A 107,015-nucleotide genomic window follows, 5' to 3' on the forward strand; every position below is an offset into this window, starting at 1 on the left:
CGCCCGCCTTCACCGCCTTCACGCCCAAGCGGCGTTTCGCTTAGGGGTCCCCGCGAATGCGAGTTCACCCCATCGGACCCACCCGCCAAGCCGCGCAACCCACCCCGCCCCAAGACCCCGCCCCAACACCGGATCCGAGACCCCTCCCCAACCGGGGGACAAACCGCCCTCTTCTTTCCAGAATACCCGGCCGCCGATCTTGTCAATACCCGTTGCCCACACCCCTGTGGACAACTCCGGACGACACCCCCCAACCACACCCTCGTGACGCACCCCACCACCAAGCAGGTGATTCCGAGCAGCCACCGGGTACCCCCAAGCTCCCCAGGACGAAGGGAGCGCGAGCCATGCCCGAAGCCGCCGAGCGAGCCCTCTCCCGGGAGCGGTTGCTCACCGCGATGCTCACGATCCCCACCCTCCTCCGCCACCCCGTCTGGCACCGCCCCGACCCCACCCAGGGCCGCGGCAAGGGCGTCCTCCTCATCCCCGGCTTCGGCGTCGGCGACAGCAGCCTCGCCCTCGTCCACACCTGGCTCGCCGCCCGCGGTTATCGCCCCGCCCGCGCGCGCATCGGGTTCAACATCGGCTGCACCACCGAACTCGTCAAGCGCTTGGAGACCCGGCTGGACCAGATCGCCGACCAGACCGGCGACCAGGTCATCCTCATGGGCCAGAGCCGCGGCGGCTGGTTGGGCAGGTTGATCGCGGTGCGCAGGCCCGAGCTGGTGCGGGGCCTGGTGATGCTCGGTGCGCCCGTGCTGGACCCGCTCGGCGCGCACGGCAAGGTCGTGCGCGTGGCCCGGTTCCTCGCCCGCTTGTCGGCGCTGGGCGTGCCCGGGCTGCTGAACGCCGCCTGCCTGACCGGGGACTGCATGCGCAGGCACCGGGAGGCGTTGAAGGCGGCCCTGCCGGTGCCCGCGGTGGCGGTCTACTCCCGCCAGGACGCCATCGTGCCGTGGGAGTTGTGCATGGACCCGTGCGCGGAGTGCGTCGAGGTGTCGAGCACGCACACCGGGATGGCGCTGGACCCGGAGTTCTTCGCCGCCGTGCAGCCGCGGCTGGCCAGGTGGGCGCTCGGCTCGCCTCAGACCGCGTGCGGGTAGCTCTCCGGGGGCTCGCCGGAGTCCCAGCGCGCGGTGCGTTCGAGCGGTTGCAGGGCGTGCGTACGGTCGATGTGGATGATGCCGTCGAACTGGCGGGACAGGCGGGCGCGGAAGTAGTGGCTCTGGCGCTCGGTGCCCGGCCGGTAGACGACGCCGATGGCGCGCTCCAGGCGGGCTGAGCCCAGGATGCCCGCGGCGCGCGGGGCCTTGGCGACGTCCAGCAGGAACTCGGCCATGCCGGTGTCGTGGAACAGCTTCTCGACGCTGCCGTCCGGCGCGGGCCGCACCTGCTTGCGGTCGGCCGGGCCGCCCCAGTTGTCGGCGGCGGTGGCCGTCCCGGTGTAGGTCGTGAAGCCGATGATCTTCACCTGGCCCGGGTGCCGTTCGCGGGCCAGCTGGCCGAGGTTGAGCTCGCCGCGGGAGGCCAGCTCCGTCGCGCGGGCGTCGCCGACGTGGGAGTTGTGCGCCCAGACGACGATCTTCGCCGGGGCGCCGGCCCGGGCGGTGATGTGCTCGGCGAGGGCGTCGAGGGTGTCGGCCATGTGCTCGTCGCGCAGGTTCCACGACGACACCCGGCCGCCGAACATCGTGCGGTAGTAGCGCTCGGCGGCCTGGACGAGCTGGGCGTTTCGCTCGGCGTCGAAGTGCTCGTCGGCCGAGCGGTCCGGGGCGCGCCGCAGGTCGACCAGCTGGGCGAGGATGCGGCGCTCGCACTCCTCGCCCGCGCCGAAGGCCGCGGCCAGGCCGTAGCCCTGGCCGTCGTCGTTGTGGTCGAGGCAGGAGTAGCGCTCGCGGGCGCGGTCGGCGGCCGCGGGGTCGACCTCGGCGAGGTAGGCGATGACGTGCTCGGCGGAGCGGTGCAGGCTGTAGAGGTCCAAGCCGTAGAAGCCGCCGCGGCCGCGCATCCAGGTGAGGAACTCCACCACCTCGGTGTTGCGCCACATCCACGCCGGGAACCGCTCGAACCCGCCGAGCGCGTGCACGGCGTCGCGGTCGTCGCCCTCGCCGCGCACCCACTGGTTGACCCGGTAGGCGTCGGGCCAGTCGGCCTCCACGGCGACGGCGTGGAAGCCGCGCTCCTCGATCAGCCGCCGGGTCATCGCCGCCCGCGCCGCGTAGAACTCGTGCGTGCCGTGGGACGCCTCGCCGATCAGGACGAACCGGGCGTCGCCCACCAGGTCGAAGAGGGCGTCGTCGGCCGGGACGCCTGCGCGGACCGGGATGGCCTCGGCGCGGATGGCGGCGGCCTCGCCGTCCGGTGCGGCGCGCAGCAGCTCGACCACCTCGTCGTCGGAGGTCTGGGAGAAGTCCCGATAGGACTGGCCGACGGCGTAGAACGACGCCGGGGTGGTCGCGCAGATCACCTCGTCCACCTCGCGGCCGAACTCCTCGCAGGTCGACGCCGACGCCGTGGGCACGGCCACGACCAGCCTGCCCGGGCGCAGCTCCCGCAGGGCCTGCACGGCCGCGCGCATGCTCGCCCCGGTGGCCAGGCCGTCGTCGACCAGGATGACCGCGCGGCCCTCGACCTGCAGGGGCGGCTTGTCGCCGCGGTAGAGCCGTTCGCGGCGGCGCAGCTCGCGGGTCTCCTCGTCGGCGACCGAGCGCACCACATCCGGGGTCACACGGTGGCCGCGCACCACGTCGTCGTTGAGCACCATCGCCCCGCCGCTGGCCAGCGCGCCCATCGCCAGCTCCGGGTGCCCGGGCAGGCCCAGCTTGCGGACGATGAACACGTCCAGCGGCAGGCCCAGCGCGGTTGCCACCTCGTGGGCGACGGGGACGCCGCCGCGGGGCAGGCCGAGGACCACGGCGTCGCGGCCGCGGTAGTGGGCGAGCAGGCCCGCCAGCGCGCGGCCCGCGTCCGCGCGGTCCCGGAAGAGTCGCTCCGCCATGCCTGATCGGCTACCCGGGCCGCCCGGGCGGAAAACCCGCGTGTCGCGGGCCCGCAGACGGGTTACCCACCATCGTGACCCCACGTGCCGAACCACCGGAACGCGACGGCGAGCACACCCTCGTCAACCAGTACCTCAAGCAGATCGCGGCCACCCCGCTGCTGACCGCGGAGGAGGAGGTGGACATCGCCAAGCGGATCGAGGCGGGCGTCTACGCCGAGCGCCTGCTGGCCGAGGACCCGCAGGTCCCGCGCGCGGAGCTCAAGGCGATCGCCCGGGACGGGCAGCGGGCCAAGGACCACATGGTGCGCGCGAACCTGCGGCTGGTCGTCTCGATCGCCAAGAAGCACCTGCACCGCGGCCTGGCGCTGCTCGACCTCATCCAGGAGGGCAACCTCGGGCTCATCCACGCGGTGGAGAAGTTCGACTACGCCAAGGGCTTCAAGTTCTCCACCTACGCCACCTGGTGGATCAGGCAGGCGGTGGAGCGCGGGATCACGATGCACAGCCGCACCGTGCGGCTGCCCGTGCACGTGGTCGAGGAGCTGGCCAGGCTCGGCCGCGCCGAGCGCAAGCTCGGGCTCAACCTCGGCAGGCCGCCCACGGAGGCCGAGGTGGCCGCTGAGGCGGGCACCACACCCGAGCGCGTCATCGAGCTGCGGCGGATCGACCGCGCCGCGATCAGCCTCGACACCCCCGTCGCCGCCGACACCGACACGACCTTGGGCGAGCTGATCGAGGACACCGAGGTGGTCGACGCCGCCGACGTCGTGGCCTACGAGGGTCTGGCGAGGGAACTGCGCGGCCTGGTCGACGCGCTGCCGCCGCGGGAGGCGCTGATCATCACCCTGCGCTTCGGGCTCAACGGCGGCGAGCCGTGCACCCTGCAGCAGGTCGCCGACCGGCTGGGGCTGACCAGGGAGCGCATCCGGCAGCTGGAGAAGGCGGCGCTGGCCAAGCTGCGCGACCCCGAGACGCCGCTGCTGAACTGGGCGGGCTGAGGTGTTCCTCGACGAGGAGGTGCGGCTGCCGGGCGGGCTGCCCGCCCACGTCGCCGTGCCCCGGCCCGACAGCTGCGTCGTGGTGTTCGCGCACGGCAGCGGCAGCAGCAGGCACAGCCCGCGCAACCAGCACGTCGCCGCCGCGCTGCGCCGGGCAGGCCACGGCACGGTCCTGACCGACCTGCTGACGGCGGCCGAGGAGGACCTGCGCTTCGACATCCCGCTGCTCGCCGAGCGGCTGGCCGGGGTGGTCGACGCGCTGGTCGAGCGGCTGCCGCAGGCCCCGGTCGGCCTCTTCGGCGCCAGCACGGGGGCGGCCGCCGCGCTGGTCGTCGCCGCGGAGCGGCCGCTCGTGCGGGCGGTGGTCTCCCGCGGCGGGCGGCCGGACCTGGCCGGGGACGCGCTCGGCCGGGTGCAGGCGCCGACGCTGCTGGTGGTGGGCAGCCTCGACCTGCCGGTCATCGACCTCAACCGGCAGGCGGCCGAGCGGTTGGGCGGGACGGCGCGGATCGAGGTCGTGGCCGGGGCGAGCCATCTGTTCGAGGAGCCGGGGGCGCTGGACCAGGTGGCCGCGCTGGCCGCCGACTGGTTCACCGCGAACGCCGGCCCGACGGGTTAGCCTGCCCCGCATGCGCCGAGCCCGGGTGGAGGACGTGCACCGCATCGCGTCCGGCATGCCGCACGTCACCGTCACGCAGGCCGCCCACGGGAAGGCCGTGTACCAGGTGGGGCGCAAGTCGTTCGTGTTCTTCCGCAACCCGCGGCCGGACGCGGTGGACCCGGAGACCGGCGAGCGGTACGACGACGTGATCGTGTTCTGGGTCGCCTCCGAGCACGAGAAGCAGGCCCTGGTGCAGGACGGGTCGACGCCGTTCTTCACCACACCGCACTTCGACGGCCACCGCTCGGTCCTGCTGCGCGCCAGCCGCATCGGCGAGCTGGCGGTCGAGGAGCTGACCGAGGTCATCCAGGACGCCTGGCTGTCCCAGGCGTCGCAGGCCAGGGCGCGGGCCTGGCTGGCGGCGCGCTGAGTCAGCGGCGGCGCTGGGTGGTGTGCCGGGTGGGCTCGGCGGTGGTGGGGTCCTCGGGCCAGCGGTGGCGGGGGTAGCGGCCGCGCAGCTCGGCGCGCACCCGGTGGTACCCCTCCCGCCAGAAGCCCGCCAGATCGCCGGTCACCGCCGCGGGCCTGCCCGCCGGGGAGAGCAGGTGCAGCACGACCGGCACCCGCCCGCCGACGACCGTAGGGCTGGCGGTCCACCCGAAGACCTCCTGGATCTTCACCGGCAGCGCAGGCGGATCAGCCCCGTAATCCACCTTGATCCGCGACCCCGACGGCACCTCGATCCGCTCCGGCGCCAACTCCTCGATCCGCCCCGCCTCCGGCCACGGCACCAACCCCCGCAGCACGGCCTTCATGTCCAGCGCCCGCAGCTCAGCGGCATTGCGCACCCCCGCAGCCCACACGGGCGCAGCCGCAAGCAGCGCATCGTCGTCCACCGCAGGCCACGGCTCCCCCAGCACCCTGCGCACCAAGGCCAACCGCTCCCGGAGCCCGGCCGCCTCCCCCATGCGAACCAGCCCCAGCCCCTCCTTCGCCAACCCCTCCAAAACCGCCGCCTGGACCAGCTCAGCAGGCGGCTCCACCAACGCCCGTTCCTTCACCACAATCGCCCCCAACCGCCGCACCCGCCGCGCCACCACATCCCCATCCCGCCACCGCACCTCATCCTCCTCCACCACCAACGCCTCCCCCGCCCGCAAAGCCACCCCTTCATCCGCCACCGCCGCCACCCGCACCACCCCCACCCGCCCCGTCCACTCCGCCGCCGCAACCGCCACCCACTCCGGCTCCCCCATCCCCTCCGGCAACTCCACAGCACTCCCCCCAGCCATCAAATACCCCCGCCCACCCCCACCCCGCCGCCGAGCCAACCGCTCCGGAAACGCCATCCCCACAACCAACGCAACATCCACCCCCTCCTTCTCTCCCCGCCCCACCCCACCAACACCGCCCCCACGCCCAGCCCTCTCCTCGCCACGCCCAACCCGCTCGCCGCCACGCCCACTCCACTCGTCTCCACGCCCAACCTGCTCGCCGCCGCCCCCAGTCCTCTTGTCCGCACGCCCAACCCGCTCGCCTCCACCCCCAGCCCGCTCGCTCCCACGCCGCGCCCGCTCGTCCCCACGCCAAACCTGCTCAGCCCCGCCCCCGCCAAGCCGCTCCCCCTGCCCCTCACCACCAGGCCGAACCCCACCGCCCTGCATCCCCTCACCCGCACCAGCCAGCGCCCCACCAGCCCATCCCTGCTTGCCACCATCGCTCGCCCCGGACCCAGCAGCCCGCTCCCGTTCACCCTCCGCCCGTACCTCACCGGCCCGCCTTCCTTCCCCCGCACCGAACAACGCCTCACCCACCGGTCCGCGCTCGCCACCGGCATTCGCCCCAGCGCCGCCCGGGTGCTCCCGCTCACCCTCCGACCAATCCCCACCGGCCCACCTACCTTCCCCCGCACTAACCAGCGCTCCACCTTCCCGCCCGTCCTCGCCAGCATCACTTGCCCCAGCCCCACCAGCCCGCTCCCTTTCACCGGCACTACCCGCCAGCCGGGCCTGCTCCCCCAACCGCCCAGCCCGCTCCCACTCGCCCCCACCGCCAGACTCCACCCCGCCAGCCCGCGCCCGGCCACCCACCGCCCGCTCCCCACGACCCTCAACGCCGGTCGTCCGGGCCTCGCCCGCCCGACCGCTCACCGCCTCCCGCCCAGCGCCACCAGCACCTCCCCACCCATCCCCAGCACTCCCCCGCGCAGCCCCACCGCCGCCAGCACCCTCCCTCGCCTCCCCAGGCCCACCAGCACTTCCCAGCGAATCCGCGCCCACTCCCTCCCCCTCCGCCACCCGCCCACCCGCGCCAGCCCCCTCAACCCCCGCCTCCCACAGCGCACCACCCCCACGCATCCCCTGAGCCCGCAGCCGCCGCACCTCCCGCCGCCACCGCTGCGTATTCGGCGACCCCCTCCGCAACGCCCGCAGCGACGCCTCAAGATCCAGCCCGGTTGCCAGCGTGTCGTCGTCCAACACCGCCACCACCTCCTCCGACCCCGGGCAATCCACCAGCGCCCGCGCCAGCCGCGGATGCACCCCCAACCGCGACATCGCCCGCCCCCGCGCGGTCACCACCCCGTCCTCCAGCGCCCCCAACGCCGTCAGCGTCGCCCGCGCCGCCGCGAGCGGTCCCGCGGGTGGCGCGTCCCACCACCGCAGCGCCGAGCCGTCCGGGGTGCCCCAGCACGCCAGTTCCAGCGCGAGGCCGGTGAGGTCGGCCGTGCGGATCTCCGGTTCGGGGTGGCGCGGCAGCGTCGACTGCTCGTGCTCCGGCCAGCACCGGTACACCCGCCCCGGCCCCTCCCGCCCCGCGCGCCCGGCCCGCTGGTCGGCCACCGCCGCCGACACCCGCACCGTCACCAGCCCCGACAGCCCCCGCCCGTGGTCGACCCGCGGCACCCGCGCCTGCCCCGCGTCCACCACCGCCCGCACACCGGGCACCGTCAGGCTCGACTCGGCCACCGCCGTCGCCAGCACCACCCGCCGCCGGGGCCCAGGCCGCAGCGCCGCGTCCTGCTCCGCCGAGGGCAACCGCCCGTGCAGCACCACAACATCAGCCGCCACATCCAACGCCGATGCCACCCACCGGATCTCCTTGACCCCCGGCAGGAACACCAGCACATCACCGTCCCCTTCGGACAGCGCGAGCTCCACCGCCCTGGCCACGACCCCCGCTAGCCGCTCCCCCCGAACGGGCGGCACGTACTTCACCGCCACCGGGTGCGCCGCGCCCTCGACCCTGATCACCGGCGCGTCGAGGAGGTCGGCGAGGCGGTCGGCGGCGACGGTGGCGCTGGTGGCCAGGACGCGCAGGTCCGGGCGCAGGCCGTCGCGGGCGTCGAGGAGCAGGGCGAGCAGGAGGTCGGCGTCGAGGTGGCGCTCGTGGCACTCGTCCAGCAGCACGGTGTCCACACCGGACAGCTCGGGGTCGGACTGGAGCCTGCGGACCAGCAGCCCGGAGGTGACCACCTCGATCCGGGTGTCCTTCGACACCTTCCGATCACCGCGCACCGCGTACCCGACGCTCGCGCCGACCGGCTCGCCGGCCAGCGCCGCCATCCGGGCCGCGGCCGCCCGCGCCGCGATCCGCCGGGGCTCGGCGACCACGACCCGGCCGGGCAGGGCGGGCGGCACCAGCGTCGTCTTGCCGGTGCCGGGCGGGGCGACGAGCACCGCGGCGCCGTGCGCGGCCAGGGCGTCGGCGATCTGCGGCAGGGCGGCGCGGACAGGCAGGTCGGACATGCTGACCAGCCTCTCAGGTGCGGACCGGTAGCCTCGAAGCGGACGAAAGGGAACGCACGTGGGTGGAGCCGAACGCAACCAGCGCAAGCGCAGGCAGGCGCAGCAGGCCGCGCCGCCGCAGCCGGTCGCCGTCACGAAGGCGCCGGTCGACGGCAAGCGCATCGCCATCGCCGTCGCGGTGGTCGTCGCCATCGGCGCGATCATCGCGGGCTTCATCTACAGCAACAGCGTGAAGAACTCGACCGAGGGCGAGGCGATCGGCGTCCAGCGCTCCAGCCTGAGCGTGCCGGTCAGCCGCGATGGCGCGGTGGTGGCCGTCGGCCGGGAGGACGCCCGCGTCACCATCGACGTCTACGAGGACTTCCTCTGCCCGGCCTGCCGCTCCTTCGAGGAGAAGCACGGCGCGGCCATCGAGCAGGCCATCGCCGCAGGCGACCTGCGCGTCCGCTACCACCTGATCAACCTCCTCGCCGAGCGCTCCGACCCGCCCGGCTACTCCACCGACGCCGCCACCGCCGCCCTCCTGGCCGCCGACGCGGGCCAGTTCCCGTCCTTCCACAAGAGCCTCTTCGCCGCCCAACCGGCCGAGGACGCCCGCGGCTGGGACCGCGACCAACTGATCGCCCTCGGCACCGCCCTGGGCATCACCGACCCGGCCTTCGCTTCCGGCGTCCGCTCCGCGAGCCTCGCCGACGCCGTCACCGCCGAATTCGACCGCGCCCGCACCACCGACTCCCTCCTCCGCGACCGCGGCGGCGAACGCCTCTTCGCCACCCCCACCGTCGCCACCGGCACCACCCTCATCGACACCACCGACGACGCCTGGCTACCCAAGCTGCTCGGCTAGCCGGTCCACCAGGGGTTGCGGGTGGCCCTAAACCGGCCCGCCCGCACGGTCCAGCCCTTCACCGGGTCGAGCCGAGCCAACTGCTTCCCGGCCCACCGGCGCCAGCGGGGCGAGCCGCCCGCGTCAGTGGGGCGAGCCACCCAACCCAGCCCACCAGGGAGCCAAGCCGCCCGCGCGACACCTGCCCACCCGCAGCCCCGGCGAGCTGCCCACGACAAACCCAGAGCACCTATCCCCACCCGCGCTTCCGGCGCGTCGAGCAGCAACGAGCGCCTACCCGACCGGCCCTCCGGCGCAGCGAGCCGCGCGTACGCAAGCTGGCGCCCACCCCTCCAGGCTTCGGCAGGGCGAGCCGCCGGATCGGTCCTCAGATCCCCCAGCTAGCCGGCGCGGCGAGCCGCACGGGCTCCGCCTCGGCACCCCCTCCGGCGGGTCGAGTTGCCCGGGTGGTCTGGTCAGAAGCCGGGCACGGGGGCCGGGCCGTCGGTCCAGCGGATCAGGCGCTTGGCCTTGCCGGTCTCCGTGCGCGGCACCGTCCCCGTGGGCACCACGCGCACGTCGCACCCCACACCGAGCCGTTCGCGCAGGGCGTGGGTGAGGTCGGCGCGCAGGTCGCCCGCCTCGACCAGGGCCTCGACCGCCACCCGCAGCTCCGTGCGCGCGCTCCGGCGGTCTTCGATGATCAAGTAGTGCGGGCTCACCCGCTCGTCGCCCAGCACGACGGCCTCGACCTCGGTCGGGTAGACGTTGACGCCGCGGACGATCAGCATGTCGTCGGTGCGGCCGAGCAGCTTGGACATCCGACGCAGCGTCCGGGGTGAGCCGGGGACCGGGTCGGCGAGGGTGGCGACGTCGCCGGTGCGGTAGCGCAGCAGGGGCATGCCGGTCTTGGTCAGGGTCGTGAACACCAGCTCACCGGGCGTCCCGTCGGGCACCGGGTTGCCGTCGGCGTCGACGCACTCGGGGTAGAAGTGGTCCTCGGCGATGGTGAGCATCCCGACCGAGTCCGGTGACTCGCAGGCCACGCCGGGCCCGATGATCTCCGAGAGCCCGTAGATGTCGTACGCCCGGATCCCCAGCAGCCGCTCGATCTGCCCCTTGAGCTCGGCCGTCCACGGCTCGGCCCCGTGCACGCCCACCTTCAGGCTGGTCGGCTCCACCCCCGCCGCCGCGCACGCCTCGCCCAGGTGGACGGCGTAGGAGGGGGTGCAGGTCAGCACGTCCGGCCGCAGATCCCGGATCAACGCCACCTGCCGCTCGGTCATCCCACCCGACACCGGCACCACCGTCGCCCCCAACCGGATCGCCCCGTGGTGCACGCCCAAGCCCCCGGTGAACAGCCCGTACCCGTAGGCGTTGTGCACCACACTGGACCGCGTCGCCCCGGCAGCCCCCAGCGCCCGCGCCATCACCTCCCCCCAGATCTCCAGGTCACGCGCGGTGTACGGCACCAGCGTGGGCCGCCCACCCGTCCCCGAAGACCCGTGCACGCACACCACGTCCTCGGCATCGACCGCCCGCAACCCGTGCGGGTAGTGCTCCCACAGGTCGTACTTCCGCACCATCGGCAACCGGTGGATGTCCGCCAACGACACATCCCGCCCGCTCCGCACCCCGCAATCCCGCAACCGCCCCGCCTGCACCCCACCCGCCGCGAGCAGCCGGTCCACCAGTCCCCGCAACCGCCCCTCCTGCTCCACCCTCCGCCGCTCGACCGCCATCCCCTCGACCTCGGGGAGCACCATCAACGCCTCATCGCAGTGTGTGGTCACGGTCACTTGGTCTAGCACCCCGATGACCTGCGTGGGAACCCCTCCGACCCCCCGATTTCACCCCCACGCACCCCGTCGTGTAGCGTATGCGCAGCACGCCAGGGAGCACCCCGGGCGTGACTGGCTCGGGGCTGTGGCGCAGTTGGTAGCGCATCACACTGGCAGTGTGAGGGTCAGGGGTTCGAATCCCCTCAGCTCCACAAGTTAGACAACCCGCCTGACCGGCGCACGCTACGGTCAGGCGGGTTTGTTTATGCGGATGATGATCGAACCCGCACTGTGCCACCGCCGCCCTCGTGGAGGGAGTTCTGGAGGAGTTCCTCCAGCTTGATCGCTTGTCGGAACGAGACACGTCAGGACGTTGCGCCCTTTATACCGACGGCGCGAGGCGCGCTGGCATGGTCGGCACTGATGTGTGGGTGGTAACGGTTGCGGAAGCGCCCTCACGATAGAGACCGGCGCGCTCACCGCAACACACCCACTCCCCGCGGCCGCGATGACCATCAGACCGGCTCTTGCAGTCGAGCGCTGCGGCTTGGGCCGCGATCCTCAAGACCCCCTCGGGCGCGACCCACGCCTTCTCCTGTTCGACCTAGCGAGCACGGCAACCTCAACACGATCTGCGATGGCTAGGTTGAGGAACGATGTGTTCGTCCACGGCGTCAATCACCATCACGTTCCTTCGATCGAACCATCCATACCGTCGCGCCAGCACGCACGACAATTGGAGGTGTCGAATTGCTAACTAGAACCGAATCCAGACGGAATCCCACGCTCTACGACGAGGTTCGTCAGGACCGTAGATTCGACCTGGCGTCAGCTCTCCCCTTCGCAGAGTTGACGACGGTCAGACTTGGACGCGGCCTCACTTTTGAAGTCCACGTGGAGCACTGATTCCATAAATGGCAAATATTGGAAACCGTGTTGCTGATCGTTTCTGGTACCGTGAGTCCGCTCTGCAGGGCGCTTGCCTCGCAGTTTGCGCAGCTCGCGGCGAGGCGTCCGCACGTTCTTGCTGCGCGCCCACCAGCAACGTTGAGAAACGCTGTGGCGAACGAAGGGGTGGAACTCGTGACAGAGGCTCGGACAGTGCGGCGCAGACGGAGGAAGCCAACCGTCGAAGGGCTTCCCACAGAGGGCGACTTAGTCGAGGTACGGGGACAAAATTGGATAGTCTCTCATGTTACCCCCGCCTGGGAGGCTGACGAACCCCCTACGACAAGCGAACCGGCCAAGAGCGTCGCAACCACCCCTGCCACCACCATCGTCCACCTCCAGTCCGTCGCTGATGGGCGCTACGGTGAGACCCTCAACGTCGCATGGGAGGTCGAGCCCGGCCGACGCATTCTGCCCGCCAGCTCCCTCCCGGATGTTTCCGCCGGGAAATTCGACCCGCCCGAGCGCCTCGCCGCCTTCCTCGATGCCATACGCTGGTCCGCAGTCGCCTCCGCCGACGTCAAGAACCTCCAGGCACCCTTCCGCTCCGGCATCGCCGTCGAGCCCTACCAGCTGGAGCCGGTGTCCCGGGCCGTTGGCGCCCCCCGAGTCAACCTCCTGCTCGCCGATGATGTCGGCCTCGGTAAAACCATCGAAGCAGGGCTCGTCGCCCAAGAACTCCTGCTGCGCGGACGTGCCCACCGCATCATGGTGGTCTCCCCGGCTGGACTCACGGTCAAATGGCGCGACGAACTCGCCGAGAAGTTCGGCCTGGACTTCACCATCGTCGATTCTGCCTGTTGCGCCGAACTGCGTCGTACCCACGGCACCACTGCCAACCCCTTTCGAATTCACCCGCTCACCATCGTCTCGCTGCCCTGGTTGCGCGGTGCCAAAGCCCAACGACTGCTCGACGAGATCATCCCGCCCGCGGTTGCGGACAGCGATCAGATGATCGAGCGCTTCTTCGACCTGCTGATCCTCGATGAGGCCCACCACGTGGCCCCGTCCGCCCCCAAACAGGTTTACGCCGTCGACAGTCAGCAGACAAAGCTTATCCGCAGGATGGTCCCGCACTTCGAACACCGACTGTTCCTGTCCGCCACACCGCACAACGGATACCGGGAGTCGTACACCGCACTGCTCGAACTCATCGACAACCAGCGCTTCGCCCGTGGCGTCAGCCCCGATGAACGGTCCGTCAAGGAAACCGTGGTGCGTCGCCTGAAGAACAGCATCACCCATCCCGACGGAACGCCGTATTTCCGCCGTCGCGACACTCGCGAGATTCCCGTTCGCTACACGGATGAGGAGCGACGCATCCATGAACTCCTGACCGCATATGCCACCTTGCGCCGCAAGCGGATGGCTCCTAACGCAAAGGGCGGCCGCAAGGCAACCGACCTCGTCGTTCTACTGCTCAAGAAACGGTTGTTCTCCTCGCCAGCAGCCTTCGGCCGGACTGTTCAGGTATACCTGGAGAACATCACGACGGCCTCCAACACCACCCGGCACCGCACTCCTGCGGAGGACATCCCCGACTGGCTGGACGACTTCGCCGACGAAGTCGCCGACCTCGACGACGTCGAACTGGCCGAGGCCGAGGACGATGCGCTCAGCCGTACCACGCGCCTGACTCCGAATCCCACCGACGACGAGTCCGCCCTGCTCGGCGAGATGCTGCGCTGGGCTGAGACGCACGAGGCGCAGGCCGACTCCAAGGCTGCTGCACTGATCGCTTACCTCAAGGATGTAACCCGCGTAGACGGCAAAGGCTGGTCCTACGAGCGCGTAGTGGTCTTTACCGAGTACCGCGATACACAGGATTGGCTGCTTGCGCTGCTGCGTCAGGAAGGCATGGCAGAAAGAGGCCGTATCGAACTGCTCCACGGCGGCCTGAGCGCAGAGGAGCGCGAACGCATCCGCCTCGGATTCCAGGCGCACCCCGCTGAAACCGAGGGAGCGGTGCGTGTGCTTATCGCCACCGACGCCGCCAGCGAAGGAATCGACCTCCAGAAGCACTGCCACCGGCTAGTCAACTACGACATCCCTTTCAACCCCAACAAGCTTGAACAACGGATCGGCCGCATCGACCGATGGGGTCAGCGCCATGACCCGGAGGTCCGCCATTTCGTCGGAGACGACTGGCAGAACGCCAAAGCAGGCTCCTTCGAAGCCGACCTCGAGTTCCTCTCCAGGATCGCCAAGAAGGTGGCCCTCATGGAGGAGGACCTCGGCGAGGTCAACGCCGTACTCGCCGATGCCGTCCTGCGCCGCATGTCCGGTGACCAGCGCCATGTCGACATCGAGAACGCGAAGGCCAAGAAGATCAAAGGCCGGAGCACCGGCGGCACGGTCGAAGCTGAGCAGAACGTCACCGAACAGGTCAGGCGACTGAGCGCCGGTCATGAGCGCACCGTTGACGAGCTCGGCATCACACCGGAGAACGTCGCCCGCGTGGTCACCACCGCCCTGGAACTCGACCGCCAGCAACCGCTGCGCCCTGTGCGCGACCTCCATCACCTGCACAGCGATACGGGTGACGAGTTCCGTGACGTGGACCTCGGCAGCTCCTTGTTCGAAGTGCCCCAGCTCGGCGACTACTGGGAACGAGCTACCCGCGGTCTCGCCCACAAACTTCGCCCGCAGGAGCGACGACCCGTCACCTTTGATCCGCGGGTGGCCAGGTTAGGACGCGCCGACATCGTCCTCGCCCACCTCAAGCACCCCCTTGTCGACCTCTCCATCCGGCTGTTGCGTGCCGCCGCCTGGAATGCTGAGCAAATTGATCTGCACCGCGTCAGTGCGGTGGTGAGCGACGATCCGCATCTTGAGGCCACCCTCGTCAGCGCATACGCCCGTTATGTCCTCGTCGGCGCGGACGGAGTACGCCTCCACGAGGAGGTGCTGCACGCCGGCGGGTGGCTCAACGAAGCCGGCTGGCACCGCCGGTGGGACAGCGTCAACACCCAGCGCGAGATCCTCCGCAAGGCCCTCAACCACGGCACCGTCGCGGCTGAACACCTGCGCATCCGGCTCACCAGAAGCTGGCCGAGGATCCAGGACCGGCTCATGGCCTCACTCGAAGCACGGGCCAGGGAACGTCGCGAATCCTTGAACAGGGCCCTGCACCAGCGCCGCGAGGAGGAGGAGCACCGGATCAACGTCAACCTGAACCGCTTCGAGTCCGCGCTGCGCGCCAAGGTCGACGAGAACGCCGCCGAAGGCGACGAGCAACTCGCCCTCTGGGAGGCGGGGCAGATGACCCCCGCTGAACGACGGCAGTACCAACTCGACCGCGAACACCTGCAACGGCGCCTGGAAGCCCTCGGTGCTGAACGCCGCCGCGAGCTCGCGGCCATCGACGCCCGCTACAGCGATCTCACGTCACATCTCTTCCCCGCAGCCGTTGTCTTCGTCATCCCACGAAAAGAGGCTGTTCGATGAGCCCTGCTCCCCGCAACGCCGCCTCCCGTCGCGGCATGAACGCCGGACAGGCCGCCGCGCTCTCCCGCGCCACCGATGGCCGACGCCAGCACAAAGACTGGCTCAACCTCGTCGAGATCACCGGGCCGTTCCTCACCTTGCCTGTCCTGCTCGAAACGTGGCCCACTCTGGACCCCCTGGAAAGGGAACAGCGCGCGCCTTTACGCCTCCATCACGGCTTATGGTCCGACGACCCCTCCGCGGGCCGCGACGAATGGATCGCCTACCTGCTCCATGACCTCCTCGAGTGGGACGACGCGCTGCACTTACCCACCGGGGGCGAGGATCCGCTCCTCGACCGCCTCGCCCTACCCGTCCTCGAACACGACACCACGCTGCGCCCCGACTTCATCCTCATCGAGCCGGACAGCGACCCGGCCAACGACTCCGGCGACATCACCAAGAGCATCCCGCTGCTCGGCATGACCATCCCGGCAGGCAACCCTCCCACCTCCCGTCTCAAAGACGGTGACGGCTGGGCCGCGACCCCCGCCGATCGCATGGCGCGTCTCCTTCGCCACCACCGCATCGAACTCGGTCTCGTCACCGACGGTCGCTGGTGGTGCCTCGTCTGGGCCCCTGCGGGCGGGGTCACTGCCACAGCGCAGTTCGACGCGGTGGGCTGGAACGAAGCCGCCGAACGCGAGGTCGTTCGCGCGTTCATCTCCCTGCTGCGCAGATCCCGCTTCTTCAGCGTCCTCGACGACCAGACCCTGCCGCAACTGCTGCGCAAGAGCCTCGGCAAGCAGGAGGACGTCACCGAAGCCCTCGGCGTTCAGGTCCGCCAGGCCGTCGAATTGCTCGTCGATGCCATCGGCAGGGCCGACACCCGTGCCGTGGAACGCGGGGAACCTGGCCTCGACGCCCAAGGCGTCCAAGCCTCGCAGGTCTACCGGGGCGCGGTCGCGGTGATGATGCGCGTCGTCTTCCTGCTCTTCGCCGAGGAGCGCGGCCTGCTTCCGGCGGACAACGAGATCTACGCCAAGGCGTACTCGGCGGGCGGCCTGTGCGCCGAACTCGAAGCCCGAGCGGCGTTGGGCACCACCGCGGAGCTAGAGCAGAGCACGGCGGCCTGGCACCGGCTGATCGCTCTCTTCCACGCTGTGTACGGGGGCGTGGACCACCCGGAGTTCCACCTGCACGCTTACGACGGCTCGATCTTCGACCCGAAGGCCTACTGGTGGCTCGAAGGTTTGCCAGCGCCGGGTACCGACGCGGAGTCGGCCGGTTACACGCCTCTCCTGCCCATTAATGACCTGACAGTGCTCCACATGCTCCAAGCCGTCCAGCACGTCACCATTGGCACCGGCAGAAACGCCGAGCGCCGGACGCTCACCTTCCGCACCCTCGACGTCGAGCAGATCGGCTACGTCTACGAAGGTCTGCTCTCTTACGACGGCCGACGTGCCGAAGACACGGTGGTCGGGCTCATTGGCAGGAGTGGCCTGGAGGACGAGGTCTTGCTGACCTACCTCGAACAGCTCGCCCGCCCGCACGGGATCGGAGCTGGGGCTATCGGCCCGGTGGACGTCAGAGGGCTCGCGAAACGGCTCGCCGAAGCGCACAAGAACTCCGGCATCGGCTCGGCAGCCGCCTTGGAGAAGAAGCTCGCCCCGCTGTCCGAGTCGGACAGGGTGGAAGCTGAGCGGCTGCTCCACGTGGTCACCGGGGACACGGCGCTCGTCGCCCGGTTGCTGCCCTTCTTCGCACTCATCCGCCGTGACCTGCGCGATCTGCCCCTGGTGATCGGTGCGGGGTCGCTGTACGTCACGGACTCCGCCACGCGCAAGAACACCGGCACGCACTACACACCGCGATTCCTCGCGGAGAAGGTGGTGAAAGGCGCCCTACAGCCGCTGGTCTACGCCCCAGGCCCCCTGGAGACGGCCGATGAGGCGGCCTGGGTCCTGCGGTCCTCGCAGGAGATCCTGTCACTGAAGGTGACGGACATCGCCATGGGGTCGGCGGCGTTTCTCGTCGCGGCCTGTCGTTACCTGGCGGAGAAGCTGATCGACGCCTGGGTGAGGGAAGGTCACGAGGCCGCTACCGCCTTCCGCTCAGGCGCCCTCCCGACAGTATCCGGGATGGAGAACGACACCGACCCGGTGGTGATCAAGGCCAAGCGCCAGGTCATAGAACACTGCCTCTACGGGGTGGACATCAACCCGATGGCGGTGGAGATGGCCAAGCTCTCGTTGTGGCTGGTCTCCATGGACCCGCATCGACCGTTCACCTTCCTCGACGATCGGTTGGTGGTGGGCGACTCACTGCTGGGTGTCACCTCGTTGGACCAGGTCGAGGTCGTCCACTTGGACGCAAACGTCGGTCACAGGCTGCACAGGGATCGACTTTGGGATTGGACAGCCGGCGTGCGCACCCGGGTCGGGAGCGTCGCGGAAGAGAGGCGGGCTATCACGAAGATCGAAGGGACCGACCTCGCGAGCCTGGACCGCAAGCGCCAACTGCTGGACACAGCGCGCAAGCACATGGGGCGATTGACGCTCGTTGGCGACTTGGCGGCTGGCGCCGCTCTGGTCACAGCCGGGACGTCGCGCGACGCTGAGCACGAAGAAGCCGCCTTGCTGGCAGGGGAAGTCGCTTCACCACGCACCGCTGATGACGCGGAGGTAGTGCACAAGGCTCGCCTTCGTGCGATGGAGTGGCTGGCCAAGGACCGACCGGACGACGGCTTGGTCCGCGAGCCGGTTCACTGGCCACTCGTGTTTCCGGAGGTGTTCGACCAGGGCGGCTTCGACGCGGTAGTGGGTAACCCGCCATTTCTGGGGGGACAGAAGCTGACGGGAACCTTGGGCCAGGCGTACCGCGAGTACCTCGTCCTAGCGATCGGACGAGGTCGACGAGGTAGCGCTGACCTCGTGGCGTACTTCGCGTTGCGCGCACACCAGTTGCTGAACGCACGAGGACAGACGGGACTCATCGCGACCAATACCCTGGCCCAGGGTGATACCAGGGAAGTCGGGCTCGACCAACTGACGGAAGATGGCATCGAGATCCGCCGAGCGGTGAAGAGCGCCCCGTGGCCGTCCAAGTCCGCAGCCCTGGAGTACTGCGCCGTGTGGTCCAGCGCTGCTCCGGTCGCTCCAGAGGCGTCGCGGGTGTTGGACGACGTGGCAGTGCGTGGTATCACGCCTTCTCTGGATCCGAAGTCACGAGTCTCGGGCAAGCCGTACCGTCTGGTATCCAACCGAGGGCGATCGTTCCAAGGATCGAACGTGCTCGGCAAGGGCTTCATCCTCACCCCCGACCAGGCAGACGCCCTACTCCAACGCGACCCCCGCAACCAGGACATCCTCTTCCCCTACCTCAACGGCGAAGACCTCAACACCCGCCCCGACTGCACCGCAAGCCGCTGGGTGATCAACTTCCACGACTGGCCCGAGGAACGAGCCCGCACCTACCCCGACGCCTTCGCCATCATCGAACGCGACGTCAAACCCATACGCATGGCGAACAATCGGAAGGTCTATCGCGACTACTGGTGGCAGTACGCAGAGAAGCGACCAGCCATGGTCAGAGCCATCGCCGACCTTGACCGAATCCTGGTGGTAGCACTCGTCAGCAGAACCGTTATGCCAGCACGAGTGCTGGCTCGACAGGTCCTGGCACATAAGCTCGCAGTCTTTGCTACCAACCGATCCGCGGACCTCGCTCTATTATCCAGCACCTTCCACACCTCCTGGGCGTGGCGATACTCATCAACAATGAAGGCAGATCTCAACTATTCACCGTCCGACATCTATGAAACCTTTCCGCGACCCGCGTCGACCGTTCGAATGGAAGAAGCAGGAGATGCGCTGGATACGACGCGACGCGCAATCATGATCGAACGGCAAGCGGGATTGACGCGGCTCTACCACATGATCCACGACAGTTCCGTCTTAGACTCAGACATTCAAACACTTCGCGAGATCCATTCAAGCCTGGACGAGTCGGTGGCTGAAAGCTACGACTGGACCGACCTAGACCTGTCCCACGGCTTTTACGAAACTAGGCAGGGCGTCCGATTTACCGTCAAGCCTGCGACAAGGGTCGAGATATTAGACCGACTTCTCGAACTCAATCACGTGCGGTACGCGCGTTCCGCAAACGAGGTCCTGCCCTCCGTGACAACGAGACCGATTGCGCGCGCTACGACGGTCAGTACCCCCATGGAGAACACCATTTTCAACGTTTAGGTCAAAAGAGCGCGCCTTCCAGCCCTGATGGAAGGCGTTCTGACGTGGCCTTTCGCAAATCGGCCACCTCTCCATCGACTGACGCCCCTAATCTCCCGACGGAAGAATTCTGCGCATGATTAAGTGCAAGCAGTCGATCCAGCACTTCAATCCTCACGAAGGGGGCTACAGTAAATCTAACTCCCCGATCAGTGTTATGGAACCCGTGATGCAGAGGAAAGTCGCCCCATTTGTACGCATCAGATACGGCTCTGTCGAGCTCTACGTGCACATCCCTAAGAGTGGCGATATCGCGATCGTTGATAGAACTGTCATGGACCATGTTGTAGAGCTTCGTGAGCCCTATCCCTCGACTCTTCATGATCATCGATCGAGTTTTATCGAGTATCACCCCCGCATTTTTGGCTGCGGCCGTGCTGACCGGCCGCGGGAGTGTCTCATAAATGTCAGATGGAGTATATCGAAGATCGCCTTTGAGGCTGGATCCTCGTGCAATAGCCCAGCTGTAGTGAAAGTTGCTGCTGAGGAGAGCAAGGTCCGCGAAATCATCGGTAGCAAAGACAACCGCTGTCTCGCTGACCACTTGTCCCGTACGTACGAACACGGGGAGAGCCGTCTTGCTGACACGTGCTACCACCAGGATTCGGTCAAGGTCGGCGATAGCGTTGTAGAGATCCATGGCTGGACGAGTGAACCGCCACCAGATCTCGCGGCGGCGCTGATCGTTGTTCTTGGCTCGTTCGGGTTTGACGTCGCGTTCGATGATGGCGAAGGCGTCGGGGTAGGTGCGGGCTCGTTCCTCGGGCCAGTCGTGGAAGTTGATCACCCAGCGGCTTGCGGTGCAGTCGGGGCGGGTGTTGAGGTCTTCGCCGTTGAGGTAGGGGAAGAGGATGTCCTGGTTGCGGGGGTCGCGTTGGAGTAGGGCGTCTGCCTGGTCGGGGGTGAGGATGAAGCCCTTGCCGAGCACGTTCGATCCTTGGAACGATCGCCCTCGGTTGGATACCAGACGGCACCCGTCGTCTGCGGAGAGGAGGTGACTAACTCTCGAAGTGGACGCCGTAGCCGCATGCCAGCAGGTCCTTGGCGTGAATCAGGAGAGGGCGGCAGGCCGAGTAGCGATAGCCCTCCGCCGCAGAGCAAGCCGACGACTCGAGCCCGTGGCACTGGGTCGGCGCGAACTTGATGAGCGCCGGTATCTGTGCACAACCTCGCCAGTCCATGATGTCGCTCATGGATATCGAGGGGTTCATCGAAGCGCAGCGTGCCGATGGTTACTCACGGAACACGATCGGAGCTCGCGTGCGGTGCGTCAAGGCGATCGCGCGCCACGCTGGGACAACTGCCAGCAAGCTCACGCTCGACTGCGTGGTGGCGTACTTCGCGGACCGGGACCTTCGCCCCTGGTCCCGGCGAACCTACTTGAACCACCTCAAGGTGTTCGGCAAGTGGCTGGGGGTCGATCTGATCGAAGGGATCCGCAAGCCCCCTGCGCCGAGGTCCACGCCCGACCCGCTCTCCGAGCAGGACCTGAAGAAGCTGGTGGACGCTCAACAGGGCCCGCGAAAATTGTGGGTGCTGCTCGGCGCGTTCTGCGGCCTTCGTGCCCATGAGACGGCGAAACTCTCCGCTGGCGATGTGATCACGGGGGACGGCGGCGAAATCGTCCTGAGGGTGACCGGTAAGGGTGGGCGCACCGACGTCGTCCCCGTTCCACCGGTTGTCCTCGATGCTCTGGATCTGACGAAGAGCGGTCCGCTGTGGCCCGGGGTGCGGCCGGAGCGGGTATCTCGATCGGTCGCGACCGCGGCCTCCAGACTTGGCATCCGGATGCGGTATCACCAGCTCCGACACCGTTACGGCACAGCCGTGTACCGATCATCCGGACGTGACCTCCTGCTCACCCAGCGCCTCATGAGGCATTCGTCACCAGCGACAACGGCCGGGTACGCGGCTGTGGCGGACGATCAGATGCACGTGGTCGCTTATGCGTTGCCGGGTGCGGATCCTCAGGGAACCCGATCGACGCCGAAGAGGCGGGGCTCCGAGCCCTGCTCGACTTGTGGACCAGCCCGGCAGGGCAGGATCCCGCCGCGAAAATGAGCTCTACTCAAATGACGGACCGGACGAACAACGCCCGATAATGAGGTGTATTCGATTTTGCGGAGGTCCGCTTCGCGCTCACCCGCTCGATACTCTCAGCACCAGTACCGGTCGATGGGAGAGGACTTCGTTCATGCCCGATCAGCAGCCCGGCGCCAAGGGCTACGCGGTACCGCATCCCATCGACGAGGTGCCGCAGAGTTTCCTGGCGAGCGACTCGCATGACGTGCGGAGCGCGCTCGGGGAGTACATCTCCCGCGATCTCCTCGGCCCCTGGGACGGCGAGTTCGAAGAGCTGCCGCCGCACTCGGCCGGCCCCCTCGACCGCTATCTCGTCGGCATGCTGGGCCCTAAGCGCATACCCGCTGAGGCCAAGGACCACAACGCGGCAGCCCGCAGGGCGGCGCAAGAAGATGACGACGCAGCCAGGTTCAGCGGTGAAGGAGGCGGTCAGGACGCCGAGCTCCCGGAGCTGCTCACACCACAGGTCGCTGGCCGGATCTGGGCATCCTCCATGGGATTGTCCTTTGTTGTTCCCGCATCGATCGGCGAGATCAGCGTCGTGGCATCCTGGGGCAGCTACACCCAGAGTGAGTCACTGTCCGACTCCGCCCGATCCACCCGTCGCTGGATTCGTCGACCGGTCCGCCACAAACGGCAGATCGCCGTGAGCACCGTCGGCGACCAAGAGCCCCACCTCCTGGAGGGCGGGCACGTTGACCAGCCATCGGTCCAGCTTCGGGTCAAGGTACGAAGTCGGAGCGAAGGTTCCGACGGCGAAAGCAGCACGGAGCTGCGCGTCGTGGAGATCGCTCTCGTCAATGCTCTGGACGAGGCACGCGACCTGCGCGACGCCAACTGGCTCTTCCAGACCAAGCTCGAAGTCACCGGCTCGACCGAGGGCTCGGCCGTCTTCCTGCCGATCGACGACCCCCTGTTCCCTGGCAACGCCCGGCGAGCGTCCGAGGATCCCGAAGAACGCCGCTTGCGGCTCCTCTACCGCGACCACTTGCGTTATGCCGTCGGCCGCAACGTAGCCGTGCACCCCGAGGTGCGGAAGGGTGAACGCCGCGCGTACCAACTCGTCACCACCTGGCTACCCGTTTACGACGTCGCCGCGACCACCGCGCCCGGCGTCGAGCGACAAGCCCTCCTGACCGGTCTCGAACTCTCCATGGACAAGCTTTCCGCCCTTGCAGTTCCCGCGCACCGCGAGCAACTCGTCACCGCCCTTCGGCCGCTCTCGGACGGTTACGCGACCTGGCTCGTCCAGCAGCGCATGGACGCGCAGCGGCTTCCCGAGGAGCTGAAGACCAGCGCCGAAGTGGCCATCGACGATGCCCAGGACATCTGTGCCCGGATCTCTGAGGGCATCGACACCCTGCTCTCCGACCCCCTCGCACTCGAGGCTTTCCGCTTCGCCAACCAGGCGATGGCACTTCAGCGTCGCAACACCGCTCTGGTCAACCTGCGCGCTGCCTCCGAGGACGGCTCGCTGACGTACCGGCAAGCCAAGGCGGAAATCGACAGCAGGGGTGAAGCGGCTGCGAGCTGGTACCCCTTCCAGCTCGCATTCGTCCTGCTGAACCTGGCCTCCCTCAGCAACCCCGCGCACCCCCACCGCGGCACCGGTCACGAGGCACTGGTCGACCTGCTCTTCTTCCCCACCGGTGGTGGAAAGACCGAGGCATACCTCGGCCTGGCCGCGTACACCTTCGCGCTGCGCCGCCTCCAGGGAACCCTCGGCAGCGGTCCGGACGCCCGCAGCGGCGAAGCCGGTGTCGCCGTTCTAATGCGCTACACCCTGCGGCTCCTCACCGCGCAGCAGTTCCAGCGAGCCGCCGCGCTGGTGTGCGCCGCCGAGGTGCTGCGCCGCAAGGCGTACGACGGGGTTCGCGATGAGGCGGGAGCCTGGGTGACCGCTCCTGATCCCCGATGGGGGGCCACGCCCTTCCGCATCGGCATGTGGGTCGGTGGAACCGTTTCCCCGAACTGGTACAAGGAAGCCGCCGAGCAGGTCGCCGAAGCGCGGGAGGCAGGGCACGGCAAGGCCGCCCGCGCCTTGCAGGTGCTCAGCTGCCCTTGGTGCGGGGAGGCCTTAAGCGCCCATCGCGACCTGTCCACCGATGACGACCTCCGTCGCGTCTTCGTCTATTGCCCCCGCGGTGAGGGTAAAGACGCCTGTCCATTCTCCCGGCGCCTCTCGCCAAACGAGGGACTGCCGATCCTCACCGTGGACGAGGAGATCTACCGTCTCGTCCCCAGCCTGCTGATCGCCACGGTCGACAAGCTCGCCCAGCTGCCCTGGCGAGGGTGGGCAGGCTTGCTCTTCGGTCGGGTCTCCCAGCTGTGCCCCCGGCATGGCTACCGACACGAGGACCTGGACCAGGAAATCGGCTGCGGCGGCCACCACCGGAACAACCGCGGCGGCAAGGTTCAAGGTGGCCTGGGCAAGGTCGTTTCACAACCTGTCGCCCAACTGCGCCCGCCGGATCTGATCGTCCAGGACGAGATGCATCTGATCTCCGGTGCGCTGGGTACCACGGTCGGCCTGTTCGAGTCAGCGGTCGACCAACTGTGCACCTGGTCCTACACCGACGCGGAAGGCGGTGAGCACGAGGTCGGGCCTAAGATCATTGCTTCTACCGCGACCACCAAGCGCGCTGCAGAACAGGTGCTCGGGGTGTTCGGACGCAAGGTTGCGGTCTTCCCGCCCCAGGTGGTCGATGCGGGAAACACCTTCTTCTCGCTCCAAGTCCCCGTGACCAAGAACCAGCCCGGGCGACGCTACCTTGGTGTCTGCGCCCACGGCTTCCGCATCAAGGCCGCCGAGATCAGGCTTGCGGAAATTCTGCTGCTGGCCGGGCAGGACCTGTTCGACCAGTACGGGGCTCCCGCAGACCCCTACATGACTCTGGTCGGCTACTTCAACGCCACTCGCGAACTGGCGGGTATGCGCCGGTACCTGGACGACGACATCACCACCAGGGTGCGCCGCAACGGCTCCGCCAAGGGGATCGCCGACCGCATCGTCACCAAGTCCGGGATGCTCACGATCCAGGAGCTGACCTCACGGGTTTCCTCGGCAGACATCAACACGGCTCTGCGCAGGTTGGAAACGGGCTTCGACCCCGAGCACGACACCAGTCTGCGACGCAAGGCCTTCGCTGCGGAGGTGGCTGACGCCATCAAGAGCAAACCTCCTCGCAAACCCCGCGGTCAAGGAGCGAGCCAGGAACACAAGGGCGTCGACGCGGTGCTGGCCACCTCGATGCTGCAGGTCGGCGTCGACGTGTCGCGATTCGGGCTGATGATGGTGGTTGGCCAGCCGAAGAACACCGCCGAGTACATCCAAGCATCCTCCCGCGTGGGACGTGACCCGCAGCGACCCGGTCTCGTCGTCACCCTCTACAACTGGACCCGGCCGCGAGACCTGGCCCATTTCGAGGACTTCGAGCACTACCACTCGACCTTCTACCGCCAGGTGGAAGCCTTGTCCGTCACGCCCTACACCCGGCGGGCGTTGGATCGAGGCACCGCGCTCACGTACATCACCGCTATTCGACATGCTGCCTTCGAGCACTCGCACAACCTCGACGCCGGGACCCTCGACCTTGACGGACCGATTGCCCAGCGAGTGGAGAAGCGCCTGCTGGACCGAGCGGAGGCGGTCAGGGGTGAGCTAGCTCGAGGCTACTTCAAGGAGCGGATCGAGGCGCTGAAGGACTCTTGGCGCAACCGGCGGGAGATCGAAGCCAGCCTCGGCTACAGGGAGAAGAGGCTCAAGGATCAGAATGTCGCCGGGCTGCTGAAGAACGCAGATGGCGGCCGGTGGGACGAGTTGACAGTGCCGCAGTCTCTGCGCGAGACGGAGAACGAGATCAATCTGCTCTTCCCTGGAGGTGGTGACTTCGCCGGGCAGAGCGGCCCAGCGTGGCGGTTCAGGCCACCGAACGATGCGAACCGCAACGTGGAGGGGGCTCAGGGATGAGCGGCTCGTACTACCGCAGAGTTGGCGCGGCACGGCCCAGCCACCTGATGTACACCGGTGGCATCGGCTCACTGGTCGACCTGCCGAACTTCTCCGTTCTGGTCAAAGGTCTGGAGTCGTGGTCCTACAGCGGGGTGCACGACTACCACGTGGACGAACCGCGACTCCGCACCGCCGTCAACCGTGCGCTACAACTCTATGGGTCGGACCAGATCACCGAGCTGCGGTCAGCCCCGTGGATGGAGGGCGCGGACCAAGACCCCAAGGGCGAAGCTGCCCAGCAGATCGGTGCGCCGGTTATCCCGTTCCCGCAATGGCTGCGCTGTACCGCGTGCAACGAACTGGGTTCGCTTGATTCGGGCACGTTCCGCTTCGCGAACTCAATACCGAGAGCTCCGCATGAAGCCAGGTTCACTCATGTCGGCTGCGGAACGAGGAAGAAGGAGCCGCTGGCCGTGGCCGCCCGCTTCCTACTCGCCTGCACTGCCGGGCACCTCGACGAGTTCCCCTACATCGCCTTCGTCCATCACGGCGGATCCTGTCCCAAGGGAGTTTCCGTGCCGCGGATGAAGATGTTCGACCACGGTGGAAACCAAGCGGCCAGGGTCACGATCAGTTGCACACCGTGCGGCATGCGCCGCAACATCCAGGAAGCCCAGGGAGCGCAGGGTGAGCAGAACCTGCCTGCATGCCGGGGCAGGCACCCGCACCTGGATGCCTTCGACACCGAAGGATGCGACCAGTCGGCGATGCTGCTGGTGGCAGGCGCGTCCAACCAGTGGTTCCCGATCACGCTAAGCGCTCTCGCGCTGCCGCAGACCGGCGGTGAAGGGACGGCGAAGCTGGTCGAGGCGCGATGGGAGGAACTACGCGGGGTGACCAGCCAGGCTGCCTATGACCTGCTGGTCAGCATCCCCATGTTCAGCTACCTCCAAGAGCATGATCCAACCGCCTTGATCGCCGCCGTACAGGCCCGACATGCTGCGCAAGCAGGAGCCGCCATGCCGCAGAAGGTCGGCCAAGAAGACCTGTTGACCCCAGAGTGGGAAACGCTCTCAGCAGTCAAGGTACCTAGCCCCACGGACGACTTCGCCCTGGTGCATGTCCCCGTGCCCAACTCGCTCACCGGCCTGTTCTCGCACATCCGCCAAGTCGAGAGATTGCGTGAAGCCCGGGCCCTTATCGGGTTCACCAGACTTGACGCGCCGGACCCGGAAGACCCCGACCTGGTAACCCGCGTCGAACTCAGCCGCACTTCGCAGAAGTGGATCCCGGCGAGCGAGGTTCGCGGTGAGGGGATCTTCCTCAGGCTCGACGAAGGCCTGGTCACCGACTGGGTCACCAGGGTCGAGAAGTCGGCGCAGATGGCCGCTCATCTGGAGGCTTACAAGCGTTTCCGAACCAACCGCCGTTCTGATCGGCTCACCGGCGCGTTCGATCCGGAGCGCGGCTGGCCCGGCGAGCGCTACATCGCCTTGCACACCTTGTCGCACTTGCTGATCAGAGCGATCGCGCTCGATTGCGGATACGGTTCGGCCAGCCTTGCGGAGCGCATCTACGCGGGCACCGAGGACGACCCCCGAACCGGCATCCTCATCTACACCGCCGTGCCGGACTCTGAAGGCACTCTCGGCGGCTTGGTAACGCTCGCCGAGGAGGAACACTTCGAGCGGATCGTGCGAAGCGCCTTGGCCAGCGCCCTCCACTGCTCTTCGGACCCGTTATGCGCGGACCGGCTTCCTCAGGCCCCTGCCGATTTCCTCCACGGCGCAGCGTGCCACGTCTGCCTCTTCGTCTCGGAGACGACGTGCGAGCGGGGCAACCGCTTCCTCGATCGGAGCTTTCTCGTGCCAATCGGCGACGACCCGTCCATCGTGCTGTCCCCGAAGGAGCTGACGGGATGAGCAGCGCGGAGTTCGAGGCGGCAGCCGCCGAAGCGGTCACCGTGCTCGGACCCGCCCAGGTCAATGACCTCGCGGGGCGGTTGGCTGAGGGGCGCAGTCGTGCGTACATCCTGCACGCGGTTCGGATGCGTACCGCAGGCCCTACCGTCAATCGCCTGTTGAACGCTTTGGACCTCGCTGGCATATCCACTAGCGAGGCGGCGATGTATCTACGCGGCTTCGCAGCCGCTTGGACGCAGCAGCGGGAACTGACAGAGGTGCAGCCGGTGTGGAGTGGACCACCCACTCCCGGGGTACCGGTCCGGTCAACAGCCCAGGTGCTGGTCTCTGTTGTCGGTCAGGCGACGACGGAGGTTCTGGCGATGACCTATTCCGCTGCTGCCTACAAGCCGTTGACGGCGGCCCTACGTGCAGCGGCGGAGCGCGGAGTGGAGGTGGACATCGTGGTGGAGACGATCCAGGGTGCTGGCGGTCTGCTGAGCGGTCCCGAACCAGCCCGGGCTTTCTCGGAACTGGTCGGGTTCACGGCCGTGCGACTCTGGCACTGGCCACTGGACCAGCGGGAGGAACGAGGTGCTCGGCAGCACGCGAAGATCCTGGTGGCGGACCGACGGGTGCTCTTCCTCAGCAGCGCGAACCTGACTGCCTCCGGAGCGCATCACAACATCGAAGCAGGCGTTCTGATCCGCGGCGGCACCGCCCCGGCCCGCTCCGCAGAGCACGTCAAGGAGCTGCAACGACGGGGAGTGCTGCGGCCGTTGAAGTAACCGTCCCAGCAAACCCCGGTTCGGACACGAGGATGAACGACCGGTGAGGCGAAGACCAGTCGAGCAGTGCTTACCACTCGGCTGACGCTGGTGGTCATCCCCTCAGCTGCGCAATTGGAAACCCGCCTGGGCAGCTTCTGCTGCTCAGGCGGGTTTCTCGTGCCAAGCCGAGGTGCTGGGCTGGAAGAGGTTGGTCAGGGCTCGTCCTCGTCTGGCTGGAGGGAGAGGGAGGAGTGGATTGAGGTGGTGTCAGCGGAGGTGTCCCATTGGGCTTTGGTGGCGTCGGTCAGGGAGTTGCCGGGGATGGTGACGGCGTCGTCGTCTTCTTCGGGGGTGGAGGGGGGTGGGATGGACATGCGGGTCTCCTCGGTTCGGGGGTTGCGGTGCGGTCCACGAAGGGGTCGTGGACCGCACCACGGCTGGTGGGTCAGGCGCCGAGGAGGGGGATGTCGTTCTTGCCCTGGTGGTAGTCGCGCAGGGCGGCGACGATTTCCTCGACGGTCAGGGCGCCGTCGCGGTCGGTGTCGATCTTCTTGAAGGCGGTGTCCGCGGCCTGCTCGTCGACGTTCATCGCCTTCATCCAGCGCTTGAACTCCGGCGGGCTGATGCGGCCGTCGCCGTCGGTGTCGCAGATGTTGGCGATGGCCTCGATGGTCGGGCGCAGGGAGCGGTCGAAGCCCGCGTTGCCGCCCTGGATGAGCTCCTGCTCGCCCACGTTCTGGAACTCGTCGAAGCTCACCGCCCCGTCGCGGCTGACGTCGGCCCGGTCGACGAGCTTGTCCCACATCTCCCGGTAGGCCGACAGCAGCGCGCGGCCCTTGATGCTGCTCTCCTGCTCGCCGAACGCCTTGAGGATGCGCTTGGCCTCGTTCTCGTAGTCGGACTTGTCGATCGCCCCGTCGCCGTTGGAGTCCCACAGCTCGAATCGGCGCTTGAGGCGGCTGTCCTGGATGGTGGCGGTCACGGTGCTGCCTTTCTTCTCGGACGGAGTGGTGCTGTGCTGCCCGGAACGGTCGGCCTGTTCCGGAAGTCGGTTGCTCACCGGCCCGCGATGACGAACGCCGCGGCGGCGACGGTGGTCCAGCCGCCCAGCGCGATCTGCAGCGGGACCAGCTTCGCCCGCGGCCGCAGGGCCTGCAGGGCGTCCTCGATGGACCGGCCGTGGACGGCCCGCCAGGTCCCCGCGACGTGCGCGGCGGTGAAGACGACGGCCGCGACCATCAGGCCCAGGCCCACGGTCGGCCCGCCGAGGGCGTAGACCGCGGCGCAGGCCGTGCCGCCGCCGATGGCGACCATGCCGGTGGCGACGCCCATCGACCGGCTCAGCCCCATCACGCGCACGCAGGTGCGGATGTCGAACGCCTCGTCCTCCGGCCAGTCCTCGGCGGTGTTGACCAGCACGACGCCGATCTGGCTGACCCCGAAGCCCGCGATCGCGGCGAGCACCGGCCAGCCGACCGGGCCGGGCAGGGCGTTGGTGATCATCAGCATCGGCAGCCAGTACAGGATCAGGATGAGCGCCGGGATCTGCCAGATGCCCGCGCCCTTGAGGTGCAGCGGCGGGATCGAGTACTGCGCGCCCAGGACCAGCGTCGCCGCGACCAGCGCGGGGACCTCCCAGCGGCCGGTGGTCGCCCAGAGGTAGCAGCCCAGGCCGAGCGCCGCCGCCCCGGTGACCCGCAGCTGCCAGCGCACGTTGCGCACGCCGAGCCCGTACACCGCGTCGGAGAGCCTGGTCTTGTAGATCGCGTCGAGGTCGCGGTCGGCGACGACGTTGGTCATGTCGATGAAGTGGATGCCGCACAGCGCCGTCAGGAACGCGATCAGGTACGTGGGGCCGAGCAGCTCGGCGCCGGAGCCCAGGATCAGCAGCGGCGGGATCAGGTAGATCGCGACCTCGACCGCGAGGAACTCGATGCGCCGGATGCGGGCCAGGTAGAGCAGGCGGCGCCGGAACCCGAGCCGGGCGGCGGGGTCGGCGGTGCGGGTGGACGCCGCCGGGGCGCCATCGCTAACGGTCATACGCTCCCTCGTTCCGCTGGTCGACGCCGCGGTCGACCGGTGTCATCAGAGGATTTGGATGCGCTGCAGGTGCCGGGACGGGTCGTCGCGGAAGGCGTTGCGGCCGTGCACGAGCGCGTGGTTGTCGACGACGACGATGTCCCCGTCGCGCCACTGGTGGTGGTAGCAGACCTCGGGCGCGTGCAGCCGCTCGCGCAGGTCGGCCAGGAAGGCGGGCACCTCGGGCTCGGGGATGCCGGACACGGTGAGGAACAGCGGGTTCAGGTAGTCCCCGGGCGGCAGCGGCTCGGCGTAGCGGATGATCGGCGCGCCGGTTGCCGGGTGGGTGGCCAGCAGCGCGGCGGTGGTCCGGCCGCCGTAGTGCTCCACCTTGTCGGTCCGGTAGGTGATGCTGACCGACGCCCACCGCTCGCGGGTCGCCGCGTCCGCCCGCTCGATGACCGCGGTGGTGTCGCAGAAGACGGTCTCACCGCCGCCGCCCGCCCGCGGGGCGCGCACGCACTGGAAGAGGAAGAACCGGGGGGTGGCCGCGGCGAAGGCGCCGTCCCAGTGGAACGGCACGTCGCCCCTGGCGAACAGGTAGTTGCTCGGGTTCTCCTGGACGACCAGGTCGAGGACCTCGCCGAAGTCCCAGCGCAGGATCTCCCCCCAGCTCCCGGCGTAGGCGATCAGCTCGTCCTTGGCCAGCAGGGGGAAGCCGCGCAGCACGGTCACCTTGGACTCGATGGTCCAGCGCTCCAGGGTGGCTGGCGGGATGTCGCGCAGGTCGGCGGGGCCGTCGGCGGTCACCACCTGGCCGAAGGGCTCCAGCGCGATCCGGGTGGGGGTTGCGGCCTGGCTGGTCACGATGCGACCTCCTCGGCGGGCACCCGCGGGTGCACGTAGTGGCTCGGCCTGCCGTTGCGCCAGATCAGCGAGGCGTTCATGGCCTCGGCCTGGCTGCGCTTGACCAGCGTGTAGGCCATGCCGTCGTCGACGACCACGCCGTGCCACGGGGTCAGCCAGCTGTCCCTGGTCCGGATCAGGTGGAAGCCGATCTTGCGGGCGTGGCAGGGCTGGGGGTGGATGGACAGCCGCAGCGAGTCCGGGAACGCCTCCCCGACCAGCTCGCCCCAGGCCCGGCTGCGCTGGATCATCGCGTAGGCGAGGTCCTTGCAGGCCACGCGCAGCTTGCTGCGGCTCAGGCCCGGGTGCAGCGGCGCCTGGTCCTCGACCATGAACCGGTGCATCCCGTTGAACAGCGAGCGGGTCGCGGCGTCCGAGCGCACCTGGCGGCGGATCTCCTCCACCGGGGTGGCGTACCGGGAGACCAGGCGCTCGCGCATGGCGTCGTAGGCCTCGCGGCCGAAGGCGTCGTCGAGGGAGTAGAGCCCGACCGCGCCGCCACCGGTCGCCTGGATGATGCGGCGCAATTCCTCGCGGTAGCCGGTCACGTCCGCGTCCGGAATTCCCAGCAGGTCGGAGAAGACGTGCCCGTCGGAGCAGATCGTGATTCGCGCGCCGGGCGGATAGACGTGGGCGACGTGCTCGCAGAACGATTGCAGGAACTCCACCGCCAGCCGCTCCCCCAAGTCGGGCAGCGAGCCGACCACCTTGCGCGGATTGCGCGACTTCGCCGGGAAGCCCGGGATCACGAAATGGATCGGCTCGCCGCGCAGAATGGCGCCTCTGGTCCGCTCCCAGTGCACCGCGTAGCACTCCTCGCACGGCCGCAGCACGCACGGGTCGGCCGGGGACTCGGTCCGGCGGGCGCGGAACACCAGGGCCAGGACCTGCCGAATCGTCCTGCGCACCGGCAGCGGGTCGGCCGGTCGGGCCTGCGCCCCGGACTCCCCCGCGTCCGGCTCCAGCGTTTGGGTCATGACCTGCGGCCCCACCGGGCAGCACCGCGCTGAATGGACGGGTGGAACTCTTCCGCAGAATTCGGGAGCCGCCGGTTCACCTGACCACCACCACGCATCGCACCCTTTCCGCCAGGCCACGACGGGAAATGCGCCGCGGCGGCCAATTGTCCGTTCTTTGCATTCCCGACGCTAGCACCGGTGTTGATCCCCCGCGCGGCTGCACGAAAGGGTGATCGGGCTCATTTTCACGCTTCGAGTAATCCGCGCAATTCCGACCGGATCGAGTGAGGCGGGGTTCGGCCCCCGGCGGGTTAACGGGTCACCCCGCGTGATCGGCCCCGGGTCGCGCCACTCAACGGTGAACATCAACGAGCACCACGTCAGTGGGTCCAACCGGGACGGGGCCGATCGCGTTCCGCCGCGGCCGGGTTCGTCGGATGGGGTGGGTGGTCCCCGTCAGCCCGGTGGGTCGAGGTGATCGGCCTTGTCGCGGAGGTACCGCCGCTCGACGTGGTTGACGGTGAGGCTGGCCGCCTCGCGGTAGAGGGCGGCCGCGTCGGTGGTGCCGCCGGTCATCTGGAGCAGGTGGGCGCGGACGGCGCGTTCCCGCTGGTGGGTCAGGGGGTTCTGGTCCAGGTGGTGGCGGCGGTTGAGGTCGTCGAGCAGCGCCAGGCCCCGTTCGGGGCCGTACGCCTTGGCGACGGCGACGACGCGGCTGAGGCGCACCGGCGCGGTGGGGGCGAGGCGTTCGAGCCAGAGGTAGAGCGCGGCGATCTGCGGCCAGTCGGTCTGCCCGGGCTCCGCCGCGGCGGCGTGGACCGCGGCGATCGCGGCCTGGAGCTGGTAGGGGCCGATCTCGCGGCGCTGCCAGACGCCGTCGATCAGGGCGGTGCCCTCGCGGATGAGGTCGGTGCGCCACCGCGTCCGGTCCTGCTCCTCCAGCGGGACCAGTTCGCCGTCCTCGCCGGTGCGGGCGGGCTGCCGCGCCTCTGAGCAGCATGAGGGCCAGCAGGCCGGTCGCCTCGGCGGCCATCGGGTCGTCGGCGGGCAGGGTGCCGCGGAGCATGCGGGTGAGCCGGATCGCCTCGTGCGTGAGGTCGACGCGGGTCAGCTCGGCGCCCGCGGAGGTCGTGTAGCCCTCGTTGAAGATCAGGTAGAGGACTTGCAGGACGGCGGTCATCCGGCTGGCGCGGTCGGCGTCGGTGGGCGGGGTGAAGCGGGCGCCCGCGCGGGCGAGCTGCTGCTTGGCGCGGCTGATCCGGGTGCCCATCGTGTTCTCGGTGGTGCCGTGGGCGTGGGCGATCTCGGCGGTGGTCAGGCCGCCGACCGCGCGCAGCGTCAGCGCCACCTGGGAGGTGGGGGACAGCGCAGGGTGGCAGCAGAGCAGCAGCAGGGTGAGGCTGTCGTCGGTGATCGGCGGCGCAGGCAGGCCGCCCGGCTCGCGCAGGGCCAGCTCGGCCAGCCCGGCCTCCTGCTCGCGCCTGCGCCGGGCCTGGTCGGAGCGCAGCAGGTCGACCATCTTGCGGTAGCCGATGCGGATGAGCCAGCTGCGCGGGTTCTCCGGCACGCCGCTGTCCGGCCACGTCCGGCTCGCGGCGAGCAGCGCCTCCTGCACCGCGTCCTCGGCGACGTCGAACTGGCCGAACCGCCGCACCAGCGCGCCGAGCACCTGCGGCGCCTCGGTGCGCAGCAGGTGCTCGACGGTCGCGGCGCGCTCGCTCACGCCCCGAAGTCCTCCCCCATGATCGGGCGGATCTCGATCGGCTCGCCCAGCACGTCGACGATGCGCGCGGCGATCTCCACGGCGCGCTCGTGGCCTGCGACGTCGATCACGGCGAAGCTGGCCAGCACCTCCTTGAGCTCGGCGAACGGCCCGTCGGTCGCCACCACGCCGTCGGCCGTCCTGCGGACGGTGGTGCTGACCGCGGGGTGGCCGAGGCCCTCGCTGCTGACGAACTCGCCGGACTCGACCAGCTCCTGCTCGAACTCCTGGTAGGCGGCGAACGCGGCCAGCGCCTCGGCGGAGGGGGCGTCGGCGGTGGCGGCGTCCCATGCGGCAGCGGGGGTGTAGCCGAGCAGCAGGTACTTCACGTGATCCCTCTTCCTTGTCGCGCCCGGCAACGGTACGGGCTCCAGCCGCAACCACGTCGCCGTGCGTCGCGCCTCGACATGGCGACCGCGTGACGTAGGTCACCAGCGAGCGGTGTCGAGGGGGTGGGGGCGGCTCCGTGGTACCGGCGCACAGCAAGCAATCCGAGGAGGACGCGATGTCCGAGAGCACCATCCAGCCGAGCGCCGACCTGCAGGCCCTGGACCGGCTGGTCGGCACGTGGGCGGTGACCGGCGGGACCGAGGGGACCGTGCGGTACGAGTGGATGCCCGGCCGGTTCTTCCTGCTCCAGCACGTCGAGCTGACCCAGTTCGGGCAGCCGGTCACCGGCCTGGAGGTGATCGGCAACCTGCGCCCGTTCGGCGAGCCCGCGGGCACGGACGTGGTGTCCCGGTTCTACGACTCGACCGGCAACACCCTCGACTACGTCTACGAGCTGACCGGCGACACGCTGACGATCTGGGGCGGCGCGAAGGGCAGCCCGGCCTACTACCGGGGCACGTTCGACGCCGACGGCACCGCGGTCACCGGGGAGTGGGTCTACCCGGGCGGGGGTGGGTACCAGTCCACCATGACCCGGATCTGACAGCGGTTCTGATCACGCCCCTCGCCTGCCGGTGAGGGGCGTGATCAGCGTGTGGCGTCAGGTGTTGGTGCAGTCGCCGGTCTTGGTGACCTCCCAGCGCAGGAGGTGCAGGCCCATGATGAACAGGCCCGAGCTGCTGGACCACGAGTACTGCTTCTTGCACACGTCGGCCTGGCCGGGGCGGGTGTCGTAGACCTCGGCGACCAGGTTGTGGATCGTGGTGCGCTTGGCCTTGCTCCGGGTGCTGCCCGCGAGGAAGCGCTTGTTGTCGGGGTGGGTGGCGACGTAGCAGCTGATCTTCCCCGTCTTCCCGGTCGTCCAGCCCTTCTCCAGCTTCTCGAAGTGGACGTCGGTGCCCGCGATGTAGGCGCCGGGCTGGTTGCTGTCGGGGTCGTCGAAGGCGGCCATGAAGTGGGTGTTGTCCACCAGTTCGCCGGAGTTGACCTGGTATTTGATGTAGCAGGTCTCGTCCTGGGCCACCGCCGCGGGCGCGTTCGCCGTCGCCGCGCCCGCGACCGCGGCGGTGAGGAGCGTGCAGACCCGGAGCCAATCGCGTCGCATGGAGCATCCTTTCCCTGGGTTGGCGGTCGGGGTCGGGTACTACCCCCGCCCCCAGGGGCCGGATGCCGCCGCCCGCCGCGGTTCACCCCACCTCGCGGCGGGTCCCCGGGTCGGGCGGCGGGGTGGTCACGCAGCGCTGCTCAGTCCAGGCAGAACTCGTTGCCCTCGGGGTCGGCCATGACGATGAAGCCCGCGCTCATGGGCGGAGCGGGCTCGTGGCGGGCCAGCCGGGTCGCGCCGAGCGCGGCCAGGCGGGCGGCCTCGGCCTCCAGGGCGGCCATCCGCTCCTCGCCCGCCAGCCCGGGGGCGGCGCGGACGTCGAGGTGGACGCGGTTCTTGGCGACCTTGTCCTCGGGGACCTGCTGGAAGAACAGCCGCGGCCCCTGGCCGTCGGGGTCCTCGATGGCCGACCTGGTGTTGCGCTGGTCCTCGGGGACGCCGATGCGGGCGAGGAAGTCGTCCCACGCGGCCAGCGGGTCCGCGCCCGCCGGCAGCTCGACGCCGGGTGGGCCGGGGTGGACGTAGCCCAGGGCGGCGCACCAGAAGGTGGACAGGGCGCGGGGGTCGTGGGCGTCGAAGGTGATCTGGACGTGGCGGCTCATGGGAGGCTCCGATCCGGGGGGCGCGTTACCGCGAGACATCCTCGCATCGCAGGCGGACAGTCCCGGTTCCCTCGATCGGGGTGCTGCGTTCCGCTGGGAGCGGAAGGGCTGCCCGGCGGGGTGGCGGGGGTGCCAGGATGGCGGTCATGGCTGACGTCCTCCCGTTCCCCCCGAACCGCAGCCCGGCCCCCGACGACGAGCCGGACCCGCTGTGGCGCGCCGCGCTGGGCCGCACCCTGCGGGCGACGCGGGAGCAGCAGGGCGGCAGGCTGGTCGACATCGCCGAGCGGGCGGGCATCTCCCCGCAGTACCTCTCGGAGATCGAACGCGGCCGCAAGGAGCCGTCCAGCGAGATGATCGCCGCCGTCACCGGCGCCCTGGGCCTCGACCTGGCCGACCTGCTCACCACCATCGCAGGCGACGTCCGCCGCCACCGCACCCGGACTACCCTGCTCCGGCGACGACCCCAGGGCCCAGTGCTCATGGCGGCCTGACGGCACGGGTGTGGGGCGCGGTCACCAGCGCACCCGGACCTCGCTGGTGCGGCGACGACCGCAGGGCCGCGCTCATGCGGCCAGACGGCACTGGGGCGGGAGCTGCGGTCAGCAGCGCACCGGACCTCGCTGGTGCGGCGGTAGCCGCAAGGCCCGGTGCTCATGGCGGCCTGACAGCACCGGCGTGGGGCTGCGGTCGAGCGCTCGTGCTGGGCTCGGCTGGCGCAGCCACGGCCGGTCAGCCCGGCGCGCTTGGCCGACCTGGCGCGCTTGACCGACCTGGCGCGCTTGGCGGACCTCGCCACGCCTTGGGCAGCCTGCCGCGACTGGCCGAACCGGCGCGCCTTGGCCGTTCCCGTCTGCTTGGTCGACCCAACGCGGTCGGCCGACTCGGCGCGGGTTGGGTTGCACCGCCGCGGTGTTGCCCGTTCGGGGCGGCTCCGGTGGTTCACTGGGCTGGGCTTCGCGGCGGCCTCGATGGCTCGCTGGGCTGGGCTTCAGGGCGGCTCCGGTGGCTCGCTGGGTGGGGTTCGCGGCGACCCCGGTGGTTCGCTGGCTGGGCTTCAGGGCGGCTCGGGGGTTAGGCGCGGTGGTCGAGGACTTGGTCGGCTAGGCCGTAGGCCACTGCTTCCTGGGCGTTGAAGACTCGGTCGCGGTCGGTGTCGTGGCGGAGTTGGGGGATGGGGTTGCCGGTGTGGGTGGAGAGGATTTCCTCCAGCTGGGTGCGGACGCGGATCACCTCGTCGGCTTGGAGGATCAGGTCGGGGATGGTGCCTCGGCCTTGGGCGGCGGGTTGGTGGAGGACCACGCGGGCGTGGCGGAGGACGGCTCGGCGGCCGGGGACGCCTGCGGCCAGCAGGACCGCGCCCGCGGCGACGGCCTGGCCGACGCATGTGGTGACGACGGGGGCCTTGATGAACCGCATGGTGTCGTAGAGGGCGAGCATGGCGGCCGGGTCGCCGCCCTCGCAGTTGATGTAGAGGTTGATCTCCTGGTCGGGGTTGTCGGCCTCCAGGAACAGCAGTTGGGCGATCAGGGCGTTGGCCACCCCGGAGTCGATGCCCGTGCCCAAGTAGACGATGCGCTCGGAGAGCAGGTGCGAGTAGACGTCCATGATCCGCTCGCCGCCTGCGACGCGGGTGATGACGTTCGGGATGGTGTAGGTGCTCATGCGCGTTCCCCCGTCTGCGAACCCAGCCCCAGCGCCTGCGTGCGCGTGGGGATCACCTGGCCGATGGTGTCGACGATGTGGTCGATGAAGCCGTACTCGCGGGCCTGCTCGGTGGTGAACCAGCGGTCGTGGAGGGAGTCGGCGAAGATGCGCTCGACCGGCTGCCCGGTGTCGGCGGCGATGAGGCCCAGGACCGTGTCCCGGGTGTGCCGCAGGTCGTCGGCCTGCACCTCGACCTCGACGGCCGACCCGCCGATGCCCGCCGAGCCCTGGTGCATCAGGATGCGGGCGTGCGGCAGGGCGTAGCGCTTGCCCGGGGTGCCCGCCGACAGCAGGAACTGCCCCGCGCTGCACGCCAGCCCCAGCGCGAGCGTCGACACGTCGCACGGCACCAGCCGCATCACGTCGCGGATCGCCAACATGGACGGCACCGACCCGCCCGGCGAGTGGATCCACAACGCGATGTCCTTGGCGGGGTCCTCGGCCGCCAGCGCGAGCAGCTGGGTGGCCAGGACCGTGCCGTTGTCGTCGTCGAGGACCCCGTCGAGCACCAGCACCCGTTGGCTGTAGAGGCGCTCGCGGAGCCGGTGGTCGAACATCGGCTGCTTCTCGTTCGTCATGCTTCGAGGTTGCCGCCACTCCCGCTGTGCGCGCTGCTTTCTCTGCTGTGGGCAGATCCGCCGTCAGCAGAGCGGCAACCTCTAACAGTCCACAGTAGACCAAACAACGCCTGCCCCCCGGCAGGCGAACGATCAAGTCTACGGGCCGGGGGCAGCGCCGTCTACGGCCCGAAGGTCGCATGGAACGCCGTTCGGCGACCTGGCAAGACTGGAGAAACCCACGGCGATCCCGCCGGCAGGCGACATCCACGAGGAGACGACATGTCCGAGGACAAGAGCCCCGAGACCCCCGAGATCGACGAGACCACCGACGACGTGGAGGTCGTCGCGCACGGCGCGGACGTCGAGGACTGGTGCGTCGTCAACAACAGCCAGGCGCTCTGACATCGGGGACGGCCCGGCCGCGGGGCCGGGCCGTCCACCCCAACCCCCACGGAGGTCGCGGTGAGCGTTGGCCAGATCATCAGCCGGGAGCGCATCCTCAAGGGCGAGCGGAACTGGTGGTTCCTCGGCCCCGGCGGGATCGCGCGGCTGCGCGAGCGGCACCTGGCCGAGGACGGCGCGCCGCGCCCGGAGGTGCTGCGGCGGCTGGACGAGCGCGGCCTGCTCACCGCCCGGCCGGACAACTCCTACTCGCTGACCGTCCTGACCAGCACCGACTGCAACCTCGGCTGCGGGTACTGCTTCCAGAACACCAGCCAGGACCTGCGCGGGGGCAGCAGGCCGCCGCGCATCGCGCACTCCCGGCTGACCTCGGACACCATCACCTCGATCCTGGCCTTCACCGACCGGCAGATGGCCGCGGGCGGCCTGGACGACCTGCGCATCCTGCTCTTCGGCGGTGAGCCGCTGCTCAACCCCCGCGGCTGCATCGAGCTGCTGACCAGGGCAGCCGACCACGGGCTGACCTCGGCGCGCATGGTCTCCAACCTGACCCTGCTCTCGCCCCAGCTCGCCGCGCAGCTGGCGGACCTCAAGCTCAAGCACGTGCAGGTCACCTTCGACGGCGACCGCGACGAGCACGACCGCATCCGGGTCCGCCGCTCCACCGGCGGCACCTTCGACACGATCGTGCGCAACATCGTGCGCGCCAGCGAGGTCACCGACATCCGGTGGACGCTGCGGGTCAACGTCTCCCACCACAACCACCACGGCATCGACGCGATGGTCGACCGGCTGGCCGCGGCCGTGAACCCCGGCCGGTGCACCATCTACTTCGCCCAGGTCGGCGACATCGGCATCGGCTACAGCAACGAGCTGACCCACACCGACGAGCTGATCGCCCGGTTCACCCGGTGGCAGCGGGCCGCGCTCGACCGGGGGTTCACCGTCAACCGACCCGGCCCGCAGGCGGTCTGCGCGACGTGCGGGCCCGGCGACGGCAGCCGCGGGGGCGTGGTCAACGCCGACGGCGTGCTGGCCAGCTGCTGGGAGACGGCCGGGAAGCCGGGCTGGGAGGTCGGCACGGTCGAGAGCGGCTACCTGCCCGCCGAGCAGACCGAGGGCCGCTGGATCGGCTGCGGGGACTCCTACCGGCAGGCCGACGGCGCCGACGTGCTGGCCGCCTTCCGCGACGGGGTGGACTCGGCGCTGCTGGACTACCTCGACGCGACCGGCAGGCTGTGAACGTCCTGCTCTGCCCGCTGAGCGACGCGGGCTACCTGTACCCGGCCATCGCGGTGGGCCGCGAGCTGGCGGGCCGCGACCACCGCGTCCACGTGCTCGGCCGGGCCGCCGCCGCACCGGTCGCCGCGCACGCCGGGCTGCCGTTCCTGGCCGCCGAGGAGCGCGGCGGCGCGGGCGGGTTCTCCGTCGGGCGCTGGCGCGACGGCGGTCCCGCGCAGCTGGCCGCCACCCTCGACGCCGCGCGCGAGCTGCGGCCGGACGTGCTGGTCACCTCCGTGCTCTGCCACGGGACGCTGCTGGCCGCCGAGATCCTGGACCTGCCGGTCATCGTGCTGGGCCTGACCACCTACCTGTGGAACTACCGCGCGGGCGGGGACGACGAGCCCCAGCCCGCGACCAGCCGGGCCGTGCGGACCCGCGACACGCTGCGCATCTACGACGACCTGCGCACCCACGTCGGGCTGCCCGCCCGCAGGCGGCCGCTGTCGGCGGACCCGCTGCACGGCACCGCCCTGCTGCTGCGCGGCCACCCGTCGCTGGAGTACCCGGGCACCGCCCTGCCCCCTGCCGTGCAGCACGTCGGCCCGCTCGACTGGGAGCCGAGGGGCGATGCGGGAGCGGAGCTGTCCCATGTGGACGCCGTGGGCAAGCCGCTGGTCTACGTGCACCTCGGCCGCTTCTTCGGCGGGCGAACGCAGTGGCCCAGGCTCAACGCCGCGTTCACTGGCGGCCCCTTCCAAGCCGTGGTCGAGCAGGGCCGCACGGCCAACCCCGAGCCGTCGCCCGGTGCGGACATCCTGCTCGTGCGCAAGCCGTGGATGCGCCCGTTCCTCGACCGGGCCGGGCTCGTGCTCACCAGCGGCACCTCCGCGCCCGTGCTGGCCGCCCTGCTGCGCGGCAAGCCGCTGGGGCTGTCCCCCAACGGCTCCGAGCAGCCGGTGCTCAGCGCCGCCTGCGTCCGCGCGGGCGTCGGCGCCCTGCTGCTGGCCGACGACGACCCCCAGACCGGCCTGCGTGCGGCCTGGGCGGACGACCTGATGCGCGCCCGGGCGGCGCGGCTCGGCGCGGTCCTGGCCGCAGCAGGCGGGCCCGCCCGGGCCGCCGACGCCGTCGAGCGGTCGGTCGCGCTGCAACCGGCACTGAACTGATGACGAAGGAGCCGACGATGGACGACGCATCCCCGCAGCCCACCGCCGTCATGAGCCCGGACGGCGCCGCGGCGGCCACCCTCGGCATGCAGCGGCTCTCCGCGGGCACCCGGCGCTGGATGGCCGAGAAGGTCGTCTACCTGCGCCCCGGGGCCGCCGACCTGCCGGTGACGCCGCGGGCCAAGGCGTGCATGGAGATCGGCCTGCTCAACCGGCTGTGGACGCGCGCCCGCCCGGACGACCCCGAGCTGGCGGTCGTCAGCGACGCGGTGGCCGAGATCTGGCGCGACCCGCACTTCCCCGAGCAGTTCGCCGAGCACCCGGGCTACACCCGCGGGTTCGCCCTGATCTACAGCGCGCTGGCCCCGCCGGGGCTGGCCGGGTCGACGCACCCGGCGACGCTGGCCCGGCTGATGCCGTCCGGGCACGTCGACATCGCCAAGAAGTCGCCGTCGGGGCGGCTGGAGCTGCGCTACTACGCCGAGCTGGCCGGGCTCAGCCACGACGTCGCCCCCTACGGCGACCTCTACGCCGAGAGCATCCTGGCCAACCTGACCGAGGTCCTGCCGATGGACGTGGAGACGGCCTACCGGATCACCCACACCGTCTTCCACATCACCGACTTCGGCGTGCGCGGCATGAACGTCGCCCCGCAGGAGCTCATGCGCATCCGCGAGGTCACCGAGCAGCTGACCGACCACTTCATCGAGATCGAGTACTGGGACCTCATCGCCGAGTTCATCCTCACCCAGTCCTGCCTCGGCCTGGATCCGCGGCGCACGCCGTCGGGGCAGCGGGCCGTCGACGCGCTGCTGAACGTGCAGAAGCCGGACGGGTCCATCCCCGCGCGCTTCGCCGCCCAGCGCCCGCCGGAGACGGCCACCCCGGTCGAGCTGTTCCGCAAGGCGTACCACACGACCCTCGTCACGGCCCTCGCCGCGATGATCCCGCCGTCGACCGCCTGCGGATGACCCCGTGCCCCGGCTGCTGATCAACCGCACCTACGCGCGGCTGTGGTTCGGGCAGGCCACCTCGACCCTGGGCGACTTCGTGTTCAGCACGACCCTGGTCCTCTGGGTGGCCACCGACCTGGCCGCCGACCGGCCGTGGGCGCCCGCGGCCGTGGGCGGCATCCAGCTCGCGGTGGGCGCGGCGGTGCTGGTGTTCGGGCCGCTGGCCGGGGTGTTCGTGGACCGCTGGGACCCGCTGCGCACCATGCTCACCACCGAGGTGGTGCGCGGCGGGCTGGTGGCGCTGCTGACGGTGGTCTCCCTGCTGCCCAGGGACGCGCTGCCGATCTGGGCGTGGCTGGCGCTGCTCTACGTCGTGGTGTTCGGGCTGACCGCGACCGGGCAGTTCTTCGCGCCCGCCCGCTTCGCCACCATCCGCGAGACCGTGCCGGGCGAGGCGGACCGGGCGCGGGCCGCCGGGATCGCCCAGGCCACCTCGGCGACGGTGACCATCGCCGGGCCGCCGCTGGCCGCGCCGCTGATGTTCGGCATCGGGATCCAGTGGGCGCTGGTGCTCAACGCGGCGTCCTACGCGGTCTCCTACATCGCAATCCGCTCGGTGCGCCACGAGGTCGTGGTGCGGCGGGCCGCGCGGGCGGCGCGGCCGGGGCTGCGGGCGGAGTTCGTCGCCGGGCTCAAGGTGTTCGCGGGCAGCCCGTTCCTGGTCGCGCTGCTGGCCATCGCGGTGATCGGGCAGCTGGGCGTGGGCGCGGTGAACACGCTGAACCTGTTCTTCCTCACCGGGAACCTCGCCTCGCCCGCCGAGCTGTACGGCTTCCTCGGCGCGACGCTGGGCATCGGCGGGATCGTCGGGGCGCTGTGCGCGGGCCGGGTGGTGCAGTGGGTCGGAGCGCGGACCACGACGTGGGTCGGTCTGATCCTCGGCGGGGTGCTGCTGTTCGTCTACTCCAGGCAGACCGAGTTCGCCTTCGGCGTGGTGGCGCTGTTCGCCACGATCCTGCCGATCACGATCCTCAACACCGCGATGTCGCCGCTGCTGCTGACCGCGGCCCCGCAGGAGTTCACCGGCCGGGTCTTCGCGGTGTTCTACCCGGTCACCCGGCTGGCCTCGGTGGTGGCGGCGACCGCGGCTGGCTGGTTCGCCAGCGTGGTGCCCGCCGACTTCGGCGCGTCCCTGGCGGGCGTGCGCTTCGGCCAGATCGACACCGTGTTCGCCGCATCGGCGGTGCTGCTGGTGCTCGCCGGGCTCTACGCGCGGGCGCGGCTGCCGCAGCCCGAGCGGGCCCCCGAACCCGTGGAGCCGCGATGAGCTGCGCCTCCTGCGCCGCGGCACTGCCGCTGGACGCCCGCTTCTGCTCCCAGTGCGGGGCCGCCGTCGCGGCCCGCCCCAAGGGGGCCGAGGAGCGCAAGGTCGTCACCGTGGTCTTCTGCGACCTCGCCGGGTCGACGGCGATGTCCGGGGTGCTGGACCCGGAGCTGCTGCGGGCGGTCCTGCTGCGCTACTACGAGCTGATGTCGGCGGTGATCGCCGCGCACGGCGGGATCGTGGAGAAGTTCATCGGCGACGCGGTGATGGCCGTCTTCGGGCTCACCGAGACCCGCGAGGACGACGCCCGCCGCGCCCTGGTCGCCGCGCTGGGCATGACCACCGCTGCGGCGGGGTTCGACGCCGAGCTGCGGCGCGACCACGGTGTGCGGCTGCGGGTGCGCATCGGCGTGCACACCGGGGAGGTCGTGGCGCTGCCGGACGCCGCGGAGCGGCAGGCGTTCGTCTCCGGCGAGGTGGTCAACATCGCCGCCCGGCTGGAGCAGGCGGCCCCGGCTGGCGAGGTGCTGGTGAGCGCGGCCGCGCGGTCGGCGGCCGGGGCGGTGACCGTCGCCGAGCCGCAGTGGCTGCCGCTCAAGGGCGTCGCGGAGCCGGTGGAGGCCTACCGGCTGGTCGACGTGCCGCCCGCCGACCCCGAGCGCACCCGGCGCTTCGACGTGCCGTTCATCGGCCGCGAGACCGACATCGCGGCGCTGGACATCGCCTGGCGGCGGGTGGTCGACGGCGGCGCCGCGCACCTGCTGACGCTGGTGGGCGAGCCGGGGATCGGCAAGACGCGGCTGGTCGCCGAGTGGCTGCGCCGGGCGGGCGGGCCGGTGGTGATCGGCCGGTGCAGGCCGGTCGGCGACGGCGGCACGCTCACCGCGCTGGCCGAGTGCCTGGCCCCGCTGGTGTCCGAAGTGGAGCACGACCCGGCCGCGGCCGCCCCGCTGGCGCTGCTGCGCCGCGGCCTGCTGCACGACGGCACCCCGGCGCCGTCGCTGGACGCCACCGCCGCCGCCGTGGCCCGCCTGCTCGCCGCCGTCGCGCGGTCGCGACCGGTGCTGCTGGTCGTGGACGACTGCCAGTGGATCCAGCCGTCGCTGATCACCGTGGTGGAGCGGCTGGTCAACGGGCTCAGCGGGCTGCCGCTGCTGCTGGTGTGCGTGGCCCGGCCGGAGCTGGTCGAGGCGGTCCCGGACTGGGGGATCGGCTGCCCGAGCGCGGAGACGGCGGTGGTCGGCAAGCTGTCCGCGGCGGACTCCGCCCGGCTGGCCGCGCACTTCGCCGACGTCAGCACGCACGACACCGCCACCACCGAGTGGATCGTGGAGCAGGCGGGCGGCAACCCGCTGTACCTGGAGCAGCTCGTGGCCGCCGTCGAGCACGACAACGCCCCCGCCGACGCCCTGCCGCTGAGCCTGCAGGCGCTGGTCGCCGCCCGCATCGACCGCCTCGGCGACGTCGAGCGCGAGACCCTGCGCCACGGCGCGGTGGTCAACGGCGACGGCTTCGACGCCGAGGACCTGGCCGCGCTGGCCGAGGCCCGCGACCACAGCGCGGCCCTGCGCGCCCTGGTCCGGCGCAGGCTGGTCGAGCAGGTCGGCCCGCGCTACCGCATCGCCAACGGCATCACCCGGCAGGTCGCCTACCGCGGGCTGACCAAGCGGCGCCGCGGCGAGCTGCACGAGCGCTACGCCGACCACCTCGCCACGCGCGGCGCGGCCGACGCGCTCATCGGCGCCCACCTGGCCCACGCCCACCGGTACCAGAGCGCCGTCGGCGTGCCCGCGACCGCGCTGCGGCGGCGGGCGTTCCGGCACCTCGACGCCGCCGGGGCCGACGCGCTGCGCCGGGTCGACCTGCCGTGGGCGCTGACCCTGCTGGAGCAGGCCGCCGAGCTCACCGCCCCCGGCGACCCGGGCAGGCCGGAGTGCCTGCAGCGGCTGGGCGAGGTGCACCTGACCCTGGGCAGGCCGGAGCAGGCGCAGGCCGCGTTCACCAGCGCCGCCGCCGAGGCCGAGCGCCCGGTCACCGCCGCGCACGCCCGGCTGCACCTGGCCATGCTGCGCCAGGACATGGCCGAGGTGGAGCGGGTCGCGGCCGCGGAGTTCGCCGTGTTCACCGCGCACGGCGACGACCTGGGGCTGTCCCGGGTCCGCTACGTCCTGGCCCGCTGCGACCAGCGCCGCGGCAGGCAGGAGAAGGCGCTGGGCGCCCTGCGGCCCGCGCTGCGGCACGCCCTGGCCGCCACCGCCGACCGGGAGGTGGCCAACGCCCTGGGCGCGATCGGGCTGTCGCTGTGGCACGGGCCGCTGCGCGCCGACCGGGCCACCGAGCAGTGCCGCGCGCTGCTGACCGCCCACCGCGACCGCGGCGCGGTGCAGGCCACGCTGGGGTTCGCGCTGACCATGCTCTACGCGGTCCAGGCCCGCGACGACGAGGCCGACCGGGCGCTGGCGGAGGCGCAGGAGGCGATGTCGGCCATGTCGTACGCGGAATCGCGCTACTTCCGCCCGCTGCTGGGCGCGCTCGTGGCCGCCCACCGCGACGACCGGGCGCAGGCGCGGGTGCTGTTCCGGGAGGCGCTGGGCGCGGTGCGCGCGGAGTCGCTGATCCGCCAGACCCGGCTGGAGCTGGCCAGGGTGGAAGACCCGGGCGCCGCGGCCGAGCTGATCGGCGGCCTGGCCGCCGAGGAGCCCAGCGACCTGGCCGCCCTGCTCGGCGTCGCCGCGCGGGTCGAGGCCGACCCCGGCCGGGCCGTCGAGCTGGCGCGCCGGGCGGTCGCGGTGGCCCGGCGCACCGACTCCCCCGCCGACCACGGCCGCGCCCTCATGGACCTGGCGGCCGTGCACGCGCGCACCGGCAGCCCCGTCCCGGCCCGGCTGGCGGCCCGGGCGGCGGCGAACCGGTTCCTGGCCAAGGGGCACGCGGTGGGGGCCGCCGCGGCCCGCAGGCTGCTCGTCGACCTCGGGGGGCGCGACCGATGACCGGACTCACCTGGCGGCTGCTCGACCCCGACGAGACCGCCATCCAGGTCGACCTCGGGGAGCCGAGCCCGATCACCCCGGACTGGGCCTGGGGCGGGTCGACCGGCGAGGGCGTCGACGTGTGCATCGTGGACGGCGGCATCGAGCCCGGCCACCCGCTCGTCGGCCCGGTGGCCAGCTCGCACGCCGTCATCACCCGCAACGGCGCCTGCCACGTCGAGGAAGTCGAGCCGGGCGACAACTTCGGGCACGGCACGGCGTGCGCGGGGATCGTGCGGCAGATGGCCCCCGGCTGCGACATCCACAGCGTGCGCGTGCTCGGCGACCGCGGCGGCGGCACCGGCCGGGCGCTGCTCGCCGGGCTGGAATGGGCCATCCGGCAAGGCTTCCGCGTCATCAACATGAGCTTGTCCACCGCCCGCCCGGAGTTCAACCAGGCGTTGCGGGAGCTGGTGGACGAGGCGTACTTCGGCGGCTCGGTGATCGTGGCGTCAGCGCACAACTCCCAGATCGAGAGCTTCCCGTGGCGGTTCGCCTCGGTGGTCTCGGTGGGCAGCCACACCGACAGCGCGGCCGACCGCATCCTCTACAACCCGAACCCACCGGTGGAGTTCTTCGCCCGCGGCCAGGCCGTGCCGGTGGCGGGGCTGCGCGGCAGCGTCAGCCGCAACTCCGGCAACAGCTTCGCCACCCCGCACGTCGCGGGCCGCTGCGCGCTGATCCTGGGCAAGCACCCGCGGCTGACGGTGTTCCAGCTCAAGACGATCCTCTACCTGACGGCAGCCAACGTGCGAGGAGGGCGAACCGATGAGTCACACCACGGGTCCGACGGAGACGGTCTCGAACGCCTTGGCCGAGGCCGCCACTGAGGACGGCGAGCTGCTGACCTCGATCGTGCGGGTGGCGCGGACGATCTTCGGCGCGGCCGCCAGCTCGGTCTTCCTCTTCGACGCCGAGGCCGACGAGCTGGTCTTCGAGGCGGTCTCCGGGGAGGGCGAAGGCTTCCTGGTCGGCACCCGGTTCCCCGCCGACCGGGGCATCGCGGGCTGGGTGATCACCACCGGCCAGGCCATGTCGGCCACCGAGCTGACCAGCAGCCAGGTCTTCGCCAGGGACCTGGCCGAGAGCACCGGCTACGTCCCCGACTCGATCATGGCCGCGCCGATCGTGCACCAGATGACGCCCATCGGCGTGCTCCAGGTGCTCGACCCGCACCCGCAGTCGCGCTACAGCGTCGCCGACCTCGACCTGCTGGCGATGTTCGCCAACCAGGCCGCGCTGTCGCTGCACATCCTCATCCGCAACCGGGCCGCGCGGGCGGGCCTGCGCCGCGGCGGCGCGGAGTACGACACCCTGGCCAAGATCGCCGCCCTGCTCGGGGAGATGGACGACGAGCAGCGCGGCCGGGGCGTGCAGCTGATCGAGTCGCTGCACGGGATGCTGGCCGGGCTGGTGCGCTAGCCCAGCTCGGCGGCGAAGTGGCGGACCAGCGCGGGGACCTCGTAGTGCACCGCGTGCCCGACCACCTCGAAGTCGGGCACGCCCACGATGTTCGCCTCCACCAGCCGGTCGATGATGCTGTCGGCGGGTTCGGGGAGGGCGGCGAAGGCGGCGGCGAGCGCGGTGGCGTCGACCGGCCCGTCGGCCAGCGCGCCCAGGGCGCGCACCGCCCGGCGCTGCGGCGGCGCGAGGTCGCCGTAGACCCGGGCCACCCGGTCGCGCACCGCCGACCCCGCCAGCTCCGTCAGCACGCACGTCGCCGCCTCCAGCCGGTCGGCGACGTCGGCCATCGACAGGTGCCGCAGGGCGTCGAGCTTCGCCGCGACCGCCCGGACCGCCAGCGGGGTGCCGCCGCAGCGGCGCAGGATGCGGCGCAGGGCCGGGCCCAGGACGCGGGCGGGGCCGACCGCGCGGCCCACCAGCTCGCCCGCCTCCTCCTCCGACATCTCCCCGACCTCGGTGCGGTGCACCGATTCCAGCCCGCTGAGCCGGTGCGCGCTGGTCACCACGGTCCGGTTGCGGCCCTTGCCCGGCAGCAGCCCCGCCACCTGCGACTCGCTCACCGCGTTGTCCAGGATCACCAGGAAGGCCCGGTTGGCGACCCACGACCGCCACACCGCCAGCGCCTCGCCGTCGTCGCGCGGGATCGGCAGGTCGAGCCCGGTCGCCCGCATCAGCTCGGTGACCACGGTGTGCGTCGGCTTCGCCCGCCCGTCGGGCAGCCGCAGCGAGACGAAGACCTGGCCGTCGTCGAAGGCGTCGGCCACCCGGTGCCCGGCCCGCACGGCCAGCGCGGTCTTGCCGGTGCCGACCGCGCCGGTGATGACCGCGACGTCGGTGCCCTCGGGGCCGGTCAGCGCGCCCACCAGGGCGTCGACCTGCTCGGCCCGGCCGACCAGGTCGGGGACGTCGCGCGGGAGCTGGGCGGGCCGGACCCGGTGCGGGGCGGCCAGCGGGCGGGACCGGTTGGAGGCGTCGGCCAGCATGGTCTGGTAGAGCTGCTGCAAGACCAGGCTCGGGGCGATGCCCAGCTCCCTGGCGATGAGCTGGCGGTGCACCTCGAAGGTCGCCAGCGCCTCCCGCCGCCGCCCGGCCCGGTAGAGCGCGGTGATCGTGGCCGCGGTCAGCCGCTCCCGGAACGGGTGCCTGCGGGCCAGCCGGGCCAGCGGGCCGAGCACCGCGAGGTGGCGGCCCGCGTCGATCTCCAGGTCGACCCAGTCCTCGTAGACGGCCAGGTAGCGCTGCACGAGCTGGTCGGCCTCGGCCGCGATGACCGGGTTGGCCGCCAGGTCGGCGAGCACGTCGTCGCGCCAGAGCGCCACCGCCTCGCCGAGCAGCCTGCGGGTCTCGGGCAGGTCGCCGGAGTGGAAGGCGGTGTAGCCGGTGTTGGCCAGGTCGTCGAACCGCAGCGCGTCCACGTCGTCGGGGGCCGCGTCGAGGACGTAGCCGTAGCTGGCGTGGTGGATGCGGTCGCCGATCACCTTGCGCAGCGCCGAGACGTACACCTGGAGGTTCTTGCGGGCGGTGCGCGGCGGGCCCTCCGGCCACACCGCCTGCTCCAGCTGGTCGACCGGGACGACGAGGTTGGCGCGCAGGAGCAGGACCGCCAGCAGCACGCGCTGCTTGTGCGGGCCCGGGTCGACCGGACCGGCGGCGCCGCGCACCTCCAGCGGCCCCAGCACGCCGAAGGACAGGCCCGACCCAGCACCCACCGACCGACCTCCATCCCCTGCGCCGCCATAACTGAGCAATCTTCGGCGACAACCGGCGGGTAGCGGCCGGAACGGGATCATTGCACCGGGACAACTGCCGGTTCCGCGCCATTCGGGCGCGCGGCCGGTGCCCCCTTCAGCTCAACCGAAGCAGCCGACGCACCACGGGGTCGGCTCGGCGTGGGCGATCACCTCGGTCTCGTCCTCCTCGTCGTGGACGTCCGGGGCGTCGGGCTCCGGCACGGCCGACTCGTCGGGACGCGGTTCCTCAGCAGGCATGGTGACCTCCCCGATGGCGTTGTGCGGCCAGGGTAGGCGCGGGCGGTTTGCCGCCGGTATGGCCGCCGCCCGGCCGGTTCGCACCTGCCTGCGGGCCGACGGCGACCGTCAGGGGCGCTCCTCGTGGGCGCCCAGGCTCATCGCCATCGCGGCCAAGCCCGCCTGCAGCCGCGACTCCAGGCCCAGCTTCTCCAGGATCGCGGTGACGTGCCGCTTCGCCGTCCGCTCGCTGATGGCGAGCCTGCGCGCGATCGAGCGGTTGTCGCAGCCGAGGCCGAGCAGCTCGAAGGCGGCCATCTCCCGGGCGGTCAGCGACGGCGCCAGCGACAGCGCCGCGGCGATCGGGCTGGGCAGCCGCCCGCCCGCGCGCGTGCCCCGACAACCGCGGCAGGATCGACCCGGCCCTTGGCTACGGTCGGTAGCCGGAACCGTTGGTGCACCAGGATGAACGACCATGTGAAAATGTTGCGGGCGGCCGGTTTCGCCGCGGTTTGCCAGTGGTGCGAATCCGGTAAATCGGGCCGGGACCGGCACTTGCCGCGGCTGGTCGGGGAGTCGACCCCGGCCCGCGGGGAGGCGGACCGGGGTCGGTTCCCCATTCTGTGGAGGACTGGCGTCTCCACACCCCCTGGAAGGCGGCGCGCATGCGCCGAAAGCGTGGACCGGGCTCGGGGGTGGCGCCGGGGGATCGCGCCGGGGGTCGAGTGCAAAGGAGATGCTCCCGCTGGCTCGATGGTCAAACCTCGGGAGGGCGGAGCAAGGGCGCCTTCGGCGTCGCTGCGCGACCGGCTGCGCCGGCCCCCGACACCGCCCTCCCGGGGTCAACTGCCGCCAGGACGAGGGAGCAAGGGGGAAATGCGGTCGTGGTGCCGGGTGGCACCTGGCGCTTCCTCGGCTGGCGTCGGGACCGAGTGTGGTGCTGGCTTCGTTCGTGGGGCAATGGATCGGGCTGTCCCGGATTGTCCGGGTGTTGTCCGGGCTGGTCAGAGCTCTGCGCCGGACGGGGAAGGGGGGAGGAGATCGATCAGGAAGGCGGGGGCGGCGGGGCAGGGGGCGAGGGTGATCTCGGCGGTGGGGGCCGGGTCGGCCGGGGCCAGGCAGCGGGCGGAGGCGGCGTGCTGGATCTGGGCGCCCGACGGGGTGGGGGTCAGGCGGAACATCTGGTCTTCGCGGGTGGCGGCGCAGTCCTCCTGCGGTTCCAGGAGGTTGGTCGCGGGGCCGTCGTCCAGGACTGTGAGGCAGCCCAGGACCTTGGTGGTCGGGTGCTCCCACTGGATGGCGACCGCGTCGCCGGGCATGGGCAGCAGGTAGGTGCGGGGGCCGCCGGGCTCGTCGCACGGGCGCTGGACGGCGACGGCGGAGGGGTAGCGGCCGTCGCGGGTGCGGCCTTCGGTCACGCAGAGCTGCGGAGCGCCAGCCGGGCGGATGCGGGCCCAGGCGCCCGCGGCGGGCAGCGGCTCCAGCCCGGGGGCGGGCGGTTCGGTCTCCCCTGTCGGCCACAGCAGGAGGCCGATGACGACGACCACCGACAGGGCGGCCGCGGCGATCAGCGCGCGCTTGCCCGCGTCGTGGCGCGGTGGCGGCTCGGGCGCGCCGGGTGCGGGCCGCTCGCCGGAGGCGACCCGCTCGTACGCGCGCGTCCACTCCTCCAGCTGGTCCTCGGCCCCGCACGCGCGGACGAAGGCGGTCACCAGCTCCGGGCGCGGGAGGGTCGTGCGGCGCAGCATGTCGGCCAGGGTGCTGCGCGGCAGGACGTCGCCGCGGGCGGCGGCCGCGGCCTCCAGGGCGCGCAAGGTGCGGCCGGAGCCGTCCTTGAGCCGCCGCATCGCCGCCACGTACTCCGCCGCGGTGCCCACCGCGTCCAGCCCATCCACGTGATCATGGCTACCGCACCGCGCCCGCCGCGACCACACCACCCCCTGCCGCGGCGCGAAGTGGTTTGCATTGCGAAGCATCGCACCGTTGAATCCACGCATGCGGATCAGGGCAGGTGGACCGGCCGACGCGCCGGTGGTGCTGGGGTTCCTCGACGAGGCCGTCGCGTGGATGGTCGAGCGCGGGCAGACCGGGCAGTGGGGGACGCAGCCGTGGTCGGAGCGGCCCAAGATGGTCGACCGGATCAACCGGATGGCCGCGGACGGGCTGTGGATCGCCGAGCTGGACGGGCAGCCTGCGGGCGCGATCGTGCTGGGCACCGAGCTGCAGGAGTGGATCCCGCCGGTCGACGAGCCGGAGCTGTACGTGCAGCTGCTGGTCTCCTCCCGGCGGTTCGCCGGGCGCGGGGTCGGCAGCGGGCTGCTGGACTTCGCCAAGGGGCGCGCATCCGGCAAACTGCTGCGCGTCGACTGCTGGGCGGGCAACAATGGCCGCTTGGTCGCCTACTACGTCGGCCAGGGCTTCACCCCGACCCAGACCTTCACCGTCGGGGAGTGGCCGGGGCAGGTGCTCGAACTGCGACCGTGAGGGGCGGCGATGGTCTTCCGGCTGGCGGTGCTGCTCAAGGGGGCCGACGGCGCCGGGCAGGTGCTCGTCGCGCTGCTGCTGGCCGCCGTGCCGCCCGCGGCGATCTCCGGCCTGGCCAACGCCGTGCTGACCCGCGACCTCATCGGCGACGTCGACGGCGGCATCGCCCACCAGCTCTCCCAGCACTACGCGGACGGGCGGGCCTTCGCCGTCGGCTTCCTCCTCGCGCACGGCGCGGTCAAGCTCGCCCTGGCCGCGGCCCTGCTGCGCGGCAAGCTCGCGGCGTTCCCGGTCGCGTGCGTGGTGCTGGCGGCGTTCGTCGTGTTCGAGGCGGCCAGGGCGGTGCGCACGGGGTCGGTCGCGCTGGCCGTGCTGGCCGCCGTCGACACCTTCGTGGTGGTCGCGGTCACGCGCGAGCTGCTGCGCCGACCCGACTTTCGTCAGGGGTAGCGCCTGCCCATCGGCAGGCGATCCGGCGCCCGCCGCGGCCCTAGCGTCGCGGCTGTGATCGAACTGCGGAACCTGACCAAGCGCTATAAACACACAGTCGCGGTGGACGGCATCGACTGCACCATCCACTCCGGACTCGTCACCGGCTTCCTCGGGCCCAACGGCGCGGGCAAGTCCACCACCATGCGGATGATCCTGGGACTGGACGAGCCCACCAGCGGCACCGCGACGGTCGGCGGCGTGCGCTACGACCGGCTGCGGCACCCGCTGCGCACCGTCGGCGCGCTGCTCGACGCCCGCGCGGTGCACCCCGGCCGCTCCGCGCGGGCCCACCTGACCGCCCTGGCCCGCGCCACCGGCCTGCCGACGCGCGCGGTCGACGCCGCCATCGCCCGGGTCGGCCTGGCCGAGGTCGCGGGCAAGCGGGCGGGCGCGTTCTCCCTGGGCATGGCCCAGCGGCTGGGTATCGCCGCCGCGCTGCTGGGCGACCCCGCGGTGCTGATCCTCGACGAGCCGGTCAACGGGCTCGACGTCGACGGCGTCCGCTGGATCAGGGCGCTGCTGCGCGACCTGGCCGACGAGGGCCGCGCGGTGTTCGTCTCCAGCCACCTGATGGGCGAGCTGGAGCTGATCGCCGACCGGCTGCTGGTGATCGGCCGCGGCAGGCTCATCGCCGACGCGCCGGTGGCCGAGGTGATCGCCCGCTCCGGCGCGGCCGTCCGCGTGCGCACCCCCGACCCCGGCGCGCTGCGCGCCGCGCTGGTCCGGGCGGGCGCGCAGGTCCGCCCGGCGGGCGGGCACGAGCTGTCGGTCACCGGCATGGCCGCCGAGCGGGTCGGCGACATCGCCCACGCCACCGGGGTGGCGGTCCACGGCCTGACCACCGAGCAGGCCTCCCTGGAACAGGCGTACCTCGACCTCACCGCGGGCAGCGTGGAGTACGGGGCGGGCCGATGAGGTACGCGATCGCCGCCGAGTGGACCAAGCTGTGGTCCGTGCGCGCCACCCTGTGGTGCCTGGTCGCCGCCGCCGGGCTGATGGCGGTGATGGTCGGCGCCAACGGCCTGGCCATCCACGGCCAGCACGACGACGGCGTGGCCGACCGCGTGCCCGCCGCGGCGACGCAGCTCCCGGTCGAGGCCACGGTCTACCTGGTCCAGTTCGCCGCGGCCGCCCTGGCCGCGCTCATGGTCACCAGCGAGTACGCCCACCGCGGCATCCTGCCGACCCTGCAATCGGTCCCGGTGCGCTGGCGGGTGCCCGCGGCGAAGGCCGTCGTCGCCGCGGTGACGCTGTTCGCCGTCGGCGCGCTCCTCGCCGCGCCCGCGGTCTGGCTGGCCGACGCCACCCTCGCCGAGCACGGCGCGGCCTACACCACCGGCGACACCGTCCACACCGTACTGACGATCGGGCTGTACCTGGCGCTGATCGGCGTGCTGGCCATCGGGATCGCCACCGCGCTGCGGCACATCGCCGGGACGCTGCTGGCGCTGTTCGTGCTGCTGATGGTGCTGCCCGTGGCCATGCAGCTCAACGAGACCTTCCGCGACCTGTCGCACTACGTCCCCGGGATCGCGGGCATCGACCTGATGGAGGGCACGCACCCCGCCCGCGGCGCGCTCGTCCTGGTCGCCTGGGCGCTGGCCGCCCTGGCCGCAGGCATCGCGGTCCTGCGCAGGCGCGACGCCTAGACCAGCCCCGCCTCGTAGGCCAGGATCGCCGCCTGCACCCGGTTGCGCACCTCCAGCCGCCCCAGGATGGTGCTCACGTGGGCCTTCACCGTGCCCTCGACCAGGTGCAGGCGGCGGCCGATCTCGGCGTTGGCCAGCCCCGCGCCGACCAGCGCCAGCACCTCGCGCTCGCGGGCGGTCAGCGCGGCGACCCGCGCCCTGGCCCTGGTCCGGCGGCCGAGCAGGCCGGACGGGCCGTCGGCCAGCTCGGCGATCACCCGGGCGGCGACCTTGGGCGAGAGGTAGGCCGCGCCGCCCGCCACCGCGCGCACCCCCGCCAGCAGCTCGCGCGGGTCGCCGGACTTGAGCAGGAACCCGCCCGCGCCGTCGCCGAGCGCGCGGGCGATGTACTCGTCCTCGGCGAAGGTCGTCAGCACCACGACGCCGGTCTCCGGCACCGTGCGGCGGATCTCCGCGCCCGCGGCGAGGCCGTCGAGGCGGGGCATGCGGATGTCCAGCAGCGCCACGTCCGGGCGGTGCGCCTGGACCAGGGCGACGGCCTCGCGCCCGTCGGCGGCCTCGGCGACCACCTCGATGCCGGGGTCGGCGGCCAGGATCGCGCCGACGCCCGCGCGCACCATCGCCTCGTCGTCGGCGAGCACGACGCGGATCACCCGGCCTCCCCGCGGCCGTCGAACTCCTTGGGCACCAGGTCCTTGGCCACCAGCCGCTCCTCGTCGACGCACACCCGGTACACCGGCACCCGGAAGTCGAACAGCGCGCCGTTGCCCCGGTAGTAGTAGCACCCCGCGCCCGGCGGGTTGGGCATCCGGGGCGCGTCCAGCATCTCCATGTCGGGCAGCAGCTCCTCCACCTCGGCCCTGGGCTGGCCGATCCGCAGCGCGTCGAACCGCTGCCGGTCGAGCACCGAGTTGGTCACCGAGAAGGCGTAGAAACCGAACATGATCGCGATCAGCCCGGCGGCCAAGGCGACGGGGACGAGCACGGCGGCGACCAGCCCGCGCCGGGCGCTCCTGCGGGCGGCGGCGTACTCATCGGCCGCGGTCACCGCGGGCGCTGCGGAGTGCGGAAGCCGGGCGGTGACGGCGAAACCGCCCTCCACAGGCCCCGCGGTCAGCGCCCCACCCGCCTGCCGCGCCCGCTCGCGCAGCCCGATGAGACCGGTCCCGCCGCCGACCGCGCTGACCGGCTCAGCGGGCGGGCCGTTGACCACCGACACCGTCGTCTCCCCGGCGTCGGAGGTGATCCGCACCGACACCACCGCGCCCGGGGCATGCTTGGCCGCATTGGTCAACGCCTCCTGCACCACCCGATACACGGGCCGCTCCACCGCGTCGGGCACCGCGCCGTCGAGCGTCACCGCCATCCCCGACGCCGCCGCCCTGGCCACCAGATCCGCCACGGAATCGCGCCCGGGACTGGTCGGCGCAGGCCGCCCCTCCTCACGCAGCACCCCGATGATGTCGCGCAACCGCTCAGTCGCCGCGCCCGCCAACTCACGCAGCTCGCCCGCGGCCCTGCGGTGGCGCTCCGCGAGATCGGGAGCGACCTCCAACCCGGCGGCGCGCAGCGCGATCAGGGTCAGCTCGTGGCCGAGCGAGTCGTGCATGTCCTCGGCGATGCGGGCCCGCTCGCGCAGCCGCTCCCGCTCGGCGACGATGCGCTGCTCGCGCTCCAGCTGCTCGGCCCGCTGCCAGCCCGCGGCCACCAGCTCCGCCCGCTGGCGCAGGAACCGGCCGCCGAACCACGGGAAGACCACCAGGAAGACCAGCGCCAGCACCGCCCAGAACCACTGCATCAGCTGGTGGTCGAGCCTGCCGCGGGTCGCCGCCATCACCAGCGCGTAGGCCAGTCCTGCGACGGCGAACCCGGCGAAGGCGAGCACGGCGGGCCGCACGGCCGCCATCCGCCTGCCCGCCAGGAACGCCCCGACCATCGTGGCCACCAGGTACGAGGTGGAGACGATCCCGACGAGCGCGAGGACCGCCGTCCCGGTCGCGGTGAGCACCAGCGCGGCCAGCGGCCAGCGCCGGGCCAGCCCGCCGACGGCCAGCAGGGAGGCGATGAACGGCAGCGCCGCCCACGGCAGCGCCATCTCCCCGCGGAGGTTGCCCAGCGCCTCGGCCAGGTACAGCGCCGCGAGCACCACGCCGAGCGCGATGTCCGCCGCCCACCTGCCCCGAACTCGCACCCGCCGACGGTACAAGCCGCCCGACGGGGGCCGACACTGACGAAAGTAAGGGCGCCGAATCGGCCAGAATGGATATTCGGCCCAGCCGGATCGGCCATTCGGGCTAATGCCGCTTCCCCGGTGGAAGTGGCCATGCGACCTTTCGTACATCCGCGCGCTTTGTCTCGGACACCGAAGCGACCTAGGCTGCGGCGGATTTCTGTGGAAAGGCCGTTGGAGGCATGATCAATGCGCAATAGCAGAAGCGCCAGAGCTGTCGCGGGGGTGGCCGCCGCGGCCACCGCAGCGGCAGCCCTCGGCGTGGTCCCGGCGTCGGCCGACCCGACCGCACCCTCGATCAGTGAGATCCACTACGACAACGCCGGGACCGACACCGGCGAGGCCATCGAGGTCGACGCCCCACCCGGGTTCGACCTCGCGGGCTGGAAGATCGTCCTCTACAACGGCACCGGCGGCGCGGCCTACGACACCCGGACGCTGAGCGGGACCGTGCCCGCGGCCGGGGTCGTGGTCCAGACCTACCCGGCCAACGGCGTGCAGAACGGCTCCCCCGACGGCGTCGCCCTGGTCCGCCCGGACGGCTCGGTGGCCGAATTCCTCACCTACGAGGGCACGTTCACCGCCACCGGCGGCCCGGCGGCGGGCATGGCGGGCACCGACATCGGCGTCGCCGAGCCCGCCGACACCCCGGTCGGCTATTCGCTGCAGAAGGTCGACGGCGTGTGGCGCGAGCCCGCCCCGCACACCTTCGGCGTCCGCAACGGCACCGGCGGCCCGGGCCCCGACCCGGACCCGGTCGGCTGCGACCTCCCGGTCGACCGCACCATCGCCGAGGTGCAGGGCACCGGCGCCGCCTCCCCGCTGGTCGGCACGACGGTCACCGTCGAGGGCATCGTCACCGCCGACCACCGCACCGGCGGCTACAACGGCATCTACGTGCAGACCGAGGGCTCCGGCGACCGCGCCCCGGCCGCGGGCACCGCATCCGACGCCCTGTTCGTGTTCCTGACCACCAACCCGGCCAACCACCCGGACGTCGCCATCGGCGACCGGGTGCGGGTGCGCGGCAGCGTCAGCGAGTACTTCGGCCTCACCCAGGTCACCAGCACCAACGTGCAGGTGTGCGCGCACGACGCGCCGCTGCCCGCCGCGGTCCCGCTGACCCTGCCGCTGGACGACGCGGCCCGCGAGTCGGCCGAGTCCATGCTGGTCGCCCCGCTCGGCGCGTACACCGTCTCCGAGGTCTACGACACCAACCGCTTCGGCGAGGTCGTGGTGACCGCGGGCGACCGGCCCGCGCGCATCCCGACCGACCTGCACCGCCCCGCCACCCCGCAGGCGCGCGAGCTGGCGGCGGCCAACGCCGCGGCCCGACTGCTGGTCGACGACGGCTCCAGCCGCAACCTGTCCACCGCGGGCGCCGCGCCGCCGTACGTCTACCCGGACGCGCCGCTGCGCGTCGGCGACGCGGTGGAGGCGTTCGCGCCCGGCGTGCTGTCCTACGGCTTCGACGAGTGGCGGCTCCAGCCCACCCGCCCGATCGACGCGAGCACCCCGACCATCGGCCGCACCACGTTCAAGTCGGCCAACCCGCGCACCCCGGCCCCCGAGGCCGTCGGCGGCGACATCCAGGTGGCCGCGTTCAACGTGCTGAACTACTTCGTCCACTTCGGCGGCGAGGCCCGCGGAGCCAAGGACGCGGCCGCGCTGGCCAAGCAGGAGGCCAAGATCGTCTCGGCGATCACCGCGCTGGACGCCGAGGTCGTGGCCCTGCAGGAGATCGAGAACTCGACGCGCTTCTCCCCGGCCGACCCGCAGAAGGCGCTCAAGCGCCTGGTCGCCGCGCTCAACGCCGCCGAGGGCGCGGGCACCTGGGACTACGTGCGCTCGCCTGCCGAGCTGCCCGCGGCCGCCCAGCAGGACTTCATCACCACGGCGATCATCTTCAAGCCCGCCGCGGTGACCCCGGTGGGCGCGTCGAAGTCGGTCAACGACGAGTCGGTGTGGTTCAACGCGCGCGAGCCGATCGCCCAGACCTTCCGCTCGGGCGCGCTGACCTTCACCGTCGTGGCCAACCACCTCAAGTCCAAGGGCGACCGCGACGCCACCGGCGACAACGTCGACACCGGTGACGGCCAGGGCGCCTACAACGGCGACCGGGTCCGGCAGGCGCGGGCGCTGGTGGAGTTCGCGTCCGGCCTGGAGAACCCGCTGCTGCTGGGCGACTTCAACGCCTACACCGCCGAAGACCCCATGCAGGTCTTCTACGAGGCCGGCTACACCGACGTCAACGCCGCAGGCGAGGCGACCTACGTCTTCGGCGGCGAGTCCGGCTCGCTGGACCACGGCCTGGCCGCGTCCGGCCTGCGCCAGTTCGTCACCGGCGCGGACGTGTGGTCGATCAACGCCCACGAGTCCTTCGCCTTCCAGTACGACGGCCACCCGGACTTCTTCGCCCCCAACCCCTACCGGGCCAGCGACCACAACCCGATCGTGATCGGCCTGGAGACCTCGGGCACCGTCGAGCTGCAGCTGCTGTCCATCAACGACTTCCACGGCAGGCTGGAGTCCCCGGGCAACACCGCCGACGGCAAGCCGATCGGCGGGGCGGCCCAGCTCGCCGGGCTGGTCGACCGGCTGCGCGCGGAGAACCCGAACACGCTGTTCCTCTCCGCTGGCGACAACATCGGCGCGTCGACGTTCGTCTCGGCGATCGACGACGACAACCCGACGATCGATGCCCTCAACCTGATCGGCCTCGACGCCTCCGCGGTCGGCAACCACGAGTTCGACAAGGGCATGGCCGACCTGACCGACCGGGTCGCCCCGCGCGCGGACTTCCCGCTGCTGGGCGCCAACGTCTACCGCGGCGCCGAGCGCGCCCTGCCCGCCTTCGAGGTCAAGGACGTCGCGGGCGTCAAGGTCGGCATCGTCGGCGTGGTGACCGAGCAGACCGCGTCGCTGGTCAGCCCGGACGGCATCGCGGGCCTGACCTTCCGCGACCCGGCCGCCGAGGCCGCCGCGGTCGCCGCCGCCCTCAAGGACGGCGACGCGGCCAACGGCGAGGCCGACGTGGTGGTGCTGCTGGCCCACGAGGGCGCGGCCACGGAGAACATCGGCTCGATCGAGGAGCTGGAGTCCGACGAGGTGTTCAAGGACTTCATGAACCTCGGCGACGACGTGGACGTGATCTTCAGCGGCCACACCCACCAGCCCTACGCCTTCGTCGACGGGCAGCGCCCGGTCGTGCAGGCGGGCGACTACGGCAAGCTCCTGGGCCGCGCCACGCTGAGCATCGACGTGGCTGCCAAGGAGGTCGTCGGCGCGGGCTCGTCCCTGGTCGACGTCGTCGGCGCGACCCCGGACCCGGCCGTCGCGCAGCTCGTCGCCGACGCCAAGACGCGGGCCGAGGAGCTGGGCAAGGCGCAGCTGGGCTCGATCACCGCCGACATCAAGCGGGCCTTCACCCCCAGCGGCAACGAGGACCGCGGCAAGGAGTCGGTGCTCGGCAACTTCATCGCCGACGTCCAGCTCGCGGGCACCGCGGCACCCGGCCGCGGCGGGGCGCAGATCGCGTTCATGAACCCCGGCGGCCTGCGCGCCGACCTGCTGCACGCCCCCGACGGCGTGGTGACCTACGCCGAGGCGTTCTCGGTCCAGCCGTTCGCCAACGACGTGGTGACCAAGACCTACACCGGCGCGGAGATCAAGCAGGCGCTGGAGCAGCAGTGGCAGCCCGCGGGCGCGTCGCGGCCGGTGCTGTGGCTGGGCGTGTCCAAGGGCTTCCGGTACCTGTACCAGCCGGACAACCCGCAGGGCTCGCGGATCACCGGGATCTGGCTCAACGACGTGCCGCTGGACCCGGCGGGCAAGTACCGGGTCACGGTGAACTCGTTCCTGGCCGCGGGCGGGGACAACTTCGCCGCCCTCGGCGGCGGGACCGACCGGGCGACGACCGGCGACAACGACCTGACCATGCTGGTCGACTACTTCGCCGCGAACTCCCCGATCACCGCCGACCCGGCCCCCCGCTCGGCCATCGGCACCCCCGGCCCGGTCTGCGACCGGACGATCAGCGGTCGGCACAACGGTCCGCTGGTCCTCACCTCCGGCCTGACCTGCCTCGACGAGGCCGTCGTCAGCGGCCCGGTCGTGGTGCAGCCCGGCGCGTCGCTGCTGGCGACAGGCGGGCGGATCTCCGGCCCGGTCGCCGCGGTGCGCCCTGGGTCGTTCCAGGTGGTCGGCACCCGGATCGCCGGGTCGCTGTCGGTCACCGGGGCCACCGGCGCGGTCGCCATCGAGGACGCGCAGGTCTCCGGCCCGATCGCGCTGACCGGCAACGGCGGCGGCGTGGTCGTGGCGGGCAACACCGTCAACGGCCCGCTCTCCTGCTCGGGCAACACGCCCGCGCCGGTGGACGACGACCGGCCCAACACCGTCCGCGGCCCGGCCGCGGGCCAGTGCCGCGACCTCTGACGGCACGACGCTGAGGCCCGCCCGGTCACCCCGACCGGGCGGGCCTCACCCGTTCGGCGGATAACACCGCCGTCCGCACCCCGATTCAAGGGGGCGTGCTAGAGAACTCGCCCGCAGGTTTGCACCTCCTGGACCCGGTCGTCACGGTGACCGTCACCGGCGATGAGCACCACCAGCCGGTGCTGTCCCGCTACCCGGCCACCCCCGGCCTGGCCCGCCGCGTCGCCGTCGAGCTGCGCTGGCGCACCCCCGACCGCCGCACCATCGAGGTCCTGCTGGACGGCGCCCGCGTCGGCGAGCTGACCCACGCGCTGTCGGACCGCTACGCCCCCGCGATCGATCCCCTGCTCGCCCTGGGCGCCCGCCCCGGCTGCGAGGCCACGATCGTCCGCGGCCGCCGCGGCCTGCGCCTGGAACTCCACCTCCCGGCCACCCCCCAGCCGCCGACCCTGGCGGTCCCCGCGCCCCTGCCCACCAAGTCCAAGCGCGGCAAGGTGCCCCTCGCCTTCGCAGGCACCGTCACCGCGATGGTCGCCGTCATCGCCACCCTCGCCACCACCGGCGACGACACCCCCACCGCGGACACCGGCACCACCATCACCACCACAGCCCTCCCCTCCCCCACCACCCGCCCCACCAGCACCCGCCCAACGCCCGTCCGCCCAACAACCACCCGCCCGCCCACCACCACACCCCTCGCCCCCGAACCCACCGAAGCCCCACCCCCGCAAACCCCCGACCAGGACTGCAACCCCAACTACACCCCCTGCGTCCCCAACGACCCGGTGGACGTCGACTGCGCCAACGGCAACGGCAACGGCCCCTCCTACGTAGAGGGCCCCGTCCGCGTCATCGGCACCGACGTCTACGACCTCGACCGCGACAAGAACGGCATCGGCTGCCAATAAGCCCCACCTGCGACCGGCAGCCCAGGATCACCGCTTCACACGCAAGCGAAGCCCCACCGAAGCCGGGGCACCGCCGGAACGCGACCCAACCGCACCGTGGGGGTCTGGGGGTCGCCCCCCAGATATGACGACGGCCGACCCGGTTCGCGCTTTCCGCGAACACAGGTCGGCCGAGGCCCGTGGAGGTGCCGGGAATCGAACCCGGGTCCTCTGTCGCCTTGACAAGGCTTCTCCGTGCGCAGTTCGCTGTGCCTCTGCTCGGCCCTACCGATCACGCGAACTAGTCGGTATGACGGGCCCAGTCACTGTGGGTTTCCCGGCCAGGCCCCGTGACCGGGCCTGGTGGTGAGCCTCCTAGCTGATGCCGGCGAACCGGGGCGGAGGCACCCCCGGGCCGACAGACCCGATACTCGCTTAAGCAGCGAGCTCGTAGTCAGCGCGACTGTTAGTCTTGGCGCTTATTGTTTTGCGTTCGACGCTTGAGGTGGTCGTACGCCTGCACCTGCACGCTTCCCTTGACTCAACGTCCAGAGTCGAAACCGTTCACCCCCTCGTGGGACTGCTGTTGCACCCAGTCTAACGCCCGGCGTCCGCCGAATCATCCCGGTTACCGCGAGCGGGGGTGGGGACAGCCCTACCCCGGGCTCGGCGGCTTCCCGGATGTTCGGCCGACCAGCGGCGATGCATGCTGGTCCCAGCACGAGGACAGGGGACGAGGACATGACGACCGCCATCCAGCCCGACCAGGGCTTCCACCTCGACGGGACCACGCCGCGGCCGCCGCTGGCCGGGTCGGTGGTGTACCTGCTGATGAACCTGGCCGTCGGGATCGCGGGGTTCGTGACGCTGGTGACGCTGTTCGCCGTCGGGGTGGGCACCGCGGTCGTGTGGGTCGGGCTGCCGGTGCTGGCGCTGGCGGTGCTGCTCTGCCGCGGCGGGGCGCAGGTGGAACGGGCGCGGGTGTACGCGCTGCTCAACACCTACATCGCGGTGCCGCACTCGCCGCTGCCGGAGACCGGGCGGTGGAAGGCGCGGCTCAAGGACGGGGGGACCTGGCGGTCGCTGGCGTACTTCCTCCTGCTGCTGCCCATCGGGGTCTTCGAGTTCACCGTGGTGGTCGTGCTGTGGTCGACCTCGCTCGCGCTGATCTTCCTGCCGGTGTACTTCCGCTTCCTGCCCACCGGCAGCTACCGGCTCTGGGACTGGGACCGCCCGGTCATGGTGATCGACTCCACGGTCGAGGCGCTGCCGTTCGCCGCGCTGGGCGTGCTGGTGCTGGCCATCGCCCTGATCGCCACCCGCTGGCTGGCCGGGGTGCACGCCCGCTTCGCCCGCGCCCTGCTCGGCCCGGCGCTGACCGCGGCGGTGCGCGCGTGAACCGGCAGTACCCGCACCCGGCGAAGGCGATCCTGTTCCTGCTCGGCGGGTTCCCGCTGGCGCTGGTCTCCTTCATCATCGGCATCATCGGCTGGCTGGTCGGGTTCGCCACCGTGGTCGTCTGGATCGGCGTGCCGATCCTGGTGGGCAGCATCATCGCCGCCCGGGCGCTGAGCAACGCGCACCTGGCGTGGACCCGCCTGATCTGCCCGGACCTGCCGAGCAGGCCGGTGCTGGAGCCGACCGAGGGCGGCGGGCTGCGGCAGTGGCCCGTGCTGTTCACCGCCCGGCGGACGTGGCGGGACCTGGCCTTCGTGCTGCTGAACTTCCCGCTGTCCGTGCTCGGCTTCGCCATCGGCGTGGTCAGCGTCCCGCTGGTGCCGCTCGCGCTGTGGGTGGTGCCCCGCTTCGCCTGGCTGCAGGCGCAGCTGGCGGTCGCGCTGCTCAGCCACGACCGCACCGCCGCGCTGACCGAGCGCGCCCAGCGGTTGCAGGCGTCGCGGGCCCGCGGCGTCGACGCCGCCGAGGCCGAGCGCCGCCGCATCGAGCGCGACCTGCACGACGGCGCCCAGCAGCGGCTGGTCGCGGTGGCGATGGGCCTGGGCCGGGCCAAGACCAAGCTCGACGCCGACCCCGAGGCCGCCCGGGTGCTGCTGGACGAGGCGCACGCCGACGCCAAGCTGGCCGTCGCCGAGCTGCGCGACCTCGCCCGCGGCATCTACCCCGCGGTGCTCGGCGACCGCGGCCTGGACGCGGCGCTGTCCTCGCTGGCCGCGCGCTGCCCGGTGCCGGTCGAGGTGCACGTCGACGTCGAGCCGCGCCCGCCGGCCGCGGTGGAGAGCACGGCCTACTTCATCGTCAGCGAGACCCTGACCAACCTGGCCAAGCACGCGCAGGCCACGCACGCGCTGGTGCGCGCCTGGCGGGACGAGGACCGGGTCGTGGTCGAGGTGACCGACGACGGCGTCGGCGGCGCCCAGGTGCGACCCGGGGGCGGGCTGTCGGGCCTGGCCGACCGGGCTGCGACGATCGACGGCGTGATGACCGTGGTGAGCCCGCTCGGCGGGCCGACAGTGATCAGGGCCGATCTGCCGTGCGAGTGGTGATCGCCGAGGACTCCGTGCTGCTGCGGATGGGCGTGCTGCGGCTGCTGGCCGACGAGGGCATCGAGACGGTGGCGGCGGTGGAGAACGGGGACGACCTGCTGGGTGCGGTCACCGAGCACCGCCCCGACCTGGCGATCGTCGACGTGCGCATGCCGCCGACGTTCACCGACGAGGGGCTGCGGGCGGCGCTGGCCGCCCGCTCCGCCGTGCCGGACCTGCCCGTGCTGGTGCTCTCCCAGTACGTCGAGGAGCGCTACGCCGTCGAGCTGCTCGCCGACGGCGCGGGCGGGGTCGGCTACCTGCTCAAGGAGCGCGTGGCCGACGTCGCGGAGTTCATCGACGCCGTGCACCGGGTGGCCCGCGGGGGGACGTGCATCGACCAGGAGGTGATCGCGCAGCTCATGGCCCGCAAGCGCAGGAATCCCGTGGACGCGCTCACGCCCAGGGAGCGCGAGGTCCTGGGGCTGATGGCCCAGGGGCTGTCGAACGTGGCGATCGCCCGGTCGCTGGTGGTCTCCGACGGGGCCGTCGAGAAGCACATCGGCAACATCTTCACCAAGCTCGGCCTGGAGCCCAGCGGCGAGGAGCACCGGCGGGTGCGCGCGGTGCTGGCCTTCCTGGAGCGCTGAGCCGGGTGCGGCCCGGTCCGGGACCGGGCCGCACCCTTCACCCACCTATCCCGGTCGGTTCGCCGTGAGGTCCACGTCGTCCAGGACGAAGGACGTCTGCAGGCTGGCGTCCTCCACGCCGGTGAAGGCCACCGTGACCGTCTGGCCCGCGAACTCCGAGACGTCGAAGGCGCGCAGCTGGTAGCCGCTGGCGGCGTCGAGGTTGGAGAAGGTCCCCAGGGTCCGGGAGCCGATGCGCACGGTCAGCTTGTCGTAGGACACCGACGAGGCGTACTCGGCGGTGTCGACGTGCAGGTGGAACGACAGGGTGGCCGAGCACCCCGCGGGGATGGCGACGGTCTGCGCCAGCGTGTCGGTGCGGAAGCGGCCCCAGCCGCCGAGCCAGGCGTTCCACTGGCCGGTGCGCGGCGGCTGGCCGTCGCGGCCGTGCTGGCCGATGATGGTGGCCGAGGTCGCCCAGCCGAGCGCGCCGGACTCGAAGCCCGGGTTGGTCAGCCGCTGCCTGCCGTCGCAGTCGTCGGCGGGGACGATGGTCCACCGGAAGGCGGTGCTGCCGGTCAACCCGGTCGCGTCGGTGGCGGTGATGGTCACGAAGTACCCGCCCACCGTCGTCGGGACTCCGGTGATCAAGCCGTCGGAGCCGATGGACAGGCCCGGGGGCAGGCCGGCCGCCGACCAGGTGTGCGGGGCGGCGCCGCCGGAAACCGACAGCTGCAGCCGCACCGGCTCGCCGACCGTGCTCTCCTGGTCGCCCGGGTTGGGGACGACGATGGCGCCGGAGCCGGGGCTGATGATCCAGTCGAACGAGACCGTCGCCGAACCCCTTCTCGCGGTCGCCGTCACGGTGACGCGATAGGTGCCCGCAGCGCTCGGAACGCCCTCGATCACGAGGGTGTTGGTGTCGGTGTCGACCGCGTTGATGCCTGGGGGCAGGCCGGTCACCGTCCACGTGAACGGGTCGGGGAGGCTGACGTCGCCGCCGGAGGCGACCAGCTCCACCCCGTCGGGCACGCCGAGGATGCCGTGCTGCGTGCCCGGGTTGGTCAGGCCGACCCCACCGGTCACGGTCCAGGGGATCGTCAGCCGGGCGGTGCGGCCCCCGGCGTCCGACGCGGTGATGCGGGCCTCGAACTCGCCCGCGGTCGTCGGCGTGCCGGAGATGACGCCGTCGGTCTCGACCCGCAACCCGGGCGGCAGGTCCACACCGGACCAGCGGTACGGCGGGACGCCGCCGGACGCCGACAGGCGCAGGGTCACCGGTGCGCCCGCGGTGCTGGCCTGCGGGCCGGGGTCGACCACCTGGAAGGGCTCCGGCGCGACCTGCTCGACGAACACCAGCCGGTTCGGCGTGCCCGGGGGCAGGTCGGCGATCTTGTCGGGGGTCGCCGCCGCGATCAGCGCATCGGCCACCTGGGCCGGGGTCTGGGCCGGGTGGGCCGCCAGCCGCAGGGCCGCGACACCGGCCACGTGCGGGGCGGCCATCGACGTGCCGCTGAGGGTGTTGGTGGCGGTGTCGCTGGTGTTCCACGGCGCGGTGATCTCCTGACCCGGCGCGAAGATGTCGGTGCAGGCGCCGAAGTTGGAGCCCGGCGTGCGGGTGTCGGTCCGCGTGCTGGCGTTGACCGTGATCGCCTCGGCCACCCGGGCGGGCGAGACCGCGCAGGCGTCGCGGTCGTTGTTGCCGGAGGCCACCGCGTAGGTGATGCCCGAGGCGATGGAGCGGCGCACCGCGTCGTCCATCGCGGTGCTCGCGGAGCCGCCGATGCTCACGTTGGCCACCGCGGGCCTGGTCGCGTTCGCGGTGACCCAGTTGATGCCGCTGACGACGCTCGCCGTGGTGCCGCTGCCGCCGCAGCCGAGCACCTTCACCGCGACCAGGGCCACGCCCTTGGCGACGCCGTGCGCCGCGCCGCCGACCGTGCCCGCCACGTGGGTGCCGTGGCCGTGGCAGTCGGTGTCGACGCCGTCGGTGGTGGTGTTGATGCCGAACCGGGCCCGCCCGCCGAAGTCGTTGTGCGAGGTGCGGATGCCGGTGTCGATGATGTACGCGGTCACGCCCGCGGCCGTGGTCGGGTAGGTGTAGCCGCTGTCCAGCGGCAGGTTCCGCTGGTCGATGCGGTCCAGCCCCCAGGAGGGCGGGTTGAGCTGGGTGGCCGCGGCGGTGACCGCCCGGTCCTGCTCGACGTAGGCGACGGCCGGGTCGGCGGCCAGCCTGCGCGCCTGGCGCGGGGTCAGCTCGGCGGCGAACCCGGTGAGGGCGTGCCGCCAGGTCGCCGTGACGGTCCCGCCGTGCCGGGCGGCCAGCGCCGCCGACTGCGCCGCCACGGCGCCGTCCTTGAGCACGACGAGGTAGCTGCCCTCGACCGCACCCGGCGCGCCTGCCCCGATGACGGGCCCCTCGGCCGCGGCTGCCGGGGTGGCGGCGGCCATCACCAAGGCGGCGGCGATGGCGGCCGCGGTTGCCGTCCGGGCCGGGGAAACCTGTCTCATCGCCGTCACTCTCCCTCGAACCCGGGGATAGGCAGGGACGCGCAGAACCTAGGACGGAGATAACCGGCATCCCCGCTGGTGCGCCAGGGGTGCACCGCAAGGTTCGGCTGAACAGGGCAGCGGCTATGAACCGGGGGCCGCCCGCGCTATGGGTGAAAGCGCGGACGACCCCCGTTGTCCCGCAAGGGGATGCGGTCAGGCCGCCGCGGCGGCGGCCTCGGGCGCGGACAGCGCCAGGTCCAGCACCTCCCGGACGTCGCCGACCAGGTGCACGGTCAGCGCCGAGCGCACCGACTCGGGCACGTCGTCGAGGTCGGCCTCGTTGCGGGCGGGCAGCACCACGGTCGTGATGCCCGCGCGGTGCGCGGCCAGCAGCTTCTGCTTGACCCCGCCGATCGGCAGCACCCGCCCGGTCAGCGACACCTCGCCGGTCATCGCCACGTCCGCGCGCACCGGCCGCCCGGACAGCAGCGACGCCAGCGCGGTGGTCATGGTGACGCCCGCGCTCGGCCCGTCCTTGGGCACCGCGCCCGCGGGCACGTGGATGTGCACGCCGCGGTCGCCGAGCGACCCGACCGGCAGGCCCAGCCGCGGCCCGTGCGAGCGCAGGTACGACAGCGCGATCTGCGCCGACTCCTTCATCACGTCGCCGAGCTGCCCGGTCAGCGTGACACCGGATGAGCCGGTGTCCTTGTCCGCCAACGACGCCTCCACGAACAGCACGTCGCCGCCCGCGCCGGTCACCGCCAGACCCGTGGCCACGCCGGGCGCGGCGGTGCGCTCGGCCGACTCCGGGGTGTGCCGCGGCCTGCCCAGGTAGCCGCGCAGGTCGGCGGCGTCCACGCGGACCGGCAGCGCGTCGTCGCCGCGCGCGGCCACCTTGCGCAGCACGCGCGCCAGCGACCGCTCCAGCTCCCGCACGCCGGCCTCGCGGGTGTACTCCCCGGCCAGCTTCCGCAGCGCCGCGTCGGTGACGGTCGCCTCGTCGGCGGTCAGCCCGGCCCGGTCGAGCTGGCGGGGCAGCAGGTGGTCGCGGGCGATGGTGACCTTCTCGTCCTCGGTGTAGCCGTCCAGCCGCACCAGCTCCATCCGGTCCAGCAGCGGCCCGGGGATGGCCTCGACCACGTTGGCCGTGGCCAGGAACACCACGTCCGACAGGTCGAGCTCGACTTCCAGGTAGTGGTCGCGGAAGGTGTGGTTCTGCGCGGGGTCGAGCACCTCCAGCAGCGCCGCCGTCGGGTCGCCGCGGTAGTCGGCGCCCACCTTGTCGATCTCGTCCAGCAGCACCACCGGGTTCATCGACCCGGCTTCCCTGATGGCCCGCACGATCCGGCCGGGCAGCGCGCCGACGTAGGTGCGCCGGTGCCCGCGGATCTCGGCCTCGTCGCGCACGCCGCCCAGCGCCACGCGCACGAACTTGCGGCCCATCGCCTTGGCCACCGACTCCCCGAGCGAGGTCTTGCCGACCCCGGGCGGACCGGCCAGCGCCAGCACGGCGCCGCTGCGCCTGCCCTCGACCACGCCGAGCCCGCGGTCGGCGCGGCGCTTGCGCACGGCCAGGTGCTCGATGATGCGGTCCTTCACCTCGTCCAGCCCCGCGTGGTCGGCGTCGAGCACCGCCCGCGCGCCCGCGATGTCGTAGGCGTCCTCGGTGCGCTCGGCCCAGGGCAGCTCCAGCACGGTGTCCAGCCAGGTGCGGATCCAGCCCGCCTCCGGGGCGGACTCCGCCGCGCGCTCCAGCTTGTCCACTTCGGACAGGGCGGCCGCGCGCACGGCCTCGGGCAGGTCGGCGGCCTCGACCCGGCTCCGGTAGTCCTGCTCCTCGGACGCGGGCTTGCCCGCCAGCTCGGCCAGCTCCTTGCGGATCGCGGCGAGCTGCTGGCGCAGCAGGAACTCCCGCTGCTGCTTCTCCACGCCCTCCTGCACGTCCTTGCGGATGGTCTCGGCGACGTCCAGCTCGGCCAGGTGCTCGCGGGCCCACTCGACCAGCTTGTCCAGCCGCTCGGCGACGTCGGCGGTCTCCAGCAGCCACACCTTGCGCTCGGCGGAGAGGTAGGGCGCGTACCCGGCGAGGTCGGCCAGCGCGGCCGGGTCGTCGAGCGCACCCACCGCGTCCACGGTCTGCCAGGCGTTGCGCTGCTGGAGGATGGTGACCACCAGCCGCTTGTACTCGCGGGCCAGCTCGGCGGCGCGCTCGGGCACGGTCTCGTCCACCTCGTCGACGTGCACCCACAGCGCCGCGCCCGGCCCGGTCGTGCCCGCGCCCAGCCGGACCCGGCCGGTGCCGCGCACCACCGCGGCCAGCTCGCCGCCGGGCAGCCGCCCGACCTGCTCGACCACGGCGACGGCGCCCACCGCGGCGTACTTGCCGTCCAGGCGCGGCACCAGCGCCACCCGCTCCGGCTTGGCCCCCAGCGCCCGCGCGGCCTCGACCGCGGCCCGGGCCTCGGTGGTCAGCGGGACGGGCACGACCATGCCGGGCAGCAGGACCGCGTCGTCGAGCGGCAGCACCGGCAGCGTCAGAGCCTCCGACATGGGATCACCCCTCGTGAAGTTGAGTCTGACCAGCTCAACCTCGCGGTCCCGGGGAATGTTTCCGCTGGTCGTTCGCCCAGGGTGAACTACAGCCGCAGCAGCCGCGCCGGGGTGTCGTGCAGCACGGCCCGCAGGAAGCCCGCCCCCAGCCGGGGGTCCTCCGCCCACCCCGCGATGGCCTCGATCTGCTCGGCGTAGGGGTACGGGATCGAGGGGAAGTCGGTGCCCAGCACCACCCGGTCCGGGTGGGCGGCGAGCCGGTCGGCCCAGTCCGCGGGCAGCGGCGCGATGGGCGTGGTGAAGCCGACCCCGACCATCGTGGTGTCGATGTGCACGTGGGGGTAGGCGGCCACCAGGTCCAGCGCCTGGGTGATCTCCGGCATCCCGGCGTGCGCCAGCACCGCGGTCAGCCGGGGGTGGCGGGCCAGCACCTCGCCGAAGACGTCGAGGCCGGTGTGCTCGCCGCGCAGCGGGCCGTGCCCACAGTGGACGACCACCGGCACGCCCGCGTCGGCCAGCATCCCCCACGCCGGGTCCAGCAGCGGCGAGCGCGGGTCGTAGGCGCCCACCTGCACGTGCGCCTTCACGCAGCGGGCGCCCGCGCGCAGGGCGGCGTCGAGATACCCGACCACCGAGGGTTCCGGGTACACCGTGGCCGTCGGCACCGCCTCCGGGACCCCGGCGGCGAACTCGCGCACCCAGTCCACCAGCCACTCGGCCATGCCGGGCTTGTGCGGGTAGACCAGCGGCGCGAACGCCACCACGCCGAGGGAGCGCAGCACCTCGACCCGCTCGTCGACGGGCAGCCGATACCGGATGGGCCACTCGATGCCGTAGTTGGCGCCCGCCTGGTCGAAGTACGCCCAGACCTTGCGCTGGACGGGCTCGGGCAGGAAGTGCACGTGCAGGTCGACCAGGCCGGGCACGCCGAGGCCGCGCACCCAGCCCGCGACCTCAGCGTCGCGCACCCGCGCCCCGCTTGGCCGCGCGGCCCATCGCCTTCTGCATCTCCCGGTCGGCGTCGCGCTTGGCCAGCGCCTGGCGCTTGTCGTGGGCCTTCTTGCCGCGGGCCAGGGCCAGCTCGACCTTGACCTTGCCGTCCTTGAAGTACATCGACAGCGGCACCAGGGAGGTCCCGGACTCCTTGGTCTTGCCGATCAGCCGCAGGATCTCCTTCTTGTGGAGCAGCAGCTTGCGCGTGCGGCGGGGCTCGTGGTTGGTCCAGGTGCCGTGGCTGTACTCCGGGATGTGCAGCCCCCGCAGCCAGATCTCCCCGTCGTCGACGGTGGCGAAGGAGTCCACCAGGGACGCCCGGCCAGCCCGCAGGCTCTTGACCTCGGTGCCCACCAGCGCGATCCCGGCCTCATAGGTGTCCAGGATCGTGTAGTCGTGCCGCGCCTTGCGGTTGGACGCGATGACCTTCTGGCCGCTTTCCTTCGCCATGGGGACCAACTCTACGGAAGCCGGGCAACCGGGTTATGTGCGCACGTACAGCCGCAGGGTCACGTACCCGGTGATGCCGGAGATCACCAGCGCGGTGACCAGCAGGATCGGCGAGACCACCAGGATGTCCACCCCGTCGACCGAGCTGACCACGCCGGACTGGATCGATCCGCCGAGCACGTCGTCGATGAAGGTCAGCTTGAGCACCACCAGCAGCCCGATCGCCACCAGGGCGCCGACGATGCCGGTGACCACCGCCTCCAGCAGGAACGGCAGCTGGGTGTACCAGCGGGTCGCGCCGACCAGGCGCATGATGCCCACCTCGACCCGTCTGGTGAACGCCGAGAGCTGCACGGTGTTGGAGATCAGCAGCAGCGCGGCGACGGCCATGACGAGCGCGACGAAGAAGGTCCCGTTGCGCAGGCTGTTGAGCACCCCGAAGAACCGGTCGAGGAACTCGCCCTGGTCGGCGATGGACTCCACCCCCGGGCGCCCGCCGTAGGTCTGCTCGATCACCTCGGGCCGCTCGGGGTCGACCAGCTTGACCCGCAGCGAGGCGGGCAGCGCCTCCGGCCGGGCCAGCTTCACCAGCTCCGGCTGCGCCTCGAAGATCCGCTTGAACCGCTCGTAGGCCGCCTCGCGGCTCTCGTGGTCGACGGTCTCCACCGCCGGGTCGGACTCCAGGGCCGCCTTCAGCCCCGCGCACGGCTCGGACTGGCAGCCCGGGTCGGTCTCGGAGACGTCGTTGGTGAGGTAGACGCTGACCTCGACCTTGTCCTGGTACAGCGCCTGCGTCTTGTCGATCATCCGCACGACCAGCAGGCCGCCGCCGAGCAGGGCCAGCGAGATGGCGGTGGTGATGATCATGGCGATGGTCATCGTGATGTTCCGGCGCAGGCCGGTGACGACCTCGCTGAACACGAAACTCGCGCGCATCGTTCCTCAGGCTCTCGGGGTGGGTCAGCGGCCGACGCCGTACACGCCGCGGGCGTCGTCGCGGACCACGCGGCCGAGGTCCAGCTCGACGACCCTGCGGCGCATGGAGTCCACGATGGAATGGTCGTGGGTGGCCATCAGCACGGTCGTGCCGGTGCGGTTGATCCGCTCCAGCAGCAGCATGATGTCCTGGCTGGTGTCCGGGTCCAGGTTCCCGGTCGGCTCGTCGGCCAGCAGCATCAGCGGCCGGTTGACGAACGCGCGGGCGATGGCGACCCGCTGCTGCTCGCCGCCGGAGAGCTCGTTGGGCATCCGCTCGGCCTTGCCCTCCAGGCCCACCAGCTCCAGCACCTCGGGCACCACCTTGCGGATGGTGTGCCGGGGCTTGCCGATGACCTCCAGGGCGAACGCGACGTTCTCGGCGACGGTCTTGTTGTGCAGCAGCCGGAAGTCCTGGAACACGCAGCCGATCGACTGGCGCAGCCGCGGCACGCGGCGCCGGGCCATCCGGGCGACGTCGAAGTTGGCCACGTAGACCCGGCCCTTGGTGGGCACTTCCTCGCGCAGCAGCAGCCGCAGGAAGGTCGACTTCCCGGAGCCGGACGCGCCGATCAGGAAGACGAACTCACCCTTGTCCACCTCGACGGACACGTTCTCCAGCGCGGGTCGCGTGGAGGTCTTGTAGACCTTGGAAACCTGTTCGAGCCGGATCACGGTGCGCGAGTCTACCCCCGGGCGTTATCGACCCGTTGCCTCGCCCGGTCATCCGATTTATCCAGTTCACCCCATGTGCGCCAGCGGTGACCGGCCGGTCACTGCGTGCGCCGCCAGCGGATGCCCGCCTCCAGGAACCCGTCGATCTCCCCGTCGAGCACCGCGCTGGGCGTGCCCACCTCGTACTCGGTGCGCAGGTCCTTGACCATCTGGTACGGGTGCAGCACGTAGGAGCGCATCTGGTTGCCCCACGACCCCGACGAGGAGTCCTTCAGCGAGTCCAGCCGCGCCTGCTCCTCCTGCCTGCGCCGCTCCAGCAGCTTGGACTGCAGCACCGCCATCGCGGTGGCCTTGTTCTGCAGCTGCGAGCGCTCGTTCTGGCAGGAGACGACGATGCCGGTCGGCAGGTGCGTGATGCGCACCGCCGAGTCGGTGGTGTTGACCCCCTGGCCGCCGGGCCCGGAGGAGCGGTAGACGTCGACGCGCAGGTCCTTCTCATCGATATCGATGTGGTCGGTCTGCTCGGTGACCGGCACCACCTCGACCGCGGCGAAGGAGGTCTGCCTGCGGCCCTGGTTGTCGAAGGGCGAGATGCGCACCAGCCGGTGCGTGCCCTGCTCGACCGAGAGGGTGCCGTAGGCGTAGGGCGCCTCGACCTTGAACGTGGCGGACTTGATGCCCGCCTCCTCGGCGTAGGAGGTGTCGTAGACCTGGGTCGGGTAGCCGTGGCGCTCGGCCCAGCGCAGGTACATGCGCATGAGCATCTCGGCGAAGTCGGCGGCGTCCACCCCGCCCGCCTCGGCCCGGATGGTGACCAGCGCCTCGCGCTCGTCGTACTCCCCGGACAGCAGCGTGCGGACCTCCATCGCGGCGATGTCGGCGCGCAGCTTCTCCCGCTCGGCGTCGGCCTCGGCCAGCGCGTCGGCGTCCTCGCCCTCCTCGGCCAGCTCGTAGAGCACGCCGAGGTCGTCCACCCGCGACCGCAGGCCCTCCACCCGGCGCAGCTCGCCCTGGCGGTGGGCCAGCTGGCTGGTCACCTTCTGCGCGGCCTCCGGGTCGTCCCACAGGTCCGGCCGGGCCGCCTGCTCCTCCAGCGCCGCGACCTGGTTGCGCAGGCTGTCGAGGTCCATGACGGCCTCGACGCTGGCCAGCGTGGCGGAGAGGTCCTTGAGGTCGGTCACGACGTCGGGGTTCACGTCGTACAAGGTTACGCGGACCTCACACCCGGCGTGCAGCCGGACGGCCGCGATGGGCGCTCCCGCCCCACCGCGGCCGGGCCGCTCATGCCTTCGGGACCGCGTCCAGCAGCTTGAGCACGGCCCGCGCGCGGGCCACGCCGAACTCGGCGATCGCCTTGGCGTAGGGGTCCTCGGCGGTCTTGGCCGCGGACTTGGCCGCGTCCAGCTCGCCTGCGTAGGCCACCTTCGCCTGGTCGATCAGGTTCGTCCGCTGCTTGGCGGTCAGCGTGTCGGCGTGCACCAGGCGCAGGATGAGCGGGCTGCGCAGGTGGTCGGGGCCCGGCTCGGCGGCCAGCCACGACTTGAACGCCTTCTTGCCCGCCGCGGTCAGGACGTACTGCTGGCTGGAGCGCGGCCCCTGCTTGCCCAGCCGGACCAGCCCGGCGTCGGCCAGCGCGGGCAGCTCCCGGTACACCTGGCTGCGCGTGACACTGAAGAACGAGCCGAAGCGCTCGCGGGCCGCCGCGACGAGCTGCCCGCCGGTCTGCGGACCGTCGTGCAGCAAGCCGAGCAGTGCCGCTGCGGTTGCATTCAAATCAGACACAGGTCCACGGTGCCACGTTCCGGGCAGGCTGTCCACAATGGCCAGCCTGACCAGTCCACAATGGCTGATCACAGCCGGGGTCGGCCGACTCGTTCGGACGCGACCGAACAGCCCAAGCCGCCGCGCCCGTCCGGCGCAAACCGCGACGGTCCCCTTGGGACCGCCGTCCGGCGCTCACCCAATGGAGTGGATCATCACCGGCGGTGGCAACCCGATCGGCCCAGTCCGCAGAACTTCCGCGTAGTCACCCGAATGGCGCTCTGACCTGCGCGTATTTGTGGCGCGAATCACCCATAGCAACCACCCATATGGAGCTAGCCGGGCACCGACGCCGAGCTGTAACCCGATTCCCTACTAAAGTAGGTTCCTCGGCGCAGCGCCACAGCCGAACATCCCATCTTCGTGACTGTCGCGTGCAGGCCCGGACAGGGCCGTACCGGAAGGCCCTTTCTGACGTGATCGGATTCCTCGTCCGACGCCTGGCGAACTACATCGTGCTGTGCCTGGTGGCGACGTTCCTGGCGTTCGCCCTGGCCTCGCTGACGTTCGACCCCATCGGCATCCTCCTGCAGCGCAACCCGCCGCCCCCGGAAGCCGTGATCGAGGCCAAGCGCGTCGACCTCATGCTGGACCAGCCCATCCCCCAGCGCTTCCTGAGCTGGCTCGGCGGCGTCGTCCAGGGCGACTTCGGCCTGACCGTGGCCGGGCACCCCATCACCGACGAGCTGGGCAGGCGCGTCGGGGTCAGCCTGCGGCTGTTCCTGCTGGGCGTGACCATCGGCGTCATCTGCGGCGTCGTGCTGGGCGTGGTCAGCGCCATCCGGCAGTACAAGCTGACCGACCACGTGGCCACGCTGTTCTCCTTCGTCGTCCTGTCCATTCCGGTCTTCGTCCTGGGCACCCTGCTCAAGCAGCCCGCCCAGGCGTTCAACGACCTCATCGGGTCGAACTACCTGCAGACCCTCGGCGAGGCGACACCCGGGTTCCAGGGGACCTGGCTGGAGTCCCTCGGCGACCGCCTGCGGTACCTGATCGTGCCGACGCTGACCATCGCGCTGGGCCAGATCGCCTTCTACAGCCGCTACCAGCGCAGCGCCATGCTCGACGTGCTCGGCAGCGACTTCCTGCGCACCGCCCAGGCCAAGGGCCTGACCCGGCGGCGCGCCCTGTTCAAGCACGGCCTGCGCACCGCGCTCATCCCGATGGCCACCCTGTTCGCCTTCGGGTTCGGCCTGCTCATCACCGGCGGCACGTTCACCGAGCGGATCTTCGGCTGGTACGGCATGGGCGACTGGCTCATCACCGGCGTGACCGCCCAGGACACCAACGTGGTGGCCACCGTCACCCTGTTCATCGCGGTGCTGGTGCTCATCTCCGGCTGGCTGTCCGATGTGCTCTACGCCGCACTCGATCCGCGAGTCCGGGTTTAGGGGGTCCGCGAAATGGCGACTATCACCAGCGACGCTGCCACCCCCGGCGCGAGCCCGGTCGACGGCGGGCCCACCCGCGAGCGGTCGGTGACCAGGTCCCGGCTAGTGCTGCGCCGGTTCCTGCGCCGCAAGGGCGCGGTCTTCGGCCTCGTCGTGGTCGTGCTGCTCTACCTGATGGCCTTCCTCGGCCCGCTGTTCTCCCCGTGGGGCTACGCCGAACCGGACTACACCGCGTTCCTGCAGCCGCCCAGCGCCGAGCACTGGTTCGGCACCACCAAGATCGGCGAGGACGTGTTCGCGCAGGTCATGCGCGGATTGCAGAAGTCGCTCACGATCGGCCTGCTGGTCGGGGTGATCTCCACCAGCGTGGCCGCGCTGGTCGGCGCCCTGGCCGGGTACTTCGGCGGCTGGGTGGACCGGACCCTGATGTGGCTGGTCGACCTGCTGCTCGTGCTGCCCTCGTTCCTGATCATCGCCGTGCTCAGCCCCGCCTTCAAGGGCCAGAGCTGGCTGCTGTTCGTCGCCCTGCTGGCCGCGTTCAGCTGGATGATCACCGCGCGCATCGTCCGGGGCATGACCCTGACCCTGCGCGAGCGCGAGTACGTCAAGGCCGCGCGGTTCATGGGCCAGTCCCCGCTGCGCATCATCATCAAGCACATCGTGCCCAACATGGCGTCGCTGCTGATCATCGACGCGACCATCACCATCGGCGCCGCGGTGCTGTCGGAGACCGGGCTGAGCTTCTTCGGCTTCGGCGTGCAGCCCCCGGACGTGTCGCTGGGCACGCTCATCGCCACCGGGACCGACTCGGTGATCACCTACCCGTGGCTGTTCTACATGCCCGCCGGGTTCCTCGTGCTGTTCGTGCTCGCGGTGAACCTGTTCGGCGACGGCCTGCGCGACGCGCTCGACCCGAGTTCGTCTCGGGCTCGCAAGCGCGAACCCAAGGAGGACGACCAGTGACCGCCGCCGACCTGCTGTTCGACGGGTCCGCGCCCCACGTGGACGGCCCGGTGCTGAAGGTGGACGACCTGCGGGTGTCCTTCCCCAGCGAGAGCGGCCGCGTGCGCGCGGTCCGCGGCCTGAGCTACGAGGTCGCCCCCGGCGAGGTGCTCGGCATCGTCGGCGAGTCCGGCTCGGGCAAATCGGTCTCCTCGCTGGCGGTGATGGGCCTGCTGCCCGCCCAGGCGCGGATCTCCGGCTCCATCCGCTTCCGCGGCAAGGAGCTGCTCGGCCTCGGCGACACCGAGCTCTCGCGCATCCGCGGCAAGCAGATCTCGATGGTCTTCCAGGACCCGCTCTCGGCGCTGACGCCGGTCTACACCGTCGGCGACCAGATCGCCGAGGCGCTGCTGACCCACGGCCGGGGCCGGGTCAGCAAGCAGCAGGCGAACAACCGGGCCGTCGAGCTGCTCGACCTCGTGGGCATCCCCAACGCCGCCCAGCGGGCCAAGGCGTTCCCGCACGAGTTCTCCGGCGGCATGCGCCAGCGCGCGGTCATCGCCATCGCCATCGCCAACGACCCCGACCTGATCATCGCCGACGAGCCGACGACCGCGCTGGACGTCACCGTGCAGGCGCAGGTCCTGGAGGTGCTCAAGACCGCCCAGGAGGTCACCGGCGCGGGCATCGTCATCATCACCCACGACCTCGGCGTGGTCGCCGGGTTCGCCGACCGGCTGATGGTCATGTACGCGGGCCGGGCGGTGGAGACCGGGCCGGTCGACGAGGTGTACCCGCACCCGCGCATGCCCTACACGCTGGGCCTGCTCGGCTCGATCCCGCGGCTGGACGCGGAGGAGAAGCAGCCGCTGGTGCCCATCGAGGGCCAGCCGCCGTCGCTGGTCGAGCTGCCCCCGGGCTGCCCGTTCGCCCCGCGCTGCCCGATGGCGGTCGAGGCGTGCACCACCGCCGAGCCGCCGCTGGCCGAGGTCGCCCCCGGCCACCACGCCGCCTGCATCCGCAGCGACGAGATCGCCAGCACCGACGCCGACGCGGCCGAGGTGTACGGCGTGGACACCGTCGAGGAGGGCGCGCTGGCCGCGGTGCCCAGGGCGCAGCGGGAGACGGTCCTGGAGGTCGAGGACCTGGTCAAGGCCTACCCGCTGACCAAGGGCTCGGTGTTCAAGCGGACCATCGGCAGCGTCCGCGCCGTCGACGGCATCAGCTTCGACATCCGCACCGGGGAGACCCTGGGCCTGGTCGGGGAGTCCGGCTGCGGCAAGACCACCACGCTCATGGAGATCCTGGGCCTGGAGAAGCTGCAGGCGGGCCGCATCGCCGTCCTCGGCAAGGAGACCACCGCGCTGGACCGCGCGGCCCGCAAGGCCATCCGCCGGGACATGCAGGTCGTCTTCCAGGACCCGATGGCCGCGCTCGACCCGAGGATGCCCATCCACGACATCCTCGCCGAGCCCATGCAGGTGCACGGCTACTCCCAGGCGCAGATCGCCAAGCGGGTGCCCGAGCTGCTCGACCTCGTCGGCCTGCGCCGCGAGCACGCCGACCGCTACCCGGCCGAGTTCTCCGGCGGCCAGCGCCAGCGCATCGGCATCGCCCGGGCCCTGGCCCTGGAGCCGCGGCTGATCGTGCTGGACGAGCCGGTGTCGGCGCTGGACGTCTCCATCCAGGCGGGCGTCATCAACCTGCTCGACGAGCTGAAGGCCAAGCTCGGGCTGTCCTACCTGTTCGTCGCCCACGACCTGTCGGTGGTGCGCCACATCGCCGACCGGGTCGCGGTGATGTACCTGGGGAAGATCATCGAGATCGGGTCGGTGGAGAAGGTGTTCGGGGCCCCCGAGCACCCCTACACCCAGGCCCTGCTCTCGGCGATCCCGATCCCCGACCCGGTGGTGGAGCGGCGCCGGGAGCGGATCATCCTCACCGGTGACCTGCCCAGTCCCGCCAACCCGCCGCAGGGGTGCCGGTTCCACACCCGCTGCTTCAAGTACGCCGCGCTGCCCGAGGCGCAGCGCGCGCTGTGCGTCGACCAGGAACCTGACCTCGACGGCGCGGGGGACCACCGCGCCGCGTGTCACTACGCCGAGTCCCGCGCAGTCGTGTAGCGGGCCATGAAGGAGGGTTACCCCGTGATTCGCAGAAAGTGGACCGGTGTCGCCGCGTCCGTCGCCGCGTCAGCCCTGGTGCTGACCGCGTGCGGCGGCGACGGCAACGACCAGGCTGGCGGCGGTCTGCAAGGGACCGACGAGGCCGTGCAGGGCACGTGGTCCATCAACGAGCTCCCGTACGACCAGGTCAAGCAGGGCGGCGAGCTCAAGTGGCCGCTGGACGCGCTGCCGGACAACTGGAACTACAACCAGCTGAACGGCCCGCTGGTCGACCACGACTACATCCTCAGCGCCCTCATCCCGAAGCTGCAGATCGCGGACAAGGCCGGGAAGATCAGCGTCAACAAGGACTACCTGGAGTCGGCTGAGGTCACCTCGCCCGACCCGCAGGTCGTCACCTACAAGCTCAACCCGAACGCCAAGTGGAGCGACGGGACGCCGATCGGCTGGGAGGACTTCGACGCCCAGTTCAAGGCGCTCAACGGCACCAACGAGGAGTTCTCGGTCGCGGGCACGACCGGCTACGAGGACATCGAGAAGGTGGAGAAGGGCGCGGCCGACAACGAGGTCGTCGTCACCTTCAAGAAGAAGTTCGCCGAGTGGACCTCGCTGTTCAGCCCGCTCTACCCGAAGTCGCTGAACTCCGACCCGAAGACCTTCAACGAGGGCTGGATCGACGGCCCGAAGGTCACCGCGGGTCCGTTCAAGATCGAGACGATCGACCAGACCGCCAAGCTGGTCAGCGTCGTGCCCGACCCGAACTGGTGGGGCCGCAAGCCCAAGCTCGACAAGATCACCTTCCGGGTGGTCGAGCGCGCCGCGCTGGCCGACTCGCTGGCCTCCGACGCCATCGACTGGTACAAGATCGGCTCCAGCGTGGACAACTTCCAGCGGGCCAAGGCCATGCAGGGCGTCGAGGTCCGCGAGGCCCCCGGCAAGTCCTACAACCACATCACCTTCAACGGCGCTGGCACCTCGATCCTGGCTGACCAGAAGCTGCGCGTCGCGGTCATGAAGGCGATGGACCCGGCGGTCTACGCCAAGGGCATCCTCGGCCCGATCGTCGCCGACCCGAAGCCGCTGGGCAACCACTTCTTCCTGCAGGGCACCGCGAACTACGTGGACAACTCCGCCCCGATCAAGGCCGACAAGGAGGCCGCCAAGGCCGAGCTGGACGCCCTGGGCTGGAAGATGGACGGCGAGTTCCGCAAGAAGGACGGCAAGCAGCTGGACATCCGCATGGTGTCCACCGCGGGCAACCCGATCTCCGAGCAGATCTCCAAGCTGACCCAGGCGCAGCTCAAGGAGGTCGGCGTCAACCTGGTCATCGACGCCCAGCCCTCGGCGACGTTCTTCAGCGACTTCGTCAACACCGGCAACTTCGACATGACCGGCTTCGGCTGGTCGCAGACGGCGTGGCCGATCAGCTCCTCGAAGGGCATCTACTACCTCGACCCGAACAGCGTGAACCAGAACTTCGGGCGGATCGGCTCCGACGAGATCAACAAGCTGCTCGACGAGGCCAACGCCGAGCTGGACGACGCCAAGCGGGCCGAGCTGACCAACCAGGCCGACAAGCTCATCTGGGAGGCGGGCCACCACCTGCCGCTGTACCAGGTGCCGGGCGCGGTCGCGGTCGACGTCAAGCTGGTGAACTTCGGCGCCTTCGGCGTCGCTGACCCGGACTACACCGCGATGGGCTTCGCAGCCTGACGATGGTGGGATCCGGTGGCGGGCCGCGCGCATCTTTGGGGGTGCGCGCGGCCCGTCACATTCTCGTGGCCACCGCCCTGGTCCTGCTGGTCTGCGGGGCCGTCGGCGGCATCTCCCTGGCGAACTACCGCTCCATCAACGCCTCGCTGTCCGAGCTGACCGAGGTCGTGGAGGGCACCGTCACCCCGCTGGGCGGGTCCGCCGTGCGCGCGGAGTGGACCTCGCCGACCGGGGCGGCGCTGTCGGCCGAGGTCACCCTGGCCGTCACCCCTCCCCCCGCCAAGGCCCCGGCCGCGATCGCCTACGACCCGCGCGACCCCAGCCGCGCCGTCGTCCCGGGGGCCCAGGTCTTCGCCGACGCCGACCGCGCCCTCGGCGGGGTCGTGTTCACCGCCCTGGTCGCCCTGCTGGCGCTCGCGTACGGGCTCTGGCTGGCGGCGAGCCGGACCCTGGTGCTGCGGCGCCCAGCGAGGAAGCTGGCGGTGCGCAGGGTGCGGGTCCAGCGCGGCCTGCTGACCCGCTCCTACCTGGAGACCGAGTCCGGCCCCGGCCGTTGGATCCCGGTCTACTTCGACCCGGTCCTGCAGACCCTCCCCAGCCCCACCGTCGTGGAGGCCCACGGCGACCCCCGCAGCGACCGGCTCGTCGCCGTCCGCGTCGCGGGCGCCACCCTCTACCCGTCCGGCCGCGTCCGCACGACCGAGCCGCCCGGCCGCCGCACCGACAACGCGGCCACCCCGGACGCCCCCGAGACCGTCCCCGGCCTGGGCCGCCACCTCCGCATGGACGCCCCGGCCGCCCTCTCCGCGCCCCTGGTCGGCCTGTTCTGGGCCTACGTGGACGGCAGCGGCTTCCCCGGCTGGCTGGCCGCCACCGCCATCACCGCAGCCCTGGCGCTGTGGCTCTGGGCCGTCCGCGGCTCCGACCCGTCCTAGGTGTAGCCGCCGGAGCGCCAGTAGACCCCGGCCTCGCGGGTCAGCAGCTCGGCGTCGACGAGATAGCGCCGCACGGTCACGAAGTCGACCCCGCCGCCCTCGCACCAGGCCCGCAGCACCACATCGACCTCCTTCTCGCTGTAGCGCGTCCCGGGCTCGAACGACTGCGCGACGTGCTCCAGCACCACCCGGCGCTTGCCCCCGTGCGCGGGCATGGCCAGCAGCCGACCGTCCCGCACGAACGCCCGCAGGACGCCTTCCACCCGCTGGTCGGCGTAGCCGAAGCTCTCCGGCTCGCGGCTGGTCTGCGCTTCGCGGGCGGCGGATTTGATGGCCTCGGGGCGGACGGTCATGTCTGACACCAGGCCTCCCTCGCGCAACTTCAGCAACGCCTTGGTGACCTCGCGGGGACTGAGGCCGGTGGTGTCTGCGACTGCGGCGACGTCTTCTGCGCCTAGGACCAGGGCGGCGAAGACCTGGAGGCGGGCGGGTTCGGCGAGCATGCCTGCGATATCGCGCGCTGACGGGTCGTTCATGCGCTCAGCCAACCAAAACGGCTGTCCCGACCCAAGTGGAATACGGCGAAGGCCCCATCCGTGACGGATGAGGCCTTCGCTGCTGTAGCGGGGACAGGATTCGAACCTGCGACCTCTGGGTTATGAGCCCAGCGAGCTACCGAGCTGCTCCACCCCGCGTCGGTAAGTGCAACTGTACACGGGGGGCTGGAAGGGGTTTCACCGGGGGCCGGTTCGGCGCTAGATGTGGGCTCGTCAGCGGCACGCAGGTCTTGTTGCGCCTGTTGCGCGGTCGGTCCGATGGGGTGGACTCGCATTCGCGGGGACCCCTAAACGAAGCGCCGCTGGGCGTGAAGAGCGGCGATGCGGGCGAAGCCCGTTCACGCCCCCGCAAGTTTAGCGGCGCTTCGTTCCCCGCGAATGCGAGTCCACCCCATCGGACACTTGGGCGGGGGCGCGTTGCGGTTGGGCGGGTGGGCGCGTTGCTCTTTGCTTTGAGCTGGTCGTGAAACGGCGAAGGCCCCATCCGTGACGGATGGGGCCTTCGTTGTGTTGTAGCGGGGACAGGATTCGAACCTGCGACCTCTGGGTTATGAGCCCAGCGAGCTACCGAGCTGCTCCACCCCGCGTCGGTAAGGACAACTCTACGCGACGGTTGAGGGTGGGTGCAAATCGGCCCCGGCTGGGGGGCCGGGGCCGATTTCTGGTGGTGCTGTGGGCGCCTGTCAGCCGCCGCCGCCGTTGGGGGGTGGGGTGGGTGACGGGGTGGGGCCGGAGGGCTGGCCGCCGCCGGATTCCTCCTGCTTGCTCTTGGCCTCGTTGTAGCGGTTGGCGGCGGCCTCCAGTTCGGCCAGGGCCTGGCCCTGGGCGGCGAAGTCGCCGGACTGCTGGGCGGTCTTGAGCTTGGCCAGGGCCGCGTCCAGGGCCGCGACGGCGGCGTCCAGTTCGGCGTTGGCGTCGCCGCCGCCACCGCCGCCGGTGGTCGGCGGGGGCGGGGTGGTGGGCGGGGTGGTCGGCGGGGGTTCGCCCTCGCCGTCGCCGGGTGGGGTGGCCGGGCCGCCGGTGCCTGCGCCGATGGCTTCTTCCAGGGCCTGGGAGACGGTCGGGGCGAAGCCGACGCGGTTGTTGAACGAGACCAGGACGCGGGCCAGCTGCGGGAAGGCGTCGTCGTCCTTGCGCTGGATGTAGATCGGCTCGACGAACAGCAGGCCATCCGCCAGCGGCAGGGTCAGCAGGTTGCCGAACTTCACGTCGACGGTCGGGTTCTGGATCAGCGTCCGGTTCTCGGTGACCTCAGGCGTGGTCAGGAAGCGGTTCTGCACCTGGCCGGGGCCCTCGATCTGGTTGGTGCCCGCGCTGGGCAATCGGAGCACGCTGATCTGGCCGTAGTTGTGCGGATCCGACGACACCGACACCCAGGAGGCCAGGAACGCTCGGTTGAGGAACGTCAGCGCGCTGGTGATCTGGAAGGTGGCGTCGTCCTGGCCGGGGATCTGCGCGAGCACGTAGTACGGCGGCTGCTTGGCGCCGGTGGTGCCGGTGTTGGTGCCACCGCCCTCGGTCGGGTCGACCGGGACGTTCCAGAAGTCCTTCTGGGAGAAGAAGTCGGTGGCGTTCTTCACGTGGTACTTCGACAGCAGCTCGCGCTGGACCTTGAAGAGGTCCTCCGGGTAGCGGAAGTGCGAGCGCAGTTCGTCGGAGACCGCGCTGTTGGGCAGCACCGTGCCGGGGAACACGCCCTGCCACGCCTTGAGCACCGGGTCCTGCTCGTCGATGGCGTAGAGCTTGACCGTGCCGTCGAAGGCGTCGACGGTGGCCTTCACCGAGTTGCGGATGTAGCTGATGGTGCGGTTCTCCTGGCGCACCACGCCCGCCAGCGAGTCGCTGGTGGCCTCGCCGAGGGCGGTGCGCTGGGAGTACGGGTAGTTCTCCAGCGTGGTGTAGCCGTCGATGATCCACTGGATGCGGCCGTCGATCACCGCGGGGTACGGGTCGCCGTCGAGGGTCAGCCAGGGGGCGACCTTGGCGACGCGGTCCCGCGGGTTGCGGTTGTACATGATCTTGGTGCCGTCGACGATCTGGCTGGAGAACAGGATGTTCCGCTCGCCGTAGTGCAGCGTGAACGCCAGCTTGTTCAGCAGCCCGTCGATGGGCACGCCGCCCTTGCCGGTGTAGGAGTAGCTGCGGGTGCCGCCGTCGTTCTCCATCGGCTGGCCGTTGTTGCGGCCGCCGACGATGGCGTAGGTGTCGGTGGTGAGCTCGCCGTAGTAGATCCGCGGCTCCTTCAGGCCGAAGGGGCCCTCCCGGGTCAGGTCGCTGATCTTGAAGACCGGGAAGCCGCCCTCCCCGCCCGCGTCGTGCAGCGCGGAGTTGATCGTGTTGGCGGGCGCGGCCACGAACCCGTTGCCGTGGGTGTAGATCATCGTGCGGTTGATCCAGGTGGACTGCGTCTCGGTCAGCCCGCTGGTCTTGATCTCGCGCGCGGCGACGATGTAGTCCTGCGTCTTGCCGTCGATGGTGTAGCGGTCGACGTCGAGCTTGGCCGGGAAGCCGTAGTAGTTCTCCGCGCCCGCGCGCTGGGTGAACGTCGGGGCCAGGATGTTCGGGTCGAGCAGCCGGATGTTGGAGATCGTGTTCACGCTGGACTGCTGGGCGCGGATCTGCTCCGGCGTCGCGGTGCTCAGGCCCGGGTACTCGACGGTGCTCACCTTGTCGTCGGTGATGCCGAAGCCCTGCTTGGTCGCGGTGATGTTGCGCTGGATGGACTCGGCTTCCTTGGCGTTCTCGTTCGGCCGCACCGAGAACTGCTGCACGATCGCCGGGTAGGCGACGCCGATGAGGATGCCGGAGAGCACCAGCAGCGCGGTGGCGATCGCGGGCAGCTGGAGGTTGCGCAGGAACGCGCCGACGAAGAACGCCACGGCGCAGAACGCCGCGATGAACATCAGGATCAGCTTGGCGGGCAGCACCGCGTTCAAGTCGGTGTAGGTCGCGCCGCTGAAGAGCGTGTTGCGGTCGGAGAACAACAGCTCGTAGCGCTCGAAGAAGTAGTCGACCGCGTAGACCAGGACGAACACGCCCGCGGTGATCGACAGCTGCATGCGCGCCGGGCCCGCGAGCTGGCCGCCCTTACCGGCCAGGCGGATGCCGCCGAAGATGTAGTGGGTGATCAGCGCGCCGAAGAAGGCGATGGCGATGGCGACGAACAGCCAGCTGATGACCCAGGTGATGAACGGCAGGGTGAAGGCGTAGAACCCGATGTCGATCTGGTACTCGGGGTCGGTGATGCCGAACGGGGTGCCGTTGAAGGCCAGCTGCACCCGCTGCCAGTCGCCCTGGGCGGCCGACCCGGCGATCAGGCCGACGACGACCGGGATGCCGATGCCGAACAGCCGCACCCGCTGCACGATCGTCGAGCGGTAGCGGGCCAGCGGGTCGTCCGCGCTGCCCACCGGGACGAACACCGGCCGGGTGCGGTAGGCGATCCACAGGCTCAGCGCCAGCAGCCCGCCGACGACCGCGCCGACGATGAGGAACAGCGCGACCCGGGTGATGACCATGGTCGTGAACACCGAGCGGAACCCGACCTCGCCGAACCACAGCCAGTCCACATACGTCCCGAGCAGCCGGGAGCCCAGCAGCAGGATCAGCAGGACGGCGGCGCCGAGGATGAGCAGGATGCGGCTGCGCCGGGACAGCTTCGGCAGGCCGATCGGGGGCCGAGTGGCCACTGGACACACTCCAGGGTCGCTTGCTTGTCGTCTGGCCGGGCCCGGTCGTGACCTTGCCCTGACCGTTCAACTCTACGAGGGTGGGTTCAGGTTCCCACGCGGGTGTCCGAAAGGTGCGGAATTCGGCCGCGGTTCGCCGCGGATGCGAGGATGCCCGCGTGATCGATCCCAGTACCGCCCTGCCCGCGGTCGCCCGCGAGGTCGAGGAGTTCGTCAACAGCGGTGGCTGGGACCAGCGCCCCCAGCTGTTCGCCCTGGTGCCCACCGACCACCTGCTGACCGCGCAACCGGACCTGCTGGGCCAGGTCGACCCGGAATCCCCGCTGACCCCCATCGCCCAGGACAGCCTGCCCGAGGGCGACCTCGGCGCCGCCCTGGCCGGGATCATGTGGCCGGAGGCGGTCGCGGGCTGCGCGCTCGTGCAGGAGATCGTGATGCTGCCGCCGGAGGCCGAGGCCGACCTGCCCGACGGCGACGACGCGCTGGCCAGGGTCGCCGCGTCGCACCCGCAGGCCAGGGAGGCCCGGCTGGTCGCCGCGGTGCTGCGCGGCGGCGCGGCCGCGTGCGTCATCCGGGTCCGCGACCTCGACGAGCTGGTGGAGAACCCGCAGCTGGCGCCGAACCTGACCCAGGCGCTGCTGGCGACCTTCGACTAGCCCGCGGCGCAGAGCGGCACGGCGCGCCCGGCCTCCAGATCGGTGAGGGACTGCACCGCGCCCTCCAGCGTCTCCACCCGGACCAGCCGCAAGCCCTCGGGGGCGTTGTCGACCGCCTCGGCGCAGTTGGCGGCGGGCACCAGGAACGTCGTCGCGCCCGCCTCGGCCGCCGCGGTCATCTTGAACGCGATGCCGCCGATCGGGCCGACCACGCCCTGGCTGGTGATCTCCCCGGTGCCCGCGATGATCTGCCCGTCGGCGAGGTCGCCCTCGGTGAGCCGGTCCACGATGGCCAGGGCGAACATCAGCCCGGCCGACGGGCCGCCGACGTCCTCCAGGGTGATCGTGGTGGTGAAGTCCACCGCGGGCTGGTCGACCACGCCGAGGCCGATGAAGCCCTCGGTGCGCGGGTCGGCCCCGAAGGCCACCGCGTCGGCGAGGGTGATGGTGGCCTTCTGCGTGGCCCCGCCGCGCACGTAGGCGATGCCCACCTGGTCGCCGGGCCGGGTGCCCTCCAGCGCGGCGCGCACGTCGTCGGCCTGCACGATCTTCTTGCCGTTGACCTCGGTGATCTCGTCGCCGGGGGCGAGCACCTTGTCGGCGGGGGCGCCGGTGGTGATCTGCTGGGCGACGACCTTCATCGGGTAGTCGAGGTGGCGCAGCGCGGCGGTCTCGGCCGCGCTCTGGGAGTCCTCGAACAGCTTGGTGTTCTGCTGCTGGATGTCCTCCTCGCTCTCCCCCGGCGGGAAGTAGTCCTCCCGCGGGGCCAGCGCGAAGCGCCCGCTCACCCACAGCGCCAGCGCGCTGAAGAGGGTGATGTCGTCGTTCACCGAGACGGTGGTCATGCGCAGCTGGCCGCTGGTCTCGTAGGTCTTCTCGCCCTCGACCTGCACGATCGCCACGCCGTCGACGTCACCGAGGGTGTCGTAGGTGGGGCCGGGGCCGAGGGAGACGTACGGGATGGGCACGCTGGCGCCCAGCACGGCCAGCACCAGCGCCAGCCCGGACCCGACGAGCACGGTCCAGCCGCGCCGGGACAGCCCGCGCTGCGGGTCGGGCGGGGCGGGAACCGGGTCCTGGGTGGCGGTGCTCACGACGACACAGGGTACGTGCGTTCGCCGACGGCGGATCACCGGACGTACCGGACGCGGGCGCGCCGCGTACCGTGGTGCTATGAACGAGTTCAAGTTCGGCTTCAGCCTGCCGGACCCCGATGACCGGGACAAGGACGAGAACCCCGGGCAGGCCGGGCAGCAACCGAACCCGTTCGAGGCGTTCGGGCAGCTCGGCCAGATGCTCAGCCAGCTGGGCCAGATGATGAGCCAGGCGAGCACGTCGACCGGCCCGGTGAACTACGACCTGGCCAAGCAGATCGCGGTGCAGAAGCTGGGCGGCAAGCCCGGGTTCGCCCCCGACGCCGCCAAGGCGGTCGCCGACGCGGTCCACCTCGCCGAGATGTGGCTGGACCCGGTGACCACGCTGCCCGCAGGCGCGACCACGACCAAGGCGTGGAGCCCGCGCGACTGGGTGGACGCCACCCTGCCGACCTGGCGGCGGCTGTGCGACCCGGTCGCCCAGCGCATGTCCGGGGCCTGGGTGGAGGCGCTGCCCGCCGAGGCCAAGCAGCAGGCGGGCCCGCTGCTGGCGATGGTCGGCCAGATGGGCGGCATGGCCTTCGGCTCGCAGCTGGGCCAGGCGCTGGCGCAGCTGGCCGCCGAGGTGCAGACCTCCTCCGACATCGGCCTGCCGCTGGGCCCGGAGGGCACCGCGGCGCTGCTGCCGGACAACATCGAGACCTTCACCAAGGGCCTGGAGCGCCCCTCCAGCGAGGTCATGGTGTTCCTGGCCGCCCGCGAGGCCGCCCACCAGCGGCTGTTCGCGCACGTGCCGTGGCTGCGGCAGCGCATGCTGGGCTCGGTGGAGGAGTTCGCGGGCGGCATCAAGGTCGACACCGACGCGCTGGAGCAGCTCGCGGGCCAGTTCGACCCGATGAACCCCGAGTCGATCGAGCAGGCCATGCGCTCGGGGGTGCTGGAGCCGCAGACCACCCCGGAGCAGAAGGCCGCGCTGACCCGGCTGGAGACCCTGCTCGCGCTGGTCGAGGGCTGGGTGGACGTGGTGGTCGCCGAGGCCGTCGGCGACCGGCTGCCCGGGGCGGACGCGCTGCGCGAGACGCTGCGCCGCCGCCGCGCCTCCGGCGGCCCGGCCGAGCAGACCTTCGCCACCCTCGTCGGCCTGGAGCTGCGCCCCCGCAGGCTGCGCGCCGCCGCGGCGCTGTGGCGGCTGGTCACCGACCAGCACGGCATGACCACCCGCGACGGCCTGTGGGCCCACCCCGACCTGCTGCCCACCGCCGAGGACCTCGACGACCCGATGGAGTTCGCCGAGCGCCTGGGCTCCCCCGGCGTCGACCCCATCGCCGAGCTGCGCAAGAGCGAGGGGACCGAGGAGTGAGGGCGCGGCTCGACCAGATCGTCGTCGACTGCCTCGAGCCCGCCGCCCTGGTCCGCTTCTGGGCCGGGCTGCTGGGCGGGGAGGTGGTCGACCGCCCGTCGGGCTGGTCGCACACCGAGCCGCCGGGCTTCCCGGTGCTGGCCTTCCAGCCCGTGCCCGACCCGCGCACGACCAAGAACCGCCTGCACCTCGACGTCGAGGTCGACGACATCCCGCACGCCGCCGAGACCGCGGTGGGCCTCGGCGCCGAGCGGGTCGGCGACGTCGTCCGCGACGCCAAGGGCGCCTTCCAGGTCATGCGCGACCCGGAGGGCAACGAGTTCTGCTTCGTCAGTCCTCCGTGAGCCCCCAGCCCGCGGCCGCCGACAGCCCTTCGAGGTAGCCGACGGCGCGGTCGGTCCTGGGGTACTGGCGCACCAGCGCCCAGAACTGCGGCCCGTGCCCGGGTTCGAGCAGGTGGGCCAGCTCGTGCACGAGGACGTAGTCGAGCACCCAGCCGGGCACCTGCCGCAGCCGCTCGCTGATCCGGATGGTCCGGTCGATCGGCGTGCACGACGCCCACCGCGTCCGCATCGGCGGCACCCACCGCACGGACGCGGGCTCGCACTGCCCGGCGAAGTACTTCGCCGACAACTCCCGGCAACGCGCCAGCAGCGTCGCATCCGACGACCGCGCAGGCGGCCGCGGAGGCGCTTCGCTCCGCAACAGCCTCCGCTGCATCTCGGCGACCCAGTGGGCCTCCTCCTTCTTCGACAAACGGGCGGGGATCTGGACGATCAGGGTGTCGCCATCGCGATAAGCGGTGACGGTACGGGTGCGACGCTTGCTCCTGCGCACCTCGACGCGGGGTTCGGCCACGGGACAACGGTAGAGGTCGACACCGACATCCCGGCAGCGGCACTTTCCCCCTGTGGACAACCCGCTCCGCCGTTCGGCCCAACCAGGCATCCTGGCCCCATGACCACCACCCCACCCGCCCCCTTCCGTTGCAGCACAGCCCATCCCACCCACTCCCCTCCGCCCCATCCCCACCCACTCCTCCGCCCCATCCCACCCGACCGGGAGCGTTCGCACCCCCTCCCTCTCCGGCACCCCTCCCACCCGCGCCTCCCACAGCCCTCCTCTTCCACACCCCTCCCACCCTCTCCTTTCCCGCACCCCTCCCACCCGCGCCCCCCGCACCCCTCCTCTTCCACACCCCTCCCACCCTCTCCTTTCCCGCACCCCTCCCACCCACGCCTCCCGCACCCCTCCTCTCCACACCCCGTCATCTCCCGCAGCCCTCCCACCCCCCTCCCTCTCCTTCTTCCGCGCCTCCCTCTCCTGCGCCTCCCTCTCCCGCGCCTCCCTCTGCCGCGCCCATCCCGACCCGCGCCCATCTGCACGCCTCCCTCCCCCACCCCCTCTCCCACACCCCCGTTCCCTCTCCCGCGCCCCCGCCCCCCGCCCAAGTCCGCACCCCACTGCCAGCGCCCAGCACCCACCTCCCGCCTCATCCCCATCACCGGCCCAAAGCTTCCGCCCCATCCACGCGCCACCCGCTCGGTCCCATCACCCGACCCCCACCCGCTGCGCCCGCCCATCGCCGCCACCCGCTCCACCCCCAAACACCGCCCCCACCCGCCCGGTGACTCCCCGCAACCACCGGCGCGGTCGGTTCCGCTCGCCCGGCCCTCCACCGTGGAATCCTCAGGATGTCCCGGTTATCACGCGGGAACTAGCTGCATGGGGCCGCCCTCGCAAGGAACAATCGGGGCGTGACCGAGATGCCACGCAAGACTGTCGCGCGGACCGCGCGCCTGGCCAGCATCCCGCTCGGGGTGGCGGGCCGGGCGGTCGGCGGCTGGGGGAAGCGGCTGGCCGGGCAGAGCGCGGACAAGGTCAGCGCCGAGATGTCCGCGCGGACGGCCGAGCAGGTGTTCGCCGTCCTCGGGCAGCTCAAGGGCGGGGCGATGAAGTTCGGGCAGGCGCTGTCGGTGTTCGAGGCGGCGGTGCCCGATGAGCTGGCCGAGCCCTACCGGGAGGCGCTGACCCGGCTGCAGTCGGCCGCGCCGCCGATGAGCGCGACGACCATGCACCGGGTGCTGGCCCAACAGCTGGGCAGCGGGTGGCGCAAGCGCTTCGCGGCGTTCGACGACGAGCCGTCCGCCGCGGCCAGCATCGGGCAGGTGCACCGGGCCGTCTGGCACGACGGGCGCGAGGTCGCGGTGAAGGTGCAGTACCCCGGCGCCGACGAGGCGCTGCTGTCGGACCTGCGCCAGCTCCAGCGGTTCAGCAAGCTGTTCCAGCCGCTGGTGCCGGGCATGGAGATCAAGCCGCTGCTGCGCGAGCTGGCCGACCGCATGGTCGAGGAGCTGGACTACCGGGCCGAGGCCGAGAACCAGCGGACCTTCGCCCGCGCCTTCGCCAACGACCCGCGCGTGCTGGTGCCGCGGGTGGTGGCGAGCGCGCCCAAGGTGACGGTGACGGAGTGGGTGACCGGCAAGCCGCTCTCGGCGATCATCCGCGACGGCGAGCGCGCCGAGCGCGACCAGGCGGGCGAGCTGCTGTGCGAGTTCCACTTCTCCTCGCCTGCCCGGGTCGGGCTGCTGCACTCGGACCCGCATCCGGGCAACTTCATGATCAGCGAGGACGGCAGGCTTTGCGTCCTGGACTTCGGCGCGGTCGCCCGGCTGCCCGACGGGCTGCCCCGGCCGCTGGGCGTGATGACCCGGCTGTCGATCGAGGGCCGCTCGGCCGACCTGCTGCGCCTGATGCGCGACGAGGGCTTCGTCCGCCCGGGCATGGAGCTCGACGCCGAGGACGTGCTGGCCTACCTGGCCCCGTTCGCCGAGCCCGCCGCGGTCGAGACGTTCCACTTCAGCCGCCGGTGGATGCAGCGCCAGGCCGAGCGGGTCGGCGGCGGGCAGGACTTCAAGACCGGCCGGTCGCTGAACCTGCCGCCGCAGTACCTGCTGATCCAGCGGGTGACGGCGGGCGCGACCGGCATCCTGTGCCAGCTCGACGCCCACTTCTCGATGCGCCCGATCATCTCCCGCTGGCAGCCGGGCTTCGCCGACGAGGCGGCCTGAGCTACCACCACTCCGCGGACAGCTTCGCCTCGATGCTGCGCAGGTGCTCGCGGGCGCACCGGGGGCAGTGCCACCGGCTGCCGCGCTCGTCGGTGTCGCGGACCCAGGCCAGCCGGTCCAGCGGGTCCACGTCGTCGCGGGAGCGCCCGCAGCGGTCGCAGCGCTCGGTCACCGCACCCCCAGGTGCACGGTCGAGGCGGCCAGGACGAACACGTCGTCGCGCGCGCCCACCCAGTCCGGCCCGTCCTCGTCCAGCAGCCGGGCGACGGTGGCGCGATCGGACTCGGACAGGAACTCCTCGGTCACGTCGGCCAGCCAGGCCAGCCAGTCGGCGACGAACCGCCGGACCTGCGGCGAGCCGGGCGCGGGCAGGTCGACCAGGAAGCTGAACGCGCGCACGTCGGTCAGCCCGCCGTCGGCGAGCAGCCGGTTCCACCCCACGCCGCTGCGGACCAGCCCGTCCATGCCCGCCCGCATCCGGGCGAACCACTCGGCCCGCGCGGCGTGCAGGCGGTCTTCGAGGCCGGGCTCGCCGACGCCGATGTCCCAGGGCAGGCACCGCTTGCTCAGCCCGCCCTCGACCAGCGCCAGCGTCCCGCCCGGCCGGACGATCCCGGCCAGCCGCGCCACCCCGGCCCGCTCGTCGGGCAGGTGGTGCACCACCCGCGACGCCCACACCAGGTCGCCCTGGGGCACCGCGTCGGCGAGCCCGTCGTCGGCCGCGTCGAACTCGACGGTCAGGATGTCGACCGCACCGCCGCCGTTGACCTCCTCCACCGCCGCCCGCACGTTCTCCAGGGCCGCGGCCTGGAGTTCGGGAACCGCGTCGACCAGCACGATCCGACCGCCGCCGCGCGCGGCCAGCGCGGTGGCGAAGGCCGCGGCCATCCCGCCTGCCCCGGACCCGACGTCGACCACCGTGGCGCCCGCGGGCAGCGGGTCGACCAGCCGGTCGGCCACCCCGGCGTTGACCTCGGCCTCCAGCGCGTCGGTCCGCCGCATCTCGGCGATCCGCTCGGTCCAGTCGATGCGATCATGGGTGTGCGCCATGCGGCCAAACTAGCCCGCAGGTCCTCACAATTTGCGGAGCCCGGTCAGCACGCGGGTCAGCATGGCCACGTCCGGGGCGCCCTCCGGCACCCGGTGGACGCGGACCACCCCGGCGGCGGCCAGGTCGGCGATCAGCACCCGGGCGACCCCGAGCGGGACCGACATCAGCGCGGCGACCTCGGCGACCGAGCGCGGCGTGCGGCACAGGGCGGTGATCGTCCGCGACTCCCACGACGAGCGCGTCCCCTCGCGCGTGGTGTGCACCAGGGCCTCGATCGCCAGGTCGCCGGACGCGCGGGTGCGGCCGCGGGTCCAGGCGTACGGGCGGACCAGCGCGTGCGACTCGGGTCGGGTGAGCCAGTCGGCGTACTCGTCGGTCCAGTGCTCGGCGGTCTCGACCGGGGTGTCGGCGTCCCAGAAATCGGCTTCAACCGGAGCCGGGTCCGGTTCGGGTGCGGTCTTCCCGCGCTTGCGCCCGATGAACCGCGCGCCGACCGGCGGGTCCTCGGGGGTTGGCGCCGGGCGGACGGGCCCGGCGTCCTCGGCGGGCCGCCCCGCCGGGCCGAAGCGGGCGCCGGTGCGGCCGACTTCCGGATTCCTTCGCGCCCGGTGGGTGTTGCGGGCGACCACGGTCTTCTGCACCAACGCCAGCCCCAAGGCTTCCGTTTGACAGGGTTCCCCACGGTAACGCCGTCACCACGTCCCGCGGTGTCCCGCGGGTTTCTTTCCGGTTTCTCCACTCGAACGGCGCAAAGCCCCGCCACCGGTGCGGTGGCGGGGCTGCGCGAATCGGGGTTTACGCCGGGAGGCTGGCGTTCTCCGCGCGCTGGGCGGCCCAGTTCGAGACCCGCTCCCAGCGCCTGGTTCGCAGGAGGCCGCGGACCAGGCGGTGCTTGCGCGCCGCCTGCTCCGCCTCCCGCATTCGGGATCTGGCGAGATGTTCGTAGATCAGCATTTGCGTGCTCTCCTGCGGGAAGTAGTCGTCGAGCTTCGGGTTGATCAGCTGGGTGGTCATGCCGCGACCTCGTTTCGGGCGCGGGCCGCGCGCTCGGCGGCGTCGCGGGCGGCGTCCTCCTTGCGCGGGCGGCCGCGGGGCCGCTTGCGTGGGATGACCACGCCGCGCTCGAAGATCTCGCCGCCCCAGACGCCCCACGGCTCGTGCCGGGCCAGCGCGGCGGCCAGGCACGCGGCGCGGACCGGGCAGTCCTCGCAGAGGGCCTTGGCTCGCTCGAGCTCGGCGGGCGCGTCGGCGAACCACAGGTCGGGGTTGTCGGAAGACCGGCAGGGCAGGTCCAGTCCGGCTTGCGGGGCCGCGTCGAGCAGCTCGCTCACGCCGGTGCTGGCCATCTCCAGCAGGTCGGGGAGCACTCCGGCGGTGCGCGGAGCAGTGGCGGTTGACATCTGGTGTCGCTCCAGGTCGAAGTGTGGGCAAAGAAAAAGGCCGCGGATTCCGGTATCGGAGTCCGCGGCCTCGGGAGCCTGGGTACGTTGACGTGGCGTCAAGTGACCCGTCCCGAGGATGCGGACAGGGAAGTGGCGGTGACATCGATGCGCTCAGCGCGCTGCCGAGCCGAAGCAGCAACGGCAACGGTCGCGCGAACGCGGCCGCCACCCTGCTTCGGGCAGACCCCAGCCCCAGACACAGCTCCGCCCGTGGGCAGCGCGAGGTAGCCTGGGGTCATCTGGAACTTGATGGTCTCCACGACGGCCACCTCCTCACTCGCTCTCGTTGGGCAGAACTCCCGGGCAGTTCGATCCCGGTGATTGCAGGTTATTGGGGTCACGGCGGGTGCCGCAACCGAATTTCCACTTCTCCGTGTGACGCCCGTCACACTCGTTTGGCCGAGCTGTCGCCGGACACCAGCGACAGCACCTCCGACCCGAACTTCTCCAGCTTCTGCGCTCCGATGCCTGCGATTGCCACGAGCGAGGCCCGATCCACCGGACGTTGTTCGGCAATGGCCATCAAGGTGGCGTCGGTGAAGATGACGTAGGCGGGCACGCGCAGCGCTCGGGACCGCTCGTGCCGCCACTCCCGCAGCCGGTCGAGCAGGGGCTCGTCGACATCGGCCGGGCAGTCCTCGCAGCGGCCCAGCTTGACCGCCAGCGCGCCGACCAGCCGCGCGTCGCACACCCGGCAGAACTTCTCGGTGAACCGCGGCCGCGTGCTCGACTCCCGCTTCGCGGGCAGCCGCGCGGCCGGGTGGCTGTCCGGGATCAATCCGTAGAGGAACCGGCTGCGCCTGCGGTAGCGCCCGCCGCCCTCGGTGCGCGCCAGCGACCACGACAGCGACAGGTGCTCGCGGGCGCGCGTCACGCCCACGTACAGCAGCCGCCGCTCCTCCTCCACCGCCGCGGCGTCCCCGTCCGCGTGCTGGATCGGCAGCGTGCCCTCCACCAGGCCGACGAGGAACACCGCGTCCCACTCCAGGCCCTTGGCCGCGTGCAGCGACGCCAGCGTGACCCCCTCGACCGCGGGCGGGTGCTGGGCCTGGGCGCGCTGCTCCAGCTCGTGGCAGAACCGCCGCAGGTCGGCATCGGGCACCGCGGCCGCCAGTTCCTCGGCGACCTCGACCAGCGCCAGCAGCGACTCCCACCGCTCCCGCGCCGACCCGCCTGCGGGCGGCTCCGCGGTCAGCCCGACCTGCTCCAGCACCGACCGCACCTGCCCCGGCAGATCGCCCCCGGGCGGGTTGACCGCGGCGGTGCGCAGCGCGGCCACCGCCTGCCGGATCTCCTGGCGGGCGAAGAACCGCTCCCCGCCGCGCACCAGGTACGGGATGCCCGCCGCGGCCAGCGCCTGCTCGTAGACCTCCGACTGGGCGTTGATGCGGAACAGCACCGCGATCTCGCGCAGCGGCGTGCCCGCCTCGGCCAGCTCCTTGATCCGGGCGACCACGGCCGCGGCCTCGGCGGGCTCGTCGTCGAACTCGGCGAACACCGGCTGCGGGCCCGACGGCCGCTGCCCCACCAGCCGCAGCCGCGACCCCGCCGGGCGGTCCCTGGCCGCCGAGATCACCCGGTTGGCCAGCGACACCACCTCCGGCGTCGAGCGGTAGTCGCGCTCCAGCCGCACCACCACCGCCTCCGGGTAGCGCCTGCTGAAGTCCAGCAGCGGCCGCGGCGAGGCCCCGGCGAAGGAGTAGATGGTCTGGTTGGCGTCGCCGACCACCGTGATGTCGTCGCGCTTGCCCAGCCAGGCGTCCAGCACCCGCTGCTGCAGCGGCGTCACGTCCTGGTACTCGTCCACCACGAAGCACCGGTACCGGTCGCGGAACTCCTCGGCGACGCCCGCGTGTTCCTCCAGCGCCGCGGCGGTGTGCAGCAGGAGGTCGTCGAAGTCCAGCAGCCGCGCCCGGGTCTTCAGCGCCTCGTACCCCGCGTACACCGCCGCCACCAGCTCAGGCGCGGCAGGCGTCGACCGGTGCGCCCTGGCGACGGCGGCCGGGTAGTCCTCCGGCCCGATCAGCGTCGCCTTGGCCCACTCGATCTCGGCCGCCAGGTCCCGCAGCGACTCCCGCTCGGTCGCCGCGCCCGCCCGGTGGGCCGCCTGGCCGACCAGCCGCAGCTTGCCGTCGACCAGCTCCCACGGCTCGTCGCCGACCACGCGCGGCCAGAAGTACCGGAGCTGCCGCAGCGCCGCGGAGTGGAACGTGCGCGCCTGCGCGGCGTGGATGTCCATCGACCGCAACCGCGTCCGCAGCTCCCCGGCCGCCCGGGTGGTGAAGGTGACGGCGAGGACCTGGCCTGCGGCCACGTGGCCGTCGTGCACCAGCGCGGCGATCCGGCTGACGATGGTCCTGGTCTTGCCCGTCCCCGCGCCCGCGAGCACGCACACCGGCCCGCGCGGGGCCCGCACGGCGGCCAGCTGGTCGGGATCGAGCCCCTCTGAGAATCCCCGCGCGCCGGCCATGCGCAGCATCTTGACAGAGCGCACCGGTGGAGAGTGGGAGCCCGCCCCGTATCCTGGGCAACATGGCGGACAAGCAGGACAAGGCGGCTGCGAAGGCGGCGGCCAAGGAGGCCAAGGCGGCCCGCAAGGCCGAGTCGAAGGCCAAGCGCGGGCAGATCTTCCAGGCGTTCAAGATGCAGCGCAAGGAGGACAAGGGCCTGATCCCGTGGATGCTCGGCGCATTCCTGCTGGTCACGGCCGTGGTGTTCGGCATCGGCTGGCTGCTGGGCATCGAGTGGTTCCTGCTGCCGGTGGGCATCGCCTTCGGCCTGCTCGCCGCGGTCATCATCTTCGGCCGCCGCGTGCAGAAGACGGTCTACGGCAAGGCGGAGGGCCAGCCCGGCGCCGCCGCGTGGGCCCTGGAGAACATGCGCGGGCGCTGGCGGGTCACCCCGACCGTCGCGGGCACCACCCAGCTCGACGCGGTGCACCGGGTCATCGGCCGCCCCGGCGTCATCCTGGTCGCCGAGGGCTCGCCGCACCGGGTCAAGGGCCTGCTCGGCCAGGAGAAGAAGCGCATCTCCCGGCTGGTCGGCGACACCCCGATCTACGACGTCATCGTCGGCAACGCCGAGGGCCAGGTCCCGCTGCGCGGCCTGCAGAAGCACCTGATGAAGCTGCCCAACAACCTGCGCCCGAACGACATCGACAGCGTGGAGAAGCGCCTGGCCGCCCTGGCCAACCGCGGCGCCGCCCTGCCCAAGGGCCCCATGCCGCAGGGCGTGAAGATGCGCAGCGTGCAGCGCACCATCCGCCGCCGCTAGCGCATCCGCAGCTCGATCGTCCCCGTCAGGCGGTCGTGGAAGCCGCGCCCGTCGCGGTCCCAGATCGCGGCGGGGATGATCAGGCCCGCCAGCAGCGCCCTGGGCGCCGACCGCAGCGGGCCGACCACGGCGCCGCCGTCCATGCGCACCACGCGCAGCCCGAGCAGCAGCTTGCCCGGCGTGAACCCCGCCAACCCCACGCCGACGACGGTGATCACCAGCCAGACCCCGACCGCCACCAGGTTGTAGGTCCACTGCGACGACAGGTCGTCGAGGTCGCGCTCGACGAACAGCGACGTCACCAGCGCCGCCAGCACCAGGTCGATGAGGAACGCGACCAGCCGCGCGCCCGTGCCCGCCACCGAGCCCGGCCCCCGCTCCGGCAGGCCGAGCCGGTCACCGCGCCAGCGCGACTCCCCCTCGCGGGGCTCCAGGGCCGCGCCCGTCCCCGACAGCCAGGTGCCACTCCATCTGCTCACCCCACCAGCGTAGGACGGCATGCCGCAGGTGGCCGACAGTGGCATGCTCCGGTCGGATCGGGTCGTCGTTAACACCGACGAAACACCGGGGTGACTGCCGGGCAACACCGCCCCCATAGCGTCATCACGCAGAGCGGGCCTGCCCGTCAAGCAGAGCCAGGAGTAAGGAGCCAACCAGCGTGTTCAACTCTTCCGACGAGGTCCTGCGCTTCATCGCCGACGAGGATGTGAAGTTCGTCGACGTCCGGTTCTGCGACCTTCCCGGCGTCATGCAGCACTTCACCGTCCCGGCCGCCGCCTTCGACGAGGCCGCGTTCACCGAGGGCCTGGCCTTCGACGGCTCCTCCGTGCGCGGCTTCCAGTCGATCCACGAGTCGGACATGCTGCTGCTGCCCGACCCCTACACCGCGCGGGTGGACCCCTTCCGCATCGAGAAGACGCTGATCCTCAACTTCTTCGTGCACGACCCGTTCACGCTGGAGCCCTACAGCCGCGACCCGCGCAACATCGCGCGCAAGGCCGAGCTGTACATCGCCGAGTCCGGCATCGCCGACACCGCCTACTTCGGCCCCGAGGCGGAGTTCTACACCTTCGACTCGGTGCGCTTCGACTACACCGAGAACGGCTCCTTCCACGAGCTGGACTCCGTCGAGGGCTGGTGGAACACCGCGGCCGAGGAGAACGGCAACAACAAGGGCTACAAGACCCGCTTCAAGGGCGGCTACTTCCCCGTCCCGCCGGTCGACCACTTCGCCGACATGCGCGACAAGATGGTCGTGAACCTGACGAACGCGGGCTTCACCGTCGAGCGGGCCCACCACGAGGTCGGCACGGGCGGCCAGGCCGAGATCAACTACCGGTTCAACACCCTGCTGCACGCCGCCGACGACCTGCAGCTGTTCAAGTACATCATCAAGAACACGGCCTGGCAGGAGGGCAAGTCCGCCACCTTCATGCCCAAGCCCCTCTACGGCGACAACGGCTCGGGCATGCACTGCCACCAGTCGCTGTGGAAGGACGGCGTGCCGCTGTTCCACGACGAGTCCGGCTACGCGGGCCTGTCGGACACCGCCCGCCACTACATCGGCGGCCTGCTCGCCCACGCCCCCTCGCTGCTGGCCTTCACCAACCCGACGGTGAACTCCTACCACCGCCTGGTCCCCGGCTACGAGGCCCCGGTCAGCCTGGTCTACTCCCAGCGCAACCGCTCGGCCTGCGTGCGCATCCCGATCACCGGCAACAACGCCAAGGCCAAGCGCGTGGAGTTCCGCTGCCCGGACTCCTCCGGCAACCCGTACCTGGCCTTCGCCGCCATGGTCATGGCCGGTCTGGACGGTGTGAAGAACAAGATCGAGCCCCCGGCCCCGATCGATAAGGACCTCTACGAGCTGCCCCCCGAGGAGGCCAAGGAGGTCCAGCAGGTGCCCGCGTCGCTGGACCAGGTGCTCGACGCGCTCGAAGCCGACCACGACTACCTGCTCGAGGGCGGCGTCTTCACCCCCGACGTGATCGAGACCTGGGTGGCGTTCAAGCGCGAGCACGAGATCGACCCGCTGCGCCTGCGCCCGCACCCCTACGAGTTCGGCCTGTACTACGACTGCTGATCACCAGCGGGAACGGGGCGGCGACCACCGGTCGCCGCCCCGTTTCACGTACCCGAAAGAGTGGGTTTCCCGAACCGATACCGCCCGTGGGATTCCCTTGGCAGCACGGAAAGCCGTACGCTCCCGCGCACACCAGTCCGTCCGGCTCTCGGGCGGGCGCTCTTTCCCAGCGATCGTCGAGGACCCGCCATGTTCGCAACCCTAGATCCAGCGCGCCTAGACCGGCTGAAGACGGCCTACGCGGTGCGCAATCTCGATCGGGAAGCCTCGTTCACCCTCGTCCACCACGCCGACCACCAGCCGGTGCACGGCGACGTCGTGCTGGCGGAGATCACCAAGGTTGGCTACCACCAGCTGCTGGAACTGACCGACGGCCGCAAGGCCCGGCTCTACGTGGGCGACGAGGTGCTCGTCGCCTACGGCGCCCGCTACGCCCCCGACCACTTCGAGGCCGAGCTGCCCGACGACCTCGGCGCGTGCGGCCTCGTCGCCGCGGGCGGCGTGCTGGGCAAGGTCCGCAGCCGCAACGCCGCCGTCTCCGCGCCGACGACGGTGCGCCCCCTGGGCCTGCTCGGCGACGCCACCGGCCGGATCATCAACGTCGCGGACCTGGCGCTGGGCGTCCCGGTGTCCGCTTTGCGCGTTCCGCCCACCTTCGTCGTGGTCGGCACGTCGATGAACTCAGGCAAGACGACCACCGTCGCCTCGCTCGTGCACGGCCTGACGCGGGCCGGGCTGCGGGTCGGCGCGGCGAAGGTCACCGGCACGGCGGCGGGCGGGGACCCGTGGCTGTTCCGCGACTCCGGCGCCGTCATCGCCCTCGACTTCACCGACGCGGGCATGGCCACCACGTTCCGCATCCCGTTGGACCGCCTGGTCGACGGCGCGCTCCTGCTCCACGGGCACCTGATGGCCCGCGGCGTGGACGCCATCGTCCTGGAGATCGCCGACGGCCTGCTGCAGCCGGAGACCGCCCAGCTGCTCGACCGCCCGGAGATCCGCCGGATCACCAGCGGCGTCCTCTTCGCCGCCGCCGACTCCTCCGGCGCCCTCTACGGCGTCCAGCGGCTGCGCGCGGGCGGGCACCCGGTGCTGGCCGTCAGCGGCCTGCTCACCACCTCGCCGCTGGCCCAGCGCGAGGCCCAGGCGGGCCTGGACGTGCCGGTCTACGGCGCGCTCGACCTGCAGTCCCCCGCCCTGGCCGGGGAACTGCTGCGCCGGGTCACCGCCGAGGTCGTGATGGACGAGGTCGGCGAGGTCCTGGCCTAGTCCAGCTTGCCCAGGTCGAACCCGTGCGCCTCCAACGCGGCGCGCGGGTCGGCGACCAGCTTGCGCCTGCCGAGGTCCATGACCCCGATGACGCAGGCGATCTCGGCGGACACCGTCCCGTCGAGCTTGGTGATCGTGGAGTCGGCGCGGAAGGTCTTGCCCGCGCCGAACTTCACCTCGCAGGTCACGTCCACCGACTCGCCCGCGCGGATCTCCCTGCGGTAGTCGATGGTGGACGACAGCAGCACCGGCGCCGTCCCGCCCTCGATCAGGCTCGACCACTGGCAGCCCGCCGCCGCGAAGCCCTCCACCCGGGCGACCTCCGCGTACTGGTGGTACACGGCTTGGTTGACGTGCCCGAGCGCGTCGAGCTCGTAGCTGCGCACGGGGATGCGGATGCTCCAGGCCATGCCAGCACTCTAGGCCGCCCGACCCCGCGGCGAGCGCCCGCGTGAGCAGCCCCTCAATCCTCGTAGAACAGCCGCTCCACCACCCCGCGCGCCCGCCGGGTGGTGCGCAGGTAGGCGTCGACGAACGCGCCGGGGTCGCCCCCGGTGTGCCCGACGGCCGCCGCGGTCGCCGCCAGCTCCCGACCGGACCCGGGAAGCTGGTCGGTCGGCTTGCCCCGCACGAGCGTGGCCGCGTTGCGCACGTGCGTGGCCAGCAGCCACGACTCGCGCAGCGCCGCCGCGTCGGCGGGGTCGACCAGCCCCGCCTCCGCAGCCGCGCGCAGCCCGTCCAGTGTGGACGTCGTGCGCAACCCGGGGTGGGCGTGGGCGTGCCGGAGCTGGATCAGCTGGAGCGTCCACTCGACGTCGGCCAGACCGCCCCGTCCGAGCTTGGTGTGGGTGTGCGGGTCCGCACCCCGGGGCAGCCGTTCGGTGTCCACTCTGGCTTTGATTCTACGGATCTCCCGCACCTGGGCGCCATCAATTCCGTTCTGCCGGTAGCGGATCGGGTCGATCATCTGGATGAAGCGGGCCCCCAGGTCCTCATCGCCCGCGATCGGCTTGGCCCGCAGCAGCGCTTGGGCCTCCCAGATCTCCGCCCACTGCGTGTAGTACGCGCGGTAGGACTCCAGCGTCCGCACCAGCGGCCCGTTCTTGCCCTCCGGCCGCAGGTCGACGTCGACGTGCAGCGGCGGGTCGCCGCTGGGCGAGCCGAGCAGCTTGCGCAGGCTCTGCGCGACCCGGCCCGCGTAGCGCACCGCGTCCTGATCGGACACCCCGTCGGCGGGCTCGCACACGAACAGCACGTCGGCATCGGAGCCGTAGCCCAGCTCCGCCCCGCCGAGCCTGCCCATCCCGATGACGGCGATGCGCGCCAGGTGCCCGCCGTCAGCTGCCGCCTCAGCCCGATCCACGGCCGCGAGCGCGGCCTGCAGCACCGCGGCCCACACGCTCGACAACGCCGCGCACACCGCCTCGACGTCCAAGAACCCCAACAGGTCCGCGCACGCGACCCGCAGCACCTCGTGCCGCCGCAACGACCGCGCGGCGGCCACCGCGTTGCCCAGGTACCCGTGCCGCTTGACGGCGCTGCGCAGCGAGGCGGCGACGTCGGCCGGGTCCCGGTGGGTCAGCTCCCGCGGCTCGGCCAGCAGCCGCAGCACCTCCGGCGCGCGGACGATGAGGTCGGGCACCAGCTTCGACGTGCCCAGCAGCCGCGCCAGCCGCTCGGCCACGGCGCCCTCGTCGCGCAGGACCCGCAGGTACCACGGCGTCGAGGCCAGCGCCTCCGACACCTTCCGGTAGGCCAGCAGCCCGCCGTCCGGGTCGGGGGTGTCGGCGAACAGGTCGAGCAGGACGGGCAGCAGCGCGGTCTGGATCGCCGCGCGCCTCGACACCCCCGCGGTGAGGGCCTTGATGTGCTGCAAGGCGCCGTCGGGCGCGGTGTAGCCCAGCGCGGCGAGACGGGCCTGCGCCTGCCCCGCGGTCAATCGCAGCGCGTCGGTCGGCACCCGGGACACGGCAGCGAGCAGCGGTCGGTAGAACAGCTTCTCGTGCAGCCTGCGGATGTGGTTGGCCTGTTTGCGGAACTCGGCCTGCAACGCCTGCGCCGCTGACCGCCCGCCTTCCGGCCCAATCCCCATCGCGCGTGCCAGCCGCCGCAACTCGATGGTGTCGTCCTCGGCGGGGAACAGGTGCGTGCGGCGCAAACGCTGCAACTGCAACCGGTGTTCGAGCGTACGCATGAAGCGATAGGACTCGGTCAGCTCCGCAGCGTCCGTACGGCCGACATACCCACCAGCGCCCAACGCCGCCAAGGCATCGACAGTAGAGGAGATGCGCAGCGATTCATCCGCACGCCCGTGCACCAGTTGCAGGAGTTGCACAGCGAACTCGACATCGCGCAGCCCACCGCGGCCGAGCTTGAGGTCGCGCTCGATCAGCTCGGTGGGCACGTGCTGCTCCACGCGCCTGCGCATCTCCTGCACGTCGGCGACGAAGTTCTCCCGATCGGCCGCCGACCACACCATCGGGCGAACCACGCCGATGTACTCCTCGCCGAGCTCGCGGTCCCCGGCGATCGGCCGCGCCTTCAGCAGCGCCTGGAACTCCCAGGTGCGCGCCCACCGCTTGTAGTAGGAGGCGTGCCCGTCGACCGTGCGCACGAGCGCGCCCGCCTTACCCTCCGGGCGCAGCGCGGCATCGACCTCGAAGCAGGCTTCGCCCGCGACCCGCATCAACGCGCTGGCGACCCGGGTGGCGAGCGCGGTGTCCCCTTCGGCGACGAACACGATGTCGACGTCGCTGACGTAGTTCAGCTCATGCCCTCCGCACTTGCCCATCGCGATGACGGCCAGGCGCGCCTGGTCCTGCGCCCCGTCCTGCTCGCCCCAGGCGACCGCGAGCGCGGCCCGGATCGCGGCCTCCGCGAGGTCGGTCAGCTGACCGGTGATGGTGGCGTAGTCAGCCCTGGGCACGCCCGGCTCCACGACATGCCCGAGGTCGTCCCCCGCGACCTCCATCAGCAGCCCGCGGTAGGCCGAGCGCAGCGCGCGGATCGCCTCCCGACCGCGCACGCGGGCGACCGGCCCCTGCGGTCCGTCCCCCTCGGCCTCCACAGCCGCGAGGAGCGCGTGCGTGTACCCATCAACCGGGGTACGGCCGCTGTTGAGCCTGCGCCACTCCCCTGGCACCAGCGCGAGGTGATCGGCCATCGCCGTCGACGAGCCCAAGACCGCGATGAGCCTGCCGCGCAGCTGCCGGTCGTCGACCAGAGCAGCGCGCAGCTCCGGCCATCCTTCGGGGTCGGCCTCCCGCACGCGATCCAACCCCCGCAGCGCGACATCGGGCTCGGGCGCGCGGGAGAGCGCGGCCAGGATCGGCTCGTAGTCCCGCAGCGGGCCCGAGTCGTCCCAGAGACCGGCCGCGCGCAGCTCGCGCTCGGCCCGGTCCCCGGTGAGGCCGAAGCGGGCCGTGGACTGCACGGAGCGGGCGGGGTCGGCCATCGGCTAGATGATCGGCAGGGTCGGTCGGGCGGTCTCGGCCGGGGCGAGGTCGCCGCGCGCCAGCGCGATGAACCGCCCGGTGAACGGCCGCCAGCACGCCTCGATGTCCTCGTGCAGCTCGGCAAGCCGGTCCGGGCTGAGGTCGCCCGGCTTGGCGCAGGCGGCCACGTCCGGGTACTTCTCGGCCCAGCGCAGCACGGTCTCCGCCGAGGTCTCGATGTGGAACTGCAAGCCGTAGGCCACCGGACCGACCCGGAACGCCTGGTTCGGGTAGCGGGCGGCCGCGGCGAGCAGGACCGCCGCGTCAGGCAGCCGGGTGACAGCATCGCTGTGGAACTGCACCACATCGGGCATCAGCGGCAGGTCGGCGAAGAGGGGGTCCGTCCAGCCGAGGTCGCGCTTGGCGATCAGCCCGGAGCCCGCCTCCGGCCCCTTCTCCCCGACCTCGACCCGCCCGCCTGCGGCCACCGCGAGGAGCTGCGCGCCCAGACAGATCGCGAGCACCGGCACGCGCTTGGCCACGCAGGCCGCCAGCAGCGCGCGGACGTCGGCCAGCTCGGGGTCATTGGCGCTGCGGCCACCGCCCAGGCAGACGACGGCCTGGTAGTCGCCGAGGTCGATCGGGTCGCGGCCGTGGTGGACGACGTGCGGCTCGGCGCCCGCGTCGATCAGCCACTCGGCGAGCGTGCCGGGCGGGTCATCGTCGTCGAGCTGCAGGACCAGGGTGCGTACGGTCACACGTCGAGGGTATTAGCGACCGGGAGCCGGTGTTCGACGGCCTCCAGGACGGGCCGGTAGCCGATGCGCCGGTAGATGGCGTTGGAGACCGGGTTGGCCACGTCGGTGAACAGCAGCGCCTCCCGGACGCCCATGTCCAAGGCCGCCTGGGTCAGGGCCGCGGTGATCGCGCTGCCGTATCCGTGGCCGCGATGGTCCCGCGCGGTGTAGACGGGCCCGATGCGCGACATGCCGTGCAGCGGCGGGCTGACCGCGGCCATCGCCACGTCCTCCCCCGCCGGGTCGCGCCAGATCCCGAACCGCCTTACGCCGGTGGCGAACGAGTAGCGCACCACCTCCTCGCCTCCGCGCCCGACACCACCAACACTGGAGTCGTCGGAGAACTCGTCCATCCAGACACCGAGGCGGGGGATGTCGTCCTCGACCGCCCAGCGGAACTCGCCGGGCACCTCCGGGCGAACGAAGTCCACCAACCGGTGCAGGCGCAGGGCGATGGTCTTGTCGGGCACTTCGCCGGTGGCGTCCGTCCACAGTGTCATCAGCGGGTCGGCGACCTCCCGCGGCCCGGCGAACCCGCCTGGCTCCATGCCGTTGCGCACGAGGAAGTCGATGAGGGCGGTATGGGTGGCCGCGGGCATCCCGGAGACGATCAGCGGCCAGGGCGGCGTGCGGAAAGCGACCCCGACTGGAGTGCCGTCATCGAAGACGGTGATCATCCTGACATCGGGCTGGTCGTCCTTGAGCACGCCGGTGAGCACGGTCAACGCCATGGTGTGGCGGACCGGGTCGGCCTGGAACAACGGCAGCGCATGCGCGGCGAACTCGCTGACCTCCGAGTGCAGGATCACGTCCATACCGCATGGTCCGCCGTGCGGCGGCGAGCGCGCAAACGAATAAAGGCGGGGTGTTCTCGCAGTGGCCCGATCACTCGGGTTCCTGCGAGAACACCCCGCCTTGTAAAGAAGTCCGGCGGTGTCCTACTCTCCCACACCCTCACGAGTGCAGTACCATCGGCGCTGATGGGCTTAGCTTCCGGGTTCGGAATGGGACCGGG

85 protein-coding genes, 3 tRNA genes, 1 rRNA gene, 1 other RNA gene and 2 pseudogenes are annotated in these 107,015 nt (G+C 71.6%); 43 read left to right on the top strand and 49 right to left on the bottom strand.

The features are described from left to right. The first annotated feature begins 347 nt into the window (after positions 1-347). Positions 348-1,103 carry an alpha/beta hydrolase gene (locus ACWEPX_RS28795; protein WP_451900395.1) on the top strand — a complete coding sequence of 252 codons (756 nt, stop codon included), beginning with the start codon at positions 348-350 and terminating at the stop codon, positions 1,101-1,103. Here the strand turns inward: ACWEPX_RS28795 and ACWEPX_RS28800 are convergent. Then, positions 1,085-2,998 carry an erythromycin esterase family protein gene (locus ACWEPX_RS28800; protein WP_451900396.1) on the bottom strand — a complete coding sequence of 638 codons (1,914 nt, stop codon included), beginning with the start codon at positions 2,996-2,998 and terminating at the stop codon, positions 1,085-1,087. The genes ACWEPX_RS28795 and ACWEPX_RS28800 overlap by 19 nt on opposite strands. A gap of 74 nt (positions 2,999-3,072) precedes the next feature. On the opposite strand from ACWEPX_RS28800, the gene ACWEPX_RS28805 reads away from it, so the two are divergent. The 3 genes from ACWEPX_RS28805 to ACWEPX_RS28815 are packed head-to-tail and all read left to right on the top strand — an operon-like array spanning position 3,073 to position 5,030. Next, complete coding sequence (locus tag ACWEPX_RS28805; protein WP_451900397.1) at positions 3,073-3,999, top strand: sigma-70 family RNA polymerase sigma factor; 927 nt, start codon at positions 3,073-3,075, stop codon at positions 3,997-3,999. A 1-nt stretch (position 4,000) separates the two neighbouring features. Further along, entirely contained in the window at positions 4,001-4,618 is a 618-nt protein-coding gene (locus ACWEPX_RS28810; protein WP_451900398.1) for a dienelactone hydrolase family protein, read from the top strand. 10 nt (positions 4,619-4,628) lie between these two features. Next, positions 4,629-5,030: an MmcQ/YjbR family DNA-binding protein gene (locus tag ACWEPX_RS28815; RefSeq protein WP_451900399.1), complete on the top strand. Its 402-nt coding sequence runs from the start codon at positions 4,629-4,631 to the stop codon at positions 5,028-5,030. A gap of 1 nt (position 5,031) precedes the next feature. Here the strand turns inward: ACWEPX_RS28815 and ACWEPX_RS28820 are convergent, their stop codons facing one another. Then, positions 5,032-6,264: an ATP-dependent helicase C-terminal domain-containing protein gene (locus ACWEPX_RS28820; protein WP_451900474.1), complete on the bottom strand. Its 1,233-nt coding sequence runs from the start codon at positions 6,262-6,264 to the stop codon at positions 5,032-5,034. A 555-nt stretch (positions 6,265-6,819) separates the two neighbouring features. After that, positions 6,820-8,346 (bottom strand): annotated as a pseudogene (locus tag ACWEPX_RS28825) (helicase-related protein); the annotation flags it as partial. A 58-nt stretch (positions 8,347-8,404) separates the two neighbouring features. Here ACWEPX_RS28825 and ACWEPX_RS28830 point away from each other — a divergent pair. Beyond that, positions 8,405-9,193: a DsbA family protein gene (locus tag ACWEPX_RS28830; RefSeq protein ID WP_451900400.1), complete on the top strand. Its 789-nt coding sequence runs from the start codon at positions 8,405-8,407 to the stop codon at positions 9,191-9,193. A 455-nt stretch (positions 9,194-9,648) separates the two neighbouring features. Here the strand turns inward: ACWEPX_RS28830 and ACWEPX_RS28835 are convergent, their stop codons facing one another. Then, complete coding sequence (locus ACWEPX_RS28835) at positions 9,649-10,965, bottom strand: phenylacetate--CoA ligase family protein (protein ID WP_451900401.1); 1,317 nt, start codon at positions 10,963-10,965, stop codon at positions 9,649-9,651. 127 nt (positions 10,966-11,092) lie between these two features. Between ACWEPX_RS28835 and ACWEPX_RS28840 the strand changes: the two genes are divergently transcribed. From ACWEPX_RS28840 to ACWEPX_RS28850, 3 genes are all read left to right on the top strand, one after another. Continuing rightward, positions 11,093-11,165, top strand: a tRNA-Ala gene (locus ACWEPX_RS28840). Positions 11,166-11,886: 721 nt separating this feature from the next. After that, positions 11,887-15,348, top strand: a complete 3,462-nt coding sequence (drmD, locus tag ACWEPX_RS28845; protein ID WP_451900402.1) for a DISARM system SNF2-like helicase DrmD — start codon at positions 11,887-11,889, stop codon at positions 15,346-15,348. A gap of 35 nt (positions 15,349-15,383) precedes the next feature. After that, positions 15,384-19,583: an Eco57I restriction-modification methylase domain-containing protein gene (locus ACWEPX_RS28850; protein ID WP_451900403.1), complete on the top strand. Its 4,200-nt coding sequence runs from the start codon at positions 15,384-15,386 to the stop codon at positions 19,581-19,583. 1 nt (position 19,584) lies between these two features. On the opposite strand, the gene ACWEPX_RS28855 is transcribed toward ACWEPX_RS28850, so the two are convergent. After that, a complete protein-coding gene (locus ACWEPX_RS28855) occupies positions 19,585-20,550 on the bottom strand; it encodes a type IIL restriction-modification enzyme MmeI (protein WP_451900404.1) in 966 nt (321 codons plus the stop codon). A gap of 263 nt (positions 20,551-20,813) precedes the next feature. Between ACWEPX_RS28855 and ACWEPX_RS28860 the strand changes: the two genes are divergently transcribed. The 4 genes from ACWEPX_RS28860 (at position 20,814) to drmC (ending at position 28,345) form a co-directional block, all read left to right on the top strand. Next, the gene (locus ACWEPX_RS28860) at positions 20,814-21,683 is read left to right on the top strand and encodes a tyrosine-type recombinase/integrase (protein WP_451900405.1); all 870 of its coding nucleotides are present in this window, start codon (positions 20,814-20,816) and stop codon (positions 21,681-21,683) included. A 133-nt stretch (positions 21,684-21,816) separates the two neighbouring features. After that, a complete protein-coding gene (drmA, locus tag ACWEPX_RS28865; RefSeq protein WP_451900406.1) occupies positions 21,817-25,674 on the top strand; it encodes a DISARM system helicase DrmA in 3,858 nt (1,285 codons plus the stop codon). Then, on the top strand, positions 25,671-27,578 hold the full coding sequence (gene drmB / locus ACWEPX_RS28870) for a DrmB family protein (protein ID WP_451900407.1): 1,908 nt from the start codon (positions 25,671-25,673) through the stop codon (positions 27,576-27,578). The genes drmA and drmB overlap by 4 nt, the downstream gene beginning before the upstream one ends. After that, positions 27,575-28,345: a DISARM system phospholipase D-like protein DrmC gene (gene drmC / locus ACWEPX_RS28875; RefSeq protein WP_451900408.1), complete on the top strand. Its 771-nt coding sequence runs from the start codon at positions 27,575-27,577 to the stop codon at positions 28,343-28,345. The genes drmB and drmC overlap by 4 nt, the downstream gene beginning before the upstream one ends. Positions 28,346-28,539: 194 nt before the next feature. Here drmC and ACWEPX_RS28880 read toward each other — a convergent pair whose 3' ends face one another. The 7 genes and pseudogenes from ACWEPX_RS28880 to ACWEPX_RS28910 all read right to left on the bottom strand — a co-directional run bounded on the left by ACWEPX_RS28880 (position 28,540) and on the right by ACWEPX_RS28910 (position 34,302). Continuing rightward, positions 28,540-28,701, bottom strand: a complete 162-nt coding sequence (locus ACWEPX_RS28880; protein ID WP_451900409.1) for a hypothetical protein — start codon at positions 28,699-28,701, stop codon at positions 28,540-28,542. A 71-nt stretch (positions 28,702-28,772) separates the two neighbouring features. Next, a complete protein-coding gene (locus ACWEPX_RS28885; RefSeq protein WP_451900410.1) occupies positions 28,773-29,309 on the bottom strand; it encodes an EF-hand domain-containing protein in 537 nt (178 codons plus the stop codon). 74 nt (positions 29,310-29,383) lie between these two features. After that, on the bottom strand, positions 29,384-30,367 hold the full coding sequence (locus tag ACWEPX_RS28890; protein ID WP_451900411.1) for a UbiA family prenyltransferase: 984 nt from the start codon (positions 30,365-30,367) through the stop codon (positions 29,384-29,386). A gap of 45 nt (positions 30,368-30,412) precedes the next feature. After that, the gene (locus tag ACWEPX_RS28895) at positions 30,413-31,213 is read right to left on the bottom strand and encodes a TauD/TfdA dioxygenase family protein (protein WP_451900412.1); all 801 of its coding nucleotides are present in this window, start codon (positions 31,211-31,213) and stop codon (positions 30,413-30,415) included. Beyond that, the gene (locus ACWEPX_RS28900) at positions 31,210-32,229 is read right to left on the bottom strand and encodes an L-tyrosine/L-tryptophan isonitrile synthase family protein (RefSeq protein WP_451900413.1); all 1,020 of its coding nucleotides are present in this window, start codon (positions 32,227-32,229) and stop codon (positions 31,210-31,212) included. Before ACWEPX_RS28900 ends, ACWEPX_RS28895 begins: the two co-directional genes overlap by 4 nt. Before the next feature lie 438 nt (positions 32,230-32,667). Further along, a pseudogene (locus tag ACWEPX_RS28905) lies at positions 32,668-33,934 on the bottom strand (RNA polymerase sigma factor). Next, positions 33,931-34,302: a YciI family protein gene (locus ACWEPX_RS28910; RefSeq protein ID WP_451900414.1), complete on the bottom strand. Its 372-nt coding sequence runs from the start codon at positions 34,300-34,302 to the stop codon at positions 33,931-33,933. The pseudogene ACWEPX_RS28905 and the gene ACWEPX_RS28910 overlap by 4 nt, the downstream one beginning before the upstream one ends. A gap of 176 nt (positions 34,303-34,478) precedes the next feature. Here ACWEPX_RS28910 and ACWEPX_RS28915 point away from each other — a divergent pair, with 176 nt between their 5' ends. After that, positions 34,479-34,907, top strand: a complete 429-nt coding sequence (locus tag ACWEPX_RS28915) for a hypothetical protein (RefSeq protein ID WP_451900415.1) — start codon at positions 34,479-34,481, stop codon at positions 34,905-34,907. Positions 34,908-34,964: 57 nt separating this feature from the next. On the opposite strand, the gene ACWEPX_RS28920 is transcribed toward ACWEPX_RS28915, so the two are convergent. After that, entirely contained in the window at positions 34,965-35,468 is a 504-nt protein-coding gene (locus ACWEPX_RS28920; protein WP_451900416.1) for a hypothetical protein, read from the bottom strand. A 140-nt stretch (positions 35,469-35,608) separates the two neighbouring features. Then, positions 35,609-36,070, bottom strand: a complete 462-nt coding sequence (locus ACWEPX_RS28925; RefSeq protein WP_451900417.1) for a VOC family protein — start codon at positions 36,068-36,070, stop codon at positions 35,609-35,611. 146 nt (positions 36,071-36,216) lie between these two features. Between ACWEPX_RS28925 and ACWEPX_RS28930 the strand changes: the two genes are divergently transcribed. Beyond that, positions 36,217-36,564, top strand: coding sequence for a helix-turn-helix domain-containing protein (locus ACWEPX_RS28930; RefSeq protein ID WP_451900418.1), 348 nt, complete (start codon positions 36,217-36,219; stop codon positions 36,562-36,564). 580 nt (positions 36,565-37,144) lie between these two features. Here ACWEPX_RS28930 and ACWEPX_RS28935 read toward each other — a convergent pair. Both ACWEPX_RS28935 and ACWEPX_RS28940 read right to left on the bottom strand, forming a co-directional pair. Further along, the gene (locus ACWEPX_RS28935; RefSeq protein ID WP_451900419.1) at positions 37,145-37,735 is read right to left on the bottom strand and encodes a ClpP family protease; all 591 of its coding nucleotides are present in this window, start codon (positions 37,733-37,735) and stop codon (positions 37,145-37,147) included. Next, positions 37,732-38,355, bottom strand: a complete 624-nt coding sequence (locus ACWEPX_RS28940; protein ID WP_451900420.1) for a ClpP family protease — start codon at positions 38,353-38,355, stop codon at positions 37,732-37,734. The genes ACWEPX_RS28935 and ACWEPX_RS28940 overlap by 4 nt, the downstream gene beginning before the upstream one ends. Before the next feature lie 261 nt (positions 38,356-38,616). On the opposite strand from ACWEPX_RS28940, the gene ACWEPX_RS28945 reads away from it, so the two are divergent. From ACWEPX_RS28945 to ACWEPX_RS28980, 8 genes are read left to right on the top strand one after another with little or no spacing between them, the layout of a single operon-like run. Continuing rightward, entirely contained in the window at positions 38,617-38,739 is a 123-nt protein-coding gene (locus ACWEPX_RS28945) for a hypothetical protein (protein WP_451900421.1), read from the top strand. A 60-nt stretch (positions 38,740-38,799) separates the two neighbouring features. Continuing rightward, positions 38,800-39,981, top strand: a complete 1,182-nt coding sequence (locus tag ACWEPX_RS28950) for a radical SAM protein (protein ID WP_451900422.1) — start codon at positions 38,800-38,802, stop codon at positions 39,979-39,981. After that, positions 39,978-41,129, top strand: a complete 1,152-nt coding sequence (locus ACWEPX_RS28955) for a glycosyltransferase (RefSeq protein ID WP_451900423.1) — start codon at positions 39,978-39,980, stop codon at positions 41,127-41,129. The genes ACWEPX_RS28950 and ACWEPX_RS28955 overlap by 4 nt, the downstream gene beginning before the upstream one ends. A gap of 17 nt (positions 41,130-41,146) precedes the next feature. Further along, entirely contained in the window at positions 41,147-42,100 is a 954-nt protein-coding gene (locus ACWEPX_RS28960) for a DUF6895 family protein (RefSeq protein ID WP_451900424.1), read from the top strand. Between the two features lie 4 nt (positions 42,101-42,104). Beyond that, on the top strand, positions 42,105-43,409 hold the full coding sequence (locus ACWEPX_RS28965) for an MFS transporter (protein WP_451900425.1): 1,305 nt from the start codon (positions 42,105-42,107) through the stop codon (positions 43,407-43,409). After that, positions 43,406-46,396: an adenylate/guanylate cyclase domain-containing protein gene (locus tag ACWEPX_RS28970; protein WP_451900426.1), complete on the top strand. Its 2,991-nt coding sequence runs from the start codon at positions 43,406-43,408 to the stop codon at positions 46,394-46,396. Before ACWEPX_RS28965 ends, ACWEPX_RS28970 begins: the two co-directional genes overlap by 4 nt. Beyond that, positions 46,393-47,265: a S8 family peptidase gene (locus ACWEPX_RS28975; protein ID WP_451900427.1), complete on the top strand. Its 873-nt coding sequence runs from the start codon at positions 46,393-46,395 to the stop codon at positions 47,263-47,265. Before ACWEPX_RS28970 ends, ACWEPX_RS28975 begins: the two co-directional genes overlap by 4 nt. Next, a complete protein-coding gene (locus ACWEPX_RS28980; RefSeq protein WP_451900428.1) occupies positions 47,204-47,857 on the top strand; it encodes a GAF domain-containing protein in 654 nt (217 codons plus the stop codon). The genes ACWEPX_RS28975 and ACWEPX_RS28980 overlap by 62 nt, the downstream gene beginning before the upstream one ends. On the opposite strand, the gene ACWEPX_RS28985 is transcribed toward ACWEPX_RS28980, so the two are convergent. The 4 genes from ACWEPX_RS28985 to ACWEPX_RS29000 all read right to left on the bottom strand — a co-directional run bounded on the left by ACWEPX_RS28985 (position 47,854) and on the right by ACWEPX_RS29000 (position 51,761). Beyond that, positions 47,854-49,608, bottom strand: a complete 1,755-nt coding sequence (locus tag ACWEPX_RS28985) for a BTAD domain-containing putative transcriptional regulator (protein WP_451900429.1) — start codon at positions 49,606-49,608, stop codon at positions 47,854-47,856. The two genes, ACWEPX_RS28980 and ACWEPX_RS28985, sit on opposite strands and share 4 nt — an antisense overlap. 141 nt (positions 49,609-49,749) lie before the next feature. Then, complete coding sequence (locus ACWEPX_RS28990; protein ID WP_451900430.1) at positions 49,750-49,887, bottom strand: hypothetical protein; 138 nt, start codon at positions 49,885-49,887, stop codon at positions 49,750-49,752. 108 nt (positions 49,888-49,995) lie between these two features. After that, complete coding sequence (locus ACWEPX_RS28995; RefSeq protein WP_451900431.1) at positions 49,996-50,343, bottom strand: response regulator transcription factor; 348 nt, start codon at positions 50,341-50,343, stop codon at positions 49,996-49,998. Positions 50,344-50,870: 527 nt separating this feature from the next. Next, on the bottom strand, positions 50,871-51,761 hold the full coding sequence (locus tag ACWEPX_RS29000; protein WP_451900432.1) for a hypothetical protein: 891 nt from the start codon (positions 51,759-51,761) through the stop codon (positions 50,871-50,873). 100 nt (positions 51,762-51,861) lie between these two features. Here ACWEPX_RS29000 and ACWEPX_RS29005 point away from each other — a divergent pair, with 100 nt between their 5' ends. From ACWEPX_RS29005 to ACWEPX_RS29020, 4 genes are read left to right on the top strand one after another with little or no spacing between them, the layout of a single operon-like run. Then, a complete protein-coding gene (locus tag ACWEPX_RS29005; protein WP_451900433.1) occupies positions 51,862-52,350 on the top strand; it encodes a GNAT family N-acetyltransferase in 489 nt (162 codons plus the stop codon). A gap of 9 nt (positions 52,351-52,359) precedes the next feature. Next, entirely contained in the window at positions 52,360-52,800 is a 441-nt protein-coding gene (locus ACWEPX_RS29010; protein WP_451900434.1) for a DUF2127 domain-containing protein, read from the top strand. A gap of 54 nt (positions 52,801-52,854) precedes the next feature. Next, a complete protein-coding gene (locus tag ACWEPX_RS29015) occupies positions 52,855-53,757 on the top strand; it encodes an ABC transporter ATP-binding protein (RefSeq protein WP_451900435.1) in 903 nt (300 codons plus the stop codon). Beyond that, positions 53,754-54,491: an ABC transporter permease gene (locus ACWEPX_RS29020; RefSeq protein WP_451900436.1), complete on the top strand. Its 738-nt coding sequence runs from the start codon at positions 53,754-53,756 to the stop codon at positions 54,489-54,491. Before ACWEPX_RS29015 ends, ACWEPX_RS29020 begins: the two co-directional genes overlap by 4 nt. Here the strand turns inward: ACWEPX_RS29020 and ACWEPX_RS29025 are convergent. Next, positions 54,488-55,144 (bottom strand): response regulator transcription factor, encoded by a 657-nt coding sequence (locus ACWEPX_RS29025; protein WP_451900437.1) that lies wholly within the window; start codon positions 55,142-55,144, stop codon positions 54,488-54,490. The two genes, ACWEPX_RS29020 and ACWEPX_RS29025, sit on opposite strands and share 4 nt — an antisense overlap. Continuing rightward, a complete protein-coding gene (locus ACWEPX_RS29030) occupies positions 55,141-56,682 on the bottom strand; it encodes a sensor histidine kinase (protein ID WP_451900438.1) in 1,542 nt (513 codons plus the stop codon). Before ACWEPX_RS29030 ends, ACWEPX_RS29025 begins: the two co-directional genes overlap by 4 nt. A 228-nt stretch (positions 56,683-56,910) precedes the next feature. Here ACWEPX_RS29030 and ACWEPX_RS29035 point away from each other — a divergent pair, with 228 nt between their 5' ends. Together ACWEPX_RS29035 and ACWEPX_RS29040 are read left to right on the top strand one after the other, a co-directional pair. After that, entirely contained in the window at positions 56,911-61,158 is a 4,248-nt protein-coding gene (locus ACWEPX_RS29035) for an ExeM/NucH family extracellular endonuclease (RefSeq protein ID WP_451900439.1), read from the top strand. A 95-nt stretch (positions 61,159-61,253) separates the two neighbouring features. Continuing rightward, positions 61,254-62,066 carry a hypothetical protein gene (locus ACWEPX_RS29040; protein ID WP_451900440.1) on the top strand — a complete coding sequence of 271 codons (813 nt, stop codon included), beginning with the start codon at positions 61,254-61,256 and terminating at the stop codon, positions 62,064-62,066. Positions 62,067-62,243: 177 nt separating this feature from the next. On the opposite strand, the gene ssrA is transcribed toward ACWEPX_RS29040, so the two are convergent. After that, positions 62,244-62,617, bottom strand: a transfer-messenger RNA (tmRNA) gene (gene ssrA / locus ACWEPX_RS29045). A 169-nt stretch (positions 62,618-62,786) separates the two neighbouring features. Between ssrA and ACWEPX_RS29050 the strand changes: the two genes are divergently transcribed. From ACWEPX_RS29050 to ACWEPX_RS29060, 3 genes are read left to right on the top strand one after another with little or no spacing between them, the layout of a single operon-like run. Next, positions 62,787-63,443 carry a sensor domain-containing protein gene (locus tag ACWEPX_RS29050; RefSeq protein ID WP_451900441.1) on the top strand — a complete coding sequence of 219 codons (657 nt, stop codon included), beginning with the start codon at positions 62,787-62,789 and terminating at the stop codon, positions 63,441-63,443. Then, positions 63,440-64,549, top strand: coding sequence for a sensor histidine kinase (locus tag ACWEPX_RS29055; protein ID WP_451900442.1), 1,110 nt, complete (start codon positions 63,440-63,442; stop codon positions 64,547-64,549). Before ACWEPX_RS29050 ends, ACWEPX_RS29055 begins: the two co-directional genes overlap by 4 nt. Further along, positions 64,537-65,178, top strand: a complete 642-nt coding sequence (locus tag ACWEPX_RS29060; protein ID WP_451900443.1) for a response regulator transcription factor — start codon at positions 64,537-64,539, stop codon at positions 65,176-65,178. The genes ACWEPX_RS29055 and ACWEPX_RS29060 overlap by 13 nt, the downstream gene beginning before the upstream one ends. Positions 65,179-65,223: 45 nt before the next feature. On the opposite strand, the gene ACWEPX_RS29065 is transcribed toward ACWEPX_RS29060, so the two are convergent. From ACWEPX_RS29065 to ACWEPX_RS29100, 8 genes are all read right to left on the bottom strand, one after another. Beyond that, entirely contained in the window at positions 65,224-67,668 is a 2,445-nt protein-coding gene (locus ACWEPX_RS29065) for a S8 family peptidase (protein ID WP_451900444.1), read from the bottom strand. Between the two features lie 195 nt (positions 67,669-67,863). Beyond that, positions 67,864-70,203, bottom strand: a complete 2,340-nt coding sequence (lon, locus tag ACWEPX_RS29070) for an endopeptidase La (RefSeq protein ID WP_451900445.1) — start codon at positions 70,201-70,203, stop codon at positions 67,864-67,866. Between the two features lie 86 nt (positions 70,204-70,289). Beyond that, positions 70,290-71,171 (bottom strand): amidohydrolase family protein, encoded by an 882-nt coding sequence (locus tag ACWEPX_RS29075; protein WP_451900446.1) that lies wholly within the window; start codon positions 71,169-71,171, stop codon positions 70,290-70,292. Beyond that, complete coding sequence (gene smpB, locus ACWEPX_RS29080) at positions 71,158-71,646, bottom strand: SsrA-binding protein SmpB (RefSeq protein WP_451900447.1); 489 nt, start codon at positions 71,644-71,646, stop codon at positions 71,158-71,160. Before smpB ends, ACWEPX_RS29075 begins: the two co-directional genes overlap by 14 nt. Before the next feature lie 33 nt (positions 71,647-71,679). After that, complete coding sequence (ftsX, locus tag ACWEPX_RS29085) at positions 71,680-72,582, bottom strand: permease-like cell division protein FtsX (protein ID WP_451900448.1); 903 nt, start codon at positions 72,580-72,582, stop codon at positions 71,680-71,682. Between the two features lie 24 nt (positions 72,583-72,606). Further along, a complete protein-coding gene (gene ftsE / locus ACWEPX_RS29090; protein WP_189212427.1) occupies positions 72,607-73,296 on the bottom strand; it encodes a cell division ATP-binding protein FtsE in 690 nt (229 codons plus the stop codon). A 98-nt stretch (positions 73,297-73,394) separates the two neighbouring features. Beyond that, positions 73,395-74,492, bottom strand: a complete 1,098-nt coding sequence (prfB, locus tag ACWEPX_RS29095; protein WP_451900449.1) for a peptide chain release factor 2 — start codon at positions 74,490-74,492, stop codon at positions 73,395-73,397. Between the two features lie 85 nt (positions 74,493-74,577). Further along, on the bottom strand, positions 74,578-75,078 hold the full coding sequence (locus ACWEPX_RS29100) for a PadR family transcriptional regulator (RefSeq protein WP_451900450.1): 501 nt from the start codon (positions 75,076-75,078) through the stop codon (positions 74,578-74,580). Between the two features lie 455 nt (positions 75,079-75,533). Here ACWEPX_RS29100 and ACWEPX_RS29105 point away from each other — a divergent pair, with 455 nt between their 5' ends. The 5 genes from ACWEPX_RS29105 to ACWEPX_RS29125 all read left to right on the top strand — a co-directional run bounded on the left by ACWEPX_RS29105 (position 75,534) and on the right by ACWEPX_RS29125 (position 82,224). Continuing rightward, positions 75,534-76,508 carry an ABC transporter permease gene (locus tag ACWEPX_RS29105; RefSeq protein ID WP_451900451.1) on the top strand — a complete coding sequence of 325 codons (975 nt, stop codon included), beginning with the start codon at positions 75,534-75,536 and terminating at the stop codon, positions 76,506-76,508. A gap of 12 nt (positions 76,509-76,520) precedes the next feature. Next, positions 76,521-77,471, top strand: coding sequence for an ABC transporter permease (locus ACWEPX_RS29110; protein WP_451900452.1), 951 nt, complete (start codon positions 76,521-76,523; stop codon positions 77,469-77,471). After that, positions 77,468-79,573, top strand: coding sequence for an ABC transporter ATP-binding protein (locus ACWEPX_RS29115; RefSeq protein ID WP_451900453.1), 2,106 nt, complete (start codon positions 77,468-77,470; stop codon positions 79,571-79,573). Before ACWEPX_RS29110 ends, ACWEPX_RS29115 begins: the two co-directional genes overlap by 4 nt. Positions 79,574-79,597: 24 nt before the next feature. Then, entirely contained in the window at positions 79,598-81,289 is a 1,692-nt protein-coding gene (locus tag ACWEPX_RS29120) for an ABC transporter family substrate-binding protein (protein ID WP_451900454.1), read from the top strand. A 65-nt stretch (positions 81,290-81,354) separates the two neighbouring features. Continuing rightward, a complete protein-coding gene (locus ACWEPX_RS29125) occupies positions 81,355-82,224 on the top strand; it encodes a hypothetical protein (protein ID WP_451900455.1) in 870 nt (289 codons plus the stop codon). Here the strand turns inward: ACWEPX_RS29125 and ACWEPX_RS29130 are convergent. The 4 genes from ACWEPX_RS29130 to ACWEPX_RS29145 form a co-directional block, all read right to left on the bottom strand. Beyond that, on the bottom strand, positions 82,221-82,760 hold the full coding sequence (locus tag ACWEPX_RS29130) for a DUF2087 domain-containing protein (protein ID WP_451900456.1): 540 nt from the start codon (positions 82,758-82,760) through the stop codon (positions 82,221-82,223). The genes ACWEPX_RS29125 and ACWEPX_RS29130 overlap by 4 nt on opposite strands. An 85-nt stretch (positions 82,761-82,845) precedes the next feature. Next, positions 82,846-82,919: transfer RNA gene (locus tag ACWEPX_RS29135), tRNA-Met, on the bottom strand. A gap of 375 nt (positions 82,920-83,294) precedes the next feature. After that, a tRNA-Met gene (locus tag ACWEPX_RS29140) sits at positions 83,295-83,368 on the bottom strand. Between the two features lie 96 nt (positions 83,369-83,464). Next, positions 83,465-86,470 carry a UPF0182 family protein gene (locus ACWEPX_RS29145; protein WP_451900457.1) on the bottom strand — a complete coding sequence of 1,002 codons (3,006 nt, stop codon included), beginning with the start codon at positions 86,468-86,470 and terminating at the stop codon, positions 83,465-83,467. Positions 86,471-86,631: 161 nt separating this feature from the next. Here ACWEPX_RS29145 and ACWEPX_RS29150 point away from each other — a divergent pair, with 161 nt between their 5' ends. Beyond that, positions 86,632-87,126, top strand: a complete 495-nt coding sequence (locus tag ACWEPX_RS29150) for a PPA1309 family protein (protein ID WP_451900475.1) — start codon at positions 86,632-86,634, stop codon at positions 87,124-87,126. On the opposite strand, the gene ACWEPX_RS29155 is transcribed toward ACWEPX_RS29150, so the two are convergent. Then, positions 87,123-88,220, bottom strand: a complete 1,098-nt coding sequence (locus tag ACWEPX_RS29155) for a YlbL family protein (RefSeq protein ID WP_451900458.1) — start codon at positions 88,218-88,220, stop codon at positions 87,123-87,125. The two genes, ACWEPX_RS29150 and ACWEPX_RS29155, sit on opposite strands and share 4 nt — an antisense overlap. Before the next feature lie 79 nt (positions 88,221-88,299). On the opposite strand from ACWEPX_RS29155, the gene ACWEPX_RS29160 reads away from it, so the two are divergent. Both ACWEPX_RS29160 and ACWEPX_RS29165 read left to right on the top strand, forming a co-directional pair. Next, positions 88,300-89,580, top strand: coding sequence for a zinc-dependent metalloprotease (locus tag ACWEPX_RS29160; RefSeq protein ID WP_451900459.1), 1,281 nt, complete (start codon positions 88,300-88,302; stop codon positions 89,578-89,580). Continuing rightward, positions 89,577-89,924 (top strand): VOC family protein, encoded by a 348-nt coding sequence (locus ACWEPX_RS29165; RefSeq protein WP_451900460.1) that lies wholly within the window; start codon positions 89,577-89,579, stop codon positions 89,922-89,924. Before ACWEPX_RS29160 ends, ACWEPX_RS29165 begins: the two co-directional genes overlap by 4 nt. On the opposite strand, the gene ACWEPX_RS29170 is transcribed toward ACWEPX_RS29165, so the two are convergent. Then, positions 89,911-90,417 carry a M48 metallopeptidase family protein gene (locus tag ACWEPX_RS29170; RefSeq protein WP_451900476.1) on the bottom strand — a complete coding sequence of 169 codons (507 nt, stop codon included), beginning with the start codon at positions 90,415-90,417 and terminating at the stop codon, positions 89,911-89,913. The two genes, ACWEPX_RS29165 and ACWEPX_RS29170, sit on opposite strands and share 14 nt — an antisense overlap. Before the next feature lie 929 nt (positions 90,418-91,346). Here ACWEPX_RS29170 and ACWEPX_RS29175 point away from each other — a divergent pair. Continuing rightward, the gene (locus ACWEPX_RS29175; RefSeq protein ID WP_451900477.1) at positions 91,347-92,651 is read left to right on the top strand and encodes an ABC1 kinase family protein; all 1,305 of its coding nucleotides are present in this window, start codon (positions 91,347-91,349) and stop codon (positions 92,649-92,651) included. A gap of 1 nt (position 92,652) precedes the next feature. Here the strand turns inward: ACWEPX_RS29175 and ACWEPX_RS29180 are convergent, their stop codons facing one another. The 6 genes from ACWEPX_RS29180 to ACWEPX_RS29205 all read right to left on the bottom strand — a co-directional run bounded on the left by ACWEPX_RS29180 (position 92,653) and on the right by ACWEPX_RS29205 (position 97,614). Then, positions 92,653-92,823: a hypothetical protein gene (locus ACWEPX_RS29180; RefSeq protein ID WP_451900461.1), complete on the bottom strand. Its 171-nt coding sequence runs from the start codon at positions 92,821-92,823 to the stop codon at positions 92,653-92,655. Then, positions 92,820-93,701, bottom strand: a complete 882-nt coding sequence (locus ACWEPX_RS29185) for a methyltransferase domain-containing protein (RefSeq protein WP_451900462.1) — start codon at positions 93,699-93,701, stop codon at positions 92,820-92,822. Before ACWEPX_RS29185 ends, ACWEPX_RS29180 begins: the two co-directional genes overlap by 4 nt. A gap of 24 nt (positions 93,702-93,725) precedes the next feature. After that, positions 93,726-94,343, bottom strand: coding sequence for a DUF742 domain-containing protein (locus ACWEPX_RS29190; RefSeq protein ID WP_451900463.1), 618 nt, complete (start codon positions 94,341-94,343; stop codon positions 93,726-93,728). A 154-nt stretch (positions 94,344-94,497) separates the two neighbouring features. Next, positions 94,498-94,716, bottom strand: a complete 219-nt coding sequence (locus ACWEPX_RS29195; protein ID WP_451900464.1) for a hypothetical protein — start codon at positions 94,714-94,716, stop codon at positions 94,498-94,500. Continuing rightward, positions 94,713-95,102: a WhiB family transcriptional regulator gene (locus ACWEPX_RS29200; protein ID WP_451900465.1), complete on the bottom strand. Its 390-nt coding sequence runs from the start codon at positions 95,100-95,102 to the stop codon at positions 94,713-94,715. The genes ACWEPX_RS29195 and ACWEPX_RS29200 overlap by 4 nt, the downstream gene beginning before the upstream one ends. Before the next feature lie 427 nt (positions 95,103-95,529). Then, the gene (locus ACWEPX_RS29205) at positions 95,530-97,614 is read right to left on the bottom strand and encodes an ATP-dependent DNA helicase UvrD2 (RefSeq protein WP_451900478.1); all 2,085 of its coding nucleotides are present in this window, start codon (positions 97,612-97,614) and stop codon (positions 95,530-95,532) included. A gap of 62 nt (positions 97,615-97,676) precedes the next feature. On the opposite strand from ACWEPX_RS29205, the gene ACWEPX_RS29210 reads away from it, so the two are divergent. Further along, complete coding sequence (locus ACWEPX_RS29210) at positions 97,677-98,417, top strand: DUF4191 domain-containing protein (protein WP_451900466.1); 741 nt, start codon at positions 97,677-97,679, stop codon at positions 98,415-98,417. On the opposite strand, the gene ACWEPX_RS29215 is transcribed toward ACWEPX_RS29210, so the two are convergent. Next, on the bottom strand, positions 98,414-98,896 hold the full coding sequence (locus ACWEPX_RS29215) for an RDD family protein (RefSeq protein WP_451900467.1): 483 nt from the start codon (positions 98,894-98,896) through the stop codon (positions 98,414-98,416). The genes ACWEPX_RS29210 and ACWEPX_RS29215 overlap by 4 nt on opposite strands. 179 nt (positions 98,897-99,075) lie before the next feature. Between ACWEPX_RS29215 and glnA the strand changes: the two genes are divergently transcribed. Both glnA and ACWEPX_RS29225 read left to right on the top strand, forming a co-directional pair. Then, positions 99,076-100,500, top strand: coding sequence for a type I glutamate--ammonia ligase (glnA, locus tag ACWEPX_RS29220; protein WP_451900468.1), 1,425 nt, complete (start codon positions 99,076-99,078; stop codon positions 100,498-100,500). A gap of 189 nt (positions 100,501-100,689) precedes the next feature. Further along, positions 100,690-101,769: a DUF1611 domain-containing protein gene (locus tag ACWEPX_RS29225; RefSeq protein WP_451900469.1), complete on the top strand. Its 1,080-nt coding sequence runs from the start codon at positions 100,690-100,692 to the stop codon at positions 101,767-101,769. Here the strand turns inward: ACWEPX_RS29225 and ACWEPX_RS29230 are convergent. The 5 genes from ACWEPX_RS29230 to rrf form a co-directional block, all read right to left on the bottom strand. Beyond that, positions 101,766-102,179: an acyl-CoA thioesterase gene (locus tag ACWEPX_RS29230; RefSeq protein WP_451900470.1), complete on the bottom strand. Its 414-nt coding sequence runs from the start codon at positions 102,177-102,179 to the stop codon at positions 101,766-101,768. The genes ACWEPX_RS29225 and ACWEPX_RS29230 overlap by 4 nt on opposite strands. Positions 102,180-102,232: 53 nt before the next feature. Next, positions 102,233-105,223 carry a bifunctional [glutamine synthetase] adenylyltransferase/[glutamine synthetase]-adenylyl-L-tyrosine phosphorylase gene (locus tag ACWEPX_RS29235; RefSeq protein ID WP_451900471.1) on the bottom strand — a complete coding sequence of 997 codons (2,991 nt, stop codon included), beginning with the start codon at positions 105,221-105,223 and terminating at the stop codon, positions 102,233-102,235. A gap of 3 nt (positions 105,224-105,226) precedes the next feature. Continuing rightward, positions 105,227-105,961, bottom strand: a complete 735-nt coding sequence (locus ACWEPX_RS29240; RefSeq protein WP_451900472.1) for a type 1 glutamine amidotransferase — start codon at positions 105,959-105,961, stop codon at positions 105,227-105,229. Next, positions 105,958-106,809: a GNAT family N-acetyltransferase gene (locus ACWEPX_RS29245; protein ID WP_451900473.1), complete on the bottom strand. Its 852-nt coding sequence runs from the start codon at positions 106,807-106,809 to the stop codon at positions 105,958-105,960. The genes ACWEPX_RS29240 and ACWEPX_RS29245 overlap by 4 nt, the downstream gene beginning before the upstream one ends. A gap of 116 nt (positions 106,810-106,925) precedes the next feature. Next, a 5S ribosomal RNA gene (gene rrf, locus ACWEPX_RS29250) occupies positions 106,926-107,015 on the bottom strand; the annotation flags it as partial.

This window comes from Actinokineospora sp. NPDC004072, assembly GCF_053604195.1.

Bases quoted from the DNA above. Each gene is read 5' to 3' on its own strand.
- ACWEPX_RS28860 (WP_451900405.1), top strand. From the start codon at position 20,814: ATGGATATCGAGGGGTTCATCGAAGCGCAGCGTGCCGATGGTTACTCA.
- ACWEPX_RS28935 (WP_451900419.1), bottom strand. From the start codon at position 37,735: ATGAGCACCTACACCATCCCGAACGTCATCACCCGCGTCGCAGGCGGC.
- ACWEPX_RS28980 (WP_451900428.1), top strand. From the start codon at position 47,204: ATGAGTCACACCACGGGTCCGACGGAGACGGTCTCGAACGCCTTGGCC.
- ACWEPX_RS29235 (WP_451900471.1), bottom strand. From the start codon at position 105,223: ATGGCCGACCCCGCCCGCTCCGTGCAGTCCACGGCCCGCTTCGGCCTC.
- ACWEPX_RS28795 (WP_451900395.1), top strand. From the start codon at position 348: ATGCCCGAAGCCGCCGAGCGAGCCCTCTCCCGGGAGCGGTTGCTCACC.
- ACWEPX_RS29020 (WP_451900436.1), top strand. From the start codon at position 53,754: ATGAGGTACGCGATCGCCGCCGAGTGGACCAAGCTGTGGTCCGTGCGC.
- drmB (WP_451900407.1), top strand. From the start codon at position 25,671: ATGAGCGGCTCGTACTACCGCAGAGTTGGCGCGGCACGGCCCAGCCAC.
- ACWEPX_RS28820 (WP_451900474.1), bottom strand. From the start codon at position 6,264: ATGCAGGGCGGTGGGGTTCGGCCTGGTGGTGAGGGGCAGGGGGAGCGG.
- drmA (WP_451900406.1), top strand. From the start codon at position 21,817: ATGCCCGATCAGCAGCCCGGCGCCAAGGGCTACGCGGTACCGCATCCC.
- lon (WP_451900445.1), bottom strand. From the start codon at position 70,203: ATGTCGGAGGCTCTGACGCTGCCGGTGCTGCCGCTCGACGACGCGGTC.
- ACWEPX_RS28900 (WP_451900413.1), bottom strand. From the start codon at position 32,229: ATGACCCAAACGCTGGAGCCGGACGCGGGGGAGTCCGGGGCGCAGGCC.
- ACWEPX_RS29225 (WP_451900469.1), top strand. From the start codon at position 100,690: ATGTTCGCAACCCTAGATCCAGCGCGCCTAGACCGGCTGAAGACGGCC.
- ACWEPX_RS28990 (WP_451900430.1), bottom strand. From the start codon at position 49,887: ATGCCTGCTGAGGAACCGCGTCCCGACGAGTCGGCCGTGCCGGAGCCC.
- ACWEPX_RS29200 (WP_451900465.1), bottom strand. From the start codon at position 95,102: ATGTCAACCGCCACTGCTCCGCGCACCGCCGGAGTGCTCCCCGACCTG.
- ACWEPX_RS28970 (WP_451900426.1), top strand. From the start codon at position 43,406: ATGAGCTGCGCCTCCTGCGCCGCGGCACTGCCGCTGGACGCCCGCTTC.
- ACWEPX_RS28815 (WP_451900399.1), top strand. From the start codon at position 4,629: ATGCGCCGAGCCCGGGTGGAGGACGTGCACCGCATCGCGTCCGGCATG.
- ftsX (WP_451900448.1), bottom strand. From the start codon at position 72,582: ATGCGCGCGAGTTTCGTGTTCAGCGAGGTCGTCACCGGCCTGCGCCGG.
- ACWEPX_RS29010 (WP_451900434.1), top strand. From the start codon at position 52,360: ATGGTCTTCCGGCTGGCGGTGCTGCTCAAGGGGGCCGACGGCGCCGGG.
- ACWEPX_RS28880 (WP_451900409.1), bottom strand. From the start codon at position 28,701: ATGTCCATCCCACCCCCCTCCACCCCCGAAGAAGACGACGACGCCGTC.
- ACWEPX_RS28930 (WP_451900418.1), top strand. From the start codon at position 36,217: ATGGCTGACGTCCTCCCGTTCCCCCCGAACCGCAGCCCGGCCCCCGAC.
- ACWEPX_RS28925 (WP_451900417.1), bottom strand. From the start codon at position 36,070: ATGAGCCGCCACGTCCAGATCACCTTCGACGCCCACGACCCCCGCGCC.
- ACWEPX_RS28995 (WP_451900431.1), bottom strand. From the start codon at position 50,343: ATGGTCGTTCATCCTGGTGCACCAACGGTTCCGGCTACCGACCGTAGC.
- ACWEPX_RS29230 (WP_451900470.1), bottom strand. From the start codon at position 102,179: ATGGCCTGGAGCATCCGCATCCCCGTGCGCAGCTACGAGCTCGACGCG.
- ACWEPX_RS28920 (WP_451900416.1), bottom strand. From the start codon at position 35,468: ATGCGACGCGATTGGCTCCGGGTCTGCACGCTCCTCACCGCCGCGGTC.
- ACWEPX_RS28945 (WP_451900421.1), top strand. From the start codon at position 38,617: ATGTCCGAGGACAAGAGCCCCGAGACCCCCGAGATCGACGAGACCACC.
- ACWEPX_RS29130 (WP_451900456.1), bottom strand. From the start codon at position 82,760: ATGAACGACCCGTCAGCGCGCGATATCGCAGGCATGCTCGCCGAACCC.
- ACWEPX_RS29210 (WP_451900466.1), top strand. From the start codon at position 97,677: ATGGCGGACAAGCAGGACAAGGCGGCTGCGAAGGCGGCGGCCAAGGAG.
- ACWEPX_RS29005 (WP_451900433.1), top strand. From the start codon at position 51,862: ATGCGGATCAGGGCAGGTGGACCGGCCGACGCGCCGGTGGTGCTGGGG.
- ACWEPX_RS28800 (WP_451900396.1), bottom strand. From the start codon at position 2,998: ATGGCGGAGCGACTCTTCCGGGACCGCGCGGACGCGGGCCGCGCGCTG.
- ACWEPX_RS29205 (WP_451900478.1), bottom strand. From the start codon at position 97,614: ATGGCCGGCGCGCGGGGATTCTCAGAGGGGCTCGATCCCGACCAGCTG.
- ACWEPX_RS28975 (WP_451900427.1), top strand. From the start codon at position 46,393: ATGACCGGACTCACCTGGCGGCTGCTCGACCCCGACGAGACCGCCATC.
- ACWEPX_RS29195 (WP_451900464.1), bottom strand. From the start codon at position 94,716: ATGACCACCCAGCTGATCAACCCGAAGCTCGACGACTACTTCCCGCAG.
- ACWEPX_RS29110 (WP_451900452.1), top strand. From the start codon at position 76,521: ATGGCGACTATCACCAGCGACGCTGCCACCCCCGGCGCGAGCCCGGTC.
- smpB (WP_451900447.1), bottom strand. From the start codon at position 71,646: ATGGCGAAGGAAAGCGGCCAGAAGGTCATCGCGTCCAACCGCAAGGCG.
- ACWEPX_RS28890 (WP_451900411.1), bottom strand. From the start codon at position 30,367: ATGACCGTTAGCGATGGCGCCCCGGCGGCGTCCACCCGCACCGCCGAC.
- ACWEPX_RS29050 (WP_451900441.1), top strand. From the start codon at position 62,787: ATGACGACCGCCATCCAGCCCGACCAGGGCTTCCACCTCGACGGGACC.
- ACWEPX_RS29065 (WP_451900444.1), bottom strand. From the start codon at position 67,668: ATGAGACAGGTTTCCCCGGCCCGGACGGCAACCGCGGCCGCCATCGCC.
- ACWEPX_RS28960 (WP_451900424.1), top strand. From the start codon at position 41,147: ATGGACGACGCATCCCCGCAGCCCACCGCCGTCATGAGCCCGGACGGC.
- ACWEPX_RS29175 (WP_451900477.1), top strand. From the start codon at position 91,347: ATGCCACGCAAGACTGTCGCGCGGACCGCGCGCCTGGCCAGCATCCCG.
- ACWEPX_RS29185 (WP_451900462.1), bottom strand. From the start codon at position 93,701: ATGGCGCACACCCATGATCGCATCGACTGGACCGAGCGGATCGCCGAG.
- ACWEPX_RS29035 (WP_451900439.1), top strand. From the start codon at position 56,911: ATGCGCAATAGCAGAAGCGCCAGAGCTGTCGCGGGGGTGGCCGCCGCG.
- ACWEPX_RS28850 (WP_451900403.1), top strand. From the start codon at position 15,384: ATGAACGCCGGACAGGCCGCCGCGCTCTCCCGCGCCACCGATGGCCGA.
- ACWEPX_RS29160 (WP_451900459.1), top strand. From the start codon at position 88,300: ATGAACGAGTTCAAGTTCGGCTTCAGCCTGCCGGACCCCGATGACCGG.
- ACWEPX_RS28940 (WP_451900420.1), bottom strand. From the start codon at position 38,355: ATGACGAACGAGAAGCAGCCGATGTTCGACCACCGGCTCCGCGAGCGC.
- drmC (WP_451900408.1), top strand. From the start codon at position 27,575: ATGAGCAGCGCGGAGTTCGAGGCGGCAGCCGCCGAAGCGGTCACCGTG.
- ACWEPX_RS28915 (WP_451900415.1), top strand. From the start codon at position 34,479: ATGTCCGAGAGCACCATCCAGCCGAGCGCCGACCTGCAGGCCCTGGAC.